The following is a 115,343-nucleotide window of genomic DNA, read 5'->3' on the forward strand; positions in this document are numbered from 1 at the left end:
ACTCAGAGACTTTGGTATTCATTTAGCGTCTTTCGACGTTTAGAATCCATGTCACTTTGAGTGCCCACACAGATTGTCTGATAAATTGTTAAAGAGCAGTGCAACGCGGCTTTCGCTCACCGTTGCGAGGTCCCGTATAATACGTTTTCCTCATTCAGAGTCAAGCGTTTAATTTCGCTTTTCGCTGTCGGCGTTCATCGCTGAACCCCTGCTGTCCCGGCGGCTTGCGTGCCGTTGTTCCGTGTCAGTGGAGGCGCATTATAGGGAGTTATTCTGAGGCTGCAAGTCTAAATCAGAAAATAATGACTGACTGCTCACTTTCCAGGCAAATCGAACCTTTAACGCTAAGTCTCGCCTGGTTTTTAAACAAAAACGAGCCCCGCAAGGCTCGTTTCTGAAGTTTTGTGACTTACTGCACTGCCACAATTTTGTCTTCGTTGACTTCGAGACGAATCACTTTCCCTGGGACAAGCTCCCCGGAAAGGATTTGCTGCGCCAGCGGGTTTTCGATCTGCTGCTGGATAGCACGTTTCAGAGGACGCGCCCCGTAAACCGGATCGTAACCATTTGCACTCAGCAGCTTCAGCGCGTCGTCAGAGATGTGGATTTCATAGCCACGATCCTCAAGACGTTTATACAAACGCTGCAACTGAATCTGGGCAATAGACGCAATGTGTTTTTCCCCCAGAGGGTGGAACACAACAACTTCATCTATACGGTTAATGAATTCCGGACGGAAGCTCTGGCTAACCACGCCCAATACCAGATCCTTCATATGACCGTAATCCAGTTCGCCGAAACGTTCCTGAATCAAATCGGAACCCAGGTTCGAGGTCATGATCACCACAGTGTTGCGGAAATCGACCGTTCTTCCCTGCCCGTCAGTCAGACGTCCATCATCCAGAACCTGCAACAAGATGTTGAAGACATCCGGATGCGCTTTTTCCACTTCATCTAATAAGATGACGGAATAGGGGCGACGGCGTACGGCTTCAGTTAAGTAACCGCCCTCTTCATAGCCGACATATCCTGGAGGCGCACCGACCAGACGCGAGACGGAGTGTTTCTCCATAAACTCGGACATATCAATACGCACCATCGCGTCGTCACTATCGAACATAAAGTTCGCCAGTGTCTTACACAGCTCGGTTTTACCAACACCGGTCGGCCCAAGGAACAGGAACGAACCAATCGGGCGATTAGGATCCGATAAGCCCGCACGGCTACGACGAATCGCATTTGATACGGCTTCGACGGCTTCATCCTGACCGATCACACGATGGTGCAGGTCATGCTCCATACGCAGCAGTTTTTCGCGCTCCCCTTCCAGCATGCGAGCAACCGGAATACCCGTCCAGCGCGCCAGCACATCGGCAATTTCCACGTCCGTTACTTTATTACGCAGCAGACGCATGGTTTTGCCTTCAGACTGGGTTGCCATCTCCAGCTGTTTTTCCAGTTCCGGAATTTTGCCGTACTGCAACTCAGACATACGTGCCAAATCGCCCACGCGACGCGCCTGCTCAATGGCGATTTTCGCCTGCTCAAGCTCAGCCTTGATCGTCTGCGTGCCAGAAAGCGACGCCTTCTCAGCTTTCCACTCTTCTTCTAATTCAGAATACTGACGCTCTTTGTCGTCCAATTCCTCATTAAGCATATCCAGGCGCTTTTTACTCGCTTCATCAGACTCTTTCTTCAGCGCCTGCTGTTCAAGCTTGAGCTGAATGATTCTGCGGTCGAGTCTGTCTAACTCTTCCGGCTTGGAGTCAATCTGCATACGAATGCTGGACGCCGCCTCATCGATCAGGTCGATGGCCTTATCCGGCAGCTGTCGGTCGGCAATATATCGGTGAGACAGTGTCGCCGCCGCCACGATAGCCGGGTCAGTAATCTGCACATGGTGATGCAGCTCATACCGTTCTTTCAGGCCACGTAAGATAGCAATGGTGTCTTCCACCGTCGGTTCCGCTACGAACACTTTCTGGAATCGACGTTCCAGCGCAGCATCTTTCTCGATGTACTGTCGATACTCATCGAGCGTTGTCGCACCGACGCAGTGCAGTTCACCACGCGCCAGAGCTGGTTTAAGCATGTTCCCGGCATCCATGGCCCCGTCGGCCTTACCGGCACCGACCATGGTGTGCAGTTCGTCGATAAACAGGATGACATTGCCTTCCTGCTTCGCCAGATCGTTAAGCACGCCTTTTAAACGCTCTTCGAATTCACCGCGGTATTTCGCCCCGGCCACCAGCGACCCCATATCCAGAGCCAGCACGCGACGGCCTTTCAGTCCTTCCGGCACTTCGCCGTTAACAATTCGCTGCGCCAGACCTTCAACGATGGCGGTTTTACCGACACCGGGTTCACCGATCAGTACCGGGTTGTTTTTTGTACGACGTTGCAATACCTGAATAGTGCGGCGAATTTCTTCGTCACGGCCAATCACCGGATCGAGCTTGCCTTGTTCCGCACGCTCAGTCAGATCGACCGTATATTTTTTCAAAGCCTGACGTTGGTCTTCGGCTCCCTGATCGTTCACGCTTTCACCTCCACGCATTTTTTCAATCGCCTGAGTCACATTGGCGGTTGTCGCACCGGATGATTTCAGCAGATCGGTCAGCGTACCGCGTGATTCAAGCGCCGCCAGAACAAACAGTTCTGACGAGATAAAGTTGTCCCCACGTTTTTGCGCCAGCTTGTCGCAAAGATTCAGCACGCGCACCAGATCCTGAGACGGCTGAACATCCCCACCGGTGCCTTCCACCTGTGGCAAACGACTCAGCGCCTGATCGACGGCTGTGCGCAGCTCGCCAGCATTAATGCCAGCAGACGTGAGTAAAGGACGTACCGATCCCCCTTCCTGATTCAGCAAGGCGCTCATTAAATGAAGAGGTTCGATAAATTGGTTGTCGTGCCCCAGTGCGAGAGACTGGGCATCGGCGAGAGCAAGCTGGAATTTATTAGTAAGACGATCCAGACGCATAACTCCTCCCATAACAGGTCAAATTTGCTACTGGAGATTAAATGAGGTCATCCCTCAATTATTCAAGGTTAATGACCTGAATTATACGAAAAGAAAACAGCGCGTTCCGGATCGTCTTGATTCGTTAGGTTATATCAGCCAAATGAAACTTGCCATACGACCTGTCGTGTTGTCGCGACGATAGGAGAAAAAATCACCCTTTTCGGTGAAGGTACAGCGATCGCCACCAAAGATTTGCGTCACACCGACATTGCCAAGCCGCTGGCGGGCAAGCTGATAGATATCAGCCAGGTATTTATCCCCTTTCGGCTGAAACGCACTGACGGCCTGCGAGTCTTTGTCGATAAAGGCGTCACGCACTTCTGGCCCGACTTCAAAGGCCTGTGGCCCAATCGCCGGACCGAGCCAGGCAATAATATTGCCCGGACGATCGTCAAAACACGCAACCGTCTCTTCAAGTACGCCCGCACACAGCCCGCGCCAGCCAGCATGGGCTGCTGCCACTTCGGTACCCGCGCGGTTACAAAACAGAACAGGCAAACAATCGGCGGTCATCACGGCACAGACTGTCCCGGGAGTCTTACTGTAAGAGGCGTCGGCACGTTTTGAAGCATAGGGTTCGCCCGTCAGCCTCAACACATCTTTGCCGTGCACCTGCTCAAGCCAGACCGGTTTTGATGGCAGATTTCCTGCCGCAAACATACGCTTGCGGTTCTCTTCGACATGTTCCAGGTTATCGCCACAGTGGGCGCCAAGATTTAATGACGCCCACGCGTCGTGACTGACGCCACCAACGCGGGTAGAGCTGCAGGCTGCCACGCCTTCAGGAATTGGCCACTCCGGGACAATCAGTTTGGTCATAACCAGTCCACTTTATCCTTATGTTCTTCAAAGTCCGCGCGCATCGCATCAATCAGCTCGACCATATCCTGAGGAATTGGCGCATGCCATTCCATCTCGATACCGGTGATCGGGTGATAGAGACGCAGCATGGTCGCGTGTAAGGCCTGGCGATCGAATTTACGCAGAGTGCTGATAAATTCTTCCGACGCGCCTTTCGGCGGACGCGGACGACCACCGTAAACCTGATCGCCCACCAGCGGATGAGTAATGTGCGACATATGCACACGAATCTGGTGAGTACGGCCGGTTTCCAGACGCAGACGCAGACGCGTATGAATGCGGAAATGTTCCATAATGCGGTAGTGCGTCACCGCAGGTTTCCCCATCGGATGCACTGACATATGGGTACGCTTGGTCGGGTGACGGCTGATCGGCTCTTCGACCGTGCCGCCAGATGTCATGTGACCAATCGCGACGGCTTCATATTCACGGGTGATTTCACGCAGCTGCAGCGATTCCACCAGACGCGTCTGGGCAGGAACCGTTTTCGCGACCACCATCAGACCGGTGGTGTCTTTATCCAGACGGTGAACGATGCCCGCACGCGGAACGTCAACAATCGGCGGATAATAATGAAGCAGCGCATTCAGTACGGTGCCGTCAGGATTACCGGCGCCAGGATGCACGACCAGGCCGCGCGGTTTGTTGATCACCAGAATGTCATCATCTTCATAGACGATTTCTAACGGGATCTCTTGTGCCTCAAAGCGGACTTCTTCTTCTATTTCAGCATTGATGGCGACGGCTTCCCCACCTAACACTTTCTCTTTTGGCTTGTCCCATACTTTGCCGTTAACCAGCACGCGCTGGTCAAGAATCCATTCTTTTATGCGTGAACGCGAATAATCAGGGAACATTTCGGCCAAAGCTTGATCTAAGCGTTGACCGAGCTGATTTTCGGAGACTGTTGCGGTGAGTTCTACTCGTTGTGCCATAGACTGCTTCTTCGTTTAACGTTGGGTTTTACGGCTTTGCCGTATAATATAGTGTGCTATTGTAGCTGGTCTTAATCGGGAGCAGGAAAGAGATTCTCCCGGACAAACATTTGAGGAAAGTCAAAACGTCATGACGCGCATGAAATATCTGGTGGCAGCGGCCACGTTGAGCCTGGCTTTGGTGGGCTGCTCCGGTTCAAATGAACAGGTCCCTGACAATCCGCCGAATGAAATCTATGCGACTGCACAACAAAAACTGCAGGACGGTAACTGGAAACAGGCGATAACGCAACTGGAAGCGCTGGATAATCGTTATCCATTTGGTCCGTATTCCCAACAGGTACAATTAGATCTCATCTACGCCTACTACAAAAATGCCGATCTGCCGCTGGCTCAGGCTACCATCGATCGCTTCATCCGTCTGAACCCGACTCATCCGAACATTGATTATGTCATGTACATGCGCGGCCTGACCAACATGGCTCTGGATGACAGTGCTCTGCAAGGTTTCTTCGGTGTTGATCGTTCTGACCGCGACCCGCAGCACGCGCGTGACGCATTCAATGACTTCTCCAAGCTGGTGCGCGGCTACCCGAACAGTCAGTACATCACCGATGCCACCAAGCGTCTGGTGTTCCTGAAAGATCGTCTGTCCAAGTATGAGTACTCCGTTGCCGAGTACTATACGCGTCGTGGCGCATGGGTGGCAGTGGTTAACCGCGTCGAAGGCATGCTGCGTGATTACCCGGACACACAAGCCACTCGCGATGGTTTGAAGCTGATGGAAAACGCGTACCGCCAGATGCAGATGAACGCACAGGCTGAGAAAGTGGCGAAGATTATCGCCGCGAACAGCAGCAATACCTGATCGTTCCCAAACGTAAAACGGCAGCCCAAGGGCTGCCGTTTTTTTATCCATTTCGCCATCCGCTGAAGCGGTTTGATGCCGACGAATCCTATCAACTATGGCTGCAATTCCTGAGTTCGACAAGGTAAAAATCGCCTGTTCCTGTCTTTCCTCACAAAAAAGCTTCCTTGACAAAAAGTGACAAAATAACGTGATTTAGATCACACATTTTGACATTAGGACAGGTATGCTGGAATCACCAAGACGGAAAGACAAGAGGTAAAATTTATGACAATGAACATTACCAGTAAACAAATGGAAATTACTCCGGCAATTCGCCAGCACGTCGCAGACCGTCTCGCCAAACTGGATAAATGGCAAACTCATTTGATTAACCCGCATATCATTCTGTCTAAGGAACCACAGGGTTTTACCGCTGACGCAACTATCAATACTCCTAACGGCCATCTGGTCGCCAGCGCTAAACACGAAGATATGTACACCGCTATCAACGATTTGATCAACAAGCTGGAACGGCAGCTCAATAAAGTGCAACACAAAGGCGAAGCCCGTCGCGCCACCACCTCGGTGAAAGACGCAAGCTATGCCGAAGAAGTTGAAGAAGAGTAATCCTTTAAATTGAGTGTACCGCCAACGCGCCTTCGGGCGCGTTTTTTATTGACAGCATCAAAACAGTACGGGTACTTTAACGGTATCAACAACAGGATGAACTCATGAACCACACCCCGTTTTTCTTCGCATTCTTTTTTACCTTCCCCTGAATGGGAGGCGTTTCGTCGTGTGATAAAGAATGCGAAGACGAACAACAAGGCCTCCCACACCGGGGGGCCTTTTTTATTGATAACAATAAACGAAATAGGCAACGCTATGACATCGGAAAACCCGTTACTGGATCTGCGAGTAAAAATCAGCGCGCTGGATGAGAAATTACTGGCGCTGCTGGCTGAACGCCGCACGCTAGCCGTAGAAGTGGGTAAAGCCAAGCTGGACTCCCACCGCCCGGTACGTGATATTGACCGTGAGCGCGATCTACTGGAGCGCCTGATCCAGCTGGGTAAAGCCCATCACCTCGATGCACACTACATCACTCGTCTGTTCCAGTTGATCATTGAAGATTCCGTTCTGACCCAGCAAGCGCTGCTGCAACAACATCTGAATAAAACCAATCCGCACTCCGCGCGCGTCGCATTTCTGGGACCGAAAGGCTCTTACTCGCACCTGGCTGCACGCCAGTATGCCGCCCGCCATTTCGAGGAGTTTATCGAGAGTGGCTGCGCCAAATTCGCCGATATCTTTAACCAGGTTGAAACCGGTCAGGCAGACTACGCCGTGGTGCCGATTGAGAACACCAGTTCCGGCGCGATTAATGATGTCTACGATCTGCTTCAGCACACCAGCCTGTCGCTGGTCGGCGAAATGACCATTCCAATTGATCACTGCGTGCTGGTCTCAGGCTCAACTGACCTGAATCAAATTGATACCGTATACAGCCACCCGCAGCCATTCCAGCAGTGCAGCCAGTTCCTGAACCGCTATCCGAACTGGAAAATTGAGTACACCGAAAGCACCTCAGCGGCGATGGAGAAAGTGGCGCAGGCCAACTCTCCGCGCGTGGCGGCTCTCGGTAGCGAAGCCGGTGGCGCGCTGTATGGCCTGCAGGTACTGGAGCGCAACCTGGCTAACCAGACCCAGAACATCACCCGCTTCGTGGTGCTGGCACGTAAAGCGATTGATGTATCCGAGCAAGTTCCGGCGAAAACCACTCTGCTGATGGCGACCGGCCAGCAGGCAGGTGCGCTGGTTGAAGCCCTGCTGGTGTTACGTAATCACAACCTGATCATGACCAAACTGGAATCCCGCCCGATCAACGGCAATCCGTGGGAAGAGATGTTTTATCTCGATATCCAGGCCAACCTCAAATCAGCGTCCATGCAGAAAGCCCTGCGCGAACTGGGCGAAATCACCCGTTCGATGAAAGTGCTGGGCTGTTATCCGGGCGAGAACGTGGTCCCGGTCGATCCGGTTTAACGCTCAATAAACGGGCCTTTCTTCATTCCTGCCACACTGACGGGCAGGGTGAAGATGGCGCCCGATAGCGGATATTTCGTCACTTCGTCACGATCCATATTTTCACGCGTGGTGGTGATAAACAGGGTTTTCATATCATCCCCGCCGAAACAGACCATCGTCGGACAGCGCACCGGCAAGCGATACTCTTCCAGTTGCTCCCCCCGCGGAGAAAACCGCGCAATACGCCAGCCATCAAACAACGCGCTCCAGTAGCAGCCTTCGATATCCATCGCGGCACCATCCGGTATTCCCTCGCCCTTTTCGAAGCGGCGGAACACTTCACGGGCACCCGGCTCCCCCTCCTCTTCCAGCGGTGTACGGTAAATCACGCGGTTCGGCGTATCTGAGGTCATCATCCACTGCCTGTCCGGACTAAAGGCCAGGCCGTTGTGCCCGTGGATATCACACTGAATGACTTTCGGCGTCAGATCGTTATCAATGCGCATCAGCATCGCGCCGTTGTAATCCCCCGGTCCCCAGAATGTTCCCGCGTAAAAACGCCCGAGATGATCGGTGCCGCCGTCGTTAAAACGCGCCAGTTGAGGATTAGACGGGTTATCGCAGACTTTTCGCTGGAGCAGGCCGTGCTTATCCGTCAGCCAGATCGCGTTACGCATCGCGACGATAAAACCGCCCTTCTCGCGTAAGGCAAAACACCCGACCTCCTCATGAAATGAGAGAACAGAGTGTTGACCCGAAGAGAGGTGATAACGATGAATTTCACCTTCCAGAATATCGGCCCAATAGAGCGCGTTTTCGCTTTCGCTCCAGGTCGGGCATTCCGGTAAGTGCCCGGTGTAGTCGAATAAAACCTGTGGTTCAGCCATGACAAATCCCCAAAATGAAAAAAGCCAGCAGTGCTGGCTTTTAGTATATACATCATCAGATTACTGGCGACTATCGTTCGCCTGGCGCAATAAGGTGCGGCTCTCGCTCTGGAAACGCTTCGCGTAATCCCCAAACCAGTGCTCAACCTTACGGAAACTGTCGATAAAGGCCTGCTTATCGCCCTGCTCCAGCAACGCTATCGCTTCACCAAACCGCTGGTAGTAGCGCTTGATCAGCGCCAGATTATTTTCTGACGACATAATGATATCAGCATACAGTTGCGGATCCTGCGCAAACAGACGCCCAACCATGGCCAGCTCCAGGCGGTAAATTGGCGAGGAGAGCGCCAGCAACTGCTCCAGCTGGACGTTCTCTTCCGCCAGATGCAGGCCATAGGCAAAGGTCGCAAAGTGGCGCAGCGCCTGAATGAACGCCATATTCTGATCGTGCTCCACCGCGCTAATACGATGCAGACGTGCGCCCCAGACCTGAATCTGTTCCAGGAACCACTGGTACGCTTCCGGTTGACGACCATCGCAGTAGACCACGACCTGTTTCGCCAGGCTGCCGCTATCCGGGCCGAACATCGGGTGCAAACCCAGTACCGGTCCGTTATGGGCCGCCAGCATCGCCTGCAGCGGACCATTCTTCACGGACGCCAGATCCACCAGAATACAATCTTCCGGCAGAGACGGCAGTTTGCCGATAATCTCTTCGGTTACATGAATCGGCACGCTGACAATAACCATGCCTGCGTCGGCCATCATCTCTGGCGCACGTGCCCAGTCCTCTTTTTCAAGAATGCGCACCTGATAACCCGAAAGCGTCAGCATCTTCTCAAACAGACGCCCCATCTGGCCGCCGCCGCCAACGATCACCACCGGTCGCAGCGACGGACAGAGGGTTTTAAAGCCCTTATCGTTTTCGCTGGAGTAGGATTCACGCATCACGCGGCGCAGCACATCTTCAATCAGGTCGGGAGAGACGCCCATGAGCTGCGCCTCATTACGCCGGGAGGCGAGCATCGACGCTTCACGCTCTGGCACGTAAATCGGCAGGCCGTATTTACTTTTCACTTCCCCGACTTCGGCAACCAGTGACATCCGGCGCGCCAGCAAATCCAGCAGCGCCTTATCCACCTCATCTATTTGATCGCGTAGTGCGGTCAATTCTGCAACCATAACTAACCTCTTAAGCCAGACGCGTCGCCAGCTGGCCGTTCAAATCTTTGTGGATCTCACGCAGCAGCGCATCCGTCGCTTCCCAACTGATGCAGGCGTCGGTCACTGAGACACCGTGTTTCATTGCGCTACGCGGTTGTTCAGATGACTGATTACCCTCGTGGATATTACTCTCAATCATCAGGCCGATAATCGAACGGTTACCGTCTTTAATTTGTGCGACAACGGATTCCGCTACCGCAGGCTGGCGACGGTAATCTTTATTGGAATTACCATGGCTGCAATCTACCATCAGAGCCGGGCGCAGTCCCGCCTGTTCCATCTCTTTTTCGCACTGGGCGACATCCGCCGGGCTGTAGTTAGGTGCTTTACCGCCGCGCAGGATAACGTGACCATCCGGGTTGCCCTGGGTCTGGAGCAGACAAACCTGGCCGGCCTGGTTAATGCCGACAAAACGGTGCGGCATCGCCGCAGCGCGCATGGCGTTAATCGCGGTCGCAAGGCTACCGTCGGTCCCATTTTTAAAACCAACCGGCATCGACAGCCCAGAGGCCATCTCGCGGTGAGTCTGTGATTCTGTTGTGCGAGCACCAATCGCGGACCAGCTAAACAGATCGCCCAGGTATTGCGGGCTGTTCGGATCAAGTGCTTCTGTCGCCAGCGGCAGCCCCATGCTCACCAGTTCTACCAGCAGACGACGCGCAATCTTCAGACCGGCTTCCACATCAAACGAGCCATCCATGTGTGGATCGTTAATTAACCCCTTCCAGCCAACGGTGGTACGAGGTTTTTCAAAATAGACGCGCATGACCAGGTAGAGGCTATCGCTGACCTCCTCTGCTAATGCTTTAAATCGACGAGCATATTCGATCGCAGTTTCAGGATCGTGAATGGAGCATGGCCCGCACACCACCAGCAGACGCGGATCGCGACCGGCAATGATGTCAGAGATAGTCTGGCGGGAGTGCTCAATCTGCGCCTCCTGTTCAGAACTCAGCGGGAATTCCAGCTTCAACTGATCTGGCGTGATCAAAACCTGTTCGTCGGTAATATGTACGTTGTTCAGCGCGTCTTTTTGCATGATGGCGATCCTGTAATGCTCGTTTGCGATAGTGGTTTCCTCGATGAGGTGAACACACAATATCACATAAAGTAAAGATTTCAATCCAAAATACGTAAACATTACTTTACAAGTGGCATTTTGAGGCAAAAAATATCCGCTTGTTTCGTAAAGATAAAATTACACCCTGATTATTCATTGCCAGGCTATGCTGAAGAAAAAGAAGAAAAGGCGAATCACTATGCGTTCCATTGCTCTCGCGCTGCTGGCGATATTATTGACAGGCTGTCAAATCAACCCTTATACCTTCCAGCCCACCTGGACCGGCACCAGCTGGTTTACCGCCGGCAAAGAAGATGCCATGAATGGTGTATCAATAAAAAGTAACGAAACTCTCGCGGATAATTTTAACGATCCTGACGTCGATCGCAGTGAATACCTGCGCGGTTATGCTGATGGTCAGAAAAAAGTCTGCACCGAAGATTTTGTCTATGCGTGGGGTCTGTCCGGTAAAATATTCCCAGCCAGTTGTGATACGGCAGAAAATGCCGACCCGCTGCGCAAATCCTGGCAAAAAGGTATGGAAGAAGGTATGCGCGGCTCGAGACTTAATTAATTTAATAACTTAATAATTTCATTCAATTACAACTCAGATTTAGCTTAAGTCACAACATATTCCACATAATGACTACTCAGGTAAACAATGGTATTCTTCCTGCAATATTCAAGGATATATATTTCCAGAGTGGTATGGCGGATTCTGGTGAGACATTTTTTTACGTTCCCTTTGTGCCATCTGATTCTGGCACTCATGCTGTGCATTATCAGCGGGCAAAGTTTCGCGACAACATTGACAGAAAAAGAGAAGTCAGTACGTTCGATCGTCTCTGGCATCGTCAGCTATTCCCGTTGGCCTGCGCTTTCTGGCCAGCCTAAACTCTGTATTTTTTCGTCTTCTCGTTTCGCCCAGGTACTGAGTGACAGCGGCTCTGCTGCTTTACCCTACACACCCTTGATTGTGCAAAATGAGTCTGAAGCATTACATGCCACCTGCGATGCCGTTTATTTTGGAAACGAGTCACCTGCTGCTCAACTTGAATTATTCAGGAATTATCAGGGCCGCGCGTTACTATTAATCGCCGAGCAAAACCTGGAATGTGTTATTGGCAGTGCTTTTTGTCTGATAATTAATGAAGAAACAGTGAGATTTTCTGTCAATCTGGATGCCCTGTCTCGCAGTGGCGTAAGAGTGAATCCGGATGTGTTAATGCTTGCCCGGAATAAGAAGCATGAATAAGGAACTTTCTTCAACGCCACGGCCGACGTTTAAAAGAACGTTGAGGCGCATCAGTATGATTAGCGTGGTAATTACCATGACGCTAATCTGGTTATTATTGTGTATTGCGTCAGTGGTTACATTAAAACAATACGCACAAAAAAACCTCGAATTAACCAGCGCGACCATGAGCCGAAGCCTGGAAGCCTCATTAGTATTTAATGATGCCACCGCCGCTAATGAAACGCTTGCCACACTGGGTAGACAGGGGCAATTTTCCGTTGCCGAGGTGCTCGACATCCATCAGAAGCGTTTTGCCTACTGGTCGTGGACCCCTGATGATGATACCGACACCCTGAGCACGCTGGTCAGTCGCATGTTGTTCCCCGTCCCTGCCGCGCAGCCCGTAGTGCATAACGGCAAGGTGATTGGTGAGGTGCGCATCACCGCGCGCGACAGCCTGATCAGCCATTTCCTCTGGACGTCTTTTGCCGTGCTGACCGGCTGTATTCTTTTCGCCGCTTTTGTGGCGCTGACCATTACCCGTTCTTTGCACAACGGAGTCGTCACCGCCCTGCAAAATATCACCGACGTGGTGCATGACGTTAAAACGAACCGTAATTTCTCGCGCCGCGTCGAAGAGGAGCGTATCGAAGAGTTCCATCGTTTTGGGCAGGATTTCAACAGCCTGCTCGACGAAATGGAGGAGTGGCAGCTCAAGCTGCAGGCCCGGAACGCACAGCTGATGCGCACCGCGATGCACGATCCGCTCACCGGGCTGGCGAACCGCGCTGCATTCCGCAGCAGCATCGCGGCGCTCATGAATGACGCTTCTGCACAGATGAATTCCGCCCTGCTGTTCCTGGATGGGGATAACTTCAAGCAGATCAACGACACCTGGGGCCACGCGGCAGGTGACTGCGTGCTGATAGAAGTCGCCAGCAGAATGGTGGAATTTGGCGGGAAACGTTATCAGTCTTACCGTCTGGGCGGCGATGAATTTGCCATGATCCTGTATGGCATTCACTCTGCGGCAGACGTTCAACAGATTTGCACTGCGCTTTCGCAGCAGTTTCTCCAGCCGTACGACCTGCACAACGGACATACGGCACACATGTCACTCAGCATTGGCTTCGCTCTGGCGTGGGAAAATACCTCGGTAGAGGCATTACTGGAGCAAGCCGACCGCAATATGTATCAAGTGAAAAACCAGCGTCCGACAATAATTTTGTAATAAAAGGAACACGTTATGTTAAGGCGATATCTCGCTCCAGTTTTACTGGCTACAACGATTCTGGCAGGCTGCCAGGCACCACCTCAGGGGAAATTCACCCCGGAACAGATTGCGGCAATGAAATCCTACGGTTTTAACGAAACGAACGGCGACTGGTCCCTCGGCCTGTCGGCGAAGATTTTATTCGGCAAGAATGAATATCAGCTGCGTCCGGAAAGCGAGCAGCAGATCCAGACCATGGCGACACGTCTGGCCGCCACCGGGCTGGTCCATGCACGCATGGACGGGCACACGGACAATTACGGGGAAGAAAGTTACAACCAATCCCTCTCGCTTAAACGCGCGAATGTCGTGGCTGATACCTGGGCAAAAGGGGCGAATATCCCGCGCAGCAACCTCACCACTCAGGGCTTAGGTAAAAAATATCCGGTCGCCAGCAATGCAACACCTCAGGGGCGCGCTGAAAACCGCCGCGTTGCGGTAGTCATCAGCACGCCTTAATCACTATTTGGTGGATTCCGACAGCGTCAACAGGCATTGCGCGCGCCAGCGCAGCCAGTCAATCAGCACGAAAAATGCCAGACTGACGCCCATCACCGGCATCATGATCCCCAGCATCACGCCGATAAAGAGCGTGACTCCTCGCCCACTGGCGGGGAGAGCAAACCAGCACTGACAAAGCGTGAGCACCGGATTGCCGGTGGCCTGAACCGGACGACGCATCCACCACATCCGATACCCCCACGCGATCAACACGCACAGCGCTACGCCGAAAGCGATCAGGATCAGCTGATTCACCAGACCGAACAAAATCCCCATATGGAAATCCACGCCCCAGCGGGTCAGCTTCGCCATCAGCGGGAAGTCAGCGAAACGCGTCCGATCGAGGATCTGCATTGAGTGCGGATCAACGGCAACCGCATCCACCTGCGTGGGCCAGCCACGATCGATTTCCGTGACCGTCCAGGCCTGTTCAGCCATTTTAGCGGGGCGAATTTCCAGCTTGTTCGCATCAATTCCCTCGCTCCTGGCCGCATGCAGGACGCTGTCAAAGAGCGTCAGATCCATGGCCATATCCGGCATCATCGCATCGTGGTGGCCGCGATGTTCAGCATGAGGATCGACTTCTGCCGCGGGACCGCGCAGCTGCGTGTTGACCTGCGGCGTCAGCCAGTTCATCTCTTTACGTAGCTTATCGACGTTGCCACCCGCCCATTGTGACCAGGTAAGCCCGGTCGCAGAAAACAGTAACATTCCCCCCAGCAGACCCCAGCCGAGCGCGACATGCACGCGACGTCGGTTCTGGAACCGGTTATTGATACGTCGCTTCGGGCGGGTATAAAACCACAGCGCAATCCCGCCCAGGGCAGCAATCCACATCCAGGACGCGGCCAGCTCACTGTACAAACGCCCGATATCCCCCAGCATCAGCGAGCTGTGCAGATAGTCGATGGTCTGGCGCAGCGGCAAAATTCCGCTGGTGCCGTAGACCGTCATATCGCCGCGTACTTCCAGGCTCACGGGATCGATAAAAATCGCCCGATTCTCCGACGGCCCGAGCATCGGGTCGGCAAACATCACGCGCGTAGTTTCACCGGGAATCAGCCCTGGTCGCACGGCCTGCAGACGAAGTTGGTCCCCAATGGCTTTCTCCGCGACTGCAATTTGCTCGGCCAGAGGTTGAGCTTCACCGGCGGTATCGCTAAACAGCGCATGTTTGTACAACATGCTTTCGAGCTGCGGTGTCGCCACGTAGAGCGTCCCCGTTAGCGCAGCGAAAAAAATGAACGGGCCGACAAACAACCCGATATAGAAATGAAGGCGTCGCAGCAGGTTTCCCCATGCTGCGCGTGGCGTGCTGACAGTCATACTTTTCCTTTTTGCAGGCAAAACGTTATCGATGCGCGAAAGCGCATTCTTTATGGTTTAAAGGGAAAAAGCTGACCGCTGCGGTGGCGCGCGGGTATCAGGATACAACCAGGGGAAAAAGTGCCAGTGGCTCACCGCCTGTCGCAGCGGTTTAACGCGATGTCGCAATAGCACAGCGCACAACAGCACGATCAGCGCCAGCATCAGGCCCGGCACATGGGCCATTAGCACACAATAGCCACAGGCTTCGGCGTGATCGACAGGCATCGAGTGCGGCGACTCACCATGATGTTCTGCCATCGACATCTGGCTCATATCATGATGCATCCCCGACATTGCGCTCATGGGATCTTTTTGCAGCGAAATGGAGATCAGCGGCGCGACCACGATCAGCAGGATCGCAAACAGCGCGGTCCAGGCCGCTGTGCGTTTCAAGGCTGATTGATGCAGTGCGTTATTCACTTACCCTCGCTAGAGAGCGGCTATTGTAAATGATTTATGAAATGAAGGTTAACAAGCGGCGGGGATTTACATAAAAAAGGGCCGGCCTTGCGGCCAGCCCTTTTAACAGGATGTTGCTTAAGCGAGTCTTAGTTCAGACGCTCTTTGATACGAGCAGACTTACCAGTACGCTCACGCAGGTAGTACAGTTTAGCTTTACGTACAGCACCACGACGTTTGACAGTAATGCTGTCAACTACTGGAGAGTGAGTCTGGAAGACACGCTCAACACCTTCGCCGTTGGAAATTTTACGAACAGTGAATGCAGAGTGCAGACCGCGGTTACGAATAGCGATAACCACGCCCTCGAATGCCTGCAGACGTTTTTTGGAACCTTCAACAACCCATACTTTCACTTCCACGGAATCACCCGGACGGAATGAAGGTACGTCCTGCTTCATCTGCTCTTGTTCAATTTGCTTAATAATGTTGCTCATAATTTAATCTCTTATCCTGGGTAAACTGATATATCGGGAGCGTTTTACGCTTGCCCATCATGTTTATGTTGCTGTTGTGCGTGCTCTTTTTGGAACTCCGCCAGCAACCTTACTTGCTCTTCAGTCAGAGCCAGGTTTTCCAGAAGTTCAGGTCTTCTAAGCCAGGTTCGGCCCAGCGACTGCTTCAAACGCCAGCGACGTATCTCGGCATGGTTCCCCGACAGCAATACCGCCGGTACTTCCATCCCTTCTAACACTTCAGGGCGGGTATAGTGTGGACAGTCCAGCAATCCATCAGCAAAAGAGTCTTCTGTTGCTGAAGCTTCATGGCCCAGTACACCCGGAATAAACCGGGCAACGGAGTCAATCAGCGTCATTGCCGGTAACTCACCACCGCTGAGAACGTAATCGCCGATTGACCATTCTTCATCAATTTCGGTCTGAATTACGCGCTCATCTATCCCTTCATAGCGACCACATACCAGAATCAGCTTTTGATTCGTGGCCAGTTCGCTTACGCCTGCTTGATCAAGCTTGCGTCCCTGAGGTGACAGATAAATCACCTTTGCGCCTTCACCTGCCGCGGCTTTTGCTGTATGGATGGCGTCCCGTAAGGGTTGCACCATCATTAACATCCCCGGTCCGCCGCCGTAAGGACGTTCGTCCACGGTACGGTGCCGGTCATGCGTGAAGTCACGAGGACTCCAGCTTTCGATGTTCAGCAGGCCTTTTTTTACTGCCCGGCCAGTTACCCCGTAATCAGTAATCGCGCGGAACATTTCAGGAAACAGGCTAATTATGCCAATCCACATAGCGCCGTCTTTTACCGTTTATCCGGAGAATTTAAAAACCAGGATCCCAATCTACTTCGATAGTTCGCGTAGTGAGATCGACTTTCTTGATAACCTGCCCATCGAGGAACGGAACCAGCCGCTCCTTGATGCCAAACGCATCTTTCAGGTTTGCCTTAATGACGAGAACGTCATTTGACCCGGTTTCCATCATATCGATGACTTTACCCAGGCCATAGCCTTCAGTGGTGACAACCTGGCAACCCATAAGATCTTTCCAGTAATAATCACCCTCTTCCAGCGAAGGCAGCTGCGATGAATCGACGACAATTTCGCAATTAGTCAGCAGATTCGCCGCATCGCGATCGTCAACGCCTTTCAGCTTGATCACGATATCCTGATTGTGGTGGCGCCAGCTTTCCAGCTCGACCGCTTCCCACTTACCACCTTTCTGGATAAACCAGGGCTGGTAGTTAAAAATGCTTTCAGCGTCTTCAGTGGAGGAAAACACTCTGAGCCAACCACGGATACCGTAGCAAGAACCCATTTTTCCCAATACGATCGGTTCAACAGGTGCTTTATTGCTCATCATGACCACCGTGACAGATTAAGCTGCTTTGTTTGCTGCTTTGATAAGCGTAGCAACGCGATCGGAAACAGTAGCGCCCTGGCCAACCCAGTGAGCGATACGATCCAGATCCAGACGGGTTTCTTCTTCAGAACCGCTAGCGATCGGGTTGAAGAAACCAACGCGCTCGATGAAGCGACCGTTGCGTGCATTACGGCTGTCAGTCACAACAACCTGGTAGAACGGACGCTTTTTTGCGCCGTGACGTGCTAAACGAATAGTTACCATAACATCCTCTTGTGTGAATAAAACACAGGGCCCCATCGAGGAACGGAGCCCAGTGTCATATTAAAAGCCCGAAAATTTTACTGATTTCTGGAGAAATTGCAATCAGCATATGCTTCACATATGCCAAACAAGGGTTATAAGGCGTATATCGGTGCAGCCAGTTTAGTTCCGGCGTGCGCGCAGAAAGCGGAGCGTACACGTAGTACGTGAGCATTTCGAGCACACCCCGGAGCTAAAATGGCAAACAAGATAGCCTTATATCCCTTGTTTCAGCGGCCTGGGAATCCTGGAGGCATCATGCCCTTCATCCCACGCATCATTTTCGCCATACCGCCCTTCTTCATTTTCTTCATCATGCGCTGCATGTCGTCGAACTGCTTCAGAAGGCGGTTTACATCCTGCACCTGCATCCCGCAACCAGCGGCGATGCGGCGTTTGCGCGACCCTTTGATGATTTCAGGCTTCGCACGCTCTTTCAGCGTCATCGAGTTGATGATCGCCTCCATGCGCACCAGCACTTTGTCATCCATCTGCGCTTTCACGTTATCAGGGATCTGGCCCATGCCCGGCAGTTTGCCCATCAGGCTGGCCATGCCGCCCATGTTTTTCATCTGACGGAGCTGTTCCAGGAAGTCGGTCAGATCGAAACCGTCGCCTTTTTTCAGCTTGCTCGCCAGCTTCTCAGCCTGCGCGCGGTCAACTTTGCTCTCGATATCTTCGATAAGCGACAGCACGTCGCCCATGCCAAGAATACGGGAAGCAATACGATCCGGATGGAACGGCTCCAGCGCTTCGGTCTTCTCGCCGACGCCGAGGAATTTAATCGGTTTACCGGTGATATGACGAATCGAGAGCGCCGCACCACCGCGGGCATCACCGTCGACTTTGGTCAGCACGACACCGGTTAATGGCAGCGCTTCGTTAAACGCTTTTGCGGTATTCGCCGCATCCTGACCGGTCATTGCATCAACAACAAACAGGGTCTCTACCGGATTAATCGCGGCGTGAACCTGTTTGATTTCGTCCATCATCGCTTCGTCGACGTGCAGACGACCGGCGGTATCCACCAGCAGCACGTCGTAGAATTTCAGCTTCGCTTCTTTCAGCGCCGCATTAACGATATCAACGGGCTTCTGCGCGACGTCAGACGGGAAGAAATCCACACCAACCTGCTGAGCCAGTGTTTCAAGCTGTTTGATCGCCGCCGGGCGATAAACGTCGGCAGAGACGACCAGCACTTTTTTCTTGTGCTTTTCACGCAGGAATTTACCCAGCTTACCTACGCTGGTGGTTTTACCCGCACCCTGCAGACCGGCCATCAACACCACCGCTGGCGGCTGTGCGGCCAGGTTCAGCACCTGGTTCTCTTCGCCCATTGCCGCAACCAGTTCGTTGCGCACAATTTTGACGAACTCCTGACCCGGGGTCAGGCTCTTATTCACTTCATGACCAACCGCTTTCTCTTTTACGCGGCTGATGAACTCGCGCACAACGGGCAACGCCACATCGGCTTCGAGCAACGCCATGCGCACTTCGCGCAGCGTTTCTTTCACATTGTCTTCGGTAAGGCGCCCACGGCCGCTGATGTTGCGCAGCGAGCGCGACAAACGATCGGTTAAATTATCAAACATTGTCTCTCGCCTGAGGTAGAAACGTTAGGTCGCTAGCGCGACACGTACACAGAATTTTGCCGCAGTATAACATGAAGGCGCCTTTGTTGTTATGCAACGGTTGGAGCGCGCGTCACGTAACGTTATACTGCTTATCTTTCTTATTAAGACAACTGTCGACGCCTATATGCCTGTTTTCGCACTGATCGCCCTTGTTGCCTACTCTTTCAGCCTTGCGCTGATCATTCCCGGCCTGTTGCAAAAAAACAGCGCCTGGCGACGGATGGCTATTTTGTCGGCAGTTATCGCACTGGTAAGCCATGCGTTCGCACTGGAATCACGTATTATTCCGGGCGACGGCAGCGTACAAAATCTGAGCGTACTGAACGTCGGCTCGCTGGTCAGCCTGATGATTTGTACGGTGATGACCATTGTCGCGTCGAAGAATCGCGGCTGGCTGCTGCTCCCTATTGTCTACGCCTTCGCGCTGATCAATCTGGCGTTCGCGACCTTCGTGCCAAACGAGTTCATTACGCATCTGGAAACTACGCCGGGCATGATGGTCCACATCGGTCTGTCGCTGTTCTCCTACGCCACGCTAATCATTGCGGCGCTGTACGCCATGCAGCTGGCGTGGATCGACTACCAGTTGAAAAACAAAAAGCTGGTTTTCAACCAGGAAATGCCACCGCTGATGGTCATTGAGCGTAAGATGTTCCACATCACTCAGATTGGTGTGGTGCTACTGACGCTGACGCTCTGCACGGGTCTGTTTTATATGCAGAACCTGTTCAGCATTGAGAATATTGATAAAGCCGTTCTCTCTATCATCGCGTGGTTTGTCTATATTGTCCTGTTATGGGGCCACTATCACCAGGGCTGGCGCGGTCGTCGCGTCGTCTGGTTTAACGTAGCTGGCGCTGGCATCCTGACACTGGCCTACTTTGGTAGCCGCGTCATACAGCAGTTCGTCGGCTAAGCAACAAAGGAGTTCCCCCTGGAACACATCTCCACCACCACGCTGATCGTCACCCTGATCGTCATGGTGGTCATCTCCGCCTACTTCTCCGGCTCAGAAACCGGCATGATGACCCTGAACCGCTACCGGTTACGTCATCGCGCTAAACAAGGCAACCGTGCCGCCCGACGCGTTGAAAAGCTGCTGCGCAAGCCCGATCGTCTGATTAGCCTGGTGCTGATCGGCAACAACCTGGTCAATATTCTCGCCTCCGCGCTGGGCACTATTGTTGGGATGCGCCTCTACGGCAACGCCGGTGTCGCGATTGCGACCGGCGTACTAACGTTTGTCGTCCTGGTGTTTGCTGAAGTCCTGCCGAAAACCATCGCCGCCCTCTATCCGGAGAAAGTCGCCTATCCGAGCAGCTTCCTGCTCGGCCCGCTGCTGATCCTGATGATGCCTCTGGTCTGGCTGCTCAACATGGTTACCCGCCTGCTGATGCGCATGGTCGGTATAAAAGCCGACGTGGTGATCAGCAGCGCACTGAGCAAAGACGAGCTGCGCACCATCGTGCATGAATCCCGCTCGCAGATTTCGCGTCGGAATCAGGACATGCTGCTGTCGGTGCTGGATCTGGAAAAAGTGAGCGTTGACGACATCATGGTGCCGCGTAATGAAATCGTGGGTATCGACATCAACGACGACTGGAAAGCCATCGTCCGCCAGCTGACCCACTCTCCCCATGGCCGCATCGTGCTGTACCGTGATTCACTGGATGACGCCATCAGCATGCTGCGCGTGCGCGAAGCCTATCGCCTGATGACCGAGAAAAAAGAGTTCACTAAAGAGGTGATGCTCCGAGCCGCCGATGAACTCTATATCATTCCGGAAGGCACGCCGCTAAGTACGCAGCTGGTGAAATTCCAGCGGAATAAAAAGAAAGTGGGCCTGGTGGTCAACGAGTATGGCGATATCCAGGGGCTGGTGACGGTCGAAGATATTCTGGAAGAGATCGTTGGCGATTTTACGACGTCAATGTCGCCATCGCTCGCCGAAGAGGTCACGCCGCAAAACGACGGTTCGGTGCTAATCGACGGCAGCGCCAACGTGCGTGAACTCAACAAAGCCTTTAACTGGCATCTGCCGGAAGACGACGCTCGCACCATTAACGGTATGATTCTGGAAGCACTGGAAGAGATCCCGGCACCCGGCACCCGTGTGCGCATCAGCCAGTATGATATTGATATCCTGGACGTGCAGGACAATATGATCAAACAGGTGAAAGTTATCCCGGTCAAACCACTGCGGGATAGCGTAGCCGAACGCTAGTGTGTAGGCCGGGTGAGGCAATGCCGCCACCCGGCACTAGAGAGGCAAATTATGCCTTCGCTTTCGCGACAGTGACCATCGCAGCACGAATAGTACGACCGTTCAGCGTATAGCCTTTCTGCATCACAGCCAGCACGTTGCCAGCAGTTACATCTTCAGATTCAACCATCGCAATCGCCTGGTGGACGTTAGGGTCCAGCGCTACGTTGGTATCCGCAACCACTTCAACACCGAACTTACGCACCACGTCGAGCATGGATTTCAGCGTCAGCTCAAGGCCTTCGACCATCGCCGCCATGTCCGGGTTAGCTTTATCAGCCACTTCCAGCGCACGATCCAGGCTATCAATCACCGGCAGCAGCTCGTTGACGAATTTCTCCAGCGCGAACTTATGCGCCTTTTCCACGTCCAGCTCGGTACGGCGACGCAGGTTTTCCATTTCCGCTTTGATACGCAGCACGCTTTCGCGCTCACGATTCTGGGCTTCAGTTAACTGAGCTTCCAGATTCGCAATTTTTTCATCGCGCGGATCCACCTGCTCAGCAGAAGCATCCGGCTCTACAGCCTCAACTTCTTCGTGCTGTTCCATGATAATTTCTTCCGGGGCTTGCCCCTCAGGCGTTTTCTGTTCTTTACTACTCATGAATTTCTCCGCGTTTTTCTGCATTCATCTCGCTAACTTCGCTTATTATGGGGATCAGTTTCCGGGATTCAAGGGAACAAAGCATATTGTCACCATCAATCGGCACAAGGACCTCCAGAAAATGAATAATCATTTCAAGTGTATTGGGATTGTCGGACATCCACGTCACCCTACGGCGCTGACGACACATGAAATGTTGTATCGCTGGCTGTGCGCAAAAGGCTACGAAGTGATGGTGGAGCAGCAAATTGCGCAGGAATTGCAGCTCAAAAATGTAAAGACCGGCACGCTGGCGGAGATTGGCCAGCAGGCGGATCTCGCTGTAGTCGTCGGCGGTGACGGCAATATGCTCGGCGCGGCTCGCACTCTTGCACGCTACGATATCAAAGTTATAGGTATCAACCGCGGTAACCTGGGCTTCCTGACCGACCTCGATCCCGACAACGCCCATCAGCAGTTAGCCGACGTTCTGGACGGCCATTACATCAGCGAAAAACGCTTTTTGCTCGAAGCGCAGGTGTGCCAGCAGGATTGCCAGAAACGGATCAGCACGGCCATCAACGAAGTGGTACTGCATCCGGGAAAAGTCGCCCATATGATTGAATTCGAAGTCTATATCGATGAAGTCTTCGCCTTCTCCCAGCGCTCTGACGGGCTAATCATCTCGACGCCAACCGGCTCGACCGCCTATTCCCTCTCCGCTGGCGGGCCTATTCTGACCCCCTCGCTGGATGCTATCACGCTGGTGCCGATGTTCCCGCATACCCTTTCGGCCCGCCCACTGGTTATCAACAGCAGCAGCACCATCCGCCTGCGCTTCTCGCACCGCCGCAACGATCTTGAAATCAGCTGCGACAGCCAGATCGCGTTACCGATACAGGAAGGCGAAGACGTGTTAATTCGCCGCTGTGACTACCACCTGAACCTGATACATCCGAAAGACTACAGCTATTTCAACACATTAAGTTCTAAGCTCGGTTGGTCAAAAAAATTGTTCTAAATTTGCATCCAGCACTTTACTGGATAAAAAACCAGTTTATACTGTATGAAAACACAGTTATGGTTTTTCATACAGGAAAACAATTATGCTGGCACAACTGACCATCAGCAACTTTGCCATTGTTCGTGAGCTTGAGATCGACTTCCAGAGCGGAATGACGGCCATTACCGGTGAAACCGGTGCAGGTAAATCTATTGCCATTGATGCGCTCGGCTTGTGTCTCGGCGGTCGCGCAGAAGGCGACATCGTGCGCACCGGCGCTAGCCGCGCCGATCTCTGCGCGCGCTTTTCCTTAAAAGATACCCCTGCCGCGCTGCGCTGGCTTGAAGTCAATCAACTCGAAGATGGACGTGAGTGTTTACTTCGCCGGGTCATCAGCAGCGATGGCCGCTCTCGCGGCTTTATCAACGGGACTGCGGTTCCCCTTTCTCAGCTGCGTGAGCTGGGCCAGCTATTGATTCAAATTCATGGCCAGCACGCGCATCAGCAGCTCATTAAACCGGAACAGCAAAAAGCCCTGCTTGATGGCTATGCCGGTGAGTACGCGCTCACTCAGTTGATGGCTGAACACTATCGTCAGTGGCATCAAAGCTGCCGCGAACTGGCACAGCATCAGCAGCAAAGTCAGGAGCGCGCCGCGCGCGCCGAACTGCTGAACTATCAGTTGAAGGAACTCAACGAATTCAACCCGCAGCCGGGTGAGTTTGAGCAGATCGACGAAGAGTACAAACGGCTCGCCAACAGCGGGCATTTAATCTCGACCAGCCAGCAAGCGCTGAATCTTCTGGCTGATGGCGAAGATACCAACCTGCAAAGCCAGCTCTACACCGTGCGCCAACAGATTACCGAACTGGTCGGTCTCGACAGCAAGCTGTCTGGCGTGCTCGACATGCTGGAAGAGGCGGCGATTCAAATTTCAGAAGCCGGTGAAGAGCTGCGTCACTATTGTGAGCGCCTGGATCTCGACCCTAACCGCTTATTCGAGCTGGAGCAGCGCATCTCCCGGCAGATCTCCCTGGCACGTAAACACTACGTCACACCGGAAGAGCTGCCGAACTATCACCAGTCGTTGCTGGATGAACAGCAGCAGCTCGACGATCAGGCCGACTCGCTCGAAACACTGTCCCTGGCGGTGAATGTCCATCATCAGGAGGCGCTGGCCACGGCGAAGCAGCTTCACGATGTTCGCCAGCATTATGCTCTGGAGTTAGGTCAGCACATCACGGACAGCATGCATGCGCTGTCTATGCCACACGGTGTCTTCACCATCGACGTGAAATTTGAAGTCAATCATCTCACGGCCGAAGGGGCAGACCGCATTGAGTTCCGCGTGACCACCAACCCAGGCCAGCCTTTACAGGCCATTTCCAAGGTCGCCTCTGGTGGGGAACTCTCGCGCATCGCTCTGGCAATTCAGGTGATCACGGCGCGTAAAATGGAAACCCCGGCGCTGATCTTCGATGAAGTGGACGTGGGTATCAGTGGCCCGACCGCCGCCATCGTTGGCAAATTGTTACGTCAGTTAGGTGAATCCACTCAGGTTATGTGTGTCACCCACCTGCCGCAGGTAGCCGGTTGTGGGCATCACCATTTCTATGTCTGCAAAGAAACAGACGGTGAAATGACGGAAACGCATATGCACCCGCTGGATAAAAAGGCGCGCCTGCAGGAGCTGGCACGTCTGCTTGGCGGTAGTGAAGTGACGCGCAATACGCTGGCGAATGCGAAAGAACTGCTGGCTGCATAAACTTTTTCGGGATCTCAGGGTCATACAGAACAACAAAAACGCCGTCAGACCGGTTTCAAAGTGGGGCAAGGTCTATTATCATCGGCATATAACATATGAGCCGCGTATTGCTCGGGCCCGAAAAGGAATCAAATCACTATGCGCTGTAAAACGCTGACCGCTGTCGCAGCGGTTCTTCTGATGTTGACCGCAGGTTGTTCCACTCTGGAGCGAGTGGTTTACCGTCCTGACATCAACCAGGGGAACTACCTCACACCTAACGATGTGTCTAAAGTTCGTGTCGGTATGACACAACAGCAGGTCGCTTATGCACTGGGAACCCCGATGATGTCCGATCCGTTCGGCACTAACACCTGGTTCTATGTCTTCCGCCAGCAGCCTGGCCATGAAGGCGTTACGCAGCAGACGCTGACCCTGACCTTCAACAGCAGCGGTGTGTTAACCAACATTGATAACAAACCGGCGCTTACCAAACAGTAAGGTCTCAGAAATGCAAAAAGGTGCTCACTGAGCACCTTTTTTGTATCTTAACGTCGCTTCGCCCTACTTCCCGGCCTTCTCCGCCCGCTGACGGCGCAGCTCTTTCGGATCGGCAATCAGCGGTCGATAAATCTCAACGCGATCGCCATCACTCACAACATCTGCAAGTTTGACCGGACGACTGTAGATACCGACTTTATTCTTCGACAGATCAATATCGCTGCGCAGTTCCAGCAGACCAGAGGCGCGAATCGCTTCTTCAACGGTTGCCCCTTCGTCCAGTTTCACCCGCTGCAGGTATTGTTTTTCCGGCAGGGCGTAAGCCACTTCCACCGTGATTTTAGGCGACACTGTAAACCTCTTTGGCGCGCACGGTGAATGCCTGAACCATATTGGAGGCCAGCTCTTTAAAGATGCGGCCAAACGCCAGTTCAATCAGCTTATTGGTGAACTCGAAATCCAGATGAAACTCGATGCGACAAGCATCAGCGCTCAGTGGCGTAAACTTCCAGCCACCCATCAGGGTTTTGAACGGCCCATCCACCAGTTGCATCAAAATACTTTGATTGTTGGTCAGCGTATTACGGGTCGTGAACGTTTTGCTGATCCCCGCTTTCGACACATCCACGGCGGCAGTCATCTGCGTCGGGCCAGCATCCAGCACCCGGCTACCGGTACATCCCGGAATAAACTGCGGATAGGACTGGACGTCATTCACTAACTGGTACATTTGTTCCACGCTGTAGGGCACAAGCGCAGTACGGCTAATCTGAGGCATAGCATTTTCCATGGTCACACAACGGACAAATAATAACATTTATCCCCTGTTAAAAAAACGCTAAGCCTTATCTCGTGCTAAGATAGCGCGTTGGACCTCACAGGATGCAATCGCAATGAGGTTACTTTTTGAACTCAGATTACCTATGGCTTCACGACACTTATGACGAAGAAAAAAGCACATAAACCTGGCTCGGCAACCATTGCGCTGAACAAGCGTGCCCGCCATGAGTACTTCATTGAAGAAGAATTCGAAGCTGGCCTTGCGTTGCAGGGCTGGGAAGTCAAATCCCTGCGCGCAGGTAAAGCCAACATCAGCGACAGCTATGTGATTCTGATTGATGGCGAAGCCTTCCTGTTTGGCGCAAACTTTACGCCGCTGGCCGTCGCCTCTTCACACTACGTTTGCGACCCGACGCGCACGCGTAAACTGCTGCTCAATCAGCGCGAACTGGCTTCACTTTTTGGCCGCATTAACCGCGAAGGTTACACCGTCGTCGCCCTGTCTCTGTACTGGAAAAATGCCTGGTGCAAAGTGAAAATCGGCGTGGCGAAGGGTAAAAAACAGCATGACAAACGTGATGACGTGAAAGACCGTGAATGGCAGGTCGACAAAGCGCGTATCATGAAGCACGCAGGCCGTTAATTTCTGCCTGAATTTTGTACTTTTCACACTGATTTAAGAACTTATCGTTCCACGCTGGCATCACCGATGCCAGTTCTGGTATACTGGGTTCAACACATTGGGGCTGATTCTGGATTCGACGGGATTTGCGAAACCCAAGGTGCATGCCGAGGGGCGGTTTGCCTCGTAAAAAGCCGCAAAAAAATAGTCGCAAACGACGAAAACTACGCTTTAGCAGCTTAATAACCTGCTAAGAGCCCTCTCTCCCTAGCCTCCGCTCTTAGGACGGGGATCAAGAGAGGTCAAACCCAAAAGAGATCGCATGGATGTCCTGCCTGGGGCTGAAGTGTTAAAACTAATCAGGCTAGTCTGGTAGTGGCGTGTCTGTCCGCAGGTGCCAGGCGAATGTAAAGACTGACTAAGCATGTAGTACCGAGGATGTAGGAATTTCGGACGGGGGTTCAAATCCCCCCAGCTCCACCAAAATTCTCCATCGGTGATTACCAGAGTCATCCGATGAAGTCCTAAGAGCCCGCACGGCGCAAGCCCTGCGGGCTTTTTTGTGCCTGCAATTTGTCCTGCGAAGTCCGAAGAGAACGAATTAAATCCGAACCTTTAGGCCCAATCAGCCTTGTCGTCCCCCTATCTCCAATCCTGTCTTATCCCCATCGCGCAAAAAGACAAATCCTGCGATACCCATAAACGCCCCCCGCGTCACTCCATCCTGAATCTCCAGGTTGGTGCTAATCCAGATCCAAACTAAACAGACGACTCAGAGCGGTCTTGCCGCTGCGAGTTACGGTCACTTCGCGATAGCCCTGGGTGTGGGTGATCCACTTTTTCTGCAGTAACAGCGTCATGAGTGCCTGCCCCGCATCTCCGCCCAGATGAAAACGTCTTTCGCTCCAGTCGAGGCATGGGCAGCAAGGCTTGCGGCGCGGACGCGGATCAAGCACTGCGCCAATACGTTGAAAATGCGCTTTCCCGGCGGGCGTCAGCGCATTGCCGTCAGCCTCAATCCAGTGGTTATGGAGCATAAAATCATAGATTTTTACCGCCAGTTCGCCGGCCAAATGGTCATAACAGGTTCGGGCGTAACGCAAAACGACCGGCGTAGTCGGGGTAAAAGCAGTCTGGCTGCGCATGGAAACGCTCATGAGGTTTTCCAGCAGCCCCGCGATGTGATGGCCCGCCAGACTGTAATAGCGGTGGCGTCCCTGCGTCAGGCAAATCACCAGCCCGTTGCTGAGAAGCCGGGCAAGATGCCCGCTGGTGGTGGAGGCAGCGATGCCCGCCACCGCACTGAGTTCCGTGGCTGTCCACGCGCGCCCGTCCATCAGGGCGCACAAAATAGTGACCCGTGACGGGTCAGAGATAGCGGAAGCGACCAGTGACATGGATTGTTCAAGAGACGCATCCGGCTCACTGTCGTGTTCGTTGTGAAGAACTTTCATGCAGCGTGTATTGCCCATTTTTGGGTGACTTCAGCCGCCCGGATATCGTCATCCGTGAGCAGAATAAGCCGGTTATCGTGATCGCTGTACTGTACCAGAATGCGAATGCCATTCTGTGCCAAAGTATCCGCGATTTCTCCCAGCTCGCCCGGCTGCTTCTGGGGTAATTTCCTTATCAGCGGGCGCGACAATTTTCTCACATTAAAGCCTGCGTCAGTCAGAACCTGGCGGGCTTTTTCGCCGTCTTCTATCAGAAAATGCGCATGCCCGCCGTCCGGAGTGGTAAATACTCCACCACCTTCCAGCCCGACACCGTTAAGACCAAGCACGCGTCCGAAGGAAGCCAGCGAATATGAAGTATTATCGAGCACAACGTGAATGTCATACATGTTGTTGCGCTCCTTTGCTCAAAGATGTCTCGGACGAATAATCACGAAATACCTGGGCCACGCGTATTCTGTAGTATGAAAAAATCGACTGTTTGCCCTCTTTCTGGGCTGCCAGATGCATCATATTTTGCTTCCATCCGGCGACCGCCTCCTCATCTTCCCACCATGATAACGAGAGAATTTTTCCGGGTGTGCTCAGGCTCTGGAACCGTTCAATGGAGATAAATCCCGCTGTGTCCGACAACAACGGCTTCAGTTCTGCTGCCAGTTCAAGATAGCGCTCACGCGCTTCGGGTAGTGCGTCTGCCTCAAAAAGTACTGCGATCATCTTGCTGCCCTCTCATGAATTTCACTCAGCGTATTGCCGGTAAAAAGGGGATGCTTCGGCCAGCGCCGAAGTATCCCGGTGATGCGCAGGCAGGATCATGAATTTGTCTCATGTTTGGTGAATTTAAATCACTGTTTTTCACTCAATGACTCAGGCATAAAAGATACATCGCGATGTATCCATAAAAATTCAAAGACTACTGAAATATCATTAATTTTCAGCAGCCAGGACACCTGAAAAAATGAAAAAAGACATTACATTCACGCTTAAGACAATTCGTTTTGACGAAGATTATAACCCTTCGAAAAATACGCGTATTACCACTAACTTTGCCAATCTGGCCAGAGGTGAGAAACGTCAGGAAAACCTGCGCAATACCCTGGCGATGATCGATAACCGCTTTAATTCTCTGGCACAATGGGACAACCCTACGAGTGACCGCTACACCGTTGAGCTGGACATCATAACGGCTCAGCTGAATATCAAGGGCGAGGGAGTGTCCGACGCCTTCCCGGTAATTGAAATTTTAAAAACCAGTATTCTTGATAAAAAAACCAATCAGCGCTTTGAAGGCATTTTGGGGAATAACTTTTCCTCGTATGTGCGCGATTATGATTTCAGCGTGGTATTGCCAGAACATAATAAAGACAAAGCAGGATTTAGCCTGCCGGATAATTTTGGCGTATTACACGGTGATATATTTAAACGCTTCATTAGTTCTGATACTTACAAAGCGCACTTCAGTAAAACACCGGTTATCTGCCTGAGTGTGTCGAGCAAAAACACCTATTATCGCACCGGTACTCAGCACCCGGTTTTGGGCATCGAATATCAGCAGGATGCCCCTTCCCTGACGGATGACTACTTCGCCAAAATGGGATTGCGCGCCCGCTACTTCATGCCTGAAAACAGCGTTGCGCCGTTGGCGTTTTACTTCAGTGGCGATTTACTCAGCGATTACACCGATCTTGAGCTGATCAGCACCATCAGTACGATGGAGACTTTCCAGAAGATTTATCGCCCTGAAATTTACAATGCTAATTCCCGCGCGGGAAAACAGTATCAACCAAGTTTGAATTTCCAGGATTATTCATTAACCCGCATTGTTTATGACCGGGAAGAACGTAGCCAGCTGGCTGTTGAGCAAGGGAAATTTACCGAAGAACAATTTATAAAACCTTATCAGTCTGTTCTTAAACAATGGTCTGCTGAACCCGTTATCTGATTTATCCATAAAAATATAAGGTCACCTGTGATGAAAAAATTATTACCCACATCGACTGCGGGCAGTTTGCCCAAGCCTTCCTGGATTGCGCAGCCAGAGACACTCTGGTCGCCGTGGAAGCTGGAAGGTCAGGAATTAGTTGACGGCAAACTCGATGCCCTGCGTTTATGTCTGGAAGATCAGCAGCAGGCAGGCATTGATATCGTCAGTGACGGCGAGCAAACGCGCCAGCACTTCGTCACAACATTTATCGAGCATCTCGAGGGCGTGGATTTCGAGAAGCGTGAGATCGTGAAGATCCGCAACCGCTATGATGCGAGTGTGCCGACCGTCGTGGGTCCGGTGAGCCGCAAGAAATCCGTTTTCGTTGAAGATGCGAAGTTCCTGCGCAAGCAAACCACCCAACCGATCAAATGGGCCCTGCCGGGACCGATGACCATGATCGACACGCTGTATGACAATCACTATAAAAGCCGCGAAAAGCTCGCCTGGGAATTCGCTAAAATTCTCAATGAAGAAGCGAAAGAATTAGAGGCGGTGGGCATCGATATTATCCAGTTTGATGAGCCGGCCTTTAACGTCTTCTTCGATGAAGTGAACGACTGGGGTATAGCCACATTAGAAAGAGCCATTGAAGGGCTGAAGTGTGAAACGGCTGTCCATATCTGCTACGGCTACGGCATTAAAGCCAACACAGACTGGAAAAAAACGCTGGGCACTGAGTGGAGACAGTACGAAGAGATTTTCCCGAAACTGCAAAAATCGAATATCGATATTATTTCTCTGGAGTGCCATCACTCGCATGTTCCGATGGAGCTGATGGAGCTTATTCGCGGCAAAAAGGTGATGGTCGGCGCCATCGACGTGGCTACCAATACAATTGAGACGCCGGAAGAAGTCGCTGCTACGCTTCGAAAAGCGCTGCAGTATGTTGATGCCGACAAACTTTATCCGTGCACCAACTGCGGCATGATCCCGCTGCCGCGTGGCGTCGCGCGAGGCAAGCTGGATGCATTAAGCGCCGGTGCAGAAATCGTGCGCAGAGAATTGCAGGCGAAATAACGTCGCCGGAGAGCACAAAGCTTAAAAAAACTGTCTGAGTTGAGCGATCCCACAGTCGCCAACTCACCCCTCCCAATATCTCTTTTTACCTCAAGTTTTCAAAACGCCTCCCTTGCTTCACATTCTCTTTTATTCATTTTCATTTTCGCAACACTACTATCTCTATCTAACCGCTATTTATGTTTCGTTTACACCCGGAAATTATACTCGTCGCATCAGAGTGTAACACTCCTTAATGAAATCCATTTTATTTGCGGAAAATACAATGATCGTCAAAAAAGCCGTCAGGCTCTCAGTTGCTGCATTGATATATATTGCGCCCTTTTTATCTCATGCATCCCTGGTGCTCGATGAAACACGGGTGATTTATCCGCAAAGCGCTTCGCAAGTCTCCGTCAAAGTGGATAACCCTACCGATCTTAATTTCCTGGCGCAGGCATGGATTGAAGATGAAAATGCGCAGGAGGAAGAACGGTTCACGGTCTATCCGCCGTTATCTAAAATCAATGCAAACACCACCAGCACCCTGCGCATTGAGAAGATTGACAGTGAGAAATTGCCCACTGACCGGGAAACCATGATGTGGCTGAATATTAAGGAGATCCCACAGCATCAAGTGTCGAAAGGTCCGCAACTGGTGGTGGCGTTTAAAACCCGAATAAAGATTTTCTATCGCCCTAAAAGTATCGATCCTGAGTTACATGAAAGCTTTACCAGGATGACATGGCGCGCGATGCCCGGCAAAGTCATTGTCACCAACCCGACGCCTTATCATATAACCTTTAATAAAGTCTGGGATGGCCCGATTACTAATAAAGATAATGAACTGACAGCGAATATGGTTGCCCCTTTTTCCACATTAACGATACCTGTCCCTGGGGGGAAAACAGTTCACTCAATCTATTATGATATTATCAATGATTTTGGCGGGTTATCAGAAATACAACACATCTCTTTATAATCGCCGTTACGTTTAAATCATCCCTGTTATTAACGTAATCACTTCCCATTTGGGAAGTGTTTCCCCCTGCTTTACATAAATAAGAAAGTAAATAAGGAAATAATGATGTTTACAAAAAATAAAGTTGTATGCGCCGTCGCATTATCGCTGTTGCCGTTTATGAATAGCGCCATGGCCGATGACCCTGCTGGATCGTCTATTGAGATCCAGTTCAGCGGACAGGTAAAAGCCCCAACCTGTACCATCGATGACAGCACCACCGTACATTCCGTGACGTTGCCTGAAATCAAGCTGGATAAAATTGCCGCGCTTTCCACCGGCGACGCCACCGCGGATCAGCAGCAGAGATTCCAGCTGAATGTAGACTGCGCTTCTAAGGCCACTTCGGACGATATCACGCTGACCATCGAAGGCCAGAGCAACAACGATACGCCTGAGGTTCTCACCAATACCAGCACCGACAATGACAGTGCGCAGGGCGTTGGCTTTGAGCTGTTCACCGAAAGCAATGCAAGCTCTCCTTTACTGGTTAACGGTGGGGAAGTGCCTGCAGGGGATTACATGGATCGTCTGAACGGGGGTAACGGCAACATTAATTTCATCGTGGAATACGCGAAACAGGGTGAGACCGTGACAGCTGGAAAAGTCACATCAAGCGCCGCTTTCGCCTTCACCTACAAGTAACCGTTGCCGTTATTAAGAGAGCTTGCGGAAATAGCGTCTGGCACATCTCATCCTTCACCGTCAGTCGTTACCGGGCCATCAGGCCCGGATCCCGCCATTGATCATGAAAATCACCCCACGTTATCTCATTCTTTTCATGGTATCCGCAGGCCATCACGGCCAGACACTCGGCGAAGACTTTGATCTGTCACTGATGGAAAAAATGGATAATCTGCGTGGAGTCGACACCTCGGTATTACTCAAAGGCAGCCAGACGCTGGCGGGAGATTATCCGGTCACGCTGGTGCTCAATAATGAAAGCGTCGGTCAGATAACGCAGCCTTTTCGCCTGACGCAAGGTGCTGTGCAGCCGGTGTTTACGGCCAAACAACTTAACACCCTGGGCATTATCGTTGACCGTTCCCCTGAAGGTGAGCACCCGCTGGCCGCATTTGTCGATAAGGCAGCCGTCGTTTACGACGCAGGGGGTGAAAAACTTTCCCTGACGGTACCCCAGGCGCGGCTGAATCAAAGCTCCGGTGATATTGCCCCGCAGGAGAGCTGGCGTCCCGGGCTAACTGCCGCTCGCATCAATTACAATTTCAGCTTGCAGCGCACCACCGGCAGCCAGGGCCAGAGCAGCAGCATCAGTTCCACGCTCAACAACGGCCTGAATCTGGGGCACTGGCGGCTGCGCAATGACGGGTATTTTCGTTATCAGCACGGTGAGAGTGCCCGCTACGAGAGCAGTGCCAATTATCTCACCCGCGATATCGCCCGCTTAAAAAGTACATTTCGCGGCGGCGATTTCTTCACCAATGGCAAAATATTCTCTTCCGTATCGATGCGCGGCATGACGGTGTACTCCAGTGACGAGATGCGTCCTGATAATCAGCGGTTTTTCATGCCGGCCATCAGCGGCACCGCGCGAACCAATGCCACAATCGTGATCCGACAGAACGGTTTTGTTATTGATGAGCGCCGCCTCACACCCGGTCCCTTTGTCATCAGAGATTTGCACAGTGCCAGTAGTTCCGGTGATTTCGATATTACCGTCACTGAGACCGACGGCAGCGTTCAGCATTTCACCCAGGCTTTCAATTCCATTGCCGCACTGCTGCCACCGGGGGTGTTCAACTATGAACTGTCAGGTGGCCGCTACCGTAGCAGCGGCGCGGGATCGCTCTCCCCTGCAATTTATCAGGCCAGCGTTTTTTACGGATTCAATAACACATTCACCCTGCTCGCCGGGCAGCAACTGGCCAGCGGCAAGGCATTTCGGTATCAGAACAGCGGCGGCGGGATAGCGGCAAACGTACCGGTACTTGGCGGTGTGTCGGCACTGCTCAAGCACAGCGAAGTCAGCACTACGCCGGATGCCGGGTCCTGGCAGGGAAAACAGCTTGAAACGCTGTTCGTGCGTAATGTCAATCAGACCCAAAGCGCGCTGAGCCTGAGCTGGAAACACAAGTACAACCCGGACTATCAGGAAGTCAGTGACGCCATCAACACAGCACAACATCACGCCACGGGTCAGCGCTACCATGACCAGTACAACGTACAGCTGGATCAGAGTCTTGATGAGCTGAACCTGATGCTGCGTTACACGCAAGACCGGACCTGGGCCGGTCTTCATCGGCACAGTTCCCGCCTCGGGATGAGTATGAGCCGCTGGCAGTCTCAGTTTCAGATTTACTACACCCATCAGCGGGATCTGCAGGGCAGCGTGGATAACAGCCTGACCTTTAACGTCCAGATCCCGCTCGGGACCTCGCAAAACCATCGCGCCGGATTTAATACGCTGAGTGGTTCTCACGGCAGCAGCCAGCAAACGGCCTCTCTGAATGGCAGCTTCCTTGACGACAATCAGCTGAATTACGACCTTAGTCTTTCCTCGCAGAGTGGCAACACCTCGTCAAATATGTCCGGTGCCTACAGTGGTTCAGCCGGCATTGTCAGCGCCGGTTTTTCGCAGGGCGAAGGCTATCAGCAGACCCTTCTGGGATTACAGGGTGGCGTTATCGCGCATCATCACGGCATCACACTCAGCCAGCCGCTGGGTGATACCGTCGTGCTGGTGCATACACCGAAAACTGGCGGTCTAAAAATTGAAAACAATCAGAATCTCTATACCGACCACTGGGGGAATGCCGTTATTCCTTATGCCGTGCCTTACCGCGAGAACAATGTCGGGCTGGACCCCAACTCCCTGAATAAGCATATCGATGTCCCTGCCAGTGTGGAAAAAGTCGTCCCTACGAAGGGGGCCATTATCGAGGCAGAGTTCCACGTCACTCGCCATGACCGCCGTTTCGCCAGGATTCTCGACGCTCACCGGCAACCGCTGCCGTTTGGCACAGAGATTGAGGATGCGAACCACGCCGAAATGGGCGTCGGGGGCGCTGCCGGGGTGCTGCTTGCTGACTTCACACACCGTCGCTGGCCGCTCACGGCCCGGCTGCACGGCCAAGTGCTTTGCCATATTGCCTCACCGGATACACCAACAATCTCATCACCTTCAGACACTTCAACGTTGTGGAAATTATCATGCCTGTAACCTTACGCACTGCCCTGCTATCTCTGCCCTTGTGTTTCCTGTCGGCGGCGTTTTGTCCTGCTCATGCCGCGACGGAAAACCTGTTGATGCTTAAAGGCGGCGCCCTGTCGGTCAAACAAGTGCAGGCTGACGGCACTCTGCTCGCCACCTGGCCTGCCAGTACATTCAGCCGCGCAAAACTGCCGGGCGGGGATCTGCAAATCTCCATCGCACAATCTGAATGGAATAAAGATCGCGGAATTTATCAGAGCGGTATTCCCGGTATTGGCTTTAGTTTTTGTACTGCAGATGGCGCGACATGCCTGCAAAACGGCAAAACCATTTCAGGTGACAGGCTAAGAAGTGAGATGGGGAATTTCGCGATCCGGTTGTTTAAAATCGGGAATGTCACAGCCGGTGATTTTACGTTGCCCGCCCTGCTGACAATAAGCAGTCAGGGGACACCGGCGCTGGTGCTCGGGCTGAATGCGCTAAAACTTAACGTCAGCCAGTGTAGTGTCACTCGCGAAAACCTGCGGGTGAGATTCCCGGATGCTACGCTGAGTAAAAAGAACGCGCTTTCAACAGTCGGTTTTCATCTGCCCGTGATCTGCAAAAATGCGGCGGATTACGACAACATCAGCATCTATTTTAGTTTTAGCGGTCAGCGGGTGGATGCCCGGCATATTGCAACCAGTCTGCCGGGCATCGCCCTGAGTGTAAAAAATGAGGCGGGCAGATACGTTGATTTCAGCGCAGCGGCCAATGACCCAAACGCCCGTTTTCATGATACGGGCTATGTTGCTCAGCTGGTCCGCAATCCGCGCGAGCAGGCGCAGGCCGGAGAATTTGATGTCAGCATCACGGCTGAAGTAGAGATGCGGTGAACATGGCCTCTTCAGCAGCTAAAACATTCGCGTGCAGTGCGCCGACCACGTCAGGATCAAGGCCGCCATGTTCAGCACGCTCCTGCAGGATGCGCAGGCATTTCTCTGGCGGAAGCGGCGTTTTGTAAGAACGAGGTTCACGTAAGGCTGCGTAACAATCGGCGACCGAAATGATGCGCGGCCCCAGATCCAACTGCGTCCCGCCCAGGCGGAAAGGATAGCCCTCGCCGTCCGGCCTTTCGTGGTGAAAACTGGCCATCCGCGCAATGTCATGCATCCCAGGAATGCGGGACAGAATTTCCCAGGTCAACTGTGGATGAATTTGGATCTGTCGCCGTTCAAAATCGGTCAGCGTCTGGACTTTCGTCAGCAGCGCGGCAGGCACTCCGAGTTTACCGGTGTCGTGCAGAAGCCCGGCGATGCGGACATGGGCAATGCCTCTTTGGGAAAATCCGTACAATTTCGCCAGACAGGCGGCAAGGCCGGAAACCATAAAGGAGTGTTGCCTGGCCGAACGGCAATGCCGGTCGACTACACACGCCAGCAGCGAGGAAAGTTGAGTCAGTTCGTCATCGCTAAGCCCCCTTGGCGAAAACGGGGTAAAGGAGCAGGGATTATTGATAAGCGTTGTTGAAGCCAGTTCGCTCCAGAACTCCCGCTCCAGCCCGACTTCGCGTAACGCCAGTACATCGTCGAGCAGATAGCGTGAACCGATGGAGTCACATATCGTTTCGACGGCATGAGCCGGATACTGCCCGCGTGGAAATTCATGCAGGGCCAGCAGATCCAGATTATCGGCCAGATCCAGCAGGCAGCTTTCTGAATATTGTTGCCTTCTACCCGCGATCAGTGCGGCGCTATCGGCCAGCAGAGGGATTTTAGCCATATGACCGGCGCAATTCACCGGAGCATGAGCGCCGCGGCTCAGGTCGCGCAGCAGCGCGGCAACGAACAGGCGTTGCTGTGCCTGCTGACTCAAGCTCCGCTGACGAGCAATGTTCATCACAATATAGGCTCGCCGCACGCCGCGGGGACCGCTTTCAGGGTTTATCAAGTCGAGGAAAGATGAAAACCCAATGAGAAAATCAGTAAAGGTGATCTCCACAAACCACTCCTGCGCAATAAAGAATGCAGGCAGGAAACCGCGTTTTCGCATGACAGACAATTTAATTACCCGATGGGGGTATATATAGATTTTTATTTTTATAGAACAGGCACACGCAACATAAAAATTCACTTTTAGGCCAATGAGGCTAAGAGTTTTACATATCCCCGGTTCAGATCCGGCAGGCAGAAATTAGCCTGTATACTCATACTCTGAAGCGTTTTTGAATGACGACAAGATTCGAGTGACTTTACTCATTTCGATCAGGGCAAGATGAAATATCTTATTGATAATGCGATAGAATTCAATTCAGACGATGGCACACTGTATTATCCCGCCAGTCAGGATGTGATTAAACTTCCCCTTCCGGCAGCACGTCTACTGGAAGAATTTCTGGCCTCAGAAGGCCGCGACCTGACGCGGGAATACCTGCTTGAAACGGTCTGGGATAATCACGGCCTGCACGCCTCCGGTAATAACCTTAACCAGTACGTGAGTATATTGCGGCGTAACCTTGCGCTGCTGGAGTGTCATGAACTGATCGTCACGTTGCCAAAAGTCGGCTTCAAGCTCAATACGGCGGTCAAGGTGGTTCTCATGGAGAATGCGTCGCCACAGATACCGCCCGCACAGGTCACACCCGCGAACACGGTAACGCCCGTGCAGACGTCCTCTCCAGCCCGGCACTGGGGCGTAATTTTACTGGGCATTATCGTGCTTGCCGGGATTATTTCTGCCCTGTGGGCTTATTCTACGTCTAACAATGACATGACCGTGATCCTGCAACCCGATACCGGATGTGAAGTCATTTATCTTAAGGATATTGCGGATGACGAAAAAGGTGCAGTCCTGCATCGCGTCGATAATCTCCTTAAAGCGAATAATTTGCAGTGCGGCAAAAATCAGGTGCTTATCTATAACGTCGAAGAGTCCTATTCCTCCCAAAATAGCCCCAGAACCTTATTGTCGATGTGTTCAGTTGGGAAGAGTAACGAGATCGTTTCCTGCGATAATTTTTACCATTACAAATGGATTAAACCATGATGATAAAAAAATGGCGTGTAGCAGCCCTTGGGGGGATTTGTGCCGTCATTGCGGCATTTGCATTTGTGCCTTCTGGCAAGGCTATTCCAACTCTGAAATGCAAAGCATTCTCTACTGTCAAGATGGATGTGGAGAACGGACAACTGGTATTTTCCATCGTGGAAAGTCTGCAGTTTTACGATAAAGACAAGGGCATTATTCAGTATGAAGGATATGTAAAATCCCCCAAAGGCAGCACTTATCTGGAACGCACTGTTTATCTCACGCAGGGCGTAGAAGTTGATAACAAGACTTATCATTTCACCATAGATAAAGTAACCCCCTCTCCCCTTGATGTCACGCCAGACGCTGACTTCGACCAGATGTGGCTGGAGATTACGGGTGACAATGCCTCTTTAAACCTCGGCGTGAGACAGATCCGCGATAAGACCTATGTGATCAGCAGCCCCTATTCGCCGCAATTCGTTTGTGTCACGTACTGAGTGGAAATTGTGGGTTAGATTAATTACCTATTAACCACCATTAATAAAGAACAAAAACCTATTTATGCTCTCATTCGACATATAAATTGATGGCAGTGGGGGTGAGGGTGTTTTATTGCCACTCTAACGCCGCCATGGGCCGCCAGACCTACGGTCTTAATATCGACGGAAACTTTGCGAAGAAGACCAAATAGAGTCGCCAGATTGGCGGTACGGGTGAAGGTTTACTAAGAGATTTTTAATTGGGTATTTATCTCGTGCTCAGCGCATACATTCCAGTATTTCGGCCACACGCCTTTATTTAATTTTCAGGGTTATCAAAATGAAAGCTTTATTACGTCTGCTCGTTTCCACCACATTATTATGTTCTCTGACCGGCTGCGTGATGGCTGGCCCCCACGGTCATCACCATGAACCACATCATGATCAACCGCATCATCACCAGCTGATGCCATCAAAACACGGCCATCATCACGGCTGGTGATCGCAAGCTCACCAGCGTGTGTAGAAAGGGTTTTACGGTTAAAAACAGTCTCTTCTTTTGAGCGGAAAAAATACCGACACTGATCCTTTCACTGGCTTAAATCCGCTATCTACATTCCAGCCGGAACTCTGGAGTGAGGTATGCGTTTATTAATGTCGGGGGAAAAGGCGTAAGGCGCTAAAAGGCGGTGTTACTCCCGACCGGTGCGAAAATCTCTCTCGCACCGGGCCAGACTGCCGGCATTCCCGCTCTGTTGGCTGCTGATAAAACGGCCTTCGGCTATGCCCGGCGTTATCGCGGGTTACACGGCCAGCATTTCCCTTTCACTTGAGAATCACACACTCATTCTTCTGCGCTGCCATGCCGGTTTCGTTTTTTTACTGTATATCCACTGTAACCGTCACCTGGGAATTGAATATCCCTGTTTCTGGCACATTGCCAGTCGAGTTAATCGGATAAAGCTGCATCGCACTGGTACCGGTTTGGTTGTTGTAGTTAAAGTTTACCGGGATCTCGCCCCCCTTAGGGCTGATCGGATTGTTTGAGGTATCGTCCAGGCGAATGGCGATATCTTTGTTGTCTGTTTTTACAGCCGTTGAGTCAGTCGTATCCGGCGTAGCATTAAATTCAAGGCTCACGTCTACGCCATTAGCAATGTTTGAACATTTTATTGAAAAATCGACTCTCTTTTTAGAGAACCCGGTTGGAGGCTGCCCTTTGGTGTTAAACGCATTTTGCGCAATATTACCGAAATCGATATTGATAATGTCACCCTCATTTATAACACAGGATTGAGGCACGGTAACGACTCCTGACATGGTGACTTCCGCTACATTCCTTGCAGCATAAGAACCTTTGGTGGTCGTGGCATAAAGTCTGGCCAGATAAGTTATGGGAATGATATGCTTGCCGACAAACGGACGTCTGATATAGAGCTTTACGTTCCCCTTACTTCCAGTATAAAATTTTGTATCTTTATTCATTATATTACCATGAGATACATTATTAGGAATGTCGTTAAAAGGAACGGTATAATAATTATCCTTATCCCCATCACCATCATATACCATGATTACAGTTTGATATTCGATGTTGTTATCAAGAATAAACCATTGGCTCGCATGCCCAACAGGTGCCCCCCAGGCATCCGCCTTGAAATAAAAAGTCGGCCCTGACTGATCCGTATCACATTGGGCTGTATAATAGTCGCCTAAATCCCACTCATACACGACAGGGGTCTCACCTGTTTTATTATCCGCCGGTGACGTAATCGTTCTATTGTAGCTGAAAGAAAATTCCTTTGTAGGGTTCGAGTGGCCACCCGTCGTACCAGGGGTGCAACGACCAGTCCCTGCTGCCGAAGCAGAACCACAAAATAATGCAGTACAGACACCCGCCAGCAGCCCTAAAATAATCACAGCCGGTGAAACTGAAGATTTATATTTCAACATAACATTACTCACAGATTAATCAGTTGTGTTTAAATTTGCGTGGAAAAAAGTTCACTTTTCGCACCATAGTCATTAATTGTCATCCATGACAGAACGCCGTGGAGATCAACGCCGGATAACGTGAAGTTAACGGATGAAAAAGGTGCAATTACCTTCACATCATTTAATATCGTCTCATTCAGTTTCACAGAGTAAAAACTGATGTAATAGGGCGTCGGATTCGCTACAGACAGCGTATTTTGCTGTAATGACCACTTCAGTTTGTTACTGATATCGCTTGCAGGTTCGTCCAGCCCCTTAGGGCGATAAATTAATTTTATTCTGGTTTTAACGGCAAGCTCGACCGTCCCCGCTTTTTTTTCGGCTAACGGGATAGCTTTAACACTTAACCAAAACAAGGATTCTTTATTATCCGGTAAAGATGATTGTGTTTTCATCACGCGTAAACTGCGCTGACTCTTTTTATTGATTTTGAAAAGTGGCGGTGTCAGCACAAACGGCACGGGGGTTTTATCGGCACCTTCTACCCACGCCTGAATAAGATAAATTTGTTGTTCCGTGTTTAATACATCTATAGCGGCAGATTTCTCGCGCGCGTCGTAAATGAGCCTTGTGCCACCTAGCGCAATTCCCGCGTTTGCGATCGCAGGGAATAAGGTAAAAATGATGAAAGTCATAAAAAAACTTTTTACTTTTTTGCGCATAGTCATACTTCTTGTTAAATGCTGAGCAGCATCCTGGATGCTGCCCAGCGTTATTGATAGGAGAAAGAGAGTTCGACTAATCCTGTCACAGAACCCGCGGTGGCACTCCCCTGCGGGGTAACCATTCGGGATTGCAAATCCAGTACGGCATCATGTGATGGGTTGACGGTAATCGTACGAGTGGCGCCATTCCGGACAATACTGCCGCCGGTGTCTTTGATTTCAATCGCCACATGAGAACTGCTTCCCATGTTTTTAAAGAAATCAGAGTTACTCTCGTCGGCTTCGCCCGTGAAGACGACAGAAACCGCTGTTGTCGTCACCGGGCACTCCGTCAATTTCAATGCAAAAGGCACCCAGCCTGTTGCATCCCCGCGATTACTCAGTTCGTTAGTATAAAAACTGCCCAGCGAAACATTACCATGTACCGTGTCTTCCGATAACGTACAGGGAGAGGCCACGATATTGGCAGATATATTCAATGCTGTTCCTTCATCGGCAAAGGCATTCGACTCCGATATAAGCAACAATGCAAAGAACGCCGTCACGATTGTTTTCACCATCCTTTGCTCACTTATCCGTAGCCGCTTAGCTATAGGTGAAGGTAACCTGCACAGCAGAACTTACCGCACCTGGCGCAACAGCACCTTTTTCGCTGTAGAGACGGGCTTTAACCGTAAAGCTGACGTTCCCACTACTTACCGCGACGTTGCCATAGCTGGAGCCGTTCTTCAGGAACGTTGTGCCGTCGGTTTTCGCCAGCTGCGTACTCACGGCTTTTGAACCCCCTGACGCTGCGTTGGCATAGCCATTCGCGTCGTTGGTATCCGCAGTACCGGCGAAGGTCGCATTGACCTTAGTGGTGACGCTTGGGCAGCCCGTCAGGTTAATCGTGTAGTTGGTCGACCATGGTGAAAAGCTTTTTGCAGCCGCAATGGTGTTTGCCTGAACCTCACCCAAAGGGATAGAAACGTTCTGTGAATCCGTCGACACGACGCAGGTTGGCGAAACGATATTCGCTTTTACGTTGATCGTGCTGTCAGCAGCAAAAGCGTTAGACCCCATTGCACCACTAAGAGCAATCGCCGACAGCGCGAACAACGCGATTTTTTTTCCATTCATGTTCATTTTTTTTTCCTTACTTACGTTGAGTTAATGTATGAAATTAGTGAACTTCACAAATTTCTTTAAGACTGATGATGTCAATTTCCGCCTGACTTTCGGGGATCTGGTAATTTACCGTACACGATTCCCCAACTCCTTTACCCCATTGCGCGAGAAGCGATCCCTTAGCCGGGAGTCCACTTAAATAAGCTTCGCCCGCTTCACCGACTAAACCTGCTGAAATTCCACCATCGTTGTTCTGGAGGGAAACAGAGGTACCAAAGGGCAAAAACTTTCCATTATTTTGTTTTATTTGCATCATTACGCGATAACCGATATGCGTAACGAATGACGCTTTAACTACGGCACCGCGTGTCGGCACGACATCTTTGGCGCTTTCATCTAATTCCACATTCTGTCGTAAACTTGTGGTATCAAGAGAAACCGTATTTCGACGATAAGGTGAAATATACGTCAGTACCGCGTAACCCTCTTCATCGGTATGGATGCCGTTGGTATTCTTTATTCTAGTATCACCTGACCCTGGCGCAGCAACTAAAGCCACTGTCTCGCCTAAGGGTTGAGAAAGCGTGATACCGCCACTATGAACAACGGCTCCACCTTTCAAGCCATAATTCAGGCGATTAGAATATTTGTTATAGCTATAGCCAACGTTCGCGTTACCATAACGCCCTTGATACATAATATTGGTATTGCCTGAACCGCCCTGGCCTTTATTGCCCTGGCTTTGACTCACACTGTAATTAAGGTTGTTATCATTCAGTAACGTGCCGCTTATACCCGCCTGCTGGGTGACTTGCCCATTACTGTCATGGGTCATGTTATAGGTTGCCCATGAGCCTTTCAGCCAGCGGTCTAAAGGTAACGATACACTCAGCGTAAATTGTTTATCACTATCCTGACCGGAGATATAGCTGTTATTAAACGCCAGATTATACGCAATACCGTTCCAGACATTGCTATAACCCCATTGCAACGTTTGTTCCTTTGAATCATCGCCCCAATAATCCTGTACACTGGCCGAAAAATAGAATGAACCCATCTCTTCCGGTAATGACTGGTTAATCGACCCTTCAATTTTGCTCCGCTTATGTGTACGTATATCAAATTTTGCGAGGCTGTTATCTTCATCATTAAGGTCAACAGACTCCTGAAGGGTATAGAAACCACTGGTGGAATAACGATAACCCAATAATCTAAAGTCGGTTCCGCTGTTCACAAATGATTTTGCAAACAGGAAACGATACGACTGCCCCTTCTCAGTGACACCATCAGGCAGATCTGTTTTTGCCTGTGTCACATCCAATGAAACGGCGCCAATTTCGCCTAAGTTACTCCCCACCCCGAGCGCCAGCGCAGCGTAGTTTTTACTTCCCTGCATACCGGTATACATCGTCAGGCCTTTTGCAAAGCCGTGAATCAACGTAAATTGCCCAAAGGTCGGCGTAGAACCGCCATAGCCGTCGCGGTATTCACCCGCCGTTACGCTATATTTCGTGCGCCCTTCACGCTGTAACACAGGTACTGACGCATATGGCTGGACAAAGGTTTGCAAACTTCCGTCGCTTTCCTTTACTTCCACCGTCAGATCGCCGCTGTTACCGCTGGGATAGAGATCCGAAATTTCGAATGCACCGGGTGACACATAGCTTTGATAGATAACGTATCCATTTTGGCTAATGGTGACCTGGGCGTTCGTTTTCGCGATGCCCCTGACGATGGGCGCAAACCCTTGCAGGCTGTCCGGTAGCATTTCATCGTCAGAAGCAATCTGGACGCCTCTGAACTGCTGGCCGTCAAAGATATCTGATGTGGAGAAACTATCCCCCATCACCAGCTGCGATTTTAGAAACACAATACTACGCTGCACGTAGTTATTGATGCTTTGCCACTTGCGTTCACCGTTGCTTTTATTCAGCGCGGAGTTGTTGCGATATCTCCACGGGCCGAGATTGAAACCGGAGCGTAGGTTCAGGTAATAGCTATTATCGCTGCTGTTACTTTCTGAGCCGGATTCCGAAGAGTCCGAAGAACTCGAGGAGAACGACGAACCATTATCTTTTTGCTTCTCGTTTGCGCCCGAAAAATCATAGTCGAGCAGCAGCGCGGTGATCCCATCGTCCCAGTTTTTAGGATCAACGTAGCCCCGGGCATTTTGTGCAATCAATGCCTGTGGGATGGTAATGAGCAATCGTTGTTGCCCAAAATCAAACTCAGATGTCGCGTCTTTTACGGTAAGCAACGTCAGTGAACATTCTGCTTTAGTGGCCGCTTCCTTTGGCTTGCCTTCAGCGGCATCGCTCTCGTCGTTCGATGCTTGCTCATCGGCCTTTTTCGGAAATTTCACCCCATAAGACTCAAGCTCCTCTTGCGTAAAGCAGGGAGTAAGGCCAACCGATTTCTCTTTATCAATATCCGTACCGTTCTGTGGCGTCGCGATAAACTCAACATAGCGGTGATCAACTTTGGCATCGTTGACAATAATATCAACCAGGTATCTCCCTGGTTGTTGACCGCCGTTGTCGGAAGCAAATGCCGACAGGTCGGCTACGTCGCCATCAACATGTTCAAGAAATGCTGGATTGAAATTAGCTTCGGCGTAACAGCCCTGCGAAAAAGCAGCCAGGACGATGCTACCCATAGCAAAATATCCAAATTTTTTCTTTTTATACGTATTTTTGAAAAAATTGTAATCCATTGTGGATATTTTAACGTGTGACATTCGCTATCTCTTGATCATGATTCCATTGAAAAAAGAGGATTATTTAATCGCAGCTTTGACAGGATTAGTGCTTCCGCCGTAATCCGTTATCGCGGTAAACTGCAATTCCTGAGCACTACCCGCAGCAGCAGGGAACTCATACGTTGCTTCGCCTTTTGGTAAAACCATATTGACGTCTTTTACTTCGTTACCATTAATTTTTACCTGGTCTAACGTCACCGCATACTCGGACGGGTTTTTCACCAGTAATTTATTGCCTGAGTGGAACCATTGCAGCTGCGCTGGCGCATCTTCGACTTTTGTCGTTAAGCTTGTTGGACGGTAGAAAAGCTTAATTCGTGTTTTAATCGCCAGTTGCAGCACATTCTGTGATTCGCCTTCTTCTGGCGCAGGCGGAATCGCTTTTACGTTGACCCAAAATACAGATTCACGATCGGCAGGAAGGTCGCCCGGGGTTTTGATAATGCGCAGCATATTTTCTTTGCCCGCATTTAAGCGAAATAACGGTGGCGTTAACGAAAAGGGAACGCTTTTATTTCCGTTGCTGTCATCAACCCAGGACTGAATAAGGAAATACTGTTTTTCAGTTTTGTTAGATACGGTGAGTGACGCTTCTTTATTTTTAGCATCATATACCACTCGCGTAGAACCCACGACCACGCCACCCACAGCGAATGCAGACGGAGCCGCCGCAGCCAGCATTAAACCAGCAGCAAGACATTTTACGTTGAATTTCACAATTAATTCCTCAAAGGCGGGCACCAACGGATGTTGGTGCCCTGAATTATTTACTTATATGCGAGCTGGAATTCAGCCTGAGAATTTGCGTGACCAGAAACAACTGGTACTGCGGTAGCGACGTAGCGCGCTTTGAACATCAGCGTATTTTGACCATCGGTCAGAGCATAGTCGGAGCTGGCCTTGTTCAGTGGAATAACGGTAGCGGAAGTCGCATCAGAAATTTCAATGCCCACGCCTTTAGCGGCACCAGACTGACCACCGATGCTTAACAGGTCCTTATTCACTTCATCACTTGAACCGCGGAAGGTGATGTTGGTGTTCTTCAGCGTGGTAGTTGAGCACTCTTCCAGAACGATTTTAAAATCTTTGTAAGCTGAAGAATCTTTCGCTTTAGCAAAGACAGAAGACTTCACCTGACCCAGGTTCACGTTCTGATTTTGCGTGTCAGTGGAAACGACGCAAGGTGCGTTGACGATATCACCGGTGAAATTAATGGTGCCATCGCTTGCCATAGCAGCAGAGCTAAACATGCCAGCAACGATCAGCGCAGGGACTGCTAATTTAACAAATTTCATTTTACATCCTTTATTTAGAGACTAACCCATTCACTTGGGAATTAATTCATGTAGTAACACAGATATAGTGGTGCAGACCTTCAGTAGAACGACTTCTGATAACGGTTTGTGTTTAAAACCAGGTGGTGCACTCCACTGGCGCCATAATATTTAGTTGAATGAGCCTTGTCGTCATCTAATTTAAAGCACCGGTAGCCTTAAATGCACTTCACAAAGGTAAAGTGCTGATATTACAAGGTGTTTCAAATCATTAAGCGGACCTTAATGCATGATTAAGAGACTTTATTTACGATGGAATGATAATCTTCTTGCAGTGCGTAATATCCGTTACTTTTCTAAAGTTTCCTATATTTGTATTAAGTACCGTTCAGGAGTCTTCTCTTGTTCCCCTCGGACGTTAATCGTTTGAATACCATCAACAAAGCTTTATTAAGGATTTATAATGAAGGGAAAATCTAGTCGCAAAAATACGTTAATTTCTCTGGGGTTAGTGCCCCTTGCTTTATTAGCAATGTCAGGTAATGCACATGCTGCTGATTCGACGATCAATATTACCGGCACCGTTGTGGCTTCGCCCTGTACTATAGAAGCCGTGAAAAACGTCGACCTGGGCGATATTGATGCCACGAAGTTAGCGACTACCGGCACCTCATCTGCCTATGTGAGCTTCTCGGTCAATCTGACCGACTGCCCGGCGACAACGACAAGCGCCACCGCTACATTCTCTGGCACCGCCTCTAATACCGATTACTATGCTAACTCGGGCACAGCAAAAAATGTTGAGGTAGAACTGGTCACCAGCTATTCCTCCGCAAATATGGGCAATGGAAAGTCAATGAACGTTACCATTGACTCTGCAACACATGCTTCATCCTATAATTTGAAAACCCATGTCAAAAATGATGGTAAAGGCTCTGCCGTTACACCGGGCAGTGTTTCAAGTGCAATTCAAATGGCAATTGCTTACAAGTAAGTAGACCGTTTGTTAACGCCACCACGCTGTTGCTAGCAGCATTTCTACGTACAGGAATTCGAAGCTTTTATTGCTCCAGCCTTGTATTAATCGTTTGAATACCATCAACAAAGTTTTATTAAGGATTTATCATGAAGGGAAAATCTAGTCGCAACAATACGTTGATTTCTCTTGGGTTAGTGCCGCTAGCCTTATTTGCACTTTCCGGCAATGCAAGCGCTGCTGATTCGACAATCAATATTACCGCCACCGTGGTGGCTTCGCCCTGTACTATAGAAGCCGTGAAAAACGTCGACCTGGGCGATATTGATGCCACGAAGTTAGCGACTACCGGCACCTCATCTGCCTATGTGAGCTTCTCGGTCAATCTGACCGACTGCCCGGCGACAACGACAAGCGCCGTCGCTACATTCTCTGGCACTGCCTCTAATACCGATTACTATGCTAACTCGGGTACGGCGAAAAACGTTGAGGTTGAACTGGTATCAAGCTATTCCTCAGCAAACCTCGGGAATGGCAAAACCTATAACGTTGTCCCTGACCCTTCAACCCATGCTGGTGCTTACAACATGAAAGTCCATGTGAAAAATGATGGGAAAGGTTCAGCCGTTACACCAGGCAGTGTTTCAACCGCAATTCAAATGGCAGTTGCTTACAAGTAAGTAGACAGATTGTTAACGCCACCACGCTACTGATCTCAAAACCTCTGGGTACAAGAAAATGCCATTTGAGCATTCTCTTGTACTCCTTTCATTTAAAAGAACTTTTACACTCTTTTATGATGTTTAATAATCCCACGAAATTATTGTTTCTCAACGATGCTTTATTGTAGGTCATGAATATATTTACCGGCTGCGGTGAAAAATCGCACTCCAGTATTTTAAAGTTATAAATATCTGAAAACTTCCGCGCGAACCACTCTGGAATAAAGCTCACTGAATCCGAACGTTCAACGATAGAGGCATTGACATGCAATGAGCTACTCGAAAACGAGAAGGTTCTTTCCCCGAAATAATTCTCAATATCCGATTGTGTTTGTTGTAAGCCGTTTGATTTGATATTCAAAAAGGTGGATTTCTCAGTTTTCATACTTTCGTGCGTAAGCTTATCTTTCAGTCGCGGATGATCCTTACGACAAATGGCGACCGCTTTTTCGACCGTGTACGGCTCAGTGATGGTTGAAAATCCATAGTGTGAGGTGGTATCAAAAATGATATCGGCTTTGCGATAGATAAGAATATCTTCAGCATTATCAAAATTCGGGTCCGAGCTAAGATGGACGATCTCACAGTTAATCCCACTTTTTTCGATCATCGAGAAAATCTCAGGCAGGATACGTAATGCCGCATACGGCGTGGCATGAATGACGAACCGTGATTTGATGTTTTTATCGGAGAAGTTATTGAGGTTATCCAGCAGGGCATGGAAATGTTCGCTTAGCAGCGCATGCAGGCTCTCGGCCGTCGTTGTCACCACCAGCCCCTTACCTTCGCGGACAAAGAGCGGATCGCCAAAAAACTCCCGGAGTTTGGTTAATGACTGGCTGATTGCTGGTGGCGAAATGTTTAACAGACCCGCAGCTTTAGTAACACTTCTGTGCTGATAAACGGCTTCAAATGTGAGTAAAAGATTTAAATCCAGGCCTTTAATATTATTGAGGCTGGTTATCAATGACTTACTGACCATGTGATATCTCCTGTTTTTTATTGATTTATCCAGAAAAAATAAGGGTAGCCAAAACCTGTGTTCACATGATTTTTCTCACCCGACAAACTTTTCAAGACATCCACAAGGAAGTGTTGGCATCCCTGACCCTACGTTAACTTACAGTAATAAGTAACACCGTCCTTACAAGCAAAGTCATCGGCAATAACAACGCCCCTGGAATCAGTTACTTCTGGCAAGGCTGTAATAATATTACACCAAAAGTAAGCGGTATTTGTCCCTGACAGGCTCCATTTTTTTTTTAAACATTCAATATGCGTTTCGGCTCGCTAAATTTCATCACTAAAACGTTGAGGACGGATGCTACTTTTGTGATTTCCCACCAAAATCATTAATAATGGAATCGTTCAATATTCCAGAATGTCGTCTCGCCCGGCAAACAACACACAACGCAATGCTCTTTTCACGAGAACCCTAACGTGTTTATCGGCCACCGGCTGAAATTTTTCAGCGATTGTTATCGTGAACAGAGAAAAACGCGCACATTACTGCGTGACTGTGTGCCGTAAATGACAGGCGCAGCCTGCTGAATACCGAGCCAGTAAACCGACGCCCAGCCCTGTGGCATTTACCCGCCGCGATTACTCTGCGCCCTATTTATAAGTGGCCTGAATCTGTCTTAAACCGCGGCGGAATATCTCTTGTTGGCAGAGGTGATAAGCATCTTTAACGCACGCCTGAATTTTTACCCTTGATCCACTTACAGTTTTTTCCTAAAGCCATGCCGCTTCGCTCGTGCCATTCTTAATCACGCTCATAACATGAATAACGTGAATTGAGGATATTATGAAAAAGACAATTATTGCATTATCTGCACTTCTGCTGGCTTCACCTGTTTTTGCCGCAACCACACACGCAACCGACGACACCGTTGCCGCCGCGAAAGCGAACGCCAATGACGCGAAACAAAAACTGCATGAAGAGCAGAACAAAGGTGAAGAGCTGAAGCTCAAATCCAAACACGCCGCTGAAGGTAAAAGCGAAAGCTTCGGCAGCAAAGTGAGTGAAGACTCCCAGAAAGCCTGGCATAAAACCAAAGAAGGCACCGAGAAGGGCTGGGATGCCACTAAAGAAGGGACGGAGAAAGGCTGGAACAAAACCAAAGAAGGCGCTTCGTCGCTGGAAAAGAAAGTCACTGAATAAGTTTTCTCCCCCCGATAAAGGCCGCCCTCGCGGCCTTTTTTATTTCTGATCCCTGCGAATAAATCTCCCTCCCTACGCGTTTACACTTTGCCCGCCTACTGGAGATTGCCTCATGATTCGCTCTGTCACCCTGCTCATGGTTATGCTGCTGTGCCCTGCCCTCTACGCGATGCCGGTCACCTACGCCATTAACAGCGAAAAAACGCCCATCACCCTGTCGTGGCATGCCTTTGGCGGCATCCTTTCCTGGGCGAATCTCAATGGCGTGACGGGAAACGTCACTCTGGACCCGACCAATGAATTTGCCGATCGCATTGATGTGACCATTCCCGTCGCCACGCTGGTGGCCTCTAACCGTCTGCTCACCTGGCAGCTCAAGAGCGATATGTTTTTCGATGCCGCACGCTACCCTACGATCAGGTTCAGCAGTACCCGGGTTGTGGCGCTGGGCGATGGCCATTACAGAGTGTTTGGCTCGCTAAAGGTCAAAGACATTCAGCGCCCGGTGATCCTGGAAGCGACTCTGGATGAAGACAACGCGGCGGAGGCAATCTCCCTTAATGCCACCACCGCCATCTCACGCTCCGCCTACCACATGGATAAATTCGCGATGGTGGTAGATGACCGCATCGCGATAAAAATTGCGATCGACGCCCACGCGTCATAAGAGCCTTAACTGCAGCTGGCGTGCGCTGGCGGTGAGCGCCTTCGACGGGGTGCGGCCAATCAGCACATACTGATAGTCACTGTCGTTCCACCAGGCAATATTCATGCTGTGCCGCTGCTCGTTTTTGATATCCGTGACAACGGCCTTCTCAAGGGGCGAAATGCACAGCGCCAGCGGGCCGAAATCCGCGTGCAGCCAGACGATCTGCGCGATAGCGGTGCTGTCGTAGCGCAGCATCCGCACCATCTTCAGCTCGGCGCCCGCAATAGCCAGCTGCTGCTCATTCACTTTCAGGCCGATATCCTGGGCGGTTCGCTGGAGCCCCTGGGCAATCACCGACGGCGAGTTGTCGACATCCAGCAGGGTTTCAGCGCTGTAAAGCGACATATACTGAGCTTCAAGATCGCGAATCTGCTCGTTCTCACTCATTATCACCGCCATAGGGCGCGCCAGATACCCCAGCCCGGAACCGATCGCCAGGAAACTCAGTGACGCGGCAATCAGCGCACGTCGGCTGACGCCTGCGCGCGCGCCTGCAAGATAGTTATCGAGCCGCTGCTGCATCTGCGCTTCGGGTGCCTCTTTCAGCAACGGGGCAAACGCCTGCTGATAGTCCTGATGGCTGTTTTTCAGCGTCTCCATGCGCTGTGCCAGGGAGGTATCCACACACAGTTGTGCTTCAAAAACACGGGCGTCGGCGCTCTCCATCTCGCCATCCAGCCAGGCGATAATCGCATCGTCGTGATAAGGGGGCGTAAAACGTAACGAGTTCATGAGCGTTTCTCCTTCGCCACCGGACGGACATCCACCGTTTTGGCGAGCCGCGCCCGCGCCGTTGCCAGTCGGCTCATGATGGTGCCGATGGGAACCGACAGCGTATCCGCCGCCTCCTGGTAGGTAAATCCTTCGACATAGACTAAAAACAGCGTGTTGCGCTGGGCTTCCGGGAGGTCATTCACCCGCTGCATGATTTGCTGATAATGCAGACGATCGTCATCCTGCCCGTGGGTATCCGGGGCGATCAGATCTTCGCCAGGGACAAACCCCTGCCCCTGGCGGACGTGGCGCGCGCGCAGTTCGGAGATCCAGATCGAGTGTAAAATCGAGAACAGCCAACGGTCGATCCGCGTGCCAGGCGTATATTGCGCGCTCCTTTCGAGCGCGCGGACGCAGGTCGACTGAACCAGCTCTTCAGCCAGATCCCGGTTGCGCGACAGCACCAGTCCGTAGCGCCAGAGACGCGTCAGATGTGCCGCCAGCTGTTGGCGAACGTCACTGGTTGTGATTTTCTACCCCTCCCGCAGAGATCAGGACTCCGGATGCCCGTCGATTGCCGCCTGCAGATCGCGGTACTCTTCGCAATCCTGGCCGCAGATCCCGGCAATGACTTTAAGCTGTTCTTTCGCCAGATCCGGGCGACCTTTTACCATCCATGCTTCCCCCAGATACTCCCGCGCTTTGGCATAGTTGGGCTGCAGGGCGAGCGATCGCTGGTAATAGCCAATGCCTTCATCCGTGCGCCCCAGTTTGCGGGTCGCATAGCCACGGTAGTTCCACGCCTCGGCCGTGTTGGCGTTTTTTAACGTATCCAGCAGGTTCAATGCCGCCTGATACTCGCCTTTTTTCGCGAGGTGGTACGCATAATTGGTTTTGTCCTCATCGCTGAGGCTGCTGGTTTTCTCCGGGACACACTTCTTACTCACACTGTCGTAGACCTGCCCTGAAGGGCAGTCCGGCGTTTTGCTTTCAGTATCAGTATTGCCCATGGCAAAGCCCTGCGGGGTCTGTAACAAAAATAACAGCACCGGGATAGCCAGAGGACGGGTAAAGGTACGGACTGAGGATGCGTTCATTTTCTACTCCTGGTGAAGGTGGGCAGGTCAACAAGGAGTAAACGCCCGAGCGCCCGATTCTATTCGCAGAAAATGCAGTTGAAATGACAGCCGAAATCATACTTATGGCCTATGCCATCCGTCATCAGTGAACGGTAGATTCAGATAATAATTAACGCAGGCTTAATTCCTGTCTCTAATAGCACACTCTTCACCGCCCGCCATTTTTATTTTTAATTCGGTCGCAAACATAATATATCGTATAAATAATTTCTTAATCCCACCTGAATTAACAATTAAGCCCGCCTTAATTAAATACCTATTTACATTCAAAAATAGCAAATATATTCAAATAAATGCTTTGGTATTATATTTAACAAATGACAGACAAAAAACAGCAAAGCCTTATACCACAAGGCTCAGCACCCTCGCGCAAGCTGTACAAACCGGCAGAAAACTATTCAATTCAGAAGGGGTTAACTTGTCCATAATTGGCGCTTCATTTGCATATTCCGTTATTTATAGCTATATCATTTTCAGACCATTCAAATAATATCTTTATAAATCACAGGGCTTTATATAACACAAAAAACGCCGAATACAAGTTAACCCAAAGCAAATAAATCGATTCATCTGATGTTGCCACTAATTGCTGGCGGGCATCGGCCGCTCTGAAGATAACAACGGTGAGCACTATTTTAAAAATAGCGACTCCGCCGGGGGCGCTCTGTACCCGCAGAAAGATGATGGCTTCGTCTTGCACGCCATATCAATAAAAATCTGTTGGGAGTCATCAATATGAGCCAAATCTCTGTCATTTCGAAACTTACTGGCGTGGAAACCACCACCGAAGGCACTCAGGTTACTCTGGATCACTCCTCTATTGTGAAGCTCCACGTTGGGCGAGGCGACATTTCACACTACACGCGCAGCGGCGAAGATCTGATCGTAACCTTGAATTCGGGCGAAACCATCACCCTCAAAAACTTCTACGTCGGAGACGCTCAGGGCGCCAGCCAGCTGGTGCTGGAAGAGGGCAACGGCGCGCTGTGGTGGATTGAAGATCCCACCGCCGCCACAGAACACTATGAAGCGATTTCATCGATTGATGCGCTAATGGCCTCCTCCGGTGATACGGGCGGCGCGGCGATCTGGCCGTGGGTGCTTGGTGGCGTCGCTGTCGCAGGTGGGATCGCGCTCGCCGCTGGCGGCGGCGGTGGCGGAGGTGGTGGCGGAGACGATGATAACGGCAACGGCAACCCAGGCAATCCGGGGAACCCGTCTGACCCGGATACCACGCCGCCTGACGCGCCGACCAATCTGCAGTTCTCGGCAGACGGCAATACCGTCACCGGGACGGCAGAACCGAACAGCACCATCACCCTGAAAGATGCGAACGGAAATCTGGTCGGCACCGGTAAAACCGGCAGCGACGGTAAATTCACTATTGAACTGGGCACCCCGCTCAACAACGGCGAGCAGATTACCGCCACCGCGACCGACTCCTCCGGCAACGTCAGTAAAGAGGCCCATGCGACCGCCCCGGATCTGGTCACGCCCGACGCACCGGACATTTTAATCGTTAACGACGATGTCGGCAGCGAAACCGGCCCGCTGGATAACGGGCAGCGAACCGATGATGCGCGCCCTACCCTGAGCGGTATCGGTGAAGCCGGAACCACCATCACTGTCTTCGATAACGGCACCAAAATCGGCACCACCAAAGTGGATGCCAACGGCAACTGGAGTTTCACGCCGCCTAACGCGCTGGCTAACGGCAGCCACACCCTGACCACCACCGCAACCGATGCGGCAGGCCACACCAGCCCGCCTTCTGCGGGGATCACCATTGTGGTGGATACGGTCGCGCCAACGGCACCTGTGATCTCCAGCGTCACGGATGACGTTAATCCTGTCACCGGGCCGGTGAACAATGGCGGCAGCACCAACGATCAGCGCCCGCAGCTCACGGGTACCGCCGAAGCGAATTCAACGGTCACGATCTACGATAACGGCATTGCGATTGGCACCGTCACCGCTGCCGCAAACGGCAGCTGGAGCTTTACCCCGTCGGTCAATCTGAGTGAAGGCACCCATGTGCTGACGGTGCGCGCCACGGATGTGGCGGGCAATACCGGCCCCGCCTCACCGGGCTTTACGATTAATGTCGATGTGACTGCGCCCGCCGCGCCATCGGCCTTTGTGGTGAACGATGAAGTCGGCTCCATACGCGGTGCGGTTACAGCAGGCCAGACCACCGACGCCAGCCAGCCGAGGCTCACGGGCCGTGGCGATCCCGGCAGCACGATTATTATTTACGATAACGGCGTGGAAGTGGGCAAAGTCACCGTCGGCCCGAACGGGCTGTGGAGCGTAGCGCCTGACGGCCCGCTGGCGGAAGGCCCCCACTCCGTCACCGTGCGTGAAATTGACGCCGCCGGTAACCAGAGCGGATTGTCTCAGCAGATTAACTTTATCGTCGACACGATCGCGCCAGGCCAGCCGACCGTCACCCTCAATCCTGCCGGGAACCAGGTCACCGGCACGGCTGAACCGAACAGCACGATCACCATCAGCAACGGCACCGGCGTGATCGGCACCGGCGTTGCGGATGGCAACGGCAACTACACCATCACCCTGAATACCGTACAAAATAACGGGCAAACCCTCTCGGTCGTCGCTTCCGACGCTGCCGGGAATGCCAGTATCCCGGGCACGGTCACCGCCAGTGACAGCATCGCGCCTAACCCGCCAACAGGGCTGACGGTCTCAGGTGACGGGACCAGCGTTAGCGGAAACGCCGAGCCAAACAGCACCGTCACCATCAAAGACACCGGCGGCGGCGTAATTGGCACCGGCACTACCGATGCTAACGGCCATTTCACCGTCCCGGTCTCCCCGCCGCAAACCAATGGCGAAGTGCTGGATGTGATCGCAAGCGACGCCGCGGGCAACGACAGTCAGCCAGGGCACGCCGACGCCCCGGATACAACCGATCCGCTGGCCCCAACGAATCTGGCGGTTTCTGACGATGGCACGACCGTCACCGGCCAGGCCGAACCGGGCAGCACGGTAAGCATTAAAGGGCCGGATGGCGTGGAGATCGGCAGCGGCAAAACGGGCGACAACGGCGATTTTTCCGTTACCCTTTCCCCGCCGCAAGTTAACGGCGAAAAGCTGACAGCTGACGCCACGGACCTTGCCAACAACACCGGCCCCACGGCTCCGGTAACGGCACCGGATACCACCCCGGCGCAAACGCCGGAGATCACCTCGGTCTACGATGACGCCCTCAATGTGGTGGGTGATGTCGCCAACGGCGGCCTGACTAACGACCCGACGCCGACCATTCGCGGCACCGGCGAGCCGGGCACCACGCTCTATCTGTTCAGCGGTTCCGATCAAATCGGCACCCTCGTCATTCCCCAAAGCGGTAACTGGGAATTTACGCCATCGGTGCACCTGCGCGAGGGCGGCCACGTCCTGACTGCCACCGCGATCGACGACGCCGGAAATGCCAGCGGCACGTCGAACAGCTGGAGCATTACGGTTGATAGCGTGCTCCCTGCCGCACCGGTGATCACCTCCGTCGTTGACGATGTCCCGGGCAGAACCGGCCCGCTGGATACGGGTGAAATCACCAACGACTCCCGTCCGACGCTCAACGGTACGGGCGAACCGGGCGCCACCATCAGCATTCGTCTGGACGGCGTGCAGATCGGCACCGCGCTGGTCAGCAGCGGCGGGGCATGGACCTTTACCCCGACGCTGGCGCTCCCACAGGGCGGGCCGCATACGCTGACCGCCGTCGCGATCGATCAGGCCGGGAACGTCGGCACGGTTTCAAACGGTTTCCAGATCATCGTAGACACCACGCCACCACCGGCGCCGTCGATCGGTACGGTCACCGATAATTCCGGCGCTGTCACCGGCCCGGTCACCAGCGGCACACCGACGGACGAAACCCTTCCTGCGATGACGGGGACCGCCCCGCCGGATACGATTATTACCGTTTACGACGGCACAACCCTGCTCGGCACTGCCACGCTTGACGGTAACGGTGGCTGGAGCTTTACCCCCACCACTCCGCTCACCAACGGCACTCACTCCCTGACGGTGGTCGCGACCGACTCCGCAGGCAACGCCACCGCCTCACCGCCGTTTAGTCTGGTGGTGGATACCGTGGCCCCTGCAACGCCAGATTCTCCGGACGTCACCGTGAACCCGGACGGCCTGCCGACCGGCACGCCGCTCAATCCGGGCGAAGCCACCCGCGACACCACGCCGACCTTAAGCGGCACCGGTACGCCGGGCGATACGGTCACGATCTACATTGATGGCGTCAAACAGCCCGACGTGGTCACCGTTCAGCAGGACGGAACATGGAGCTGGACGCCGACTCAGGCGCTGCCAAACGGCTCATACGATGTCGCCCTGACGGTCACCAATCAAGACGGCGCGGGCAACGAAAGTGCGCCATCCCAGCCGGTCACCATCGTGATTGATACGGACCCGCCTGCCACGCCAACCGCACCGGTCGTCACCGATAACGTCAGCCAAATCACCGGACCGGTCGATAACGGCGACAGCACCAACGATTCGCGTCCGGTGCTGAGCGGCACCGGTGTGGCGAACGATGTGATTATTATTTACGACAGCGTCGGCGGTGCGCCGAAGCAGGAGGTCGGGCGCGTCACCGTTGGCGCGGACGGCAGCTGGAGCTGGCGGCCAGACACCCCGCTGACGCAAACCACCCATGCCTTCACCACCACCGCCACGGACGAAGCGGGGAATATCTCGGGCGTCTCCCCGGTGGTGACCATTACCGTGGATACCACGCCTCCGTTGACGCCGGCGATCACCGTAGGCACCGTCGCGAGCGGCGGTTCGACATCAGACACCACGCCGACCATCAGCGGAACGGGCACCAGCGGCGACACGGTGATTATCTATAACAACGGGGTCGAAGTTGACCGCGTCAGCGTCACCAACGGTACCTGGACCTGGACCAGCCCAACCGTCGCTGACGGCGCGCTGAACCTGACCGTCTCCTCCGTCGATGCGGCGGGTAACGTCAGCGGCACCAGCCCGGTGTACACCATCACGGTGGATACGGTCGCCCCGACGACGCCGCAGATTGATACGATCTCCAGCAGCACGCTGGCCAACGGTGTGCTGTACACCAATGACAACACGCCAACCATCAGCGGGAAAACCGAGGTCGGGAGCACCATCACCGTCTCTGTTGACGGGGGGGCGCCGCTACAGGCCACCGTGGATGCTAACGGCAACTGGACGCTGACGCTGCCAGACGGCTCGGCGCTGAGCGATGCGCCTCATACCATTATCGTCACGGCCACCGACGCCGCCGGGAACGCCACCCCGAGCGCGCCGGTTACCGTGACCGTTGATACGGATGCGCCAGACGCGCCGGTCGTCAGCAGTCTCGCAATCGAAGGGACACCGTTGACCGGGACCGCAGAAGCCGGTTCCACGGTAATCGTTAAAGGGGAAAATGGCGTTGAACTGGGCCGCGGTGTGGCCGATGCGGGCGGCAATTACTCGATTGCCCTTTCACCGGCACAGACCAACGAAACCACGCTCACCGTCACGGCCAGCGATGCGGCAGGTAACGTCAGCGGCCCAACGGATTATCAAGTTACAGACACGCCGGAGCTGCCAGCCGTCCCGACCATCACCTCAATCATTGATGACAACGGCACGAATGGCACCGTCGAAGTGAAAGGGGCAAGTTCCAACGACACCACGCCAGTCCTGAGCGGGACCGCCCCACCGAACAGCATTGTGACCATCTACCTTGACGGGGGTCTGGTGCCATACGCCGTTGTCACCGCCAGCCCAACCGGCGAGTGGACGGCCAGCTCGCTGATCCCGCTCGGCGAGGGGCCACACAGCTTTACCGCCACCACCACCGAGGGCGGTTTGACGAGCGGTCTCTCCCCGGCGGCTACCGTCACCATCGATCTCACCGCGCCTGGTACACCGGTGCTCGGCGCAGTCACCGATGATGTCGGTCCTGGTACCGGGCCGCTGACCAGCGGTCAAACCACCAACGACAGTCGCCCAACCCTGAGCGGCACCGCAACGGCGGGCGACACCATTACCATCTACAACAACGGTACCGCCATTGGCACCGTGGTTGTCGGCTCGACGGGCACCTGGAGCTTTACGCCAGGCGCTGCGCTGGGAGAAGGCAACCACGCCCTGACCATTTCCGCCACCGATCCGGCGGGGAATGAAAGCGCACAATCACCGGCATTCAACATTGTGGTCGATACGGTCTCCACCACGCCGGTCATCGTCGGGGCGGACGATAACGTCGGCACCGTGACCGGGAATGTCCCAACCGGTGGCACCACCAACGACACCACGCCGACCCTTTCGGGCACGGCAGAAGCCAACAGCAGCGTGGCGATTTTCGAAGGCAGCACCCAGATTGGCACCGCCACCGCCAACAACCTGGGGAACTGGACCTTCACCCCCACCACGCCGCTCACCGAAGGTTCACACACCTTTACGGTGGTCGCGACCGATCCACAAGGGAACGTCAGTACCAGCTCCAATAGCTATAACGTGATTGTCGATCTGACCCCACCTGCGGTGCCGGTGCTCAGCACCGTCGCCGATGATATTCCGGGCGGCGTGGTCGGGAACCTGACCGCAGGACAGGTCACTAACGACGCCACGCCAACCTTCACCGGTACGGGCGTCACGGGCAGCACCGTTCATATCCTGAATAACGGCGTAGAAATTGGCACCGCGGAGGTCATTAACGGTTCGTGGACCTTTATGCCCCCAAACGGGCTGACGGATGGCCTGTACAACATCAGGGTCAATGCCACCGATGCAGCGGGTAACGTCTCCGCTAACTCGCCGGTCTTCTCCTTCACCGTCGACACCACGCCGCCAGACGCGCCGGTGCTCACCACGGTGCAGGATGACGTCGGCCCGGTCACCGGCACGATTCCTGAAAATGGCACCACCAATGACAACCGCCCAACCTTCAACGGTACCGGCGAAGTCGGGGCGACCGTCACCCTGCTCAACGATGGACAACCCTTCGGCACCGCAGTGGTGAACGCCCAGGGGAACTGGACCTTCACGCCAACCGCACCGATGGCTGACGGGCCACACACCATCACCCTCAGCACCACCGACGCAGCGGGCAATACCAGCACCACCTCCACCACCTTCGATCTGACGGTGGATACCCAGCCGCCAGCGGCACCGACCATTATTAACGCCACCGATGACGTCGGCAGCGTGCTGAACCCGGTTCTGTCCGGGCAGACCACCGACGACACCCGGCCACAGCTGAACGGCTCGGCGGCGAACAACGCCACGATCATCATCTATGAAAACGGCGTACAGGTCGGCACCGTACAGGCTAACGGCTCGGGCGAATGGAGCTTCACCCCGCCGAACCCGCTGAGCAACGGCAGCCACACCTGGACCGCCACCGCGACCGACGCGGCGGGCAACGTCAGCGTGGCCTCGCCGGGCTTCACGGTGATCGTCGATACGGTTGCACCGCTGGCACCGGTTATCACTCAGGCGCTTGACGATGCAGGAACCGTCACTGGCCCGCTCGGCAGCGGCCAGACCACCGACGACACGCTCCCGCGCCTGATCGGGACCAGCGAGCCGAACGCCAGCATCAATATCCTCGAAAATGGCCTGGTGATCGCCACCACCACGGCGGACGCCAGCGGGAACTGGGCGGTGACGCTCACCACCGCACTTGGCGCGGGACCGCATGCCTTTATTGCCCAGGCGACCGACGCAGCGGGCAACAACAGCGATCCGTCGGCAACCTTTACCCTGAATGTCGACCTCACGCCGCCGGCCGTTCCGGTACTGGTTTCCGTGGTAGATGACGTCGGAACCGTCACTAACCTGACCAGCGGCCAGCTCACCAACGATGCACAGCCGACGCTCACCGGGACAGCCGAAGCGGGATCGACGGTGAAAATCTTTGATAACGGCGTGCTGATTGGCACCGTCACGGCCACCGGAGGTGCGTGGTCCTTTACGCCGTCACCGGCGCTGGGCGACGGGCTGCATCCGCTGACCATCACCGCCACCGACGCCGCGGGTAACGCCAGTGACCCGACAACGGCCTTTGTGGTTAACGTCGATGCCACTGCGCCAAACGCGCCGGTGATCGCCTCGGTCGTGGATGATGTCGGTACTGTCACCGGGCCGGTGATTAACGGTAACCCGACCAACGACACCCAGCCGACGCTGAGCGGGACCAGTGAGCCTAACGCGGTGGTGCGGATTTATGACGGCACGACGCTGGTCGGCACCGTCACCGCTGACACCAACGGCAACTGGACTCTGCCACAGACCACCACCACGCTGACCAACGGGCAGCACAACTTTACCGCGACCGCCACCGACGCGGCGGGCAATACCAGCGCACCATCGTCCATCACCTCGATTGTGGTGGATACGGTTGCGCCGGGGCTGCCGGGCACGCTGGCCGTAATCGGTAACGGCACCCACGTCACGGGACTTGCGGAAGCGGGCAGCACTGTCACCATTACCAGCAGCACCGGAACAGTGCTCGGCACGGCGACGGCGGACGGCAGCGGGGCTTTCAACGTCACCATTTCACCGGCGCAAACCAACGGCGAAACGCTGCTGGCCTTTGCCACGGATAAAGCCGGGAACGCAGGCAATACCCAGAGCGTCACCGCGCCATTCACCAACCTGCCGAATGCGCCGCTGATCACCACCGTCAACGACAACGTGGGGACCATTACCGGTAATCTGACCAACGGCAAAGCCACGGATGACACAACGCCAACCCTGAGCGGGACGGCGCAGCCGAACTCCACCATCACGCTGTATAACAACGGCGTGGCGATGGGCACCACGACCACAGATATCAACGGTAACTGGACCTTCACAACACCTGCACTGAGCGAGGGTTCTCACGCCTTTACCGCCACGGCGACCAACGTCATCGGCGGCACCGGGCCGGTCTCCATTCCGACCACCGTTATCGTTGATACCGTCGCACCGAACGCGCCGAACGGAACCTTTAACGCCGACGGCAGCGTGCTGACGGGCAGCGCAGAAGCGGGCAGCACCGTGACGATTCGCCTGGCGGATGGCACCCTGGTGACCACCACGGCGAACGCCGGAGGCACTTACAGCTACACCTTCCTCAATAAACAGACGGAAGGCCAGACCCTGCAAATCACCGCCACCGACGCGGCAGGCAACACCTCGACGCCAGGCTCTGCGCTGGCGCCGGTTGTGCCGCTGTCGGCAAGTTCCAACGTCGAGGAACTGGCGCTCACCTCTGACGCCACGGTGACCAACGCCCAGTACAGCGATTACGGATTCCTGCTGGTCGGGGCGCTCGGTAACGTGCTCACCCTGCTCGGTAACGATACGGCGCAGGTCGGCTTTACCGTGGGTGCGGGCGGGAATGCGGATATTTCGATTAACGCCGATGCCACAGGCGTGGTGCTGTCGCTGCTCAACACCCTGGAAGTGGTGGTGCAGCGCTGGGATGCGGTCAACGGCACCTGGACCACGGTGGTGGATACCGGTCTGCCGCAGTTCGCCAACCTGCTGACGCTGGGCGCCAACGGCGTCACCCTTAACATGACCGGGCTGACCGAGGGCCAGTACCGCGTACTCAGCTACAACACCAACCTGCTGGCGACCGGGTCGTACACCAGTCTTGACGTGGACGTCACCGAAACAAGCGCCGGGACGGTAACGGGTGTGACCACCCAGTCCGGTAACGTCATTCTGGACAATGACCCAACCACCGGCAGCGACAACGCCCCGGCAGGCACTCGCATCACCGCCGTCACCGATTCCCAGGGCCACACGGTGAACGTGACGGCCGATGGCACGGTGATCCAGGGCCAGTACGGTACGCTGACGATTAACCTCAACGGGAGCTACACCTACACCCTGACCAACACCAGCGCCGCGATTCTGGGCCGGACCGAGAGCTTCACCTACACCATCGGGCATAACGGTTCCACCGCCTCGGCGCAGCTGGTGATCTCCCTCGGGGCCAACACCGTCACCAACAGCGTCACGGCGGTCGATGATTCCGCGAGTTTCACCTTCGACACCAGCGTTCACGCCATCAACAACGGCACGTCGTCCCAGGGCGGCTTCACCGTGGTGGGCGTCAATCTGGGCAACACGCTAAGCCTCAATCTGCTCGATGATTTGAGCAATCCGATCATCTATAACGTGGCGGAAGGCACCACCCGCACCATGACCATCCAGGCCTCCGTTGGCGGCGTGGCGCTGGCCTCGGTGTTCGATCTTTACGTCTATAAATTCAACGACGCGACGCAAACCTTCGAGCAGATGCGCGTTCAACCAGGCTGGCTGCGCGCGCCGCTGCTGGGTGGTACGTCGGGCACCCTGACGCTCAACCTGCCGGCCGGGGAGTACCTGTTCCTGCTGAACACCGCAGCCGGTATCACGGCGCTGACGGCTTACACCCTTAACGTACTGGAAGACCATGTTTACACCGTCTCGAGCGTCGGCGGCAGCACCACCGGCGACGTGCTGGCGGATGATATTATTCCGGCGGGCACCCACGTCACGGCGGTGAACGGCGTGGCGGTCAATGGTACGGGCGTCACCACCATTCAGGGTGAATATGGCACCCTGACCATCAATGCGGACGGTAAATACACCTATACCCTGAACAGCGGCGTCGGGGCCGATCACATCAAGACGCCGGACACCTTCGTCTACACGGTGACCGCGCCAAACGGCGATAAAGACACGGCGTCCCTCAACATCACTCCAACTCCACGGGCGATGGATGCGGTCAACGACGTGAGCGCGGTGATGGATGTGACGTCAGTGCACCATACGGCGGCCTACTCGGACACCACCGTCGGCAACGCCACCTGGACGGCGGCTCTGCTGGCGGCAACCCAGGGCAGCGGCAGCGGTACCTTCGTGGTCGACGCCAACACCGCCCTGCATAACGTGGTCCTGCACTTTAACGTCGCCTCGCTGCTCTCGCTCGGCGGCCTGACGGTGGACTGGGTGCTGTCGAACGGTGCCACCACCGTGCGCAGCGGTTCGTTCAACGGCGGATTACTGCTGGGCGGCACCGCAACCATCAACCTGAACGGGCTGGATCTGGAGGCGGGCACCTACACCCTCTCCTACACCGGGAAGATGGGCGCGCTGGCGGTGGGGCAAATCACCATCACCCCGGACGTGGTGGGGACCACCTACTCGCTCAATCAGTTCGATTCCACCAGCGGGCACACCGTTAACGGCAACATCTTTGATGGCACCGATTCGCAGGGGGCGATGGATCAGCTGCACTCGGTGGATACCCGTCTGAGTATCACCGGCTACAACGGCGTGACCACCACTCTCGACCCGTACACCACCAGCGCCGCGAATGTGACCATTCAGGGGCACTACGGCACGCTCTCCATCGGCGCTGACGGTCATTACACCTACACGCTCAACACCGGCGTGTCGCTCTCCAGCATCACCTCGAAGGAGGTCTTTAACTACACCCTGACGGACACGGCAGGGAAAACGGACAGCGCGTCGCTGACCATCAACATGGCGCCGCAGTTCATCAGCTCTGAGCATAACGACGTGATCAATGGGACAGCTTACGGCGATACCCTGATTTATCAGGTGCTGAACAACACCGTGGGTAACGCCACGGCGGGCAACAGCACCGGGGATCACTGGACCAACTTCTCCATCAGCCAGGGGGACAAAATTGATATCGGCGATCTGCTGGTGGGCTGGAACGGACAGGCATCCACGCTTGGCAACTACGTGCATGTCACCACCAGCGGTAACAACACTGTGATCTCCATCGATCGTGACGGTACGGGGAGCACCTACACTAATACGACGCTGGTCACTCTGGACAACGTACAAAGTAGCTACGACGAACTGGTTAATCAGCACCACAACATCATTACCTGATAGCACAACACAACTGACCCGGGCGTTCAGCGCCCGGGCATCAAGAATAAAAAGTACAAATTTATTAGGGACATGACATGGGAAAGAAGATGCCTTACTGGTGGCTCTCGTGCTGCCTGATATCTGTGCCCGTTCTCGCGGCTAACCCTGCGGGCGTAATCAACACCGGCCTGCTGAGTGAAGAACAGGAGCTGCCGTCCCTGAATGGCCGCGTTGCGCCCGTCGCCAACAAAGCCGCTCCGGGTACGCTGCTGCTGGGCGATGCCGTTAACCGCGCCGTCAGCTGGCATCCGACCATCAGCGAAGCGGTCGGTAAACTCTACGAACAATCAGAACAGGTCGACGTCGCCAAATCGAAATACTATCCGCAGGTCAACGCGGGAATGGACGGCGGCTATACCCATGACGGCAGTGACAACGGCTTTACCCCGTCGCTGGTGCTCTCTGTTTCACAAATGCTTTACGACTTTGGCAAAGTGGCAAGCCAGGTGCGAGCCGAAAGCGCGGGCGTGGCGCAGCAGCAGGCCAACGTGCTGGTGAGCATTGATACCATCGCCCACGACACCGCCCTGGCAATGGTGCAGGTGCAGACCTGGCAGCAAATGGTGGAGACCGCCAAAGAGCAGTTGGATGCGCTGTCGTCCATCGGCTCGCTGGCGCGTCAGCGCAACGACGAAGGGGCAAGTTCCCTTTCGGACGTGGTGCAGACCGATGCCCGTATCGAAGGCGCGCGGGCGCAGCTCATGCAGTATCAGGCCAGCCTCGACAGCTCCCGCGCCACACTGATGAGCTTTCTCGGCTGGAACAGCCTGAACACCATCAGCAACGATTTCCCGGCAAAACTGGCCCGCAGCTGCGACGTCGCCGAGCCGGACGATCGTTTGGTGCCCGCCGTGCTCTCCGCGTGGGCGCAGGCCAACGTCGCGCAGGCCAATCTCGACTATGCTAACGCGCAAATGACGCCGACCGTCTCGCTGGAGCCGGAAGTGCGCCACTACCTCAACGACCGCTATGCGGGCAACGATTCTCTGGATCGCACCCAGTATTCCGCGTGGGTCAAAGTGCAGATGCCGCTCTATCAGGGCGGTGGTCTTACCGCCCGGCGTAACGCCGCCGGACATGCCGTTGAAGCCGCGCAGTCGACCATTCAACGCACCCGCCTCGACGTGCGCCAGAAGCTGCTTGAATCGCGCAGCCAGGTGATGAGCCTGCTGAGCACCCTGCAAATCCAGGCCCGGCAGGAGGCGCTCAGCGTCCGCACCCGCGAACTCTATCAACAGCAATATCTCGATCTCGGCTCACGGCCGCTGCTCGACGTGCTCAACGCCGAGCAGGAGGTGTATCAGGCACGTTTCACCCAGCAGCAAACCGCCGGACAGCTGCACCAGCTGGAGCTGAGCTGCCTGTACAACACGGGCCTTTTGCGTCATTCGTTCGATCTTGAGAACCGCACCATTCAGACTGTGGAGATCCAGCCATGAAGCAAACCGATAATCCGCAGGACGAAAGTATTCCCGAAGAGACGCTGGAGCACTGGGCGCAGGCGTTTGGCTACGTCGCCAGCCGCTATCGCGTGGCCTGCTCCCCAGGCGCACTGGTGGCCGGGGCGCCATGGCTAAAGGGCAAACCCATGGTACCGGCGCTGACTCAACTGGCGCGCGAGGCAGGACTTTCCTTTCAGCTGCTGACCGCCACGGAGCATTCCATCAACAGCTGGAAACTGCCGGTGGTGGTGGAGCTTAACGAGGGCAAAATCGGCGTCATTGAACATTTCGACGGCGACGACACCCTTGATATCAACTTTATCGACACCACGCCGCACAACAACCGCGTGTCGATGACCGCTCTGCTGCCCGCCATTCGTCACGTGGTCGCCCTGCGCCCGCTGGCGGCGCTAAAAGACAGCCGCGTGGATGCCTATATTTCCAAATACCGCCCCGACTGGCTCTACCGGCTGGTGATGCGCGACATGCGTCCCTATACCTGGGTGATGCTGGCGGCGCTGTTCATCAACGTCCTCTCCCTCTCCGGGATCGTGTTCTCAATGCAGGTTTACGACCGGGTGATCCCCGCCCAGTCCTATCCGACGCTTTACGTGCTGACCATCGGCGTGCTGATCGCCACGCTGTTTGGCTTTGTGCTGCGTGTCGCGCGCGGTCATATCATGGATCTGCTGGGAAAACGCGCCGATCTGCGGGTGTCGGATCGGGTGTTTGGCCACGCCCTGCGCCTGCGTAACAGCGCGATCCCGCGCTCAACCGGGAGCTTTATTTCGCAGCTGCGTGAGCTGGAGCAGATCCGCGAGATGGTCACCTCTTCCACCATTTCCACCATCGTCGATCTGCCGTTCTTCTTCCTGTTCGTGGTGGTGCTGGCGATCATCGCGCCGCAATTAGCCTGGATCGCCCCCGTCGCTGCCGTGCTGATGGTGCTGCCCGGCCTGCTGCTGCAGAAAAAACTCGCGGCGCTGGCGAAGCAGTCGGCCCATGAATCGACCCTGCGCAACGCGGTGCTGGTCGAGAGCGTACAGGGGCTGGAGGACATCAAGCTGATGCAGGCGGAAAACCGCTTTTTGCAGCAGTGGAACAGCTATATCCAGATCACCGCCGAGTCCGGCCTGCGCACCCGCGAGCTGACGCAAAACCTGATCAGCTGGGGGATGACCATTCAAAGTCTGGTGTACGCCGGGGTGATCGTGGTCGGCGCGCCGATGGTGATCGACGGCACCTTAACCACCGGTTCGGTGGTGGCGGCCTCGATGCTGGCGTCGCGGATGATCGCCCCGATGGCGACCCTGTGCGGCGTGCTGGCGCGCTGGCAGCAGGTGAAAGCCGCCAAAGAGGGGCTGGACAGCATCATGCAGCTGCCGACGGAAAACCAGCGCGAAGAGACGCCGATCCGCCAGGACGTGCTGCGCGGGCACTACCTGTTCGATCAGGCGCAGTTTCGCTATCACCCGGAAGATCCGCGTATGGCCCTGCGCATTAACCGCCTGGAGATCAAACCCGGCGAGAAAGTGGCGATCCTCGGGCGTAACGGCGCAGGGAAATCCACCCTGTTACAGGCGCTGTCGGGCGGAATGGATCTGGCAGGCGGCGAGCTGCGGCTCGACAACCTTAGCCTGCCGCATCTGGACGTCGCGGATCTGCGGCGCAACGTCGGCTTTATGACCCAGAACGCACGGCTGTTCTACGGCACTCTGCGAGAGAACATCACGCTTGGGATGCCGCGCGCCACGGATGAAGAGATCTTCGCCGTGCTGGAGATGTGCGGCGCGGCGAGCTTTGTGCAAAAGCTGCCGAAAGGACTCGACTATCCGATCATGGAGAACGGCGTGGGGCTGTCTGGCGGGCAGCGTCAGTCGATTTTGCTGGCGCGCATGTTCCTGCGCGATCCCAATATCGTGCTGCTCGATGAACCGACCGCCTCGCTGGATGAGCACACGGAGCGCGAGTTTCTTCAGCATCTCGGCGCGTGGCTCGGCAACCGAACGCTGATCGTCGCCACTCACCGCGTGCCGGTGCTGGAGCTGGTGGAGCGCGTGGTGGTGCTGAAAGAGGGCATGCTGGTGATGGACGCGCCAAAAGCGCAGGCCCTGAGCAACAGCCGCATGCAGCAACAGGCAAACGGACGGGAGTGGAAAAATGAAAATCAGTCAGCGTGATGTCGCGGCGATGGACGATCTCGATAACGCTCTCGACTCCGAAAGCGGTTACTCCGGCGCGCGGCGCATCGTGATCCTCTCCCTGCTGCTGTTTATTATCGTCGGCGTGTGGGCGTGGTTTGGCATTCTCGACGAGGTTTCAACCGGGACGGGGAAAGTGATCCCCAGCTCGCGCGAGCAGGTGTTGCAGTCCCTCGACGGCGGGATCCTGACCGAACTGAACGTGCGCGAAGGCAACGTGGTGCAGGCGGGCCAGGTGCTGGCGCGACTCGATCCCACACGTTCAGAATCTAACGTCGGTGAAAGCGCGGCGCGCTATCGTGCATCGCTGGCCTCCAGCGTGCGTCTCACCGCCGAAGTGAACGATCTGCCGCTGGTCTTTCCCCCTTCCCTGAAACAGTGGCCGGAGCTGATCGCCGCCGAAACCCGGCTCTACACCTCGCGCCGCGCGCAGCTGGAGGACACTCAGCGCGAGCTAAAAGCTGCCCTGAGCCTCGCGAATAAAGAGCTGGCTATCACTCAGCGGCTGATCAAGACCGGAGCGGCCAGCCACGTGGAGGAGTTACGCCTGCAGCGGCAAAAAAGCGATCTGGAACTGAAGCTGACGGACGTGCGTTCGCAATACTACGTGCAGGCCCGCGAGGCGCTGTCGAAAGCCAACGCGGAAGTCGATATGGTCTCGGCGGTGCTGAAAGGCCGCGAGGATTCCGTGACGCGCCTGACCGTGCGATCGCCGGTGCGTGGGATCGTGAAAAATATCAAGGTGACGACCATCGGCGGGGTTATCCCCCCGAACGGCGAGCTGATGGAGATTGTGCCGGTGGACGATCACCTGCTGATCGAAACCCGCCTGTCACCGCGCGATATCGCCTTTATCCACCCGGAGCAAAAAGCGCTGGTTAAAATCACCGCCTACGATTACGCCATCTACGGCGGGCTGCACGGCGTGGTCGAAACCATTTCGCCGGACACCATTCAGGACGAAGCCAAACCCGAAGTGTTCTATTACCGCGTGTTTATCCGCACCAGCCAGGATTATCTGGTCAATAAAGCGGGCCGCAAATTCTCGATTGTGCCAGGGATGATTGCCACGGTGGATATCAAAACCGGAGAGAAATCGGTGATGGATTATATGATTAAGCCGTTTAACCGGGCGAAAGAGGCGCTGCGGGAGCGGTAATGGGAATGCGACGCCAGTAAAAAAGCCCGGTAGTGCTGATGCTTACCGGGCCTATAAGCTGTCAGGTCGGGTAAGTACCGCACCACCCGATCTGTTTTTTCGACTCTTGCACCGGTGCAGCCTGCCATCCCGTATTTTCTGAATCCGCTTCGCAGTATGACATTTCTTCCTCTTCCTCCCCCTTTCCAGCACCTCTCTACCAGGCGTATGTTTCTCTGGCCTCGCAGGCATAAGGCAACACGGGTCTAATTCCGATAAATTAGAAAACAGCATAATCGCACTTGTGCACAGTGCGGCTGTGCAATAATATCACCATAGCTTCACAGGGATCGGAGCTAACATGCATTATGTTGAAGAACATTAAAAACTTTCGCGATCAGCAGTTGGCGGGGAAAGCCGAAGATATCTACCTCGCCCCGCATAAATATAAGCCTTATAAATAGTGAGGTAACACTCCATGACTCTCCCGCAGGCAACCCGCAAACCCACCACGCCGGGCGATGTGTTGCAGTACGAATACCTTGAACCGCTAGATCTTAAAATCGCAGATTTGGCCGACATGCTTAACGTGCACCGTAATACCATCAGTGCGCTGGTCAATAACAACCGCAAGCTGACCGCCGACATGGCGCTACGCCTCGCCAGAGTGTTTGATACCTCCATCGAGTTCTGGCTCAACTTGCAGCAAAATGTGGATATCTGGGAGGTGCAGAACAATATGCGCACTCAGGAAGAGCTGAGCCGAATCAAAACAGTTGCGGAGGTTCTGGCAAAACGAAAATCTCACCAGCAGGACATCGCCTGAACTCTGCTACAGTAGCGCCAACACAAAAATTCAGGGAGTGAACATGCGCCAGAGAACAATTGTTTGTCCGATTATTCAGAATGACGGGGCTTATCTGCTGTGCAAAATGGCGGCGGATCGCGGTGTGTTTCCCGGCCAGTGGGCGCTGTCGGGCGGCGGTATAGAACCGGGTGAAACCATGGAGCAGGCGCTGCGGCGCGAAATTCGCGAAGAGCTGGGCGATGCGCTTGAGATCACCTCCGTCAAACCCTGGGCGTTTCGCGATGATATCCGGATAAAAACCTATGCCGACGGCAGCACCGAAGAGATCTATATGATTTACCTTATCTTCGACTGCGTCAGCGCCAACCGCGATGTGACCTTTAACGAAGAGTTTCAGCAGATCGCGTGGGTGCAGCCGGAGGCCTTAAAAACGCTGGATCTCAACGAAGCCACCCGTTTTACGTTTGCGCAGAAGGGTTTGTTGTAACCCCCCACTGTCCCGGCGTTCTGCCGGTGTAGGTGCGAAAGACCTCAATGAATGCGCTGACGCTGTTGTAGCCGCACGACAGCGCAATCCATCCGACGGGTTTTCCCTCCTCCAGCCACTCCATCGCCCTGATCACACGGGCCAGCTGCCGCCAGTTCACAAAATTCATGCCCGTCGCGGCGCTGAACTGACGGTGAAACGTGCGCACGCTCATCCCGGACTGGCGTGCATACTCTTCCACCGGGAGCACATCGTCCACGGCGTTCAGCAGCGTGCGCGCGATTTTCAGTAAACGCGGGTGAGCGGGCATCGGCAGCCGAAAGCGATCCTGCCGGGACTGAGCCAGTTCGCGGGTGAGCATGGAGATCATCTGCTGATCTGCGCCCTCGCCCGCCTGGCACAGCCGCAGGAACAGCGCCTCGCACAGCTTTTCCGGTTCAAAGACTGCCGGTTGCTCGGGCAGGGCTGAACAACAGGCTGAATCCAGATACAGAGACTGGCCCTCAATGGCGCTTTCCGACAGCGCGGCATGACGCAACCCAGCCGGGATCCAGCCGATATGCTCTCGCGGCACCACCCAGCGCCCCTTTTCGGTCTCGATAATCAGCAGGCCCGAGGTAATACGGCAGAGCTGGCCGGTGGCGTGAGCATGCCAGTCGGTTCGATAGCCCGATGGATGGCGAAGAGGTTCAGCGGTCATCAACATAGTTTGGCCGAAAATCGTTATTGATTGCCTGATTACAGAAACTACGCCAGATTCTGTCAAGGATAATGTGCTCTCACCCCTTTTAAAGGAGCACAACAATGTCCCTCATCACTGACCTGCAGGCTGCCTCTGACGAACCGTCCTGCCGCGCCCTCACCCAACGGCTGTTAACCGATCTTTTCGCGGGAACGCTGGCTCCGGCAGCGATTTTCTCGAATGACTACCAGCAGCATACGGACGGTAACGTGCTCAATTTCGCTGAATTTGTGCGGCACTTAGATCATGTCCGCACGCAAACTAACGGGATCACCTTCAGGGTCGAGCAGGCATGCTGCACGCCGCATCTGCTGGCAGACCGCCATATCGTCACCGTAAGCAAAACGGACGGACAAACGTCAGAAATTGAGGTGTACCTGTTTGCCCGCCTGCGCGAGGGGAAAATCTGGCGAATAGATGAAGTGACCCGAGTGATAAAGGGCGACCACGCCGACAAATCCCTTGCCAGCGCGACGTCGTAGTTAACTCACTTGCTGCTGTGAAGCGAAGCGATACACGCGCACATAGCGGGTAAATTTTCCGACAAACACGCCCGCAAAAACGCCGCCGGAGATAATCGCAAATGCGCTCATTCCAGGCTGCTGCAGCGTGGCGGGGGAAACGGCAGTCATCACCCCCAGCACATATTTCACGCCAAACGCCAGCATCATCAGCGGCAGCGCCGAGTTGTCGGCCTGCCGGTACAGACTGCGCGGGAGTTCCGCGCGTGTTACCGCCGTCTGTTTGATGAGCAAATAGCCCAGCGCTGCGCCTGCCAGCAAACCGGCGATCCACAGGGCGCTGCTGGCGACGGTGAGTTTGCGGAACACCACCAGATCGTAGATATCCCAGAAAAGAAAAATGGCGGGGATAATCGCGAGCTTTTCCAGCGTCACGATGGCGGGTTTGCGTGCTTTGATGCCGCGAGTGATGAGAAAGACAAACAGCACCCACACCCAGACGGGCGTATGGGTAACCACACCGGTGAGGAATTCAGTCATGGGTTTTACCGTCAGTGATATTTCGCACCGGGTAATTATTACGCATGACAGCGGCTACGCCATCATGCGTAAGGCTGTTCAGAGCGAAATTTTCAGGCGGCGAACCGCCTCTTTCAGCTGCTCATCCGTGGCCGTGACAAACGACATGCGCAGCGTCGCGCGGTCGGGTTCGCTGCAATAGAAGAACTCACCGGGCACGAACACCACACCGTTCGCCAGCGTCTTTGCCAGCCATTCGGTGGTATTAAGACCGTTGTTGAATTTCGCCCACAGGAACATCCCGCCCTTCGGTTTATGGAAAGTCAGCACATCACCCAGCTCTTTTTCCAGCTCATTCGCAAAGGTCTGATATTTCTGGCGATAGGCATCGCGAATCAGCGCAATCTGCCCGGCCAGACGCCCGGTTTGCAGATACTCGTAAGTCATCAGCTGCGACAAGGTGCTGGTATGCAAATCAGTGGTTTGCTTGAGATTCACCACCGCCCGTTTCAGCCACTCAGGCACCACCAGCCAGCCGACGCGCGTGCCGGGTGCGAGGATTTTGGAGAACGTCGAGGTATAGACGACGTTATCTTCGTTGCCTATCGCTTTGGCATGGGCCATCAGCGGGCGGAACACGTCAGAGGTGTAGTTGATTTCGCTGTAGGGGTCGTCTTCGATAATCACGAAATCATAGCGTTTTGATAGCTCGACCAGCTGTTTGCGGCGGTTTTCGGAGAGCGTCACGCCGCCTGGGTTACCAAACGTCGGCACGATATAGACGGCTTTGATGGTTTTGCGGCTGACCAGGGCTTCCAGTTCATCAACTTTCATCCCTTCCCCATCGGTGCCGACAGATTCAAGTTGAGCCTGCGCCAGACTAAAGACCTGCAGCGCGGCGAGATAGGTCGGACGCTCCACAACCACGGTATCGCCGGGATTGATCAGCGCGCGGGCCAGAATATCCAGCGACTGCTGGGAGCCGGAGGTGACCACCACGTCATCGGCCTGACAGGCGATTCCACGGTCGGCGCAGATCTGCCCGATCGCGTCGCGCAGTCCCGGATAGCCTTCACTCAGACCGTACTGGAATGCTTCGCCAAAATGGCGGGACAACACGGCATCTGCCGCATTCTGTAACCCTTCATGATCGAAAAGATCGGGATTGGGAATGCCGCCGCCGAGGGAGATCACGCCCGGCATTTTGCTGTGTTTTAATAATTCACGGATGGCGGAGGATTGCAGGCTCTGCACGCTGCTGGCGAGTTTGTTTTTAGACATACTGTCGATACCCTGTTTTTCTGTTTTTTTAGTGACTACATGGTGTTAGTAACACATCTGCGGGGCAGTGATCATCACATTTACTGCTTTTTTGCCCGGATTAATCACGCTCTTGCGGAATGATTGAAATGTGACCGTTGCGCTCCAGAATGGCGTATTTGATTTTGCTGAACTCGGTGATGCCCTGGTTCTGCCGCGCTGCGACCAGAATATCATCGCAGGAGACATCCACTTTCCGCAGCTTGTCCGTCAGGGGCATCCCATTTTCCACCAGGATCACCGGGGAGCCATCGAGCACGTCCTCCGCCCCGGCAAAGGTTTTCTTCATCAGGCCAAAGAGAATATCCACCACCACCAGCGTCACGATGGTAATCATCGCCCCGGTCACCGAAAAATCATTTCCCAGCAGCGCCTGCTGCGTGGCTTCGCTGATAATCAGCAATAAGATCAGATCAAAGCTGGTCATCTGCAATAACGCCCGACGCCCCGCCACTTTAAACACCACCAGCAAAATCAGGTAGATCGCCAGTGCCCGAAAGACCATCTCCATATTGCGCTCCTAGGGATAAATAAACTGCCAGAAAGCGATTTCCGGCTCATCGTTAACGGTTATCCGGTTCACCGCTTTTCCGGGCGTCGTGGGTGTGAGGTACAGGGTCACAGAGAAATCACGCTGACTTTTGGTTGTGTTGTAAACCAGGACGAGGGCTTTTCCCTGGCTGTACATCCGATCGGGCTGGGGTGAGAGGGTGCCGGGCTGGAAATTATCCCTGACATCGCCGTCGAAACGAAAAATATAGTGTCCGGTATTTGATGGGGGGACGGTAGCCCTGAGTTTAAATTCTGTTTGCAGCCGCCCAAAACGCTCGTAATAAAGGTGTAATGTCTGGTTATTATTTGTTTTTTCTGCCGAACTGAAATATCCCGTAGAAAAGAAACCGCCCAGCGCCAGCAGTAAAATAAGTAATAAAACCGCAAAGCCCACCTGGCGAAATCGCGCCTCCAGGGTGAGGGCAAAACGATTTTCCTTCACGCCAGGTAATGCCTCATGTTCGTCTTTCAGACTCGACATTTATCACCTCAACCGTTTCGCCTGCCTTTTATAGGCCATTGAGTATTAAGCCTAATCCTCTGTGCCCCTCGTCTTCTATGCCGGAAGAACGCACAGAAATCTGCCTTAATAGTAAGTCAGATCCGCCGTTTCGGGAGGGCAGCGTGCATTTATCTCTTTCCCCTGCCCGCGATGTGTGTCGCAGGCATTCAGAATAAAGGGATTTATTTCACTTAACGTGACCAGGGGTATATAGCGATATCGTTCTTCTCAATCCTTTTTATTCCCGCGCGCAGACTCACCTACCAGAATTAGGGATAACGCACACCGGTATATCCCGTCCTTTAGGATTAATCCCCCTTTTATTCACTCTTCAATATTTAAACAATCTTACACAAATTCACATTGCATCCATTTTGCTTACACAGCACGGAATGTCCGATGATAGCCCGATCCCAATTCGCCATAATAATATCAACCGCCGCAGGGTTGTCTTTCCTGCTTCCTGCTCACGCCGCCGAGCCGGATAATCAATTTATTATTCAGCAGCAACGCCAGAAAGCGCTGGAACAGCAACTTACCCCGCCCGTGCCCGATGTGCGTCTCTCCGAGCCGTCATCCAGCTTTGGCAAAATCGCCTTTCCTGTCGAAACGCCCTGCTTTCCCATTCGCAATGTGACCCTCACCGGGCAGGACGCGCTTCCCCGCTGGCTACCGCTGCAGCGAATTGCCGACCAGGCGCAGGGCCGTTGTCTGGGCGGAAAAGGCATCAACCTGCTTATGAGCACGATGCAAAACAGCCTCGTCGACCACGGCTGGATCACCACCCGCGTGCTGGCGCCCACGCAGGATCTTAAGAGCGGCACGCTGAAGCTAGCAATTGTGCCGGGCTATATCCGCCACGTCCGGCTCACAGAGGACAGCGACGATTATATTCAGCTCTACAGCAGCTTCCCGGCGCACGAGGGTAACCTGCTGGATCTACGCGATATCGAACAGGGGCTGGAGAACCTTCAGCGCTTGCCGACCGTAGAAGCCAGCATGGAAATTGTTCCCGGCGAACAGCCCGGCGAAAGCGACGTGGTGATCACCCGCAAGCAGTCAAAAATGTGGCGGCTGGGTTTGTCATTGGATGACGCGGGCACCGAGACCACCGGGCGCTATCAGGGCGGCGTGACGCTGTCGCTGGACAATCCTTTCTCACTTAGCGATCTGCTGTACGTCTCCGCCAGCCACGACCTCAACGATCACGGCGGCAAAGGCAGTAAGAACTACACCGGCCACTATTCTGTGCCGTTTGGCTACTGGACGCTGGGCGTGACCGGCAGTGATTACGATTATCACCAGACCGTTGCAGGCCAGAATCAGGATTACCGCTACAGCGGTAAAAGCAAAAACCTGGACGTACAGCTCAGCCGCGTGCTGCACCGCAGCGGTTCACAGAAAACGACCCTGACGGCAGATGTGCTGGCGCGAGAAACGCGTAACTATGTGGATGACACGGAAGTGGGCGTCCAGCGCAGGCAGACGGCGGGCTGGCGTCTGGGGTTACAGCACCGCCACTATATCGGCCAGGCCAGCGTGGATGCGGGGGTGAGCTATCAGCGCGGCACCCGCTGGTTCGGCGCTCAGCCGGCACCCGAGGAGGCGTTTGGCGAGGCCACGGCGCTCAGCAAAATCCTCCAGCTCAACGCCCAGCTCGATTTACCGTTTGAAATTGGCTCGCAGCAGTTCCGTTACAACGTTCAGTACCTGCGCCAGATAAGCAACACTCCGCTGACGCCGCAGGATCAGTTCGCCATCGGCAACCGCTGGACGGTGCGAGGCTTTGACGGTGAGCGCACCCTGAACGCCAGCCACGGCTGGTATGTGCGTAACGATCTGGGCTGGAGCACGCCGCTGCCCAATCAGGAGCTTTACCTGGGTGCCGACTACGGTGAAGTCGGCGGCTACAGCTCAGACCCGCTGATCGGCAAGCATCTGGCCGGTGGCGTTGTGGGGCTGCGCGGAAGCGCCTTCAACACCGGCTATGACCTGTTTGCAGGCACGCCATTCTCAAAACCTGACGGGTTCCACACCAGTTCCCTCACCCTGGGGTTCAACCTCAACTGGAGCTGGTAATGCGCATAGGCAATCTGGATATCAAAGCCCCGCTGCTCCTCGGGGGCGAACAAAACGAAGCCGAAGTGTTGGGGGCCACCGTCTGGCTGTGGATGCACTCGCCCATGCACCGGGATGCGCCGCTGCATGCCCTTCCGACGCTCCTGCTGCCCATCATCAAACGCCAGCAGTACGTGCTGGTGGTGGAGAACGAACGCCCGGTGTTCTTTCTCAGCTGGGCGTGGCTGAACGAAGAGGCGGAAGCCCGCTTCCTCACGCGTCCGTCCATAGAGATGAAAGAAGAGGACTGGGATAGCGGCGACCGCATCTGGTTTTGCGACTGGATTGCCCCCTTCGGTCACACCCGCGCCATGCAAACCTTGATTCGCCACGACCTCTTTGCCGAACACTGCTGGCGGGCGCTGTATCACCGTGGTGCCGAGCGCGGCAAGCGCGTCGTGATGTTCCACGGCAAACACGTCACCCGAGAAGCCGCACAACGCTGGCAACTGAACCACCCGCTCGCCGCCCCGCTGCCGCAAGCGTTTAAAGGAACGACCCATGAATAAGAATCTGTATCGTATCGTCTTCAACAAAGCGCGCGGCATGCTGATGGTGGTGGCAGATATTGCCCGTTCGGGTCGCGCCGGGACCACGCGTGCCGCCGGGATCGGCCATACCCACAGCCAGCTTATCGGTAAAATCAGTGCCATGAGTCTGAGTCTCTGGCTGGCAATGGGTGCGATACAGACGGCGCAGGCCAATATTGTGGCCAACGCGGGGGCGCCAAAAAACCAGCAGCCGACGGTGATCAGCAGCGCCAACGGTACGCCGCAGGTGAATATCCAGACCCCTTCCAAAGCCGGGGTGTCGCGCAATAACTACACCCAGTTTGACGTCAGCCAGAAAGGCGCAATCCTCAATAACTCGCATAAAAATACCCAGACGCAGCTGGGCGGCATGGTGTCGGGCAACCCGTGGCTCGCCAAGGGCGAAGCGAAAGTGATTCTGAACGAAGTCAGCTCCCGCGACCCGAGCAAACTGAACGGCATGATTGAAGTCGCGGGGAAAAAAGCGCAGGTGGTGATCGCCAACCCGTCGGGTATTACCTGTAGCGGGTGCGGGTTTATCAACGCCAACCGCGCGACGCTCACCACCGGCCAGGCGCAGATGACCAACGGCAATCTCACCGGGTACAACGTGGAACGCGGTGAAGTGGTGGTGGACGGTGCCGGTATGGACACCTCCGGCGCGGATTACACCGATATCATCGCCCGCTCGGTCAAAGTGAATGCCGGGCTGTGGGCCAAGGATCTGAAAGTTACCACCGGGCGCAACAACGTCGATGCCGCGCATGAACGCATTGAAAAAGGCGCCGATGACATCGCCACGCGACCGCAGCTGGCGGTGGATGTCGCCAGTCTCGGCGGAATGTATGCCGGTAAAATCCGCATGGTCGGGACGGAAAAAGGGGTCGGCGTGCGTAACGCCGGGGCGATGGGTGCCCAGGCCGGTAGCGTGACCCTCACCGCCGACGGGCGCATCGAAAACAGCGGCGTCATTCGGGGCAGTGAAAACGTAACGGTGCAGACCGCCAGCGAATTCGCTAACCGGGGCGCGCTCACGGCGGGAAATCACGCTCAGGTGAAAGCCGCTACGCTCACCAGTGAGAAAAACAGCGTGCTGGCCGCCGGGGTGAAAAACGACGGCAAACTGGCAAGCGCAGGGAATTTAACCCTGAGCAGCAACGGTCAACTGAACGCCCACGGCCAGACGCTGGCAGGCGGCGATATCAGCGTCACAGGCCAGGGTGTGGATATCAGCGGCAGCCAGACCCAGGGCAAACGGGTGTTGCTCGACGGCGGCGCAGGCGATCTCACCACCGCCAGCGCACAGGTCAGTGCCAATGAACTCACGCCCGGGCCGGAAAACGCCTTAACAACAGCGGCGGTTCCCTCAGCGCCGAGACGGTTAATCTTAGTGCGCATGACCTCTCCAACCAACAGGGAAAAGTGATTCAGAGCGGGAAAAACGCGCTGGCGATGGATCTCAAGGGCGAGATCGATAACCAGCAGGGGCAGATCGCCGCGACGCAGGGTGTGTCTCTGCACGCGCAATCGCTGAACAACACGGGCGGCCAGGTGGTTGCTGTGGCGGGGAAAACCCGCATCGATACCGGCTCCCTGAACAACGAGAGGGGGCTTATCTCCGCCGCCGCAGGCGACGGTGAGATCCACAGCGCGCAGACGCTTCGCAACGCCGGAGGGCGCATCGAAGCGGCAAAAAGCCAGCACATCGACGCCGCCGGTGTCGATAACCAGCAGGGGGTGATTGTGGCCGATGGCGCGACAATCGCGCTGAACAACGGCCGCCTGAACAACCAGTCCGGCGCCCTGCTCTCCCACGGCGCGCTCAACGTCACCAGCGGCGCGCTGGATAATCAGAACGGTTTTCTCGCCAGTCAGGGCGCCTTAACGCTGGACGGCAGCGACATGGATAACCGCTCTGGTCAGATCGGTTCTAACCAGAGTGTCACCGCCCGCTTTAACACGCTTATAAATCAGGGCGGTGCGATAAAAGCCGTCGATGCGATGACGCTCACCGGCGGAGTGCTGGATAACAGCCACGGCGAGACTTTCGCCGGGAAAAGCCTCGCCTTCAGCGGCGAAACGCTCAACAACGCTGGCGGGCAGCTGGCGGCAGGTGAAAGCCTGACGCTCGCCCCTGCCAGCCAGTTACTCAATCAGGCCGGATTGCTGCAGGGCGATGGCGTTCAGATCACCACGGCCAGCCTGAGTAATAACAGCGGGACGCTCAACAGCCTGGGGTCGCTGGATCTCTCCGCCGGTACGCTCGATAACCAGGCGGGCACGCTGGCGGCGAAGGGTGCGGCAGACATCGCCACCCTTCAGATGGACAACCGCAGCGGCGGGCGCGTGATTGGCGAATCCACCACTGCGCTGCACTCGGATAACCTGCAAAACAGCGGCGGGCAGATCCAGTCGGTGGGCGATCTGCTGATCGACAGCGCGCGCGGCGTGGTGGATAACGTCTCCGGTTTGATTCGCGGCGGGCAGAGCGTGACGCTAAATGCGATCACCTTCGTCAATCAGAACACGCTGGCTGAAAACCAGGGCCTTGAAGGCCAACAGGTGACGCTGAACACCGACGCGATCGCCAACCAGAACGGCAGCCTGCTGGCCGACACGACCCTGACCATTCGCAATACCGGTACGCTGGACAACAGTTCCGGCGCGCTGGCGTCATCCGGCTTGCTGGATATCGCCGGGAGCGGGCTGAACCTCATCAACCAGGGGGGAACGGCGAAAGCGGGTCAAACGCTGAATCTGCATGCGCAAACTATCGACGGCAGCGGCCAGTTGCTCTCGCTCGGGAATATGGATCTGAGCAGCGAAAACGGCCTGAACAACAGCGGCGCGGTCATCGCTAACGGCAATCTCACCTTCACGACTCCGGGCGCTGTGACCAACAGCGGGAAACTGCTGGCGGGCAGCGCGCTCAACGTGCAGAGCGCCAGTCTCACCAATAGCGCCAGCGGTGAAATCAACGCCGGTACCAATACCCTGACCACCACCGGCACGCTGGTGAACTACGGCCTGATCGATGGCATCCACACCCGCATTAATGCCGAAACGCTGAATAATATCGGCACCGGGCGTCTCTATGGCGATGCGGTGGGCGTTAACGCCATCACCTTTAACAATCTGGCGGAAAACGGTACGGCGGCAACGCTTGCCGGACGCGAGCGCGTGGACCTCGGCGTTCAGACCCTCAACAACCAGGCGCACGCCCTGATCTATAGCGCAGGCACCCTGTGGGTCGGCGGCGCGCTGGACGAGAGCGGCGCCGCGATTGGACGCGCGGCGGCAATCAATAACCACAGCGCCACCATCGAGTCCGCCGGGGATATGTCGCTCGCCGCCGGGCAGATCAACAACATCAATGACGATTTCGCGACCGAGATCGTGCTGGTTTCCCAGGAGCCATTAACCGAGTACCAGCACTCAGGCTCCACCAACCGCTGGAAAGCGGGTGATGAGGGTGTCTGGATAGATGGCAACTCCTCAGACGGCCTGCGCAACCTCAATACGCCGGAGCTGAGCGGCCACGGGCACGACGATTTCAACGAGTATAACTACACCCGCACTATCGAAGAGACCCGCATCAAACAGAGCGATCCGGCGAAAATTCTCTCGGGCGGCAATATGACGCTGACGGGCGATCGGCTGTTTAACGATAAGAGCCAGGTTATTGCAGGCGGAACACTCTCGACCGACGCCATGGGCACGGTGCTCAACGACGATGTCGCGGGCGAACGGCACACCACCGACGCGGGTTACGTGACGCATTACTACCGCATCCGCCACAAAGGTGACGACGAACAGGGGCGCCGCAGCACTCTCTACACCCCGCCGACCGCGATCCAGAGCATTGCCTTAAAGCCCGGCCAACTGGTGAGTAACGGTAGCGTCGAGGGCAGCAACCTGAGCATCACGCCGCTGGTATTGCAGGGCACGGATACGGCGATCGGCCAGGCAGGAGGCGTCAGCGCGTCGCCGCAGCAGACCGTATCCCCCGGCGAGCCGGTCACGCCACCGGCGGGTCAGCAGTTTGAAGTGACGCCTGCCGACGGTGCCATTCGCATTATCGGTCCAAACACTACCCTGCCGGATAACAGCCTGTTTAAGGTCAATCCGTCATCGGACGTGCCTTATCTGGTGGAAACAGATCCGCGCTTCACTAACGAAAAGCAGTGGCTCGGCAGCGACTATATGCAAAACGCCTTAACCGGTGACAGCGATAACACCCTGAAGCGCCTGGGCGATGGGTATTACGAGCAGCGTCTGGTGCGCGAACAGGTGATTGGCATCACCGGCCAGCGCTATCTGGACGGGTTTAGCAACGACGAAGAGCAGTTTAAATCCCTGATGGATAAAGGGATCACCTTCGGGAAACAGTATTCGCTGAAGCTCGGCGTAGCGCTGACGCCAGAACAGATGGCGCTCCTCACGGGCGATATCGTCTGGCTGGTGAATACCCGGGTGAAAATGCCGGACGGCTCGATGCAAAACGTGCTGGTGCCGCAGGTCTACGCCAAAGTGAAACAGGGCGATATTGACGGCTCTGGCGCGCTGATTGCCGGGAACAACGTGTCGATGAAGCTCAATGGCGATCTCTTTAACAGCGGTACCATTGCCGGACGCAAAGTGCTTCAGCTCGATGCGAATAACATCACCAACCAGACCGGCACCCTGCAGGCGGCAGACGTTAACCTCAACGCCCGTACGGATATCAATAACATTGGCGGGGCCATCGTGGGCGGCAGCAGCCTGCAGGCCACGGCAGGCCGGGATATCAACGTTACCAGCACCGTGAACAGCGCGGAAAGTGTTAACGGCGAAAACCGCTTTACCCGCACCACCATCGACAGCGTATCCGGCATCTACGTTCAGGACGATGACGGCAAACTGGCGCTGCAGTCCGGGCGCGATATTACCCTGACAGGCGCGCAGGTGATCGCCAGCGGCGAGAACGGCAAAGCACAGCTGGTTGCCGGGCGGGATCTGAATTTGAACACGGTCACCACCGCCCGCAGCGATAGCCTGATCTGGGATGCAGACAACACCCTCAACCAGCGCAGCGTCGATCAGACCGGTAGCAGCATCAGCGGTACCGGCGGCGTGACGCTGGCGGCAGGAAATGACATCAACGCGCGCGGAGCCTCGGTTAAATCCGACGGGGCGCTGGCGCTCGGTGCAGCACGCGATATCAACATCGAAGGCGTGCTCAACGAAAGCCAGCTCGACGAGCGGCATAAAGTGGTGGGCGGCAACGGCTGGATGTCGAAAACCACCACCACGACCCGCGACACGGTGGACAAACAGACCGTTCAGGGTAGCGAACTGAGCGCCAATACCGTGCAAGTCATCGCCGGAAATGACCTGACGGTCGCGGGAAGTAGCGTCGTCGGCAGCGGAAACGTTGCGCTTAAAGCCGGTAACGATCTGATCCTCACCAGCATGGGCGGACGCAATGACCAGACGCATCTCAGGCAGGAGAAAAAATCGGGGCTGTTAAGCTCCGGTGGGATTGGCTTTACCGTCGGCTCCCATAAAGAGACCACCGATCAGGCAAGCCAGGCGCTGGCGGGCCAGGGGGCGATGGTGGGCAGTCTGCAGGGCGATACGGTGATGCTGGCAGGCAACGACTACCGTCAGACCGGCAGCTCGGTCTCCTCCCCTAACGGCAACGTCGCCATTCAGGGGAAAAACGTCACCATCGAGGCGGCGCAGGACACCTATGCGTCACAGTACAAACGGACCGTCGAGCAAAAAGGCTTTACCCTGGCCGTTAACGTGCCGGTGGTGATGGCGGTTCGCGGCGCGCTGGAAACCGCGCAGGACGTGGGCAAAAGCAATGATGACCGCATCAACATGCTGGCTGCCGCCAACGCAGCATGGGACAGCGCCCGTGCTGCCAGCGCAATGATGAACACCGCGCAGGGGCTGATGGCGAACGGCGCGCAGGCCGTGGCGCAGAACGTGAGCGTGTCGCTCACTTATGGCCAAAGCAAGCAGACCAATACGGAAGAGGTCAACAGCACCAGCGCGCTGGCAAGCACCGTTAACGCCGGTAAACAGGCGGTGGTGGTGGCAACCGGCGGCGAACAGTCGAATATCAATATCGTTGGCTCCGATGTCAGCGGCAAACAGGGCACCACCCTCTTTGCCGACAACGACGTTAATATTGTGGCGGCAAAACAGGAGCGTCACGAGCGGGACGATAACCAGTCCAGCGGCTGGAATGCCGGTGTGGCAGTGAGCTACGGCCAGGGCGGAGCCTCGTTTGGCGTCACCGCTGGCGCGAACGTCGGCAAAGGCCACGGCAACGGCGATGAGGTCTCCTGGCGCAACAGCCATGTCGGTGATATGGACGGTCAGACCCAGATTATCAGCGGCGGCACTACCACCCTGCGTGGCGGCCAGCTGCTGGGCAAAGGGGTGGATATCACCGCCGACAACCTGAATATCGAAAGCCTGCAGGACACCATGAAATACGACGGTAAGCAGATGAATGCCGGGGGACAGGTCACAGTGGGCTTCGGCTTTGCGGCATCAGGCAATTACGGGCAGTCGAAGGTCAATGCCGACTACGCCTCGGTGCAGGAGCAATCCGGCGTGTTCGCGGGGACCGATGGCTATCAGATCAACGTGAAGGATCACACGGACCTTAAGGGTGGCCTGATCACCTCCAGCGAGAGCGCGGAGCTGGCGGGAAATAACCAGTTCAGCACCGGCACGCTGAGCTGGAGCGATATTCATAACAGCTCGGAGTACGAAGGCAACGGGTTTGCCGTCGGGGGCGCCACCAGCATGAATACCGATTTTGGGCTGGGCGATAACGCCACGCCGCAAAGCAGCAAAACCGTGCGCACCGACGATGGTTCTTATGTCCCGGCACAGGGCTATGCCTCCCTCAACAAGAGCACGAGCTTTGGGATTGGGCATGACAGCGGCAGCGACAGCTCCGTCACCCGTAGCGGGATCAACACCGAGAATGTCACAATCACCCGCCCTGACGGGCAAACACAGCCGATCGACGGCATTAAAACGGACATCACCACCGAAACGGCGGCGGCGAACTCCGGTCGCCTTGAGAATAACTTCGATAAAGACGACGTGTTTAAAGAGCTGAATTTGCAGGTGCGCGTGACGCGTGATTTCAAAGAAAATGCGAATAATCAGATTGGGCAACTGCTGGACGCGCAGCAGGCGACGGCACAAGCTGCGTTGAAACAGGCTATAGATTCGGGCGATAAAGCGAAGCAACAAGAGGCGCTGACGGCAGTCTATAAACTGCAATATCAGCGACGCTTCCTGCAAACCCTGGTGGGGATCGTCGCCGGATCGCCGGATACCGCCATCACTCAGGGCACGCTGGCACTGGCCGCCACAAAAATGCGTGAAGAGACCATCAAAAACTCCCTGATCTTCGAGGGTATAGCAGACACCGAAAAGTCCTACAGCAATGTTTCAGGCGAGAGCAATGGTCTCTATGATGGCATTAAAGCCGGCGGTGTCAGGGTTGGTCTGGACGTGATCTGTGGTACAGCCAATGAACGCTGCTCGACGGCTGATGACGCGGGCAAAGTGCTTCTGCGTGATGAAAATGGCAGGGTCATTTATAAAGGCAATGCCGAATATCCGACCATCGATGCTTTCCTGAAAAAAAGCCCTGAAGCGGCAAGCCTCTTTGGGCCTACGGGTGGATTCCAGGGAACCGGAGGATTATTGGTCCCCTTCGGCGAATACAAGCCGGGCACATTCTGGGGGGATATTGGTGACACCATCGTCGAGTCTTATGCCGGTACGCATGATTATATCGGCGGTCAAGTGCCTGGTTTTTATGACAGTGAAGGGAATACTTCCCGCGGGCGCAGCCCGTTAACGGAAAACGCGGCAAATACCTGGACCGTTGTCGCGATTCCTCTGGCCACGCCTTTCGCCATGTCCGAAATGGTTTCACCTGAGTTGCTGGACTTTATCTTTAATGCATCCAAATGAGGTTAAAACAATGACATTACGTCGCGGCTTACTTTTACTTTGTCCTCTTTACTTAACCGGATGCGTTGTTGCCGATCTGGATTCGACCAATTATCAGTACGTCCCCTATGTCCAGACCATCCAGAAAAAAGGCACGCTCGGACATACCAATACGGCGCAGCGCAAACAGGATCTTTACGCCTGTGGTTTAGACAAAAAAATTGATCCTGACACGCAGCCATTTAACCGTAATCAGCTTGTCGGAGGCGAAACGATGGCACAGCACGACAAGCGAATCGCCCATCTTGAGAATTGCATGATGGAAAAAGGCTATGTGCTACTCGATTTTGGTCAATGTGGCCCCTTAAAAGCTCCGACCGGAAAATGTAATTAACGAAATAAAAGCCCCAGCGGATTGCGCCCTAATTAAAATAACGCCCTCCCCTACCAATATAGGGGAGGGATACACCAGGAATATTCCGGGCTTTAGGATTAATCCCCATTTCATCGCCTGCCAAAAAAACCAACAATTTTAACCGTTTCATTTGCCATGGATTTTCCATGACATTTTTGCCGGATGACACCGGCGTGACCCACAATAAAATAACGGCACAAGGATTACGGAAAATGAAAAAAATATCTCTGGCGGTATTCGTGGCGGCAAGCCTTGCCAGCGGCGCAGCTCTGGCGGATAACCACACGGTTTCTCTTGGCTATGCGCAGAGCAAAGTTGAGAACTTTAAAAATATTCGCGGTGTTAACGCGCAATATCGCTACGAATGGGACTCCCCGCTCAGCGTCATCGGTTCTTTCACCTATATGAGCGGCGATGACGACCAGAAATATTATGTCGATTCTGATTCCGTCAAAAATCATATCGACGTGAAATATTATTCCCTGATGGCCGGTCCGGCTTATCGCATTAATGAATATGTTTCGTTATATGCGCTGGGCGGGGTGGCACATACCAAAGCCGATGTGGATACCAAATGGGTGAACGCGGGCGACGGCTATACGCAAAAAGACAGCCTCTCTGAAAAATCGACCTCTTTTGCTTACGGCGCGGGAGTGCAATTTAACCCAACCGAGGAACTGGCCGTTAACGTCGGTTACGAAGGGACGAATGCCGATATCGACGGCAGCCACTCAATTAATGGCTGGAACGTCGGCGTCGGGTATCGTTTCTAATTCTGCCCTGCCCCTCTCTACGGGAGAGGGGCTATTGTCGACACATGCTGAACAAGGTGTGCAATAAACTGCGTCAGTTTCGGCAACGGGCGTAAATCCTGGCGCCAGAGAAGGTGCACCGGTCTCGGCTGCGGCGTGAAAGGCGCCAGCACGCGGATCAACCGCCCACTCGCCAGCTCGTCGGCCACCAGCACTTCCGGTTGTAATAACAAACCTGCCCCGGCCACCGCCGCCGTGCGCAATCCATATCCGTCGTTACAGCGCAGGATCGCATCGCGCTTCCAGCGCACCTCCCCTTCCACACCCGGCAGCCGCCACTCGTTGCGCGCGGTCCAGACCGTATGCGACAGGCACAGATGATCGACCAGATCGGCAGGCGTTTGCGGCGTGCCGTGGCGCGCCAGATAGTCCGGCGCCGCGCAGATCACCATCCGGTACGGACAGAGATATTTCGCGACCAGATCGTCGTTACGAATATCACCGATACGGATCGCCAGATCGAAACCCTCGTTGACCATATCCACCATCCGGTTAGTCAGATCCAGCTCGACGCGCACCTCCGGCCACGCCTGAAGAAAGGTCGCCGTGAGCGGCGCGATGACACACCCGCCAAAGGAGGTCGGCGCGCTGATGCGCAGCGTGCCAGCCGGGGCTGCACGCAGACGTTCCACGGCGCTTTCGGCAATCGACACCTGCTCCAGCACCCGTTTCGCTTCGTCGTAAAACACCCGCCCGGCGTCCGTCACGCTCTGGCGGCGCGTGTTGCGCTCCAGCAGACGCGTGCCAAGCTGCGTCTCCAGCAGGGCAATGTACTTTCCAACCATCACCGCCGACATCTCCAGCCGACTCGCCGCCAGCGTAAAACTGCCGCTTTCGACCACGGCGATAAAAGTCTCCATGCCGCGAAGCTTATCCATATTGCAAACCCCTGGTTAGTAATGCTCTAACTTTAGCCCAGTTTATCCGAATTTTGTTTTATTAAAGAATGGAGGCTCACAACATGAAGGAGTCTGCTATGAAAATCGTCATTATTGGTGCCAGCGGTACGGTTGGCCGCGCCGTGACAGAAGAGCTCAGCCGTAAACATGAGGTCATTCGCGTTGGCCGCACGCAGGGTGATGAGCAGGTGGATATTACCTCGCAGGAGAGCGTGCAGGCCCTGTTCGAAAAAATCGGCCCGGTGGATGCGATCGTCTCGGCCAGCGGCGGGCTGCACTTTGGCCCTCTGGCGACCATGAAAGACAGCGATTTCAACCAGGGTTTGCAGGACAAGCTGCTGGGGCAAGTGCGCCTGGCGCTTACCGGACAGCACTACCTGAACGAAGGCGGGTCCATTACCCTGATCAGCGGGATTGTCGCCCACGAGCCGATTGCCCAGGGGGTGAACGCCACCACCGTGAATGCGGCGCTGGAAGGGTTTGTGCGCGCTGCGGCCTGCGAACTGCCGCGCGGCATTCGTATCAACCTGGTTAGCCCGACGGTGCTGACCGAATCCGCCGAAGCCTACGATGGATTCTTCCCCGGCTTTGAAAGCGTGCCTGCCGCCACCGTCGCGCTGGCCTATCGCCGCAGCGTGGAAGGCGTGCAGAGTGGCCGGGTCTATAAAGTCGGTTACTGAGGCTTAACGGCGGCGATCAACACCAGCATTGGTCGCTCCGCTTCTTCGGCCAGCGCGGGCCAGGCGTCAATCTGCGCCTGCGTTGGCCCCCACTCGTTGACTTCGCGAAGGCTTAAACCTGCGTGAATCAGCGCATTCAGCGTCGTGCCAAGCGTGCGGTGATATTTGATCACGCCGTCCGCCAGCCAGTTGCTGACGCGCTGTCCCTCCTGCTGATACTGATTCACTCCCCAGAACCGCTCGCCGTTGTCATCCGTCAGCCAGCCCTGGCGCGAAGCGCAGGTGTAGATCGGATGCTCCATCGAAAAGACCAGGCTGCCGCCGGGTTTGAGCGCGCGCTGAACGTGGCGAAAAAGTGTATCGAGTTCCGGCAGATAGTGCAGCGCAAGCGAGCTGTAAACCAGATCAAGACTGTTGTCTTCCAGTTTCACATCCTCGAGATCGCGGCGTTGATACGTGATGGCGGGATCGGCGGTAAGCTCGGCGGCACGGGCGAGCATTTTCTCGGAGATATCGACGCCCGTCACCTGCGCCGCGCCGAGTTCACGTGCGCTGCGGCAGAACCAGCCGTAACCGCAGCCCAGATCGATGACCGTTTTACCGGTCAGATCGGGCAACATGGATTTGAGCGTCGGCCATTCCGGTGCGCCGTCCAGCCCCTGCACCGAGCGCGGAAGCTGGGCGTAGCCCTCGAAAAACGCCGGATTGTCGTAAATATTTTGTGCCATCGCAGATCCCTCTTGGTGAATATGCGTAGCAGTATATCGCAGGGTTTAGGTTTTGTTGGCCGGGTAAGGCGTAACCGTCACCCGGCGCACTGTTAGCTCACGGTGCCCCACACCAGGTTCCCGTTATGGAACGTCGCGGTTCGTGGCGAAATGCGCGCAACGGCTTCTGCCGAGCAGGAGGCGTCCACCAGCACAAAACTCGCGGCATCCTGCGCTTTCGGCCACACGCGTTCGCCTTTGTCGTTCAGTGGCAGTACGTTGCCAGTCGCAATGCCCAGCGCGCGGGACAGCGTTTGCTCGTTCGGACGGATGTAGAGCTGTGCATACAGGTTCGCTTTTTCCAGCATGTCTCCCAGACCGTACGGCGACCAGTGGTCGATCACGCTGTCGGTGCCCGTCATCACAAATACGCCTTTGTCGCGCAACTGTTTGAGCGGCATGTGTAAGGTGCCAATCGGCACGGTCGAGGCGACGGTGATTTGCTGCGCCGCCATGCGCGTGGCGAGGGCATCCACTTGCTGTTCGTTAAGCGTCGCCAGCGCAAAGCCGTGGCTGATGGTCAGCTTTCCCTTTAACGCTGGGGTTTTCTCGACCGTCTCCACCATATAATTCACCGCAGCTACGCCTGCGGGGCTGGTCTCGTGCAGGTGGATATCCACCCCTTTGTCGTAATCCAGCGCGATCTGGAACATGGTATCGAGAGATTTTTCCATCGCGCCGTCGACGTTAGTCGGGTCCAGCCCGCCGACGTAGTGCGCCCCGGCCTGCATCGCTTCACGCATCAGCGGTTCACATTTTGACAGCAGCAGCCCATGCTGCGGGAACGCAACAATTTCGCAGTCAAAACCGGGCTTACGCCGCGCCAGCACTGCCTGCAGGTTTTCCAGATTCTTCAGGCCGGAGGTCGGTTCGATATTGCAGTGGCTGCGGGCGATGGTCGAGCCTTTGGACTGAATCAGGTCGATCAGCTTTTCCGCACGTTCTTGCGTATAAGGTTGCAGCTCGGGCAGCAATTTTTGTTCGAGGCGGATCATGTCCTGAATGGTGGTGCCCGCCGGGCGATTCAGCGAGCGCCACGGCCCACCGTAGAAAGTCTTGTCCAGATGGATGTGCATGTCGCGCATCGCCGGGAGCATCAGCTTGCCTCCCGCATCGTAATGGGGCAGCGCGCTGTCGGCATGGCTTTTGTTGTCACGCAGGGCGACGATTTTGCCGTCCTGGATCTCCAGGGTTTTAAGCTCGGTACGGGTGCTGGTTGCCACATCGCCGTCGACGTTAAATCCGGCCTCCAGCAGCACGTTGTCGAGGTAGTAATGTTTCGCGGTGATGTTCATCGTTTTGCCCGTCTCGCAGGTGTTCTTCGCTGTCTCAGCAGCATACGCGACGGAGCCGGTCGCGCCAAACAGCGCACAGGCAGTGACCATTTTGCCGCTCTGGCTGATAAACTCACGGCGGCTTTTATTCTCTTTCATCGTATCTTCCTTTTAGTGCTCTTTTACGCATTCACAATGTGAGTGCCGGTCTCACCGCGCAGCGCCGCAGGCAGGCAGTCTGGCGAGGTAATGATGACCCGTTTGCCGCCCTGTTTCAGGAACGCCAGACTGGCGACTATTTTCGGCAACATACTGCCCGCCGGGAAATGACCCTCTTCCATGTAGCACGTCATTTGCGCCACGCTCACGGTATCCAGCGCCTGCTGGTTCGGCTTGCCAAAGTTGATGCACACCTTCTCAACGCCGGTGGTGATCACCAGTACATCGGCGGCGATTTCGCGTGCCAGCAGCGCGGTGGAGAGATCTTTATCAATCACCGCGTCGACGCTCTGATAATCCCCCTCTTGAGTGCGGATCACCGGAATCCCGCCGCCACCGGCGCCGATCACCACAAAGCCTTTTTGCGTCAGCGCTTTGATGGCGTCGGCTTCAACGATGCGCACCGGCTGCGGCGAGGCGACCACGCGACGATAGCCGCGCCCGGAATCCTCGACAAAGTGCCAGTCCGGATGGGCGAGCTGCAGCTCATCGCGCTGGGCTTCACTGAAGAAGGCACCGATAGGTTTAGTCGGATGAGTAAAGCCGGGATCGTGTTGATCCACTTCCACCTGGGTGACCACTGTCACCGCCTTTTGCTCCCCGCGCGCCGCGAGACGGTTGTTCAGCGCCTGCTGGATCAGATAGCCGATCCCGCCCTGCGTGTCGGCCACGCAGTTGGCGAGCGGCGTCAGGGGCAGCCCTTCGCGCTCGTGGGCAATCTCTGCACGCCTGAGATCAAGCCCCACCTGCGGGCCGTTGCCGTGGGTGAGGACGATGTCGTAGTCGGAGGCGAGCATCTCTAATACCGACTCCGCCACCGCTTTGACCGCCTGCGCCTGATGCTCTATCGACTGACTGGCGTTATCTTTGATAATGCTGTTACCACCGATGGCGACGACCATGAGTTCTTTCATTGTGTTTCCTTTATGGGTGCGGTCTGGCCCCCTCACCCGGCCCTTTTCCCTCTGGAAGAGGATAAGGGTGAGGGATCAGGCATTATCAGGACTCAGAAACCGGCGCGACCGACCGCGCGACTTCGCGGCTGTCCAGCACATGTTTCACCACGAACATCCCGCTCATCATCAGGTACGCCGTCACAAACATCAGCGAACTGCCTTCGGCAAATCCCACCACCGGCGCGTGAATCACGCCGAACAGTGCCAGCAGCGCCCCCACCGCCGCGGCAATCGCTCCGCGCAGGGGTTTATTGATGATGGCGAAGATCGCGATACAACCCCAGAGCATGCTGGCGAGCGGTGCGCCATTGCCCAGATGCACCAGCCCTTCGTAGTAGATGCCTTTGCTGTGCAGCACGTCGGTGCCGATTTTCGCCGCATTGGTTCCCGCCGCGCCCATCACGCTGTTCATCATGGTCAGCGCCCAGTTGGCGATCCACGGGAACAGACAGATAAAGATGACGGGCACCTCCACTTTGGGCGTTTCCCTCACCACCTGGTTGGCGGTGACGACGCCGATAAACACCAGAATCGGCACAATGGCGGTCATCGGAATGATGGCGAGCATAAACGCCCCCAGCCCGAACAGCGGTACGATGAACATGGTGACGCCCGATGCCAGGGTGTAGCCAATGCTTGCGCCCATCGCTTTCCAGCCCGCGTGACCGACGTAGACCGTCACCGGGAACGGGTTGCCCATCAGACAGCCGAGCATGGAGGCCAGACCGTTCGCCAGCATCACCTTGCGGGTCGGGTATTCGTCCCCCGCCGCGTGGGCGCTTTCGATGTTTTCGAGGTCAAAGATATAGTTCGCCAGCCCCAGTGGAACCGCCGAGGCCAGATACGGCAGAGCGTGCGGCAGGCCTTGCATGAAACTGTCAACGTGGACTTCCGGCGGGTTAAAGCCGAACGATGACATGGACGCTTTGATCGCTTCCGGGCTTTGCAGACCGGAGATCCACGCCAGCGCCGTCCCGGCGATCAACAACAACAGACCGGTCGGGATGCGGGCGAAGATCGGTTTTTTGCCGAACCAGTTGATGAAGATCAGCAGCAGCACGATGAAGGAGACCGTCGGCGCTTCGAACGCCTGCAGCATTGGGTTCATCGCCAGCAGCAGCAGACCTAAACCGGACAGGCACGACAGCAGCACAGTGCGCGGGATCATCTTGCGGATGGTTTCACCTAAAAATGAGCCGCCCGCCAGAATCATCGCTTCAACAAAGCACCACACCAGACCAATCTGGATGGCGAAATCCGCGTCGCCGGTCTGCTGGTAAACCGGCATCAGCACCAGGAACGTCACCGTGAAAATGGACGGCGCACTTGGGCCAGAGGGCAGAGCCGTCACATCCGTGCGCCCGGTCTGGCGCTGCATCTGCAGGCCAAACCACGCGTAGCAAATGCTGGCGACCAGCACCGCCAGCCCGAAGGCTGGCGCGATACGTCCATAAACAATCTCTTTCGGGATGCCGACGACAAAAATGAGCAGCCCCATCATGGTCAGCAAATTGGTCAGGTTGTTGGTCATCAGGCCGAAATAGGCCGCCCAGTCACCTCTTTTCCACTCCAGTTTCATGCTTTTCATGGATGCTTGCCTTATAAAAAGTAGCGATCGCGGAAGGTCAACAGCGCCTTTTCAAAACAGCTAAATGGCGGGTGAACGATGCCCGCCCCAATCATGCCGATCCCGGCGTCTTTGTGGGCAATGGCGGTGTTGATCACCGGCAGGATGCCGCTGGCGGCAACTTTAGTGATATCAATCGCCGTTGGAATGCCCATAAACGAGAGCAGCGGAATGGTGACGTTCGGGTTTTCGCCGAGGGTGATTTCGCGCATCTGGCGCGAGAAGTCGATGGCTTCATCCACCGTACCGCCCACCAGCGCGACAATCGCCGGAGCCGTCGCCATCGCGAACCCGCCGATGCCGTAGGTTTCGGTGATGGCGCTGTCGCCGATATCCAGACCGGAGTCCTCCGGCTTGTAACCGGCAAACATCGGGCCGATCACCTGCTGCGCCGGGCCGGTAAACCACTGCCCCGGCAGGCCGGAAATGCGCAGGCCGAATTCATAGCCGTTGCGCGCCATGGTGGTGACGACGGTGCTGAATTCGATACCGTGCGCGGCATCCAGCGCGGCTTTGCACATTGCCATCCACGTCGGGCCGGAGAAGTAGTCGCTGCTCGCCACGAACTCGAACACCTGACGCTGCTGCTCTACCGGATAACCGGCCTGAATCAGCCCCGGCGTCAGGGCCTGGATCAGCAGCGTAGTGCCCGCGTTATTGCGGTTGTGGCACTCGTCGCCCATGTGTAGCGCCTGGGCCAGCATTAAGCGCAGATCGATTTCGCCGATGATTTTCATCGCATCGCGCAGCATCGGGCCGAGCACGTCGCGCATCCAGTTCAGACGGTCGATCACGCTCTGATCGTTGGCCCCCATGCGCAGGATTTTTGCCATCTGCTCACTGAGGTTGGTGAACGCGCGGTTACCGTAGGTTTTGTTCTCGACGATGTGCATAAACATCGACGCCGACGTGACACCCGCCATTGAGCCGACGCAGTCGTGTTCGTGGCACGGCGAGAACGTAATTTTCCCGGAAGCCGCCAGGCGTTCGGCGTCGCTCAGAGAATCAGCCAGCCCTTCAAACACCAGCGCCCCCGTCACCGCACCGCGCATCGCGCCGCACATGTTTTCCCACGCCACCGGTGGCCCGGCGTGCAGAATGGTCGTAGGGGTCATGCCAGGCACCACGTTGATGGCCTGGTCGAAGCCCACCAGCACCGGATGGGACTGAATAATCCGCTCCAATGCCACTTTGTTGGCGGCGGCAATTTTCCCGGCAAGTGTCGGCTGCGCCAGTTGATCCAGCGCCTCGACCACCTGCAGATTGCCCTGCCCCGGCGGCGTCCAGTCGAGCTGCGTGACCGGGACGTGCTGTTTTTTCAGATCGTCGCTGAACAGGGCGATGCCTACGTTAATGACGTTCAACGGCTGGTTAAATAAGGTTTTCATCAGGCTTTCTCTCCTTTGCAGACAAATTCACGCGCCAGTAATCCGGTGTTAGTGCTGCTGCTCGCCCAGATCACACCTGCGTGTGTCAGCAGCTGGCACTGCTGCGCCAGGGACGGAGTATCCAGGTCGGTGCCCAGCACGTAGCCGAGGATCTCCAGCGGGCGGTTGTCCGCTTTGGCGATGGCCTGCGCCTCTTTGATGGCGTCGATCATCACGCCGACCGGATCCTCGTGAGAGCCGAAACCGAGCACGAAATCCATCACGATGACGCCCACTTCCGGGTCGCGCGCCTCCTGCAACAGGCGGCTGATGCGGTTGGTCGGATCGATCATCGGGTGCGGTTTGCCGTTGGTGAAATCATCGTCACCAAAATCGAGGAAGGTGTGGGCCTGGCTGACGTTGAGATCCGCCAGACGTTTGGTCGGGTCCGGCTGGATGTTGCTGTAGACGTCGTCGAATTTTTCCAGCGCCGCGAACATCGCTTCGTCACACAGGGTGCCGCCGCAGAACAGACCGCGAATGTACTTTTGCTGTGGCGTGAGGCGCGCGCGCACCTCTTCAATTAATGGCCAGTTGAGCGGGTGGAGATCGAGAGACTCTTTTTTGATGCCCGTGAGCAGGACCGCTTTCAGGGCCGCCTCTTTGGTGCCGCGCGTGAACTGTAAACCCTCTTCATCGGCTGGCGGTTCGTTGCGACCGAGGAAACAAACAACGACCGGTTTGCGGCAGGCGCGGGCGCGGGCCAGCACGTTTTCGGCCACCTTCGGCGCAGGCGGTTTGGAGATGAGCGCGATCACTTCAGTGGCTTCATCGGCTTCCAGCATGTCGATGGCGTCGAGCATCATCAGGCCGCCGATCTTTTCGCTCAAATCGCGCCCGCCGGTGCCGATCAGCTGTGAAATTCCGCCGCCAAACTCATGAATACGCGCGCTCAACTCCTGGCTGCCGGTCCCCGACGCGCCGACGATGCCAATCGGCCCGCGACGTACCGCGTTGCCAAAGCACAGTGCTGCGCCGTTGATAATGGCGGTTCCGCAGTCGGGTCCCATCATCAGCAGACCTTTCTGGTGCGCCAGCTGCTTGAGGGCCAGCTCGTCGTCGAGGCTGACGTTGTCGGAGAAGAGCATCACGTTGAGATCGTTTTCCAGAGCCTGGCGTGCTTCGCGGGCGGCGAAAAGGCCGTTAACGGAGATCACTGCCAGGTTACTGTCGGGGCGATGCGTTTTGGCGCTGGCGAGGGTAGCGAAACGGGCTTCGTGCGCGCCGCCGCTCTCTTTACGGGTAAATAAGGCTTCGATGGCCGCCAGCGTTTCGTCACTGGCGGCCTCGCCTTTAATCACAATCATCAGGTCGCCGTTTTTAGCGTCCTGCAATTCCGGCGTTAATAATCCCAGGTTTTTTAATACGCCTTTATTCATTTCAGTCGCCATCGCCACAAACGCCTGTTCCACACCGGGCAATTTATTGGCTTTGGTCGAGACCGACATCAGCGAGACAGAATCAAAATAGGTATTCTTTTTAATAACGATTTTGGTGGGCATGTTTTCCTCCCGAATGCGGGCAAAAGGGGGCCGCCATCATGATTAAGGCATGATGGTAAACGTGAAAAAATTCAGGTCAGGCAAGCCCGAAACGGCTTGCCGAATACATTACGCGCCGGCGGCTAACAGCAGTTCAGCAATCGCGTGATAGCCTTTTTCGCGCGCCAGTTCGAGCGGGGTTTTCCCGTATTTGTCGGTCATGTGCGGATTGGCGCCGTGGTCGAGGAGTAATTTGACGATCTCCTGCTGTTTCGCCCCGCCGTCGTTGAGGACGATGGCTTCCAGCAAGGGCGTCCAGCCGACAAAGTTGGTGTGGTTAACGTTGATATCCGTATGCGCCAGCAACTCGCGGACAATCTCCACGTGGCCTTTTTCGCTCGCAGGGGTAATCCCCACGCCGCCAAAGCGTGACAGGCGATCGAGATCCGGATTGGCCGGCAGGACGATGCGCAGCAAGGTAAGGTCATTCGTCAGGCAGCTAATTAAGAACGGGTTAAAACAGGTCTGGTCCTGTTTATCGATATCCGCACCGGCGGAAATAAGGAATTCAACGCAAGGATAATGCTTTTTCAGGCTGGCAATAATAATGGCGGTTCTTTTCTGGCGATTGGTGGCATTGATGTCCACCCCTTTTTCCAGACAGGCTTTGAGTGCATCCAGATTGCCCTGCTCTGCCGCCAGCAGAAATTCAGTAACGAGTTCATTTGCAGACATATTCAGACTCCGATGTTTTCATTTCTGATGACCTGAGAATAGCAACAGCCCCGTGATAAAAGAATCCGCTTAAATTTCATTCATCGTAAGGACAGGGATTATTGAATAGAAATCAACAGTCGGGCCAAAACGTGCGTCGGTGCAATGTTTTTCTTATCGTTGACGCCCTTTTTCGCCGTAAAAGCGCATTCTGCTTATGTCTCTACACGCCTTGCCTGGCGCGGCCTGAAACAAAATAGCAGAAGTGTGATAGTGCTCAAATGAGATGTAACTGCAGTGTTAAATATTGTTCAAAACTGATTGCCGTTACGGGCGATTACAAATAGATTCAACAATACCGCTGGGGCTTATGTGAGGGGCTGCGCCATGAATTCGATATTTACCGAAGAGAACCTGCTGGCCTTTACCGCCGCCGCACGCTTCGGCAGTTTTAGCAAAGCGGCCGAAGAGCTGGGCGTGACCACTTCCGCCATCAGCTACACCATCAAACGGATGGAGACGGGGCTGGACGTGGTGTTGTTTGTGCGCAATACACGCAGTATCGAGCTGACGGAGTCCGGGTTTTACTTTTACCGTAAAGCGACGGATTTACTGAATGACTTCCACGCCATCAAACGCGGGATTGATACCATTTCACAGGGTATCGAAGCGCGGGTGCGGATCTGTATCAACCAGCTGTTATACACACCGCGTCATACCGCCCGGCTGTTGCAGGTCTTAAAAAAACAGTTCCCCACCTGCCAGATCACCGTCACCACCGAGGTGTATAACGGCGTGTGGGATTCGATCATTAATAATCAGGCCAATATTGCGATTGGCGCGCCGGATACGCTGCTTGACGGCGGCGGGATTGATTACACGGAAATCGGCGCGATTCGCTGGGTTTTTGCTATCTCTCCCCAGCATCCGCTGGCGTTTTCCCCGGAGCCGATTGCCGAGAGCCAGCTGCGCCTCTATCCCAATATCATGGTCGAAGACACGGCGCATACGATCAATAAAAAAGTGGGCTGGTTGCTGCACGGACAGGAGGCGATTCTGGTGCCAGACTTTAACACCAAATGTCAGTGTCAGATTTTGGGCGAGGGAATTGGATTTTTACCGGAACATATGGCGCGCGAAGCGGTAGAAGATGGATTACTGGTGACGCGACGCATTAACAATCCGCGCCAGGACTCGCGCATGCTGCTGGCCACGCAGCATGCCGCGACCGGCCAGGTGACCCGCTGGATCAAACAGCAGTTTGGGCCTCAGGGGGTACTGACCGGGATATATAGCGATTTACTGTGGCGTGATTAACGCGCGTTTTTAATCGCGGCTCTGCACCCAGAAGGCGTGAATAAGCCCCGGGATGTAACCCAGCAGCGTCAGAATGATATTCAAAATAAACGCCCAGCCGAAACCTTTACCGAGCAGAACACCCAGTGGCGGGATCAGAATAGTAATAACGATACGCCAGAAACCCATACTTTCTCCATTCAAGCTAAAAAAAGAACATTGTTAAAAAAAGTTTTAACGTTAAGCGTAGCGAGTTTACCGTGTCGTGCCATTCCTTAAGCCTGCTTTTACGCTCCTTTACCCTTTTTACAATCACTTAGACTAACGATTAAGGAGTATTCACGCGTTACACCTGTACCCGGCTGATGACGTGGGCTAAGGTAAGAAATACCAAAACGAGGAGGACATTATGTTTACTGTTGGGGATGTTGTGCAGCCACGTATGGGCGGGCCAAAGCTGAAAGTCGTTGAAGTGCATGACGATCAAATTGTTGCCGTGCAGGCGAGCAATGAGCAGGGAGAGAAGTTTACGCTGAAGGCGGCGGATGTGGCGTTGTATAAAGAAGACGGCGATTTCGGCGTCTGCTGAAAGCTCAGGGCGGTGAGATACCGCCCTGATGTGAAATCACTTAGATTAAGAAATCATCCAGTGACTGGCCATTTGCCAGCGCAGTGGCGATTGGCTTAGGCGTACGGCCCTGGCCGGTCCAGGTTTTCACTTCGCCGTTTGCGTCAGTGAAACGGTACTTCGCTTCACGCGCCTGACGTTTTTGCGGCTGGCTGGCACCTTTCAGAACGTCTTTACCCAGCAGATCTTCTGGAGAAATACCGTCAGCTTTCATCAGCTCTAACAGAGCATTAATTTTCTGCTGCTGTTCAGCCTGCTGACTCTGCATTTCATCTTGCTCATTACGTTTTTCTTCCGTAACAATGCGGAATTTTTCCAGCATTTCTTCAAGCACATCAACAGAAAACTCGCGCGCCATTGCGCGAAGGGTACGGATATTATTAAGATTTTGTAACATTGAAGACATATTACTGAAGACCTTTTATGAGTTGATTCAATGAGCAATAGTTCAATATGGTAATCCACTTTACTTTGAATATCCAGCGAGATTCCTCCCAGACTTTTATTAAGGATATTCAACAATATTTAATTAATTATCCTTACCTTTATTTGCATTCCATTCAATATTGCTTTTGTTTAGCTCACACTTTCTATTTTTTATGAGCACGTTTTTGAGCAAACGCTGCCCCTCTTTCGCGCAATGCTGAATAATCACTCAACTGTTAAGCATAACTAAACAAGAAACCGATCAGAACAATTCACCACAAAACAGGCGAAAATAGAACATTAATAATACGTCGCCACGTTTTTACCCGTTCGGAAGTTGAGTCTGCTGAGACGATAATTTTCGCGAATACATCTTATTGCTCGCATTCACTCAATTAATTGATTTACAAGCATATTTACAAGATAAAAACAGAAAGCACCGCCTAAGAGAAAATGCGGGATGTTTTAGAGCATTTCGTGGACAAAAGGCCATTAAATAAATATTTTTCACTCATTGTGACTTTCAAAGCAGAGAGATACTCTATACACGTTCAACAAACCAACCTAAAGCACCATGCGCTGCAGGTAAAATCTCTGTTTTGTGTTCTTCTCAAGGAGTTCGGACATGTTCTCACCGCAGTCTCGCCTGCGCCATGCAGTTGCAGACACTTTCGCGATGGTCGTCTACTGTTCCGTAGTGAACATGCTGATCGAGATATTCCTCTCCGGAATGTCTTTTGAGCAGTCCCTTTCTTCCAGACTGGTGGCCATTCCGGTCAACATTCTTATTGCATGGCCGTATGGTTTTTACCGTGACGCCGTCATGCGCCTGGCGCGCCGTGTTAGCCCGTCGGGCTGGCTCAAAAACCTGGCAGACGTGCTGGCTTACGTCACCTTCCAGTCACCGGTATATGTGGCGATTTTGCTGACCGTCGGCGCAGACTGGCATCAGATTGCGGCTGCCGTCAGCTCGAATATTGTGGTGTCGATGTTGATGGGTGCGGCCTATGGCTACTTCCTGGACTACTGTCGTCGCCTGTTTAAAGTCAGCCAGTATCATCAGTCCCAGGCGTAAAGTGCTGCGACTGGCCGCTGCCAGTCGCGTGTTTATTGCGGTTCGCCAAACAGACCTGTCAGAAATCGCTCCAGCGCCATGCGGGAGCTAAAACCATGCGGAATACCGTAATGCTGCTGCCGTTCTCCGGCTAAATACAGCGGAAATTCCTGATAATGATCGCAGGTTTTGATATCCGTGGCAGGTTCAGCAAACGACAAACTACGGTCTTTTAGGGTGGGGTGAATAATCAGCGCAGTGCGTCCCATTCGGGCTTCGCGGTTAACATAGACATAATTATCGCCACGGCGATATCCGTATGTTTTTTGAGTCACTGCATCCATGATGAAACCCGCTTTTTCAAGAACGCGCGCCACCTCATCGGGTCGTAAATACATATTTTATCCTCGTTATCTTTTCCTGCGGGCCAACCTTACAATAATCATCGTTGGCAACGCTTTCAGATAAATCCATAAAGGCCACGATAAGTCGTGACTCGCTTCAGATATTAAAAACCTGGACTAAACTGTGTGTGAACGCAAAATTATGGAGGATCGTATGTTTAACAGACCGAACCGAAACGATATTAATGACGACGCTCAGGATATTCGTAACGATGTCAGCCAATTAGCCGACACACTGGAGGATGTATTGAAATCCTGGGGCTCTGATGCAAAGGATGAGGCGGATGTCGCCAGACGTAAGGCTCAGTCTCTGCTGCGTGAAACCCGCGCCCGGATGCATGGCCGCTCACGCACCACGCAGGCCGCCTGCGATGCGATTGGCTGTGCCAATACCTTTATCCGTGAAAAACCGTTGTACGCTGTGGGGACCGTTGCCGCAGTAGGGATTTTTATCGGTGCCTTGCTGACGCTGCGTAAATAACCTTAAAACGCGTCATTTGCTGACCCTCGTTCGCCTCTGCGATCGGGGGTTTTTATTTTTACGGTCAAAAAAACGCCAGAAGCCGTGTGCAGCCTGCCCCTCCTCGCATCGCTCATCATCAAGGCAAAATCAATTGATAAATCCCATATCTTGTATGGTTGAAACTTACATCAACTACATCTAGTATTCCCTCTAACAAGACACACACAACCCGACGCGCTCATTCGCGCCGCTCCTTCATTCTAAATGGAAATACGAATCATGAGCATTACTATTTACACTCGTAACGACTGTGTTCAGTGCCACGCCACGAAACGTGCAATGGAAAACCGTGGCGTCGCGTTTGAGATGGTGAATGTGGACTTGCAGCCCGATGCGGCAGACGCCCTGCGCGCGCAAGGATTTCGTCAGCTTCCGGTGGTGATCGCCGGGGAAACCAGCTGGTCAGGCTTTCGCCCGGACATGATTAATCGCCTGCAAACGCAGGCCGTCAGCGCATGAGCCTGCTCGTCTACTTCTCCAGCAGCTCGGAAAATACGCTGCGCTTTATCGAGCGTCTCGGGCTGCCCGCCGTGCGTATTCCGCTCAACGAGCGCGAGCGCATTCAGGTAGACGAACCTTATATTCTGGTGGTCCCCAGCTATGGCGGCGGTGGAACGGCGGGCGCGGTGCCCCGTCAGGCAATCCGCTTTCTTAATGATCCCCACAACCGGGCGCTGATTCGCGGTGTGATCGCCGCAGGCAATCGCAATTTTGGCGACGCGTTCTGCCGTGCCGGGGATGTTATCTCTCAAAAGTGCGGCGTGCCGTATCTCTATCGTTTTGAACTGATGGGGACACAGCAGGACGTAGAGAACGTGCGTAAAGGAGTGAACGAATTTTGGCAACGACAACCGCAGAACGCGTAGTGCAAGGCTCAACGGATTACCATGCCCTGAACGCTATGCTGAACCTCTACGATCGCGAGGGGAATATTCAGTTTGGCAAAGACCACGAGGCGGTGGAGGCCTTTTTTGCCGCCCACGTCCGCCCGAACACGCTCTCTTTTGCCAGCCAGCAGGCGCGCCTCGACTATCTGGTCAACGAAGGTTATTACGAAGCGCGAGTGCTGACGCGCTACGATCGCGACTTTGTGGTGAAACTGTTTGAACGCGCCCACGCCAGCGGTTTCCGTTTCCAGACGTTCCTCGGCGCCTGGAAGTATTACACCAGCTACACGCTCAAAACCTTCGATGGCAAACGCTATCTGGAAAGTTTTGAAGATCGCGTCTGTATGGTGGCCCTAACGCTCGCGCAGGGCGATGAAGCGCTGGCACAACAGCTGACGGACGAGATCCTCTCGGGCCGCTTCCAGCCCGCCACGCCGACATTCCTCAACTGCGGGAAAGCCCAGCGCGGTGAGCTGGTCTCCTGCTTCCTGCTGCGCATCGAAGACAATATGGAGTCGATTGGCCGGGCGGTGAACTCAGCCCTGCAGCTCTCCAAACGCGGGGGCGGCGTTGCGTTTCTGCTGTCGAATCTGCGGGAGTCCGGCGCGCCGATTAAGCGCATCGAAAACCAGTCTTCTGGCGTGATCCCGGTGATGAAAATGCTGGAAGATGCGTTTTCCTACGCTAACCAGCTGGGTGCGCGTCAGGGCGCGGGCGCGGTGTATCTCCACGCCCATCATCCGGACATCCTGCGGTTTCTCGATACCAAACGCGAAAACGCCGACGAAAAAATCCGCATCAAAACGCTGTCCCTCGGGGTGGTGATCCCGGATATCACCTTCCAGCTGGCGAAAGAGAATGCCGAGATGGCCCTCTTCTCGCCATATGACATTGAGCGCATCTACGGCAAGCCGTTTGGCGATGTGGCCATAAGCGAGCTGTACGACGAACTGGTCGCTGACGATCGCATTCGCAAAAAAACCATTAATGCCCGCGACTTCTTCCAGACTCTGGCCGAGATCCAGTTCGAGTCCGGCTACCCGTACATCATGTATGAAGATACGGTGAACCGCGCTAACCCGATTGCCGGGCGCATCAACATGAGTAATCTGTGCTCGGAGATTTTGCAGGTCAACAGCGCGTCGACTTACGACGAGAATCTGGATTACGCCGAAACAGGCAAAGATATCTCCTGCAACCTTGGCTCACTGAATATTGCCCACACCATGGATTCCCCGAATTTTGGCCGCACTGTGGAAACCGCGATTCGTGGCCTGACGGCGGTATCTGACATGAGCCACATCCGCAGCGTGCCGTCGATCGAAGCCGGGAATGCCGCGTCTCACGCCATCGGGCTGGGGCAGATGAATTTGCACGGCTATCTGGCGCGCGAAGGCATTCCTTACGGCAGTGCCGAAGGGCTGGATTTCACCAATTTCTATTTCTACACCATCACCTGGCATGCCCTGCATACCTCAATGATGCTGGCCCGCGAGCGTAACCAGCGCTTCGCCGGGTTTGAGCAGTCGCGCTACGCCAGCGGAGAGTATTTTAATCAGTATCTGGAAAGTGACTGGCAGCCGAAAACCGAGAAAGTGCGGGCGTTGTTCGCCCGGGCCGGAGTCCCGATTCCGACGCGCGAGATGTGGCAGCAGCTGCGCGCCGATGTCATGCAGTACGGCATCTACAACCAGAATCTGCAGGCGGTGCCGCCAACCGGCTCGATTTCCTATATCAACCACGCGACGTCGAGCATTCACCCTATCGTCTCAAAGATTGAGATCCGCAAGGAAGGCAAAACCGGACGCGTCTACTATCCCGCGCCGTTTATGACCAACGAGAACCTGGCGCTCTATCAGGATGCCTATGAAATCGGCCCGGAGAAGATTATTGATACTTACGCCGAGGCGACCCGCCATGTGGATCAGGGGCTGTCGCTGACGTTGTTCTTCCCCGATACCGCCACCACGCGCGATATCAACAAGGCGCAGATTTACGCCTGGAAGAAAGGCATCAAAACCCTGTACTACATTCGCCTGCGTCAGCTTGCGCTGGAAGGCACCGAAATTGAAGGCTGCGTGTCCTGCGCGCTGTAAGGAGAAAGGATGAAACTGTCACGCGTAAGCGCCGTTAACTGGAACAAAATTCAGGACGATAAAGATCTGGAGGTGTGGAACCGCCTGACCAGCAACTTCTGGCTGCCGGAAAAAGTGCCGCTCTCCAACGATATTCCAGCGTGGGCCACCCTCAGCCACGCCGAACAGCAGCTGACCATCCGCGTGTTTACCGGGCTGACGCTGCTGGACACTATTCAGAACACCGTCGGCGCCCCGGCGCTGATGGCGGATTCACTGACGCCTCACGAAGAGGCGGTGATGTCGAATATCAGCTTTATGGAGGCGGTCCACGCCCGTTCCTACAGCTCGATTTTCTCGACGCTGTGCCAGACCAAAGATGTGGATGCGGCCTATACCTGGAGCGAAGAAAGCGCCCCGCTCCAGCGCAAAGCCCAGCTGGTGCTGGAGTATTACCAGGCCGATGAGCCGCTGAAGAAGAAAATCGCCAGCGTGTTCCTGGAATCTTTCCTCTTCTATTCCGGCTTCTGGCTGCCGATGTACTGGTCGAGTCGCGGCAAGCTGACCAACACCGCCGATTTGATTCGCCTAATCATCCGCGACGAAGCGGTTCACGGGTATTACATCGGCTATAAATATCAGAAAGGGCTGGAGAAGATTAGCGACGCAAAACGCGAGGAGCTGAAAGGTTTTGCGCTGGATTTGCTGATGGATCTTTATGACAACGAGCTGAGTTACACGGAAGAGCTGTATGCGGGAACCGGCTGGGAGGAGGATGTCAAAGCGTTCCTCTGCTACAACGCCAACAAGGCGCTGATGAATCTCGGCTATGAGGCGCTGTTCCCGCCGGAGATGGCGGAGGTGAATCCGGCGATTCTGGCGGCGCTCTCGCCGAATGCCGACGAAAACCACGACTTCTTCTCCGGGTCCGGCTCATCCTACGTGATGGGTAAAGCGGTGGAAACGGAGGATGAGGACTGGGATTTTTAACGCGGTATTTTCCCCTTCATTTTAACCCTCTCCCTTTCGGGAGAGGGGATCGTCAAATCGCCAGACCTAACGCTCGTTAATTTAATATAAATCCCATTTTCTCCCCACAAATATTCCCTGTAATCTATACTGTAATTCCAGCGTCATATTCTCCTGAATCATTCCGATCCAGAAGAAATTCCCCGACCGCGCGGCAAAAATCTCAGAAAAATTCGACACCCGCTCAGCCCTTACCTCATGGGAAATTCAGCCATTTCACCACCGGCAAAATTCGTGCCACACGCGGCACAAGGGTTGTCTCAGATTCTCAGTATGTTAGGGTATGGCCAGTTCATTATTTTTAATGGTATTGATATCGACGCTAATAAATAACGGGAATTACTCTATTGCATGGCAATTAAATTAGAAGTTAAAAATCTCTATAAAGTATTTGGCGAGCATCCACAGCGCGCGTTCAAATATATTGAAAAAGGACTTTCAAAAGAACAAATCCTGGAGAAGACAGGATTATCCCTTGGCGTTAAAGACGCCAGTCTGGCAATTGAAGAAGGCGAGATTTTCGTCATCATGGGGTTATCCGGTTCGGGTAAATCCACTATGGTTCGCCTTCTCAATCGCCTGATTGAACCCACCCGCGGACAGGTGCTGATTGATGGCGTTGATATCGCCAGAATATCTGACGCCGAGCTTCGTGAGGTGCGCAGGAAAAAGATTGCGATGGTCTTCCAGTCATTCGCGCTAATGCCACATATGACGGTACTGGATAATACCGCTTTCGGTATGGAATTAGCGGGAATCCCTGCGGCGATTCGCCAGGAAAAAGCGCTGGATGCATTACGCCAGGTGGGACTGGAAAATTATGCCCACGGCTATCCGGATGAACTTTCTGGCGGTATGCGTCAGCGCGTCGGTTTAGCCCGCGCATTAGCCATCAATCCCGATATTTTATTAATGGATGAAGCCTTCTCGGCCCTCGATCCATTAATTCGTACCGAGATGCAGGATGAGCTGGTAAAACTGCAGGCAAAACATCAGCGAACCGTGGTCTTTATTTCCCACGATCTCGATGAAGCGATGCGTATTGGCGATCGCATTGCCATTATGCAAAATGGCGAAGTGGTGCAGGTCGGCACGCCGGACGAAATTCTGAATAATCCGGCCAATGATTATGTGCGCACCTTCTTCCGGGGCGTGGATATTAGTCAGGTGTTTAGCGCGAAAGATATTTCCCGCCGTGCGCTGGATGGCATTATTCGCCGCACGCCAGGGTTTGGCCCGCGCTCGGCGCTGAAACTGCTGCAGGACGAAGACCGCGAATATGGCTATGTCATTGAGCGCGGTAATAAATTTGTAGGCATTGTCTCCATCGACTCTCTGAAAAAAGCGCTTAGCGAAAACCAGGGAATCGATGCGGCGTTACTCGACGCTCCGCTTGCCGTGGACGCCGAAACGCCGCTCAGCGAGTTGCTCTCTCATGTCGGCCAGGCACCCTGCGCGGTTCCGGTCATTGGAGAAGAACAACAGTACGTCGGCATCATCTCAAAACGCATGTTGCTGCAGGCTTTAGATCGCGAGGGGGCAAACAATGGCTGATCAATCTAATCCGTGGGGAACCACAGAAGCGGCAGATAGCGCCGCACAATCGGCAGACGCATGGGGAACTTCTGCGCCTGCGCCCGCTGACGGCGGTAGCACCGCCGACTGGCTCAACAGCGCTCCGGCGCCCGCACCAGAACATTTCAATATTATGGACCCGTTCCATAAAACCCTGATCCCGCTGGACAGCTGGGTGACCGAAGGCATCGACTGGGTGGTGACCCACTTCCGTCCGGTGTTCCAGGGCATTCGCGTCCCGGTGGATTACATCCTCAACGGCTTCCAGCAGATGATGCTCGGAATGCCCGCGCCTGTTGCCATTGCGCTGTTCGCGCTCATTGCGTGGCAGTTCGGCAGTGCAGGTATGGGGATCGCCACGCTCATTTCACTGATTTTAATTGGTGCTATCGGTGCATGGTCTCAGGCGATGATTACTCTGGCGCTGGTGCTCACCGCCCTGCTGTTCTGCGTGGTGATCGGTTTGCCGATGGGCATATGGCTGGCACGCAGCCCGAGGGCGGCGAAAATTATTCGTCCGCTGCTGGATGCGATGCAGACCACGCCGGCGTTTGTCTATCTGGTACCTATCGTGATGCTGTTCGGGATCGGTAACGTACCGGGCGTGGTAGTGACCATTATCTTCGCCCTGCCGCCGATTATCCGTCTGACCATTCTGGGGATTAACCAGGTACCAGCCGATCTGATCGAAGCGTCACGCTCGTTCGGTGCCAGCCCGCGTCAGATGCTGTTTAAAGTGCAGCTCCCGCTGGCGATGCCCACCATTATGGCAGGCGTGAACCAGACGCTGATGCTCGCCCTCTCGATGGTGGTGATCGCCTCAATGATTGCCGTGGGTGGCCTCGGCCAAATGGTACTGCGCGGCATCGGTCGTCTCGATATGGGACTGGCCACCGTGGGCGGCGTCGGGATCGTGATCCTCGCCATTATTCTTGACCGCCTGACTCAGGCAGTCGGTCGCGATTCACGCAGTCGCGGCAACCGTCGCTGGTACAGCACCGGCCCGGTCGGGTTGATTACCCGTCCATTCATTAAATAAGGAACAACGATGCGACATAACATCCTTTTTGCCACAGCGTTTGCCACCCTTGTCTCTACCAGCGCATTCGCCGCTGACCTGCCGGGTAAAGGCATTACCGTTCAACCGGTACAGAGCACCATTTCGGAAGAGTCCTTCCAGACCATGATCGTCAGCCGCGCCCTGGAAAAACTGGGTTATACGGTCAATAAGCCGAGCGAAGTGGATTACAACGTCGGCTACACCTCGATTGCCTCTGGCGATGCAACCTTTACCGCCGTGAACTGGCAGCCGCTGCATGATGATATGTATGCCGCTGCCGGCGGGAGTAAGAAGTTTTACCGCGAAGGCACCTTCGTGACCGGCGCTGCGCAGGGCTATTTGGTCGACAAGAAAACCGCCGACAAATACCACATCACCAATGTTGAGCAGCTTAAAGATCCGAAGATCGCCAAACTGTTCGACACCAACGGTGACGGCAAAGCCGACATGATGGGCTGCTCGCCGGGCTGGGGCTGTGAGGCGGTGATTAACCACCAGAACAAAGCCTTCGGTCTGGAAAAGACCGTCGACGTGAGCCACGGTAACTACTCCGCGATGATGGCAGATACCATCGCCCGCTTTAAAGAGGGTAAACCGGTGATCTACTACACCTGGACGCCGTACTGGGTGAGCGACGTGCTGAAGCCAGGTAAAGACGTGGTGTGGCTGCAGGTGCCGTTCTCTTCTCTGCCAGGTGAGCAGAAAGATATCGACACCAAGCTGCCAAACGGCATGAACTACGGTTTCCCGGTGAACACCATGCATATCGTCGCGAACAAAGCCTGGGCTGAGAAAAACCCGGCGGCGGCGAAGCTGTTCTCGGTGATGAAACTGCCGCTGGCTGATATCAACGCGCAGAATGCGATGATGCATGAAGGCAAATCGTCTGAAGCCGATGTCCAGGGTCACGTTGACGGCTGGATCAAAGCCCACCAGCAGCAGTTTGACGGCTGGGTGAACGAGGCGCTGGCAGCGCAGAAGTAACGCTTTTCCCTCACTCTAACCCTCTCCCGTCGGGAGGGGGTTAGAGTGAGGGCATCAAACTCCCCCCTGGCCTAAACCGCACAAACCACCACGCAACAAATCCCCAACATTCACATTCATCCGTTATGATGGTTTCTGAAAAAATAATCACTTAACTCACGATTCCTGACTCTCATGACGAAAACTTCTCAAGGGCTTAGCCCGGCACTTATTCTGCTCATGTCTGTGGCTACCGGCCTTGCGGTGGCCAGTAACTACTATGCGCAACCTTTGCTCGACACCATCGCTCGCGCCTTTTCGCTCTCCGCCAGTTCCGCCGGTTTTATTGTGACAGCCGCCCAGCTCGGCTACGCCGCGGGCCTGCTGTTCCTCGTGCCGCTCGGCGATATGTTTGAACGCCGCAGACTGATCGTCTCCATGACGCTGCTGGCAGCGGGCGGGATGTTAATTACCGCCTCCAGCCAGTCGCTGGGGATGATGATCCTCGGTACGGCGCTGACCGGATTGTTCTCGGTCGTGGCCCAGATCCTCGTGCCGCTGGCCGCCACGCTCGCGGCGCCAGAAAAGCGCGGCAAAGTGGTAGGAACGATCATGAGCGGCCTGCTGCTGGGGATTTTGCTGGCGCGAACCGTTGCCGGGCTGCTGGCAAGTCTTGGCGGCTGGCGTACGGTCTACTGGGTCGCCAGCGTGTTGATGGTCGTGATGGCCTTTGCCCTGTGGCGCGGCCTGCCAAAAGTGAAGCAGGAGAACCATCTTAACTACCCTCAGCTTCTCGGCTCGGTGTTCAGCCTGTTCACCCAGGATAAACTTCTGAGAACGCGCGCGCTATTGGGCTGTTTCACCTTTGCCAACTTCAGCATTTTGTGGACCTCCATGGCCTTCCTGCTGGCCTCGCCGCCATTCAACTATTCCGAAGGGGTGATTGGCCTGTTTGGTCTGGCGGGTGCGGCCGGTGCGCTGGGCGCTCGCCCTGCCGGTGGTCTGGCGGATAAAGGTAAATCCCATCTGACAACCTCCGCCGGGCTGGTCATGCTGCTCCTCTCCTGGGCGGCGATCTGGTACGGGCATATCTCGGTGCTGTCGCTGATTGTCGGGATTCTGGTCCTCGACCTGACCGTACAGGGCGTGCACATCACTAACCAGACGGTAATTTATCGCGTGAAGCCCGAGGCACGTAACCGCCTGACTGCCGGTTACATGACCAGCTACTTTATCGGCGGTGCGGCAGGCTCCCTGATCTCGGCGTCCGCGTGGCAGCATTACGGCTGGACCGGCGTGTGCGTGGTCGGTACCCTTGTTGCAGCCGTTAACCTGCTCATCTGGTGGCGTGGCTATCACCTTCAGGAAGCCATTATCTAAGCTTTACATCGGTTTGGGGCTTCTTAGGGTGTTAAGCAGCCCCGCACTCTGTTAAGGTGAGCGTAATTATTTATCCCAGAAATTTTACTGTGGGTGACATATTAGAATACCGCATGAATAGTTCAGACCTACTGGCTGCTCCCGGCCCCATCAGATTGCCGACATTTCCGTTCTGTTTGAAACCTCATGCTGTTTCTCATCACCCGACCCCGTCTTTCGTGGGCGATAGCCCTTTCATTTCTGTGCTTACCGGGTCACGGATTCGCCCGGCACTTTCTGACAGTGATATCAGTTTGGCGGATATAACCGCACAAATAATTCATTTACATTATTTGTCACTGTCGTTACTATATCGACTGTAATTAATGAGGTCATGCCCAAATGGATAGTTCGTTTACCCCAATTGAACAAATGCTTAAATTTCGCGCCAGTCGCTACGAGGACTTCCCGTATCAGGAGATCCTGTTAACCCGTCTTTGCATGCACATGCAGGGTAAGCTGCTGGATAACCGCAATAAAATGCTGAAAGCTCAAGGGATTAACGAGACGTTGTTTATGGCGTTAATTACCCTGGAATCTCAGGAAGATCACAGCATTCAGCCCTCTGAATTGAGTTGCGCCCTGGGTTCTTCTCGCACTAACGCGACCCGCATCGCGGATGAGCTGGAAAAACGCGGCTGGATTGAACGCCGTGAAAGCGACAACGATCGCCGTTGCCTGCATCTGCAACTGACCGATAAAGGTCATGAATTCCTGCGTGGGGTGCTTCCACCTCAGCACAACTGTCTGCATCAGCTCTGGTCAGCCCTGAGCACGACCGAGCGCGACCAGCTAGAGCACATCACTCGCAAGCTCCTCACCCGTCTGGATCAGATGGACGAAGAGGGCGCCATTCTCGAGGCGCTAAGCTAACGCGACGACACGCTCAACCATCCAGATTACATAAGAAATACTGATAGGCCAGCACGTTACACTGCTGGCCTTTCTGACAACAGGTCGGCCCAGCCGATGTGAAAATAAGAAGATCGTGGAGAACTACAATGAGCGCAAATGCGGAGAACACTCCCCCGCAGCAACCGGTCAACACTAAGAAAGGCAAACGCAAAAGCGCCCTTCTGCTGCTGACTTTGCTCTTTATTATTATTGCCGTGGCATATGGGATCTATTGGTTTTTAGTACTGCGTCATATTGAAGAGACCGATGACGCATACGTGGCAGGGAACCAGGTTCAGATTATGGCGCAGGTGTCGGGCAGCGTGACGAAAGTCTGGGCTGACAATACCGACTTTGTGCAAAAAGGAGATGTGCTGGTCACGCTCGATCCGACCGATGCACAGCAGGCGTTTGAAAAAGCGCAGACGCAGCTGGCCTCAAGCGTGCGTCAAACCCGTCAGTCGATGATCAACAGCAAGCAGTTGCAGGCGAGCATCGACGTGCAGAAAACCGCCCTGGCGCAGGCGCAGAGCGACCTGAATCGTCGTGTACCACTCGGCACCGCCAACCTGATTGGCCGTGAAGAGCTGCAACACGCGCGTGACGCCGTGGCCAGCGCGCAGGCGCAGCTTGACGTGGCAATCCAGCAGTACAACGCCAACCAGGCGATGATTCTGGGTACCCATCTTGAAGAGCAGCCTGCCGTTAAACAGGCGGCAACCGAAGTGCGTAACGCCTGGCTTGCCCTGCAACGTACTAAAATTGTCAGCCCGATGACCGGTTACGTCTCCCGTCGTTCCGTTCAGCCTGGCGCACAGATTAGCACCACGACGCCGCTGATGGCGGTGGTGCCGGCGAACAATCTGTGGGTAGATGCCAACTTCAAAGAGACGCAGCTGGCCCACATGCGTATCGGCCAGACCGCGACTATCGTCAGTGATATTTACGGCGACGACGTGAAGTACACCGGTAAAGTGGTCGGTCTGGATATGGGTACCGGCAGCGCCTTCTCCCTGCTGCCTGCGCAGAACGCTACCGGTAACTGGATCAAAGTGGTTCAGCGTCTGCCGGTTCGTATTGAACTGGACGCGAAACAGCTGACGGATCACCCGCTGCGTATCGGTCTGTCAACCCTGGTAACGGTAGATACCGCTGACCGCGAAGGTCAGATGCTGGCGAATCAGGTCCGAAATCATCCGGCCTATGAAAGCAACGCCCGTGAAATCAGCCTTGATCCGGTCAACAAGCTGATTGACGACATCGTGAAAGCGAACGCCGGTTAATCCGAAGGTGAGCGGTATGCAACAGCAAAAACCGCTGGAGGGGGCGCAGCTGGTCATTATGACCATTGCGCTGTCGCTGGCGACATTCATGCAGGTGCTGGACTCCACCATCGCAAACGTGGCGATCCCGACCATCGCCGGTAACCTTGGCTCGTCTCTGAGCCAGGGGACCTGGGTGATCACCTCGTTTGGGGTCGCGAATGCGATCTCCATTCCGATTACCGGGTGGCTGGCGAAACGCGTCGGGGAAGTTCGACTGTTCCTGTGGTCAACGGTGTTGTTCGTCATCGCCTCCTGGGCGTGCGGCATGTCCAACAGCCTGACCATGCTGATCTTCTTCCGTGTGATTCAGGGGATTGTCGCCGGGCCGTTAATCCCGCTCTCCCAGAGCTTGCTGCTGAATAACTACCCGCCCGCCAAGCGCTCAATCGCTCTGGCGCTGTGGTCGATGACCGTTATCGTCGCGCCGATCTGTGGCCCGATCCTCGGTGGGTATATCAGTGACAACTACCACTGGGGCTGGATCTTCTTCATCAACGTGCCCATCGGTGCGTTAGTGGTGCTGATGACGCTGCAATCCCTGCGCGGTCGGGAAACCAAAACCGAACAGCGGCGAATCGACGGCGTGGGCCTGGCACTGCTGGTGTTAGGGATCGGCAGCCTGCAGATCATGCTGGACCGGGGTAAAGAGCTGGACTGGTTTGCGTCGCAGGAGATCATTGTCCTTACCGTGGTCGCCGTGGTGGCAATCAGCTTCCTGATTGTCTGGGAGCTGACGGACGATAACCCGATAGTCGATCTGTCGCTCTTTAAGTCGCGAAACTTCACCATCGGCTGCCTGTGTATCAGTCTCGCCTATATGCTCTATTTCGGCGCGATTGTTCTGCTGCCGCAGCTGTTGCAGGAGGTATACGGCTACACGGCAACCTGGGCGGGTCTGGCTTCGGCACCGGTCGGTTTGATTCCTGTCCTGCTGTCGCCGATTATTGGCCGCTTTGCCCATAAGCTCGACATGCGTCGACTGGTGACCTTCAGCTTTATTATGTATGCGGTGTGCTTCTACTGGCGTGCGTACACCTTCGAACCGGGAATGGACTTTGGCGCGTCCGCGTGGCCGCAGTTTATTCAGGGCTTCGCCGTGGCGTGCTTCTTTATGCCACTCACCACCATCACGCTCTCTGGCTTACCGCCGGAACGGATGGCGGCGGCATCGAGCCTGTCGAACTTCACCCGTACGCTGGCAGGCTCCATCGGTACGTCTATTACCACGACCCTGTGGACTAACCGCGAGTCGCTGCACCATGCGCAGCTGACGGAATCGGTGAACCCGTTTAACCCGAACGCCCAGCAGATGTACTCTGAGCTGCAAAGTATGGGGATGACGGAGCAGCAGGCGTCTGGCTGGATTGCCCAGCAGATCACCAACCAGGGATTGATTATCTCCGCCAACGAAATCTTCTGGATTTCTGCGGGTATTTTCATTCTGTTGCTGGGGTTGATCTGGTTTGCCAAACCGCCGTTCGGCGCAGGTGGCGGCGGTGGTGGCGCGCACTAACGCGCCGCTTCGCCGGGAAAGTTGTCCATTTCTCTACAGCTTCTGTCAGTCCTGATAAAGCAGCGCTCCTGAAATCGCTTCACGATAGTGAAAAGACAACAGGAGCGCATCATGCTGAAAAACCCCGCACAAAAATACCAACCCTATACGCCTGTCTCCCTGCCCGACCGTCGCTGGCCGGAAAACCGCATCACCCAGGCACCGCGCTGGCTCTCCACCGATTTACGCGATGGCAATCAGGCGCTGGCTGAACCGATGGACAGCGCGCGTAAACTGCAGTTCTGGGATTTACTCCTCGGCTGTGGTTTTAAAGAGATTGAAGTCGCCTTCCCCTCCGCCTCGCAGACCGATTTCAATTTTGTCCGCCAGCTGATTGAAGAGAACCGCATTCCCGATGATGTCACGGTTCAGGTGCTCACCCAGGCGCGGGAAGAGTTGATTACGCGCACCTTCGAATCCTTACGCGGGGCAAAACAGGCAACGATTCATCTGTATAACGCCACCGCGCCCCTGTTCCGCCGCCTGGTGTTTGGCATGGATAAAGCTCAGATTATTGCGCTGGCCGTGCGCTCAACGCGCCAGATCCGCACCTTGTGCGAGGAAAACCCGCAGACACACTGGCAATACGAATACTCCCCGGAGACCTTCTGCTTTACCGAGCCGGAATTTGCGCTGGAGATTTGTGAAGCCGTTGCGGAGATTTGGCAGCCGTGCGCGCAAAGGCCGATGATCATCAACCTGCCTGCGACCGTGGAAGTCAGCACGCCGAACGTCTACGCCGATCAGATTGAGTATTTTTGCCGCCACTTCAGCCGCCGCAGCGATGTGTGCATTAGCGTTCACCCGCATAACGATCGCGGCACGGGCGTGGCAAGCGCAGAACTGGCGGTGATGGCAGGGGCCGATCGCGTGGAGGGCTGTCTGTTTGGCAACGGCGAACGCAC

Annotated in this window: 105 protein-coding genes, 1 other RNA gene and 1 other annotated feature (1 of these 107 running past the window's edge); of the genes, 58 read left to right on the forward strand and 48 right to left on the reverse strand. The window is 54.7% G+C overall.

Translation table 11 applies throughout. The annotated features are described in order from the left end of the window. Window positions 1-409 precede the first annotated feature (409 nt). The 3 genes from clpB to rluD form a co-directional block, all read right to left on the reverse strand. Window positions 410-2,983 carry an ATP-dependent chaperone ClpB gene (gene clpB / locus ETG88_RS06360; protein WP_100779262.1) on the reverse strand — a complete coding sequence of 858 codons (2,574 nt, stop codon included), beginning with the start codon at window positions 2,981-2,983 and terminating at the stop codon, window positions 410-412. A 129-nt stretch (window positions 2,984-3,112) separates the two neighbouring features. Continuing rightward, window positions 3,113-3,844 carry a purine nucleoside phosphorylase YfiH gene (yfiH, locus tag ETG88_RS06365; protein WP_129034980.1) on the reverse strand — a complete coding sequence of 244 codons (732 nt, stop codon included), beginning with the start codon at window positions 3,842-3,844 and terminating at the stop codon, window positions 3,113-3,115. Continuing rightward, complete coding sequence (rluD, locus tag ETG88_RS06370; protein WP_102105361.1) at window positions 3,841-4,821, reverse strand: 23S rRNA pseudouridine(1911/1915/1917) synthase RluD; 981 nt, start codon at window positions 4,819-4,821, stop codon at window positions 3,841-3,843. Before rluD ends, yfiH begins: the two co-directional genes overlap by 4 nt. Before the next feature lie 130 nt (window positions 4,822-4,951). Here rluD and bamD point away from each other — a divergent pair, with 130 nt between their 5' ends. From bamD to pheA, 4 genes are all read left to right on the forward strand, one after another. After that, entirely contained in the window at window positions 4,952-5,689 is a 738-nt protein-coding gene (gene bamD, locus ETG88_RS06380; RefSeq protein ID WP_100779259.1) for an outer membrane protein assembly factor BamD, read from the forward strand. Window positions 5,690-5,956: 267 nt separating this feature from the next. Then, a complete protein-coding gene (gene raiA, locus ETG88_RS06385; protein WP_095282963.1) occupies window positions 5,957-6,298 on the forward strand; it encodes a ribosome-associated translation inhibitor RaiA in 342 nt (113 codons plus the stop codon). A gap of 103 nt (window positions 6,299-6,401) precedes the next feature. Then, window positions 6,402-6,527: a sequence feature (Phe leader region), on the forward strand. Further along, window positions 6,403-6,450 (forward strand): pheA operon leader peptide PheL, encoded by a 48-nt coding sequence (gene pheL / locus ETG88_RS06390; RefSeq protein ID WP_102105455.1) that lies wholly within the window; start codon window positions 6,403-6,405, stop codon window positions 6,448-6,450. Its footprint overlaps the feature before it by 48 nt. Before the next feature lie 29 nt (window positions 6,528-6,556). Beyond that, window positions 6,557-7,717 (forward strand): bifunctional chorismate mutase/prephenate dehydratase, encoded by a 1,161-nt coding sequence (gene pheA / locus ETG88_RS06395; RefSeq protein WP_102105362.1) that lies wholly within the window; start codon window positions 6,557-6,559, stop codon window positions 7,715-7,717. Here pheA and ETG88_RS06400 read toward each other — a convergent pair. The 3 genes from ETG88_RS06400 to aroF are packed head-to-tail and all read right to left on the reverse strand — an operon-like array spanning window position 7,714 to window position 10,849. Next, complete coding sequence (locus tag ETG88_RS06400) at window positions 7,714-8,586, reverse strand: SMP-30/gluconolactonase/LRE family protein (RefSeq protein ID WP_129034981.1); 873 nt, start codon at window positions 8,584-8,586, stop codon at window positions 7,714-7,716. The genes pheA and ETG88_RS06400 overlap by 4 nt on opposite strands. Window positions 8,587-8,646: 60 nt before the next feature. Further along, window positions 8,647-9,768 (reverse strand): bifunctional chorismate mutase/prephenate dehydrogenase, encoded by a 1,122-nt coding sequence (tyrA, locus tag ETG88_RS06405; protein WP_129034982.1) that lies wholly within the window; start codon window positions 9,766-9,768, stop codon window positions 8,647-8,649. Between the two features lie 10 nt (window positions 9,769-9,778). Continuing rightward, window positions 9,779-10,849, reverse strand: coding sequence for a 3-deoxy-7-phosphoheptulonate synthase AroF (aroF, locus tag ETG88_RS06410; RefSeq protein ID WP_102105365.1), 1,071 nt, complete (start codon window positions 10,847-10,849; stop codon window positions 9,779-9,781). 220 nt (window positions 10,850-11,069) lie between these two features. On the opposite strand from aroF, the gene ETG88_RS06415 reads away from it, so the two are divergent. The 4 genes from ETG88_RS06415 (at window position 11,070) to ETG88_RS06430 (ending at window position 13,839) form a co-directional block, all read left to right on the forward strand. After that, entirely contained in the window at window positions 11,070-11,444 is a 375-nt protein-coding gene (locus tag ETG88_RS06415) for a DUF2799 domain-containing protein (protein WP_129035183.1), read from the forward strand. Between the two features lie 195 nt (window positions 11,445-11,639). After that, window positions 11,640-12,125 (forward strand): regulatory sequestration protein YfiR, encoded by a 486-nt coding sequence (yfiR, locus tag ETG88_RS06420; protein WP_181826677.1) that lies wholly within the window; start codon window positions 11,640-11,642, stop codon window positions 12,123-12,125. Further along, window positions 12,118-13,338 carry a diguanylate cyclase DgcN/YfiN gene (dgcN, locus tag ETG88_RS06425; protein WP_123428857.1) on the forward strand — a complete coding sequence of 407 codons (1,221 nt, stop codon included), beginning with the start codon at window positions 12,118-12,120 and terminating at the stop codon, window positions 13,336-13,338. Before yfiR ends, dgcN begins: the two co-directional genes overlap by 8 nt. Before the next feature lie 15 nt (window positions 13,339-13,353). After that, window positions 13,354-13,839, forward strand: a complete 486-nt coding sequence (locus ETG88_RS06430; RefSeq protein ID WP_123428856.1) for an OmpA family protein — start codon at window positions 13,354-13,356, stop codon at window positions 13,837-13,839. A 3-nt stretch (window positions 13,840-13,842) separates the two neighbouring features. Here the strand turns inward: ETG88_RS06430 and ETG88_RS06435 are convergent, their stop codons facing one another. From ETG88_RS06435 to ffh, 7 genes are all read right to left on the reverse strand, one after another. Next, window positions 13,843-15,207 (reverse strand): PepSY-associated TM helix domain-containing protein, encoded by a 1,365-nt coding sequence (locus tag ETG88_RS06435; protein ID WP_129034984.1) that lies wholly within the window; start codon window positions 15,205-15,207, stop codon window positions 13,843-13,845. 57 nt (window positions 15,208-15,264) lie between these two features. Continuing rightward, the gene (locus ETG88_RS06440) at window positions 15,265-15,669 is read right to left on the reverse strand and encodes a DUF2946 domain-containing protein (protein ID WP_129034985.1); all 405 of its coding nucleotides are present in this window, start codon (window positions 15,667-15,669) and stop codon (window positions 15,265-15,267) included. 128 nt (window positions 15,670-15,797) lie between these two features. Beyond that, entirely contained in the window at window positions 15,798-16,145 is a 348-nt protein-coding gene (gene rplS, locus ETG88_RS06445; protein WP_095282974.1) for a 50S ribosomal protein L19, read from the reverse strand. Between the two features lie 44 nt (window positions 16,146-16,189). Beyond that, window positions 16,190-16,957 (reverse strand): tRNA (guanosine(37)-N1)-methyltransferase TrmD, encoded by a 768-nt coding sequence (gene trmD, locus ETG88_RS06450; RefSeq protein ID WP_100779248.1) that lies wholly within the window; start codon window positions 16,955-16,957, stop codon window positions 16,190-16,192. 31 nt (window positions 16,958-16,988) lie between these two features. Beyond that, on the reverse strand, window positions 16,989-17,528 hold the full coding sequence (rimM, locus tag ETG88_RS06455; protein WP_100779247.1) for a ribosome maturation factor RimM: 540 nt from the start codon (window positions 17,526-17,528) through the stop codon (window positions 16,989-16,991). 15 nt (window positions 17,529-17,543) lie between these two features. Continuing rightward, a complete protein-coding gene (gene rpsP / locus ETG88_RS06460) occupies window positions 17,544-17,792 on the reverse strand; it encodes a 30S ribosomal protein S16 (RefSeq protein WP_014171249.1) in 249 nt (82 codons plus the stop codon). Between the two features lie 269 nt (window positions 17,793-18,061). Next, window positions 18,062-19,423 (reverse strand): signal recognition particle protein, encoded by a 1,362-nt coding sequence (ffh, locus tag ETG88_RS06465; RefSeq protein WP_100779246.1) that lies wholly within the window; start codon window positions 19,421-19,423, stop codon window positions 18,062-18,064. Between the two features lie 166 nt (window positions 19,424-19,589). On the opposite strand from ffh, the gene ETG88_RS06470 reads away from it, so the two are divergent. Next, entirely contained in the window at window positions 19,590-20,381 is a 792-nt protein-coding gene (locus ETG88_RS06470) for a cytochrome C assembly family protein (RefSeq protein WP_100780834.1), read from the forward strand. Between the two features lie 18 nt (window positions 20,382-20,399). Beyond that, window positions 20,400-21,689, forward strand: coding sequence for an HlyC/CorC family transporter (locus ETG88_RS06475; protein ID WP_129034986.1), 1,290 nt, complete (start codon window positions 20,400-20,402; stop codon window positions 21,687-21,689). 49 nt (window positions 21,690-21,738) lie between these two features. Here the strand turns inward: ETG88_RS06475 and grpE are convergent, their stop codons facing one another. Continuing rightward, on the reverse strand, window positions 21,739-22,332 hold the full coding sequence (gene grpE, locus ETG88_RS06480; protein WP_142503618.1) for a nucleotide exchange factor GrpE: 594 nt from the start codon (window positions 22,330-22,332) through the stop codon (window positions 21,739-21,741). 121 nt (window positions 22,333-22,453) lie between these two features. On the opposite strand from grpE, the gene nadK reads away from it, so the two are divergent. The 3 genes from nadK to bamE all read left to right on the forward strand — a co-directional run bounded on the left by nadK (window position 22,454) and on the right by bamE (window position 25,559). Then, a complete protein-coding gene (nadK, locus tag ETG88_RS06485) occupies window positions 22,454-23,332 on the forward strand; it encodes an NAD(+) kinase (protein ID WP_015960089.1) in 879 nt (292 codons plus the stop codon). 85 nt (window positions 23,333-23,417) lie between these two features. Then, window positions 23,418-25,079, forward strand: a complete 1,662-nt coding sequence (gene recN, locus ETG88_RS06490; RefSeq protein WP_129034987.1) for a DNA repair protein RecN — start codon at window positions 23,418-23,420, stop codon at window positions 25,077-25,079. Window positions 25,080-25,217: 138 nt separating this feature from the next. Then, complete coding sequence (gene bamE / locus ETG88_RS06500) at window positions 25,218-25,559, forward strand: outer membrane protein assembly factor BamE (RefSeq protein ID WP_100779241.1); 342 nt, start codon at window positions 25,218-25,220, stop codon at window positions 25,557-25,559. Window positions 25,560-25,622: 63 nt separating this feature from the next. Here the strand turns inward: bamE and ETG88_RS06505 are convergent, their stop codons facing one another. Together ETG88_RS06505 and ETG88_RS06510 are read right to left on the reverse strand one after the other, a co-directional pair. Then, the gene (locus ETG88_RS06505) at window positions 25,623-25,910 is read right to left on the reverse strand and encodes an RnfH family protein (RefSeq protein ID WP_100779240.1); all 288 of its coding nucleotides are present in this window, start codon (window positions 25,908-25,910) and stop codon (window positions 25,623-25,625) included. After that, window positions 25,900-26,337: a type II toxin-antitoxin system RatA family toxin gene (locus tag ETG88_RS06510; RefSeq protein ID WP_198520732.1), complete on the reverse strand. Its 438-nt coding sequence runs from the start codon at window positions 26,335-26,337 to the stop codon at window positions 25,900-25,902. The genes ETG88_RS06505 and ETG88_RS06510 overlap by 11 nt, the downstream gene beginning before the upstream one ends. A 162-nt stretch (window positions 26,338-26,499) precedes the next feature. On the opposite strand from ETG88_RS06510, the gene smpB reads away from it, so the two are divergent. Then, entirely contained in the window at window positions 26,500-26,982 is a 483-nt protein-coding gene (smpB, locus tag ETG88_RS06515; RefSeq protein WP_095282985.1) for an SsrA-binding protein SmpB, read from the forward strand. A gap of 99 nt (window positions 26,983-27,081) precedes the next feature. After that, window positions 27,082-27,444: a transfer-messenger RNA gene (gene ssrA, locus ETG88_RS06520) on the forward strand. Between the two features lie 260 nt (window positions 27,445-27,704). Here ssrA and ETG88_RS06525 read toward each other — a convergent pair. The 3 genes from ETG88_RS06525 to ETG88_RS06535 are packed head-to-tail and all read right to left on the reverse strand — an operon-like array spanning window position 27,705 to window position 29,132. Continuing rightward, entirely contained in the window at window positions 27,705-28,415 is a 711-nt protein-coding gene (locus tag ETG88_RS06525; protein WP_129034988.1) for an ArsR/SmtB family transcription factor, read from the reverse strand. Next, window positions 28,412-28,804 carry an amino acid-binding protein gene (locus tag ETG88_RS06530; protein WP_129034989.1) on the reverse strand — a complete coding sequence of 131 codons (393 nt, stop codon included), beginning with the start codon at window positions 28,802-28,804 and terminating at the stop codon, window positions 28,412-28,414. Before ETG88_RS06530 ends, ETG88_RS06525 begins: the two co-directional genes overlap by 4 nt. Then, complete coding sequence (locus ETG88_RS06535) at window positions 28,797-29,132, reverse strand: antibiotic biosynthesis monooxygenase family protein (protein WP_129034990.1); 336 nt, start codon at window positions 29,130-29,132, stop codon at window positions 28,797-28,799. Before ETG88_RS06535 ends, ETG88_RS06530 begins: the two co-directional genes overlap by 8 nt. Window positions 29,133-29,373: 241 nt before the next feature. Between ETG88_RS06535 and ETG88_RS06540 the strand changes: the two genes are divergently transcribed. The 6 genes from ETG88_RS06540 (at window position 29,374) to ETG88_RS06565 (ending at window position 36,466) form a co-directional block, all read left to right on the forward strand. Then, window positions 29,374-30,357 (forward strand): DUF1852 domain-containing protein, encoded by a 984-nt coding sequence (locus tag ETG88_RS06540; RefSeq protein WP_129034991.1) that lies wholly within the window; start codon window positions 29,374-29,376, stop codon window positions 30,355-30,357. A gap of 30 nt (window positions 30,358-30,387) precedes the next feature. Then, complete coding sequence (locus ETG88_RS06545; protein ID WP_100779234.1) at window positions 30,388-31,419, forward strand: methionine synthase; 1,032 nt, start codon at window positions 30,388-30,390, stop codon at window positions 31,417-31,419. 265 nt (window positions 31,420-31,684) lie between these two features. Beyond that, entirely contained in the window at window positions 31,685-32,380 is a 696-nt protein-coding gene (locus ETG88_RS06550) for a fimbrial biogenesis chaperone (protein ID WP_164971773.1), read from the forward strand. A 102-nt stretch (window positions 32,381-32,482) separates the two neighbouring features. Then, window positions 32,483-33,064 (forward strand): fimbrial protein, encoded by a 582-nt coding sequence (locus ETG88_RS06555; protein WP_129034993.1) that lies wholly within the window; start codon window positions 32,483-32,485, stop codon window positions 33,062-33,064. 103 nt (window positions 33,065-33,167) lie between these two features. Beyond that, entirely contained in the window at window positions 33,168-35,600 is a 2,433-nt protein-coding gene (locus ETG88_RS06560; protein ID WP_129034994.1) for a fimbria/pilus outer membrane usher protein, read from the forward strand. Further along, entirely contained in the window at window positions 35,591-36,466 is an 876-nt protein-coding gene (locus ETG88_RS06565; RefSeq protein ID WP_129034995.1) for a hypothetical protein, read from the forward strand. Before ETG88_RS06560 ends, ETG88_RS06565 begins: the two co-directional genes overlap by 10 nt. On the opposite strand, the gene ETG88_RS06570 is transcribed toward ETG88_RS06565, so the two are convergent. Continuing rightward, window positions 36,441-37,469: an HD-GYP domain-containing protein gene (locus tag ETG88_RS06570; protein WP_252152559.1), complete on the reverse strand. Its 1,029-nt coding sequence runs from the start codon at window positions 37,467-37,469 to the stop codon at window positions 36,441-36,443. The genes ETG88_RS06565 and ETG88_RS06570 overlap by 26 nt on opposite strands. A 375-nt stretch (window positions 37,470-37,844) precedes the next feature. On the opposite strand from ETG88_RS06570, the gene ETG88_RS06575 reads away from it, so the two are divergent. From ETG88_RS06575 to ETG88_RS22265, 3 genes are all read left to right on the forward strand, one after another. Next, window positions 37,845-38,615: a winged helix-turn-helix domain-containing protein gene (locus tag ETG88_RS06575; RefSeq protein ID WP_129034997.1), complete on the forward strand. Its 771-nt coding sequence runs from the start codon at window positions 37,845-37,847 to the stop codon at window positions 38,613-38,615. Further along, window positions 38,612-39,097, forward strand: a complete 486-nt coding sequence (locus tag ETG88_RS06580; protein WP_129034998.1) for a FidL-like protein — start codon at window positions 38,612-38,614, stop codon at window positions 39,095-39,097. The genes ETG88_RS06575 and ETG88_RS06580 overlap by 4 nt, the downstream gene beginning before the upstream one ends. Window positions 39,098-39,419: 322 nt before the next feature. Then, a complete protein-coding gene (locus ETG88_RS22265; protein ID WP_164971774.1) occupies window positions 39,420-39,581 on the forward strand; it encodes a hypothetical protein in 162 nt (53 codons plus the stop codon). Between the two features lie 377 nt (window positions 39,582-39,958). On the opposite strand, the gene ETG88_RS06585 is transcribed toward ETG88_RS22265, so the two are convergent. From ETG88_RS06585 to ETG88_RS06615, 7 genes are read right to left on the reverse strand one after another with little or no spacing between them, the layout of a single operon-like run. Further along, the gene (locus ETG88_RS06585; RefSeq protein WP_129034999.1) at window positions 39,959-41,044 is read right to left on the reverse strand and encodes a fimbrial protein; all 1,086 of its coding nucleotides are present in this window, start codon (window positions 41,042-41,044) and stop codon (window positions 39,959-39,961) included. Between the two features lie 17 nt (window positions 41,045-41,061). After that, window positions 41,062-41,736, reverse strand: coding sequence for a fimbrial biogenesis chaperone (locus tag ETG88_RS06590; protein WP_164971775.1), 675 nt, complete (start codon window positions 41,734-41,736; stop codon window positions 41,062-41,064). A gap of 50 nt (window positions 41,737-41,786) precedes the next feature. Continuing rightward, window positions 41,787-42,299 carry a fimbrial protein gene (locus ETG88_RS06595; protein ID WP_129035001.1) on the reverse strand — a complete coding sequence of 171 codons (513 nt, stop codon included), beginning with the start codon at window positions 42,297-42,299 and terminating at the stop codon, window positions 41,787-41,789. Between the two features lie 25 nt (window positions 42,300-42,324). Further along, entirely contained in the window at window positions 42,325-42,864 is a 540-nt protein-coding gene (locus ETG88_RS06600; protein ID WP_129035002.1) for a fimbrial protein, read from the reverse strand. A 37-nt stretch (window positions 42,865-42,901) separates the two neighbouring features. Beyond that, window positions 42,902-45,583: a fimbria/pilus outer membrane usher protein gene (locus ETG88_RS06605; RefSeq protein ID WP_129035003.1), complete on the reverse strand. Its 2,682-nt coding sequence runs from the start codon at window positions 45,581-45,583 to the stop codon at window positions 42,902-42,904. A 39-nt stretch (window positions 45,584-45,622) separates the two neighbouring features. Next, a complete protein-coding gene (locus tag ETG88_RS06610) occupies window positions 45,623-46,321 on the reverse strand; it encodes a fimbrial biogenesis chaperone (RefSeq protein ID WP_233446149.1) in 699 nt (232 codons plus the stop codon). Between the two features lie 50 nt (window positions 46,322-46,371). Further along, window positions 46,372-46,899, reverse strand: coding sequence for a fimbrial protein (locus ETG88_RS06615; protein WP_129035004.1), 528 nt, complete (start codon window positions 46,897-46,899; stop codon window positions 46,372-46,374). A 442-nt stretch (window positions 46,900-47,341) separates the two neighbouring features. Between ETG88_RS06615 and ETG88_RS06620 the strand changes: the two genes are divergently transcribed. Both ETG88_RS06620 and ETG88_RS06625 read left to right on the forward strand, forming a co-directional pair. Next, window positions 47,342-47,872: a fimbrial protein gene (locus ETG88_RS06620; RefSeq protein WP_129035005.1), complete on the forward strand. Its 531-nt coding sequence runs from the start codon at window positions 47,342-47,344 to the stop codon at window positions 47,870-47,872. 131 nt (window positions 47,873-48,003) lie between these two features. Beyond that, window positions 48,004-48,534: a fimbrial protein gene (locus ETG88_RS06625; protein WP_129035006.1), complete on the forward strand. Its 531-nt coding sequence runs from the start codon at window positions 48,004-48,006 to the stop codon at window positions 48,532-48,534. A gap of 88 nt (window positions 48,535-48,622) precedes the next feature. Here the strand turns inward: ETG88_RS06625 and ETG88_RS06630 are convergent, their stop codons facing one another. After that, window positions 48,623-49,558 carry a LysR family transcriptional regulator gene (locus ETG88_RS06630; protein WP_129035007.1) on the reverse strand — a complete coding sequence of 312 codons (936 nt, stop codon included), beginning with the start codon at window positions 49,556-49,558 and terminating at the stop codon, window positions 48,623-48,625. Window positions 49,559-50,383: 825 nt separating this feature from the next. Here ETG88_RS06630 and ETG88_RS06635 point away from each other — a divergent pair. Continuing rightward, complete coding sequence (locus ETG88_RS06635) at window positions 50,384-50,740, forward strand: hypothetical protein (RefSeq protein WP_102105384.1); 357 nt, start codon at window positions 50,384-50,386, stop codon at window positions 50,738-50,740. A 112-nt stretch (window positions 50,741-50,852) separates the two neighbouring features. Beyond that, the gene (locus tag ETG88_RS06640) at window positions 50,853-51,407 is read left to right on the forward strand and encodes a YceI family protein (RefSeq protein WP_107702993.1); all 555 of its coding nucleotides are present in this window, start codon (window positions 50,853-50,855) and stop codon (window positions 51,405-51,407) included. Here ETG88_RS06640 and ETG88_RS06645 read toward each other — a convergent pair. The 4 genes from ETG88_RS06645 to ETG88_RS06660 all read right to left on the reverse strand — a co-directional run bounded on the left by ETG88_RS06645 (window position 51,402) and on the right by ETG88_RS06660 (window position 54,002). Further along, a complete protein-coding gene (locus tag ETG88_RS06645) occupies window positions 51,402-52,181 on the reverse strand; it encodes an anti-sigma factor family protein (RefSeq protein WP_129035008.1) in 780 nt (259 codons plus the stop codon). The genes ETG88_RS06640 and ETG88_RS06645 overlap by 6 nt on opposite strands. Next, window positions 52,178-52,654, reverse strand: a complete 477-nt coding sequence (locus ETG88_RS06650; RefSeq protein ID WP_231276845.1) for a sigma-70 family RNA polymerase sigma factor — start codon at window positions 52,652-52,654, stop codon at window positions 52,178-52,180. Before ETG88_RS06650 ends, ETG88_RS06645 begins: the two co-directional genes overlap by 4 nt. A gap of 60 nt (window positions 52,655-52,714) precedes the next feature. Continuing rightward, complete coding sequence (locus ETG88_RS06655; RefSeq protein WP_102105388.1) at window positions 52,715-53,260, reverse strand: tetratricopeptide repeat protein; 546 nt, start codon at window positions 53,258-53,260, stop codon at window positions 52,715-52,717. Between the two features lie 544 nt (window positions 53,261-53,804). Further along, complete coding sequence (locus ETG88_RS06660) at window positions 53,805-54,002, reverse strand: hypothetical protein (protein ID WP_100779228.1); 198 nt, start codon at window positions 54,000-54,002, stop codon at window positions 53,805-53,807. Between the two features lie 35 nt (window positions 54,003-54,037). Between ETG88_RS06660 and ETG88_RS06665 the strand changes: the two genes are divergently transcribed. The 6 genes from ETG88_RS06665 to nudI all read left to right on the forward strand — a co-directional run bounded on the left by ETG88_RS06665 (window position 54,038) and on the right by nudI (window position 71,339). Then, a complete protein-coding gene (locus ETG88_RS06665) occupies window positions 54,038-65,221 on the forward strand; it encodes a BapA/Bap/LapF family large adhesin (protein WP_129035009.1) in 11,184 nt (3,727 codons plus the stop codon). Window positions 65,222-65,298: 77 nt separating this feature from the next. After that, the gene (locus tag ETG88_RS06670) at window positions 65,299-66,702 is read left to right on the forward strand and encodes a TolC family outer membrane protein (protein ID WP_100779226.1); all 1,404 of its coding nucleotides are present in this window, start codon (window positions 65,299-65,301) and stop codon (window positions 66,700-66,702) included. Further along, a complete protein-coding gene (locus ETG88_RS06675; RefSeq protein WP_129035010.1) occupies window positions 66,699-68,885 on the forward strand; it encodes a type I secretion system permease/ATPase in 2,187 nt (728 codons plus the stop codon). The genes ETG88_RS06670 and ETG88_RS06675 overlap by 4 nt, the downstream gene beginning before the upstream one ends. A gap of 10 nt (window positions 68,886-68,895) precedes the next feature. After that, complete coding sequence (locus ETG88_RS06680) at window positions 68,896-70,065, forward strand: beta-barrel domain-containing protein (protein WP_100780833.1); 1,170 nt, start codon at window positions 68,896-68,898, stop codon at window positions 70,063-70,065. A gap of 457 nt (window positions 70,066-70,522) precedes the next feature. After that, entirely contained in the window at window positions 70,523-70,870 is a 348-nt protein-coding gene (locus ETG88_RS06685; RefSeq protein ID WP_129035011.1) for a HigA family addiction module antitoxin, read from the forward strand. 43 nt (window positions 70,871-70,913) lie between these two features. Then, window positions 70,914-71,339 (forward strand): nucleoside triphosphatase NudI, encoded by a 426-nt coding sequence (gene nudI / locus ETG88_RS06690; RefSeq protein ID WP_129035012.1) that lies wholly within the window; start codon window positions 70,914-70,916, stop codon window positions 71,337-71,339. Here nudI and ETG88_RS06695 read toward each other — a convergent pair. Beyond that, window positions 71,311-72,045 (reverse strand): AraC family transcriptional regulator, encoded by a 735-nt coding sequence (locus ETG88_RS06695; protein ID WP_233446085.1) that lies wholly within the window; start codon window positions 72,043-72,045, stop codon window positions 71,311-71,313. The genes nudI and ETG88_RS06695 overlap by 29 nt on opposite strands. Before the next feature lie 98 nt (window positions 72,046-72,143). Here ETG88_RS06695 and ETG88_RS06700 point away from each other — a divergent pair, with 98 nt between their 5' ends. Further along, window positions 72,144-72,563, forward strand: coding sequence for a nuclear transport factor 2 family protein (locus ETG88_RS06700; RefSeq protein ID WP_129035013.1), 420 nt, complete (start codon window positions 72,144-72,146; stop codon window positions 72,561-72,563). Here ETG88_RS06700 and ETG88_RS06705 read toward each other — a convergent pair whose 3' ends face one another. The 4 genes from ETG88_RS06705 to ETG88_RS06720 all read right to left on the reverse strand — a co-directional run bounded on the left by ETG88_RS06705 (window position 72,564) and on the right by ETG88_RS06720 (window position 75,414). After that, the gene (locus tag ETG88_RS06705) at window positions 72,564-73,082 is read right to left on the reverse strand and encodes a DUF6622 family protein (RefSeq protein WP_129035014.1); all 519 of its coding nucleotides are present in this window, start codon (window positions 73,080-73,082) and stop codon (window positions 72,564-72,566) included. Between the two features lie 78 nt (window positions 73,083-73,160). Beyond that, window positions 73,161-74,342 carry an aminotransferase-like domain-containing protein gene (locus tag ETG88_RS06710; protein WP_129035015.1) on the reverse strand — a complete coding sequence of 394 codons (1,182 nt, stop codon included), beginning with the start codon at window positions 74,340-74,342 and terminating at the stop codon, window positions 73,161-73,163. Window positions 74,343-74,442: 100 nt separating this feature from the next. Next, the gene (locus ETG88_RS06715; protein WP_102105394.1) at window positions 74,443-74,892 is read right to left on the reverse strand and encodes a DUF421 domain-containing protein; all 450 of its coding nucleotides are present in this window, start codon (window positions 74,890-74,892) and stop codon (window positions 74,443-74,445) included. A 9-nt stretch (window positions 74,893-74,901) separates the two neighbouring features. Next, on the reverse strand, window positions 74,902-75,414 hold the full coding sequence (locus tag ETG88_RS06720; protein WP_233446084.1) for a hypothetical protein: 513 nt from the start codon (window positions 75,412-75,414) through the stop codon (window positions 74,902-74,904). A gap of 420 nt (window positions 75,415-75,834) precedes the next feature. On the opposite strand from ETG88_RS06720, the gene ETG88_RS06725 reads away from it, so the two are divergent. The 6 genes from ETG88_RS06725 (at window position 75,835) to ETG88_RS06745 (ending at window position 87,245) form a co-directional block, all read left to right on the forward strand. Then, a complete protein-coding gene (locus tag ETG88_RS06725) occupies window positions 75,835-77,514 on the forward strand; it encodes a ShlB/FhaC/HecB family hemolysin secretion/activation protein (protein ID WP_129035016.1) in 1,680 nt (559 codons plus the stop codon). Continuing rightward, on the forward strand, window positions 77,514-78,062 hold the full coding sequence (locus tag ETG88_RS06730; RefSeq protein ID WP_100779216.1) for a toxin-activating lysine-acyltransferase: 549 nt from the start codon (window positions 77,514-77,516) through the stop codon (window positions 78,060-78,062). Before ETG88_RS06725 ends, ETG88_RS06730 begins: the two co-directional genes overlap by 1 nt. Beyond that, window positions 78,055-79,509, forward strand: coding sequence for a two-partner secretion domain-containing protein (locus ETG88_RS22570; RefSeq protein ID WP_206732576.1), 1,455 nt, complete (start codon window positions 78,055-78,057; stop codon window positions 79,507-79,509). Before ETG88_RS06730 ends, ETG88_RS22570 begins: the two co-directional genes overlap by 8 nt. Then, the gene (locus tag ETG88_RS06735) at window positions 79,506-86,078 is read left to right on the forward strand and encodes a hemagglutinin repeat-containing protein (RefSeq protein ID WP_206732577.1); all 6,573 of its coding nucleotides are present in this window, start codon (window positions 79,506-79,508) and stop codon (window positions 86,076-86,078) included. The genes ETG88_RS22570 and ETG88_RS06735 overlap by 4 nt, the downstream gene beginning before the upstream one ends. Window positions 86,079-86,088: 10 nt before the next feature. Continuing rightward, the gene (locus ETG88_RS06740; RefSeq protein WP_102105397.1) at window positions 86,089-86,451 is read left to right on the forward strand and encodes a hypothetical protein; all 363 of its coding nucleotides are present in this window, start codon (window positions 86,089-86,091) and stop codon (window positions 86,449-86,451) included. A 233-nt stretch (window positions 86,452-86,684) separates the two neighbouring features. Continuing rightward, a complete protein-coding gene (locus tag ETG88_RS06745; protein WP_129035017.1) occupies window positions 86,685-87,245 on the forward strand; it encodes an Ail/Lom family outer membrane beta-barrel protein in 561 nt (186 codons plus the stop codon). Window positions 87,246-87,262: 17 nt separating this feature from the next. On the opposite strand, the gene ETG88_RS06750 is transcribed toward ETG88_RS06745, so the two are convergent. Then, window positions 87,263-88,162 carry a LysR family transcriptional regulator gene (locus tag ETG88_RS06750; RefSeq protein WP_129035018.1) on the reverse strand — a complete coding sequence of 300 codons (900 nt, stop codon included), beginning with the start codon at window positions 88,160-88,162 and terminating at the stop codon, window positions 87,263-87,265. An 83-nt stretch (window positions 88,163-88,245) separates the two neighbouring features. On the opposite strand from ETG88_RS06750, the gene ETG88_RS06755 reads away from it, so the two are divergent. Then, on the forward strand, window positions 88,246-88,863 hold the full coding sequence (locus ETG88_RS06755; RefSeq protein ID WP_129035019.1) for a short chain dehydrogenase: 618 nt from the start codon (window positions 88,246-88,248) through the stop codon (window positions 88,861-88,863). Here the strand turns inward: ETG88_RS06755 and ETG88_RS06760 are convergent. From ETG88_RS06760 to ETG88_RS06790, 7 genes are all read right to left on the reverse strand, one after another. Next, window positions 88,857-89,591 carry a class I SAM-dependent methyltransferase gene (locus ETG88_RS06760; RefSeq protein ID WP_129035020.1) on the reverse strand — a complete coding sequence of 245 codons (735 nt, stop codon included), beginning with the start codon at window positions 89,589-89,591 and terminating at the stop codon, window positions 88,857-88,859. The genes ETG88_RS06755 and ETG88_RS06760 overlap by 7 nt on opposite strands. A 92-nt stretch (window positions 89,592-89,683) precedes the next feature. Then, the gene (locus ETG88_RS06765; protein ID WP_107702979.1) at window positions 89,684-91,063 is read right to left on the reverse strand and encodes an amidohydrolase family protein; all 1,380 of its coding nucleotides are present in this window, start codon (window positions 91,061-91,063) and stop codon (window positions 89,684-89,686) included. Between the two features lie 23 nt (window positions 91,064-91,086). Next, window positions 91,087-92,037 carry a carbamate kinase family protein gene (locus ETG88_RS06770; protein WP_102105403.1) on the reverse strand — a complete coding sequence of 317 codons (951 nt, stop codon included), beginning with the start codon at window positions 92,035-92,037 and terminating at the stop codon, window positions 91,087-91,089. A gap of 85 nt (window positions 92,038-92,122) precedes the next feature. After that, complete coding sequence (locus ETG88_RS06775) at window positions 92,123-93,667, reverse strand: xanthine permease (RefSeq protein ID WP_129035021.1); 1,545 nt, start codon at window positions 93,665-93,667, stop codon at window positions 92,123-92,125. A gap of 11 nt (window positions 93,668-93,678) precedes the next feature. Beyond that, on the reverse strand, window positions 93,679-95,094 hold the full coding sequence (locus tag ETG88_RS06780) for a YlbE family protein (RefSeq protein ID WP_369804808.1): 1,416 nt from the start codon (window positions 95,092-95,094) through the stop codon (window positions 93,679-93,681). Then, window positions 95,094-96,635 carry an acyl-CoA synthetase FdrA gene (gene fdrA / locus ETG88_RS06785; protein ID WP_129035022.1) on the reverse strand — a complete coding sequence of 514 codons (1,542 nt, stop codon included), beginning with the start codon at window positions 96,633-96,635 and terminating at the stop codon, window positions 95,094-95,096. Before fdrA ends, ETG88_RS06780 begins: the two co-directional genes overlap by 1 nt. Before the next feature lie 108 nt (window positions 96,636-96,743). After that, entirely contained in the window at window positions 96,744-97,349 is a 606-nt protein-coding gene (locus tag ETG88_RS06790; protein WP_100779204.1) for an ankyrin repeat domain-containing protein, read from the reverse strand. A 366-nt stretch (window positions 97,350-97,715) separates the two neighbouring features. On the opposite strand from ETG88_RS06790, the gene ETG88_RS06795 reads away from it, so the two are divergent. Beyond that, window positions 97,716-98,645 carry a LysR substrate-binding domain-containing protein gene (locus tag ETG88_RS06795; protein WP_100779203.1) on the forward strand — a complete coding sequence of 310 codons (930 nt, stop codon included), beginning with the start codon at window positions 97,716-97,718 and terminating at the stop codon, window positions 98,643-98,645. Between the two features lie 9 nt (window positions 98,646-98,654). Here ETG88_RS06795 and ETG88_RS06800 read toward each other — a convergent pair whose 3' ends face one another. Then, the gene (locus ETG88_RS06800; protein ID WP_100779202.1) at window positions 98,655-98,813 is read right to left on the reverse strand and encodes a YqaE/Pmp3 family membrane protein; all 159 of its coding nucleotides are present in this window, start codon (window positions 98,811-98,813) and stop codon (window positions 98,655-98,657) included. Window positions 98,814-99,033: 220 nt separating this feature from the next. Between ETG88_RS06800 and ETG88_RS06805 the strand changes: the two genes are divergently transcribed. Continuing rightward, window positions 99,034-99,213: a YodC family protein gene (locus ETG88_RS06805; protein WP_100779201.1), complete on the forward strand. Its 180-nt coding sequence runs from the start codon at window positions 99,034-99,036 to the stop codon at window positions 99,211-99,213. Window positions 99,214-99,253: 40 nt separating this feature from the next. Here the strand turns inward: ETG88_RS06805 and stpA are convergent, their stop codons facing one another. Then, the gene (gene stpA, locus ETG88_RS06810; protein WP_100779200.1) at window positions 99,254-99,658 is read right to left on the reverse strand and encodes a DNA-binding protein StpA; all 405 of its coding nucleotides are present in this window, start codon (window positions 99,656-99,658) and stop codon (window positions 99,254-99,256) included. A 645-nt stretch (window positions 99,659-100,303) separates the two neighbouring features. On the opposite strand from stpA, the gene alaE reads away from it, so the two are divergent. Then, on the forward strand, window positions 100,304-100,753 hold the full coding sequence (gene alaE, locus ETG88_RS06815; protein WP_102105408.1) for an L-alanine exporter AlaE: 450 nt from the start codon (window positions 100,304-100,306) through the stop codon (window positions 100,751-100,753). A gap of 32 nt (window positions 100,754-100,785) precedes the next feature. Here the strand turns inward: alaE and ETG88_RS06820 are convergent, their stop codons facing one another. Next, window positions 100,786-101,130, reverse strand: coding sequence for a DUF2002 family protein (locus tag ETG88_RS06820; RefSeq protein ID WP_129035023.1), 345 nt, complete (start codon window positions 101,128-101,130; stop codon window positions 100,786-100,788). Between the two features lie 160 nt (window positions 101,131-101,290). Between ETG88_RS06820 and ETG88_RS06825 the strand changes: the two genes are divergently transcribed. The 13 genes from ETG88_RS06825 to leuA all read left to right on the forward strand — a co-directional run. After that, window positions 101,291-101,617 carry an ElaB/YgaM/YqjD family protein gene (locus ETG88_RS06825; protein WP_100779197.1) on the forward strand — a complete coding sequence of 109 codons (327 nt, stop codon included), beginning with the start codon at window positions 101,291-101,293 and terminating at the stop codon, window positions 101,615-101,617. Between the two features lie 261 nt (window positions 101,618-101,878). After that, window positions 101,879-102,118, forward strand: a complete 240-nt coding sequence (gene nrdH, locus ETG88_RS06830) for a glutaredoxin-like protein NrdH (protein ID WP_100779196.1) — start codon at window positions 101,879-101,881, stop codon at window positions 102,116-102,118. Then, complete coding sequence (gene nrdI / locus ETG88_RS06835; RefSeq protein ID WP_100779195.1) at window positions 102,115-102,525, forward strand: class Ib ribonucleoside-diphosphate reductase assembly flavoprotein NrdI; 411 nt, start codon at window positions 102,115-102,117, stop codon at window positions 102,523-102,525. The genes nrdH and nrdI overlap by 4 nt, the downstream gene beginning before the upstream one ends. After that, the gene (gene nrdE, locus ETG88_RS06840) at window positions 102,498-104,642 is read left to right on the forward strand and encodes a class 1b ribonucleoside-diphosphate reductase subunit alpha (RefSeq protein ID WP_100779194.1); all 2,145 of its coding nucleotides are present in this window, start codon (window positions 102,498-102,500) and stop codon (window positions 104,640-104,642) included. Before nrdI ends, nrdE begins: the two co-directional genes overlap by 28 nt. A gap of 9 nt (window positions 104,643-104,651) precedes the next feature. After that, window positions 104,652-105,611: a class 1b ribonucleoside-diphosphate reductase subunit beta gene (nrdF, locus tag ETG88_RS06845; protein WP_107702972.1), complete on the forward strand. Its 960-nt coding sequence runs from the start codon at window positions 104,652-104,654 to the stop codon at window positions 105,609-105,611. Between the two features lie 390 nt (window positions 105,612-106,001). Continuing rightward, complete coding sequence (proV, locus tag ETG88_RS06850; protein WP_102105411.1) at window positions 106,002-107,204, forward strand: glycine betaine/L-proline ABC transporter ATP-binding protein ProV; 1,203 nt, start codon at window positions 106,002-106,004, stop codon at window positions 107,202-107,204. After that, complete coding sequence (gene proW, locus ETG88_RS06855; RefSeq protein ID WP_100779191.1) at window positions 107,197-108,264, forward strand: glycine betaine/L-proline ABC transporter permease ProW; 1,068 nt, start codon at window positions 107,197-107,199, stop codon at window positions 108,262-108,264. Before proV ends, proW begins: the two co-directional genes overlap by 8 nt. Before the next feature lie 9 nt (window positions 108,265-108,273). After that, a complete protein-coding gene (gene proX / locus ETG88_RS06860) occupies window positions 108,274-109,269 on the forward strand; it encodes a glycine betaine/L-proline ABC transporter substrate-binding protein ProX (RefSeq protein WP_129035024.1) in 996 nt (331 codons plus the stop codon). 174 nt (window positions 109,270-109,443) lie between these two features. Further along, a complete protein-coding gene (locus ETG88_RS06865) occupies window positions 109,444-110,628 on the forward strand; it encodes an MFS transporter (protein WP_100779189.1) in 1,185 nt (394 codons plus the stop codon). 381 nt (window positions 110,629-111,009) lie between these two features. Continuing rightward, window positions 111,010-111,540 carry a transcriptional repressor MprA gene (gene mprA / locus ETG88_RS06870; RefSeq protein ID WP_100779188.1) on the forward strand — a complete coding sequence of 177 codons (531 nt, stop codon included), beginning with the start codon at window positions 111,010-111,012 and terminating at the stop codon, window positions 111,538-111,540. Window positions 111,541-111,668: 128 nt separating this feature from the next. Further along, window positions 111,669-112,844 (forward strand): multidrug efflux MFS transporter periplasmic adaptor subunit EmrA, encoded by a 1,176-nt coding sequence (gene emrA, locus ETG88_RS06875; RefSeq protein WP_100779187.1) that lies wholly within the window; start codon window positions 111,669-111,671, stop codon window positions 112,842-112,844. Between the two features lie 16 nt (window positions 112,845-112,860). Beyond that, window positions 112,861-114,399 carry a multidrug efflux MFS transporter permease subunit EmrB gene (emrB, locus tag ETG88_RS06880; protein ID WP_100779186.1) on the forward strand — a complete coding sequence of 513 codons (1,539 nt, stop codon included), beginning with the start codon at window positions 112,861-112,863 and terminating at the stop codon, window positions 114,397-114,399. A gap of 111 nt (window positions 114,400-114,510) precedes the next feature. Continuing rightward, a protein-coding gene (gene leuA, locus ETG88_RS06885) for a 2-isopropylmalate synthase (RefSeq protein ID WP_129035025.1) crosses the window boundary here: on the forward strand, window positions 114,511-115,343 show its 5' portion. 817 nt of this gene lie beyond the right edge of the window; only the first 833 of its 1,650 coding nucleotides appear in the window; it begins with the start codon at window positions 114,511-114,513; its stop codon lies beyond the right edge, outside the window.

Origin of the sequence: Lelliottia nimipressuralis (assembly GCF_004115925.1) — a bacterium.
GTDB lineage: Bacteria > Pseudomonadota > Gammaproteobacteria > Enterobacterales > Enterobacteriaceae > Enterobacter > Enterobacter nimipressuralis.

Bases quoted from the DNA above. Each gene is read 5' to 3' on its own strand.
- recN (WP_129034987.1), top strand. From the start codon at position 23,418: ATGCTGGCACAACTGACCATCAGCAACTTTGCCATTGTTCGTGAGCTT.
- aroF (WP_102105365.1), bottom strand. From the start codon at position 10,849: ATGCAAAAAGACGCGCTGAACAACGTACATATTACCGACGAACAGGTT.
- ETG88_RS06720 (WP_233446084.1), bottom strand. From the start codon at position 75,414: ATGTCGAGTCTGAAAGACGAACATGAGGCATTACCTGGCGTGAAGGAA.
- rplS (WP_095282974.1), bottom strand. From the start codon at position 16,145: ATGAGCAACATTATTAAGCAAATTGAACAAGAGCAGATGAAGCAGGAC.
- ETG88_RS06865 (WP_100779189.1), top strand. From the start codon at position 109,444: ATGACGAAAACTTCTCAAGGGCTTAGCCCGGCACTTATTCTGCTCATG.
- ETG88_RS06750 (WP_129035018.1), bottom strand. From the start codon at position 88,162: ATGGATAAGCTTCGCGGCATGGAGACTTTTATCGCCGTGGTCGAAAGC.
- yfiR (WP_181826677.1), top strand. From the start codon at position 11,640: ATGCTGTGCATTATCAGCGGGCAAAGTTTCGCGACAACATTGACAGAA.
- ETG88_RS06605 (WP_129035003.1), bottom strand. From the start codon at position 45,583: ATGTCACACGTTAAAATATCCACAATGGATTACAATTTTTTCAAAAAT.
- grpE (WP_142503618.1), bottom strand. From the start codon at position 22,332: ATGAGTAGTAAAGAACAGAAAACGCCTGAGGGGCAAGCCCCGGAAGAA.
- ffh (WP_100779246.1), bottom strand. From the start codon at position 19,423: ATGTTTGATAATTTAACCGATCGTTTGTCGCGCTCGCTGCGCAACATC.
- ETG88_RS06595 (WP_129035001.1), bottom strand. From the start codon at position 42,299: ATGGTGAAAACAATCGTGACGGCGTTCTTTGCATTGTTGCTTATATCG.
- alaE (WP_102105408.1), top strand. From the start codon at position 100,304: ATGTTCTCACCGCAGTCTCGCCTGCGCCATGCAGTTGCAGACACTTTC.
- ETG88_RS06470 (WP_100780834.1), top strand. From the start codon at position 19,590: ATGCCTGTTTTCGCACTGATCGCCCTTGTTGCCTACTCTTTCAGCCTT.
- proX (WP_129035024.1), top strand. From the start codon at position 108,274: ATGCGACATAACATCCTTTTTGCCACAGCGTTTGCCACCCTTGTCTCT.
- pheA (WP_102105362.1), top strand. From the start codon at position 6,557: ATGACATCGGAAAACCCGTTACTGGATCTGCGAGTAAAAATCAGCGCG.
- ETG88_RS06645 (WP_129035008.1), bottom strand. From the start codon at position 52,181: ATGAACTCGTTACGTTTTACGCCCCCTTATCACGACGATGCGATTATC.
- ETG88_RS06700 (WP_129035013.1), top strand. From the start codon at position 72,144: ATGTCCCTCATCACTGACCTGCAGGCTGCCTCTGACGAACCGTCCTGC.
- ETG88_RS06725 (WP_129035016.1), top strand. From the start codon at position 75,835: ATGATAGCCCGATCCCAATTCGCCATAATAATATCAACCGCCGCAGGG.
- ETG88_RS22570 (WP_206732576.1), top strand. From the start codon at position 78,055: ATGAATAAGAATCTGTATCGTATCGTCTTCAACAAAGCGCGCGGCATG.
- ETG88_RS06765 (WP_107702979.1), bottom strand. From the start codon at position 91,063: ATGAAAGAGAATAAAAGCCGCCGTGAGTTTATCAGCCAGAGCGGCAAA.
- ETG88_RS06535 (WP_129034990.1), bottom strand. From the start codon at position 29,132: ATGATCGCAGTACTTTTTGAGGCAGACGCACTACCCGAAGCGCGTGAG.
- yfiH (WP_129034980.1), bottom strand. From the start codon at position 3,844: ATGACCAAACTGATTGTCCCGGAGTGGCCAATTCCTGAAGGCGTGGCA.
- ETG88_RS06760 (WP_129035020.1), bottom strand. From the start codon at position 89,591: ATGGCACAAAATATTTACGACAATCCGGCGTTTTTCGAGGGCTACGCC.
- ETG88_RS06570 (WP_252152559.1), bottom strand. From the start codon at position 37,469: ATGAACATTGCTCGTCAGCGGAGCTTGAGTCAGCAGGCACAGCAACGC.
- nrdH (WP_100779196.1), top strand. From the start codon at position 101,879: ATGAGCATTACTATTTACACTCGTAACGACTGTGTTCAGTGCCACGCC.
- smpB (WP_095282985.1), top strand. From the start codon at position 26,500: ATGACGAAGAAAAAAGCACATAAACCTGGCTCGGCAACCATTGCGCTG.
- ETG88_RS06430 (WP_123428856.1), top strand. From the start codon at position 13,354: ATGTTAAGGCGATATCTCGCTCCAGTTTTACTGGCTACAACGATTCTG.
- ETG88_RS06675 (WP_129035010.1), top strand. From the start codon at position 66,699: ATGAAGCAAACCGATAATCCGCAGGACGAAAGTATTCCCGAAGAGACG.
- ETG88_RS06715 (WP_102105394.1), bottom strand. From the start codon at position 74,892: ATGGAGATGGTCTTTCGGGCACTGGCGATCTACCTGATTTTGCTGGTG.
- ETG88_RS06770 (WP_102105403.1), bottom strand. From the start codon at position 92,037: ATGAAAGAACTCATGGTCGTCGCCATCGGTGGTAACAGCATTATCAAA.
- bamD (WP_100779259.1), top strand. From the start codon at position 4,952: ATGACGCGCATGAAATATCTGGTGGCAGCGGCCACGTTGAGCCTGGCT.
- mprA (WP_100779188.1), top strand. From the start codon at position 111,010: ATGGATAGTTCGTTTACCCCAATTGAACAAATGCTTAAATTTCGCGCC.
- ETG88_RS06560 (WP_129034994.1), top strand. From the start codon at position 33,168: ATGAAAATCACCCCACGTTATCTCATTCTTTTCATGGTATCCGCAGGC.
- proW (WP_100779191.1), top strand. From the start codon at position 107,197: ATGGCTGATCAATCTAATCCGTGGGGAACCACAGAAGCGGCAGATAGC.
- stpA (WP_100779200.1), bottom strand. From the start codon at position 99,658: ATGTCTTCAATGTTACAAAATCTTAATAATATCCGTACCCTTCGCGCA.
- ETG88_RS06775 (WP_129035021.1), bottom strand. From the start codon at position 93,667: ATGAAAAGCATGAAACTGGAGTGGAAAAGAGGTGACTGGGCGGCCTAT.
- ETG88_RS06565 (WP_129034995.1), top strand. From the start codon at position 35,591: ATGCCTGTAACCTTACGCACTGCCCTGCTATCTCTGCCCTTGTGTTTC.
- ETG88_RS06695 (WP_233446085.1), bottom strand. From the start codon at position 72,045: ATGTTGATGACCGCTGAACCTCTTCGCCATCCATCGGGCTATCGAACC.
- ETG88_RS06710 (WP_129035015.1), bottom strand. From the start codon at position 74,342: ATGTCTAAAAACAAACTCGCCAGCAGCGTGCAGAGCCTGCAATCCTCC.
- ETG88_RS06545 (WP_100779234.1), top strand. From the start codon at position 30,388: ATGAAAAAATTATTACCCACATCGACTGCGGGCAGTTTGCCCAAGCCT.
- ETG88_RS06620 (WP_129035005.1), top strand. From the start codon at position 47,342: ATGAAGGGAAAATCTAGTCGCAAAAATACGTTAATTTCTCTGGGGTTA.
- ETG88_RS06780 (WP_369804808.1), bottom strand. From the start codon at position 95,094: ATGAAAACCTTATTTAACCAGCCGTTGAACGTCATTAACGTAGGCATC.
- ETG88_RS06625 (WP_129035006.1), top strand. From the start codon at position 48,004: ATGAAGGGAAAATCTAGTCGCAACAATACGTTGATTTCTCTTGGGTTA.
- rpsP (WP_014171249.1), bottom strand. From the start codon at position 17,792: ATGGTAACTATTCGTTTAGCACGTCACGGCGCAAAAAAGCGTCCGTTC.
- ETG88_RS06590 (WP_164971775.1), bottom strand. From the start codon at position 41,736: ATGCGCAAAAAAGTAAAAAGTTTTTTTATGACTTTCATCATTTTTACC.
- ETG88_RS22265 (WP_164971774.1), top strand. From the start codon at position 39,420: ATGAAAGCTTTATTACGTCTGCTCGTTTCCACCACATTATTATGTTCT.
- ETG88_RS06755 (WP_129035019.1), top strand. From the start codon at position 88,246: ATGAAGGAGTCTGCTATGAAAATCGTCATTATTGGTGCCAGCGGTACG.
- ETG88_RS06685 (WP_129035011.1), top strand. From the start codon at position 70,523: ATGACTCTCCCGCAGGCAACCCGCAAACCCACCACGCCGGGCGATGTG.
- ETG88_RS06575 (WP_129034997.1), top strand. From the start codon at position 37,845: ATGAAATATCTTATTGATAATGCGATAGAATTCAATTCAGACGATGGC.
- ETG88_RS06805 (WP_100779201.1), top strand. From the start codon at position 99,034: ATGTTTACTGTTGGGGATGTTGTGCAGCCACGTATGGGCGGGCCAAAG.
- ETG88_RS06510 (WP_198520732.1), bottom strand. From the start codon at position 26,337: ATGCCTCAGATTAGCCGTACTGCGCTTGTGCCCTACAGCGTGGAACAA.
- ETG88_RS06820 (WP_129035023.1), bottom strand. From the start codon at position 101,130: ATGTATTTACGACCCGATGAGGTGGCGCGCGTTCTTGAAAAAGCGGGT.
- ETG88_RS06635 (WP_102105384.1), top strand. From the start codon at position 50,384: ATGAAAAAGACAATTATTGCATTATCTGCACTTCTGCTGGCTTCACCT.
- proV (WP_102105411.1), top strand. From the start codon at position 106,002: ATGGCAATTAAATTAGAAGTTAAAAATCTCTATAAAGTATTTGGCGAG.
- ETG88_RS06415 (WP_129035183.1), top strand. From the start codon at position 11,070: ATGCGTTCCATTGCTCTCGCGCTGCTGGCGATATTATTGACAGGCTGT.
- dgcN (WP_123428857.1), top strand. From the start codon at position 12,118: ATGAATAAGGAACTTTCTTCAACGCCACGGCCGACGTTTAAAAGAACG.
- ETG88_RS06600 (WP_129035002.1), bottom strand. From the start codon at position 42,864: ATGAACATGAATGGAAAAAAAATCGCGTTGTTCGCGCTGTCGGCGATT.
- ETG88_RS06550 (WP_164971773.1), top strand. From the start codon at position 31,685: ATGATCGTCAAAAAAGCCGTCAGGCTCTCAGTTGCTGCATTGATATAT.
- ETG88_RS06655 (WP_102105388.1), bottom strand. From the start codon at position 53,260: ATGAACGCATCCTCAGTCCGTACCTTTACCCGTCCTCTGGCTATCCCG.
- ETG88_RS06825 (WP_100779197.1), top strand. From the start codon at position 101,291: ATGTTTAACAGACCGAACCGAAACGATATTAATGACGACGCTCAGGAT.
- ETG88_RS06795 (WP_100779203.1), top strand. From the start codon at position 97,716: ATGAATTCGATATTTACCGAAGAGAACCTGCTGGCCTTTACCGCCGCC.
- rimM (WP_100779247.1), bottom strand. From the start codon at position 17,528: ATGATGAGCAATAAAGCACCTGTTGAACCGATCGTATTGGGAAAAATG.
- bamE (WP_100779241.1), top strand. From the start codon at position 25,218: ATGCGCTGTAAAACGCTGACCGCTGTCGCAGCGGTTCTTCTGATGTTG.
- ETG88_RS06525 (WP_129034988.1), bottom strand. From the start codon at position 28,415: ATGAAAGTTCTTCACAACGAACACGACAGTGAGCCGGATGCGTCTCTT.
- raiA (WP_095282963.1), top strand. From the start codon at position 5,957: ATGACAATGAACATTACCAGTAAACAAATGGAAATTACTCCGGCAATT.
- ETG88_RS06640 (WP_107702993.1), top strand. From the start codon at position 50,853: ATGATTCGCTCTGTCACCCTGCTCATGGTTATGCTGCTGTGCCCTGCC.
- nrdI (WP_100779195.1), top strand. From the start codon at position 102,115: ATGAGCCTGCTCGTCTACTTCTCCAGCAGCTCGGAAAATACGCTGCGC.
- ETG88_RS06400 (WP_129034981.1), bottom strand. From the start codon at position 8,586: ATGGCTGAACCACAGGTTTTATTCGACTACACCGGGCACTTACCGGAA.
- ETG88_RS06680 (WP_100780833.1), top strand. From the start codon at position 68,896: ATGGACGATCTCGATAACGCTCTCGACTCCGAAAGCGGTTACTCCGGC.
- ETG88_RS06730 (WP_100779216.1), top strand. From the start codon at position 77,514: ATGCGCATAGGCAATCTGGATATCAAAGCCCCGCTGCTCCTCGGGGGC.
- ETG88_RS06705 (WP_129035014.1), bottom strand. From the start codon at position 73,082: ATGACTGAATTCCTCACCGGTGTGGTTACCCATACGCCCGTCTGGGTG.
- emrB (WP_100779186.1), top strand. From the start codon at position 112,861: ATGCAACAGCAAAAACCGCTGGAGGGGGCGCAGCTGGTCATTATGACC.
- ETG88_RS06630 (WP_129035007.1), bottom strand. From the start codon at position 49,558: ATGGTCAGTAAGTCATTGATAACCAGCCTCAATAATATTAAAGGCCTG.
- ETG88_RS06615 (WP_129035004.1), bottom strand. From the start codon at position 46,899: ATGAAATTTGTTAAATTAGCAGTCCCTGCGCTGATCGTTGCTGGCATG.
- ETG88_RS06555 (WP_129034993.1), top strand. From the start codon at position 32,483: ATGATGTTTACAAAAAATAAAGTTGTATGCGCCGTCGCATTATCGCTG.
- ETG88_RS06435 (WP_129034984.1), bottom strand. From the start codon at position 15,207: ATGACTGTCAGCACGCCACGCGCAGCATGGGGAAACCTGCTGCGACGC.
- clpB (WP_100779262.1), bottom strand. From the start codon at position 2,983: ATGCGTCTGGATCGTCTTACTAATAAATTCCAGCTTGCTCTCGCCGAT.
- tyrA (WP_129034982.1), bottom strand. From the start codon at position 9,768: ATGGTTGCAGAATTGACCGCACTACGCGATCAAATAGATGAGGTGGAT.
- ETG88_RS06790 (WP_100779204.1), bottom strand. From the start codon at position 97,349: ATGTCTGCAAATGAACTCGTTACTGAATTTCTGCTGGCGGCAGAGCAG.
- ETG88_RS06665 (WP_129035009.1), top strand. From the start codon at position 54,038: ATGAGCCAAATCTCTGTCATTTCGAAACTTACTGGCGTGGAAACCACC.
- ETG88_RS06740 (WP_102105397.1), top strand. From the start codon at position 86,089: ATGACATTACGTCGCGGCTTACTTTTACTTTGTCCTCTTTACTTAACC.
- rluD (WP_102105361.1), bottom strand. From the start codon at position 4,821: ATGGCACAACGAGTAGAACTCACCGCAACAGTCTCCGAAAATCAGCTC.
- nadK (WP_015960089.1), top strand. From the start codon at position 22,454: ATGAATAATCATTTCAAGTGTATTGGGATTGTCGGACATCCACGTCAC.
- nrdF (WP_107702972.1), top strand. From the start codon at position 104,652: ATGAAACTGTCACGCGTAAGCGCCGTTAACTGGAACAAAATTCAGGAC.
- ETG88_RS06800 (WP_100779202.1), bottom strand. From the start codon at position 98,813: ATGGGTTTCTGGCGTATCGTTATTACTATTCTGATCCCGCCACTGGGT.
- ETG88_RS06540 (WP_129034991.1), top strand. From the start codon at position 29,374: ATGAAAAAAGACATTACATTCACGCTTAAGACAATTCGTTTTGACGAA.
- trmD (WP_100779248.1), bottom strand. From the start codon at position 16,957: ATGTGGATTGGCATAATTAGCCTGTTTCCTGAAATGTTCCGCGCGATT.
- ETG88_RS06530 (WP_129034989.1), bottom strand. From the start codon at position 28,804: ATGTATGACATTCACGTTGTGCTCGATAATACTTCATATTCGCTGGCT.
- ETG88_RS06670 (WP_100779226.1), top strand. From the start codon at position 65,299: ATGGGAAAGAAGATGCCTTACTGGTGGCTCTCGTGCTGCCTGATATCT.
- emrA (WP_100779187.1), top strand. From the start codon at position 111,669: ATGAGCGCAAATGCGGAGAACACTCCCCCGCAGCAACCGGTCAACACT.
- ETG88_RS06580 (WP_129034998.1), top strand. From the start codon at position 38,612: ATGATGATAAAAAAATGGCGTGTAGCAGCCCTTGGGGGGATTTGTGCC.
- ETG88_RS06745 (WP_129035017.1), top strand. From the start codon at position 86,685: ATGAAAAAAATATCTCTGGCGGTATTCGTGGCGGCAAGCCTTGCCAGC.
- fdrA (WP_129035022.1), bottom strand. From the start codon at position 96,635: ATGCCCACCAAAATCGTTATTAAAAAGAATACCTATTTTGATTCTGTC.
- nudI (WP_129035012.1), top strand. From the start codon at position 70,914: ATGCGCCAGAGAACAATTGTTTGTCCGATTATTCAGAATGACGGGGCT.